The organism is Streptomyces sp. 7N604, assembly GCF_052245475.1.
Lineage (GTDB): Bacteria > Actinomycetota > Actinomycetes > Streptomycetales > Streptomycetaceae > Streptomyces.
Map to the genome: position 1 here is coordinate 1 of NZ_JBQQBX010000014.1, position 108183 is coordinate 108183.

120 protein-coding genes, 4 tRNA genes and 1 pseudogene are annotated in these 108183 nt (G+C 69.9%); 95 read left to right on the forward strand and 30 right to left on the reverse strand.

Annotated features, from left to right (window positions below; all coding sequences use genetic code 11):
- Nucleotides 1-46 precede the first annotated feature (46 nt).
- Nucleotides 47-901 carry an NAD(P)H-binding protein gene (locus ACTWP8_RS16645; RefSeq protein ID WP_443322944.1) on the reverse strand — a complete coding sequence of 285 codons (855 nt, stop codon included), beginning with the start codon at nucleotides 899-901 and terminating at the stop codon, nucleotides 47-49.
- A gap of 100 nt (nucleotides 902-1001) precedes the next feature.
- Between ACTWP8_RS16645 and ACTWP8_RS16650 the strand changes: the two genes are divergently transcribed.
- Complete coding sequence (locus tag ACTWP8_RS16650; RefSeq protein WP_443322945.1) at nucleotides 1002-1394, forward strand: winged helix-turn-helix transcriptional regulator; 393 nt, start codon at nucleotides 1002-1004, stop codon at nucleotides 1392-1394.
- A gap of 92 nt (nucleotides 1395-1486) precedes the next feature.
- On the opposite strand, the gene ACTWP8_RS16655 is transcribed toward ACTWP8_RS16650, so the two are convergent.
- From ACTWP8_RS16655 to ACTWP8_RS16670, 4 genes are all read right to left on the reverse strand, one after another.
- A complete protein-coding gene (locus tag ACTWP8_RS16655; RefSeq protein ID WP_443322946.1) occupies nucleotides 1487-2551 on the reverse strand; it encodes a 2-oxoacid:ferredoxin oxidoreductase subunit beta in 1065 nt (354 codons plus the stop codon).
- Entirely contained in the window at nucleotides 2544-4472 is a 1929-nt protein-coding gene (locus ACTWP8_RS16660) for a 2-oxoacid:acceptor oxidoreductase subunit alpha (protein WP_443322947.1), read from the reverse strand. Before ACTWP8_RS16660 ends, ACTWP8_RS16655 begins: the two co-directional genes overlap by 8 nt.
- Nucleotides 4473-4719: 247 nt before the next feature.
- On the reverse strand, nucleotides 4720-5379 hold the full coding sequence (locus tag ACTWP8_RS16665) for a response regulator transcription factor (protein ID WP_443323090.1): 660 nt from the start codon (nucleotides 5377-5379) through the stop codon (nucleotides 4720-4722).
- A 93-nt stretch (nucleotides 5380-5472) separates the two neighbouring features.
- Nucleotides 5473-6852, reverse strand: coding sequence for a sensor histidine kinase (locus tag ACTWP8_RS16670; protein ID WP_443322948.1), 1380 nt, complete (start codon nucleotides 6850-6852; stop codon nucleotides 5473-5475).
- Nucleotides 6853-7147: 295 nt separating this feature from the next.
- On the opposite strand from ACTWP8_RS16670, the gene ACTWP8_RS16675 reads away from it, so the two are divergent.
- The 14 genes from ACTWP8_RS16675 (at nucleotide 7148) to ACTWP8_RS16740 (ending at nucleotide 21848) form a co-directional block, all read left to right on the forward strand.
- Complete coding sequence (locus ACTWP8_RS16675) at nucleotides 7148-7561, forward strand: NADH-quinone oxidoreductase subunit A (protein WP_443319874.1); 414 nt, start codon at nucleotides 7148-7150, stop codon at nucleotides 7559-7561.
- Nucleotides 7552-8340 carry an NADH-quinone oxidoreductase subunit B gene (locus tag ACTWP8_RS16680; RefSeq protein ID WP_443322949.1) on the forward strand — a complete coding sequence of 263 codons (789 nt, stop codon included), beginning with the start codon at nucleotides 7552-7554 and terminating at the stop codon, nucleotides 8338-8340. The genes ACTWP8_RS16675 and ACTWP8_RS16680 overlap by 10 nt, the downstream gene beginning before the upstream one ends.
- Complete coding sequence (locus tag ACTWP8_RS16685) at nucleotides 8337-10022, forward strand: NADH-quinone oxidoreductase subunit C (RefSeq protein ID WP_443322950.1); 1686 nt, start codon at nucleotides 8337-8339, stop codon at nucleotides 10020-10022. Before ACTWP8_RS16680 ends, ACTWP8_RS16685 begins: the two co-directional genes overlap by 4 nt.
- Nucleotides 10019-10987: a complex I subunit 1/NuoH family protein gene (locus ACTWP8_RS16690; protein WP_443319869.1), complete on the forward strand. Its 969-nt coding sequence runs from the start codon at nucleotides 10019-10021 to the stop codon at nucleotides 10985-10987. Before ACTWP8_RS16685 ends, ACTWP8_RS16690 begins: the two co-directional genes overlap by 4 nt.
- Nucleotides 10987-11568 carry a NuoI/complex I 23 kDa subunit family protein gene (locus ACTWP8_RS16695; protein ID WP_443322951.1) on the forward strand — a complete coding sequence of 194 codons (582 nt, stop codon included), beginning with the start codon at nucleotides 10987-10989 and terminating at the stop codon, nucleotides 11566-11568. The genes ACTWP8_RS16690 and ACTWP8_RS16695 overlap by 1 nt, the downstream gene beginning before the upstream one ends.
- The gene (locus ACTWP8_RS16700) at nucleotides 11565-12146 is read left to right on the forward strand and encodes an NADH-quinone oxidoreductase subunit J family protein (RefSeq protein ID WP_443322952.1); all 582 of its coding nucleotides are present in this window, start codon (nucleotides 11565-11567) and stop codon (nucleotides 12144-12146) included. The genes ACTWP8_RS16695 and ACTWP8_RS16700 overlap by 4 nt, the downstream gene beginning before the upstream one ends.
- A gap of 1 nt (nucleotide 12147) precedes the next feature.
- Entirely contained in the window at nucleotides 12148-12537 is a 390-nt protein-coding gene (nuoK, locus tag ACTWP8_RS16705) for an NADH-quinone oxidoreductase subunit NuoK (RefSeq protein WP_443322953.1), read from the forward strand.
- Nucleotides 12534-14528, forward strand: a complete 1995-nt coding sequence (locus tag ACTWP8_RS16710) for an NADH-quinone oxidoreductase subunit 5 family protein (protein WP_443322954.1) — start codon at nucleotides 12534-12536, stop codon at nucleotides 14526-14528. Before nuoK ends, ACTWP8_RS16710 begins: the two co-directional genes overlap by 4 nt.
- A gap of 30 nt (nucleotides 14529-14558) precedes the next feature.
- Nucleotides 14559-16169: a complex I subunit 4 family protein gene (locus ACTWP8_RS16715; protein ID WP_443323091.1), complete on the forward strand. Its 1611-nt coding sequence runs from the start codon at nucleotides 14559-14561 to the stop codon at nucleotides 16167-16169.
- Nucleotides 16169-17683, forward strand: a complete 1515-nt coding sequence (locus ACTWP8_RS16720) for an NADH-quinone oxidoreductase subunit N (protein ID WP_443322955.1) — start codon at nucleotides 16169-16171, stop codon at nucleotides 17681-17683. The genes ACTWP8_RS16715 and ACTWP8_RS16720 overlap by 1 nt, the downstream gene beginning before the upstream one ends.
- 179 nt (nucleotides 17684-17862) lie before the next feature.
- Nucleotides 17863-18726, forward strand: coding sequence for a zinc metalloprotease HtpX (gene htpX, locus ACTWP8_RS16725; RefSeq protein WP_443322956.1), 864 nt, complete (start codon nucleotides 17863-17865; stop codon nucleotides 18724-18726).
- A gap of 98 nt (nucleotides 18727-18824) precedes the next feature.
- Nucleotides 18825-19226, forward strand: a complete 402-nt coding sequence (locus ACTWP8_RS16730) for a YccF domain-containing protein (RefSeq protein WP_443322957.1) — start codon at nucleotides 18825-18827, stop codon at nucleotides 19224-19226.
- Nucleotides 19227-20459: 1233 nt separating this feature from the next.
- Entirely contained in the window at nucleotides 20460-21302 is an 843-nt protein-coding gene (locus ACTWP8_RS16735) for an alpha/beta fold hydrolase (protein WP_443322958.1), read from the forward strand.
- A gap of 267 nt (nucleotides 21303-21569) precedes the next feature.
- On the forward strand, nucleotides 21570-21848 hold the full coding sequence (locus ACTWP8_RS16740; RefSeq protein ID WP_443323092.1) for a YccF domain-containing protein: 279 nt from the start codon (nucleotides 21570-21572) through the stop codon (nucleotides 21846-21848).
- Between the two features lie 123 nt (nucleotides 21849-21971).
- Here the strand turns inward: ACTWP8_RS16740 and ACTWP8_RS16745 are convergent, their stop codons facing one another.
- The gene (locus tag ACTWP8_RS16745; protein ID WP_443322959.1) at nucleotides 21972-22460 is read right to left on the reverse strand and encodes a YajQ family cyclic di-GMP-binding protein; all 489 of its coding nucleotides are present in this window, start codon (nucleotides 22458-22460) and stop codon (nucleotides 21972-21974) included.
- 192 nt (nucleotides 22461-22652) lie between these two features.
- Here ACTWP8_RS16745 and ACTWP8_RS16750 point away from each other — a divergent pair.
- A tRNA-Tyr gene (locus ACTWP8_RS16750) sits at nucleotides 22653-22735 on the forward strand.
- A 314-nt stretch (nucleotides 22736-23049) separates the two neighbouring features.
- Here the strand turns inward: ACTWP8_RS16750 and ACTWP8_RS16755 are convergent.
- On the reverse strand, nucleotides 23050-23400 hold the full coding sequence (locus ACTWP8_RS16755) for a hypothetical protein (protein WP_443322960.1): 351 nt from the start codon (nucleotides 23398-23400) through the stop codon (nucleotides 23050-23052).
- A gap of 223 nt (nucleotides 23401-23623) precedes the next feature.
- Here ACTWP8_RS16755 and ACTWP8_RS16760 point away from each other — a divergent pair, with 223 nt between their 5' ends.
- The 4 genes from ACTWP8_RS16760 (at nucleotide 23624) to ACTWP8_RS16775 (ending at nucleotide 26774) form a co-directional block, all read left to right on the forward strand.
- Nucleotides 23624-23827, forward strand: a complete 204-nt coding sequence (locus ACTWP8_RS16760) for a hypothetical protein (protein WP_443322961.1) — start codon at nucleotides 23624-23626, stop codon at nucleotides 23825-23827.
- A gap of 354 nt (nucleotides 23828-24181) precedes the next feature.
- Nucleotides 24182-24376 (forward strand): hypothetical protein, encoded by a 195-nt coding sequence (locus ACTWP8_RS16765; RefSeq protein WP_443322962.1) that lies wholly within the window; start codon nucleotides 24182-24184, stop codon nucleotides 24374-24376.
- Between the two features lie 648 nt (nucleotides 24377-25024).
- On the forward strand, nucleotides 25025-25669 hold the full coding sequence (locus tag ACTWP8_RS16770; RefSeq protein WP_443322963.1) for a CBS domain-containing protein: 645 nt from the start codon (nucleotides 25025-25027) through the stop codon (nucleotides 25667-25669).
- A 571-nt stretch (nucleotides 25670-26240) separates the two neighbouring features.
- Nucleotides 26241-26774 (forward strand): DUF4760 domain-containing protein, encoded by a 534-nt coding sequence (locus tag ACTWP8_RS16775; RefSeq protein WP_443322964.1) that lies wholly within the window; start codon nucleotides 26241-26243, stop codon nucleotides 26772-26774.
- Between the two features lie 20 nt (nucleotides 26775-26794).
- On the opposite strand, the gene ACTWP8_RS16780 is transcribed toward ACTWP8_RS16775, so the two are convergent.
- Nucleotides 26795-27055 carry a transposase gene (locus tag ACTWP8_RS16780; protein ID WP_443323093.1) on the reverse strand — a complete coding sequence of 87 codons (261 nt, stop codon included), beginning with the start codon at nucleotides 27053-27055 and terminating at the stop codon, nucleotides 26795-26797.
- Between the two features lie 62 nt (nucleotides 27056-27117).
- Nucleotides 27118-27744 (reverse strand): annotated as a pseudogene (locus ACTWP8_RS16785) (TetR/AcrR family transcriptional regulator); the annotation flags it as partial.
- 121 nt (nucleotides 27745-27865) lie between these two features.
- On the opposite strand from ACTWP8_RS16785, the gene ACTWP8_RS16790 reads away from it, so the two are divergent.
- Together ACTWP8_RS16790 and ACTWP8_RS16795 are read left to right on the forward strand one after the other, a co-directional pair.
- On the forward strand, nucleotides 27866-28843 hold the full coding sequence (locus tag ACTWP8_RS16790) for an NAD(P)-dependent alcohol dehydrogenase (protein ID WP_443322965.1): 978 nt from the start codon (nucleotides 27866-27868) through the stop codon (nucleotides 28841-28843).
- Between the two features lie 296 nt (nucleotides 28844-29139).
- Nucleotides 29140-29514 carry an RNA-binding S4 domain-containing protein gene (locus ACTWP8_RS16795; protein ID WP_443322966.1) on the forward strand — a complete coding sequence of 125 codons (375 nt, stop codon included), beginning with the start codon at nucleotides 29140-29142 and terminating at the stop codon, nucleotides 29512-29514.
- Nucleotides 29515-29605: 91 nt separating this feature from the next.
- Here ACTWP8_RS16795 and ACTWP8_RS16800 read toward each other — a convergent pair whose 3' ends face one another.
- From ACTWP8_RS16800 to ACTWP8_RS16825, 6 genes are all read right to left on the reverse strand, one after another.
- Nucleotides 29606-30388 carry an alpha/beta fold hydrolase gene (locus ACTWP8_RS16800; protein ID WP_443322967.1) on the reverse strand — a complete coding sequence of 261 codons (783 nt, stop codon included), beginning with the start codon at nucleotides 30386-30388 and terminating at the stop codon, nucleotides 29606-29608.
- Between the two features lie 77 nt (nucleotides 30389-30465).
- The gene (locus ACTWP8_RS16805) at nucleotides 30466-30774 is read right to left on the reverse strand and encodes a hypothetical protein (RefSeq protein ID WP_443322968.1); all 309 of its coding nucleotides are present in this window, start codon (nucleotides 30772-30774) and stop codon (nucleotides 30466-30468) included.
- A gap of 109 nt (nucleotides 30775-30883) precedes the next feature.
- The gene (locus ACTWP8_RS16810; protein WP_443322969.1) at nucleotides 30884-31192 is read right to left on the reverse strand and encodes a hypothetical protein; all 309 of its coding nucleotides are present in this window, start codon (nucleotides 31190-31192) and stop codon (nucleotides 30884-30886) included.
- Nucleotides 31189-31416: a hypothetical protein gene (locus ACTWP8_RS16815; protein ID WP_443319092.1), complete on the reverse strand. Its 228-nt coding sequence runs from the start codon at nucleotides 31414-31416 to the stop codon at nucleotides 31189-31191. Before ACTWP8_RS16815 ends, ACTWP8_RS16810 begins: the two co-directional genes overlap by 4 nt.
- Before the next feature lie 150 nt (nucleotides 31417-31566).
- Entirely contained in the window at nucleotides 31567-32229 is a 663-nt protein-coding gene (locus ACTWP8_RS16820) for an NAD(P)H-binding protein (protein ID WP_443322970.1), read from the reverse strand.
- Nucleotides 32230-32387: 158 nt separating this feature from the next.
- On the reverse strand, nucleotides 32388-33740 hold the full coding sequence (locus ACTWP8_RS16825; protein WP_443322971.1) for a hydrolase: 1353 nt from the start codon (nucleotides 33738-33740) through the stop codon (nucleotides 32388-32390).
- Nucleotides 33741-33986: 246 nt separating this feature from the next.
- On the opposite strand from ACTWP8_RS16825, the gene ACTWP8_RS16830 reads away from it, so the two are divergent.
- The 8 genes from ACTWP8_RS16830 to ACTWP8_RS16865 all read left to right on the forward strand — a co-directional run bounded on the left by ACTWP8_RS16830 (nucleotide 33987) and on the right by ACTWP8_RS16865 (nucleotide 38875).
- Nucleotides 33987-34059: transfer RNA gene (locus ACTWP8_RS16830), tRNA-Thr, on the forward strand.
- A 47-nt stretch (nucleotides 34060-34106) separates the two neighbouring features.
- A tRNA-Met gene (locus ACTWP8_RS16835) sits at nucleotides 34107-34179 on the forward strand.
- A gap of 84 nt (nucleotides 34180-34263) precedes the next feature.
- Nucleotides 34264-34428: a 50S ribosomal protein L33 gene (rpmG, locus tag ACTWP8_RS16840; RefSeq protein WP_255952984.1), complete on the forward strand. Its 165-nt coding sequence runs from the start codon at nucleotides 34264-34266 to the stop codon at nucleotides 34426-34428.
- A gap of 152 nt (nucleotides 34429-34580) precedes the next feature.
- Complete coding sequence (locus ACTWP8_RS16845) at nucleotides 34581-35033, forward strand: FAS1-like dehydratase domain-containing protein (protein ID WP_443322972.1); 453 nt, start codon at nucleotides 34581-34583, stop codon at nucleotides 35031-35033.
- Nucleotides 35034-35037: 4 nt separating this feature from the next.
- Nucleotides 35038-35466: a MaoC family dehydratase gene (locus tag ACTWP8_RS16850; RefSeq protein ID WP_443322973.1), complete on the forward strand. Its 429-nt coding sequence runs from the start codon at nucleotides 35038-35040 to the stop codon at nucleotides 35464-35466.
- Nucleotides 35467-35592: 126 nt separating this feature from the next.
- Nucleotides 35593-36150 carry a TetR/AcrR family transcriptional regulator gene (locus ACTWP8_RS16855; RefSeq protein WP_443322974.1) on the forward strand — a complete coding sequence of 186 codons (558 nt, stop codon included), beginning with the start codon at nucleotides 35593-35595 and terminating at the stop codon, nucleotides 36148-36150.
- 77 nt (nucleotides 36151-36227) lie between these two features.
- On the forward strand, nucleotides 36228-37709 hold the full coding sequence (locus ACTWP8_RS16860; RefSeq protein ID WP_443322975.1) for an MFS transporter: 1482 nt from the start codon (nucleotides 36228-36230) through the stop codon (nucleotides 37707-37709).
- Nucleotides 37710-37819: 110 nt separating this feature from the next.
- Nucleotides 37820-38875 (forward strand): UDP-N-acetylmuramate dehydrogenase, encoded by a 1056-nt coding sequence (locus ACTWP8_RS16865; protein WP_443322976.1) that lies wholly within the window; start codon nucleotides 37820-37822, stop codon nucleotides 38873-38875.
- 101 nt (nucleotides 38876-38976) lie between these two features.
- Here the strand turns inward: ACTWP8_RS16865 and ACTWP8_RS16870 are convergent, their stop codons facing one another.
- The gene (locus ACTWP8_RS16870; protein WP_443322977.1) at nucleotides 38977-39612 is read right to left on the reverse strand and encodes an NAD(P)-dependent oxidoreductase; all 636 of its coding nucleotides are present in this window, start codon (nucleotides 39610-39612) and stop codon (nucleotides 38977-38979) included.
- Nucleotides 39613-39705: 93 nt separating this feature from the next.
- On the opposite strand from ACTWP8_RS16870, the gene ACTWP8_RS16875 reads away from it, so the two are divergent.
- On the forward strand, nucleotides 39706-40311 hold the full coding sequence (locus ACTWP8_RS16875) for a TetR/AcrR family transcriptional regulator (protein WP_443322978.1): 606 nt from the start codon (nucleotides 39706-39708) through the stop codon (nucleotides 40309-40311).
- Between the two features lie 82 nt (nucleotides 40312-40393).
- On the opposite strand, the gene ACTWP8_RS16880 is transcribed toward ACTWP8_RS16875, so the two are convergent.
- Together ACTWP8_RS16880 and ACTWP8_RS16885 are read right to left on the reverse strand one after the other, a co-directional pair.
- Complete coding sequence (locus ACTWP8_RS16880; protein ID WP_443322979.1) at nucleotides 40394-41431, reverse strand: adenosine deaminase; 1038 nt, start codon at nucleotides 41429-41431, stop codon at nucleotides 40394-40396.
- A 108-nt stretch (nucleotides 41432-41539) separates the two neighbouring features.
- Nucleotides 41540-42775: a pyridoxal phosphate-dependent aminotransferase gene (locus ACTWP8_RS16885; RefSeq protein WP_443322980.1), complete on the reverse strand. Its 1236-nt coding sequence runs from the start codon at nucleotides 42773-42775 to the stop codon at nucleotides 41540-41542.
- Nucleotides 42776-42965: 190 nt separating this feature from the next.
- Here ACTWP8_RS16885 and ACTWP8_RS16890 point away from each other — a divergent pair.
- From ACTWP8_RS16890 to truA, 45 genes are all read left to right on the forward strand, one after another.
- A tRNA-Trp gene (locus ACTWP8_RS16890) sits at nucleotides 42966-43038 on the forward strand.
- Nucleotides 43039-43147: 109 nt separating this feature from the next.
- Entirely contained in the window at nucleotides 43148-43438 is a 291-nt protein-coding gene (gene secE / locus ACTWP8_RS16895; protein WP_443319080.1) for a preprotein translocase subunit SecE, read from the forward strand.
- 71 nt (nucleotides 43439-43509) lie between these two features.
- Nucleotides 43510-44346: a transcription termination/antitermination protein NusG gene (nusG, locus tag ACTWP8_RS16900; RefSeq protein ID WP_443322981.1), complete on the forward strand. Its 837-nt coding sequence runs from the start codon at nucleotides 43510-43512 to the stop codon at nucleotides 44344-44346.
- A gap of 187 nt (nucleotides 44347-44533) precedes the next feature.
- Nucleotides 44534-44968: a 50S ribosomal protein L11 gene (rplK, locus tag ACTWP8_RS16905; protein WP_055471151.1), complete on the forward strand. Its 435-nt coding sequence runs from the start codon at nucleotides 44534-44536 to the stop codon at nucleotides 44966-44968.
- 79 nt (nucleotides 44969-45047) lie between these two features.
- On the forward strand, nucleotides 45048-45770 hold the full coding sequence (rplA, locus tag ACTWP8_RS16910; protein ID WP_443319078.1) for a 50S ribosomal protein L1: 723 nt from the start codon (nucleotides 45048-45050) through the stop codon (nucleotides 45768-45770).
- Between the two features lie 312 nt (nucleotides 45771-46082).
- Complete coding sequence (gene rplJ, locus ACTWP8_RS16915; RefSeq protein WP_443319077.1) at nucleotides 46083-46640, forward strand: 50S ribosomal protein L10; 558 nt, start codon at nucleotides 46083-46085, stop codon at nucleotides 46638-46640.
- 112 nt (nucleotides 46641-46752) lie between these two features.
- A complete protein-coding gene (gene rplL / locus ACTWP8_RS16920; RefSeq protein WP_443319076.1) occupies nucleotides 46753-47139 on the forward strand; it encodes a 50S ribosomal protein L7/L12 in 387 nt (128 codons plus the stop codon).
- A 527-nt stretch (nucleotides 47140-47666) separates the two neighbouring features.
- Nucleotides 47667-51152 (forward strand): DNA-directed RNA polymerase subunit beta, encoded by a 3486-nt coding sequence (gene rpoB / locus ACTWP8_RS16925; RefSeq protein WP_443322982.1) that lies wholly within the window; start codon nucleotides 47667-47669, stop codon nucleotides 51150-51152.
- A 128-nt stretch (nucleotides 51153-51280) separates the two neighbouring features.
- The gene (locus ACTWP8_RS16930) at nucleotides 51281-55180 is read left to right on the forward strand and encodes a DNA-directed RNA polymerase subunit beta' (RefSeq protein WP_443322983.1); all 3900 of its coding nucleotides are present in this window, start codon (nucleotides 51281-51283) and stop codon (nucleotides 55178-55180) included.
- Between the two features lie 331 nt (nucleotides 55181-55511).
- Nucleotides 55512-55883 carry a 30S ribosomal protein S12 gene (gene rpsL, locus ACTWP8_RS16935; protein WP_003948652.1) on the forward strand — a complete coding sequence of 124 codons (372 nt, stop codon included), beginning with the start codon at nucleotides 55512-55514 and terminating at the stop codon, nucleotides 55881-55883.
- Nucleotides 55884-55885: 2 nt separating this feature from the next.
- Nucleotides 55886-56356 (forward strand): 30S ribosomal protein S7, encoded by a 471-nt coding sequence (gene rpsG / locus ACTWP8_RS16940; RefSeq protein WP_443319073.1) that lies wholly within the window; start codon nucleotides 55886-55888, stop codon nucleotides 56354-56356.
- A 40-nt stretch (nucleotides 56357-56396) separates the two neighbouring features.
- Complete coding sequence (fusA, locus tag ACTWP8_RS16945) at nucleotides 56397-58517, forward strand: elongation factor G (RefSeq protein WP_443322984.1); 2121 nt, start codon at nucleotides 56397-56399, stop codon at nucleotides 58515-58517.
- 218 nt (nucleotides 58518-58735) lie between these two features.
- The gene (gene tuf / locus ACTWP8_RS16950) at nucleotides 58736-59929 is read left to right on the forward strand and encodes an elongation factor Tu (protein ID WP_443322985.1); all 1194 of its coding nucleotides are present in this window, start codon (nucleotides 58736-58738) and stop codon (nucleotides 59927-59929) included.
- 426 nt (nucleotides 59930-60355) lie between these two features.
- Nucleotides 60356-60664: a 30S ribosomal protein S10 gene (gene rpsJ, locus ACTWP8_RS16955; RefSeq protein ID WP_003948644.1), complete on the forward strand. Its 309-nt coding sequence runs from the start codon at nucleotides 60356-60358 to the stop codon at nucleotides 60662-60664.
- A 13-nt stretch (nucleotides 60665-60677) separates the two neighbouring features.
- Nucleotides 60678-61322 (forward strand): 50S ribosomal protein L3, encoded by a 645-nt coding sequence (rplC, locus tag ACTWP8_RS16960; RefSeq protein WP_443322986.1) that lies wholly within the window; start codon nucleotides 60678-60680, stop codon nucleotides 61320-61322.
- A gap of 8 nt (nucleotides 61323-61330) precedes the next feature.
- Nucleotides 61331-61981, forward strand: coding sequence for a 50S ribosomal protein L4 (gene rplD, locus ACTWP8_RS16965; RefSeq protein ID WP_443322987.1), 651 nt, complete (start codon nucleotides 61331-61333; stop codon nucleotides 61979-61981).
- Complete coding sequence (rplW, locus tag ACTWP8_RS16970; RefSeq protein WP_443319068.1) at nucleotides 61981-62307, forward strand: 50S ribosomal protein L23; 327 nt, start codon at nucleotides 61981-61983, stop codon at nucleotides 62305-62307. The genes rplD and rplW overlap by 1 nt, the downstream gene beginning before the upstream one ends.
- A gap of 39 nt (nucleotides 62308-62346) precedes the next feature.
- Nucleotides 62347-63183, forward strand: coding sequence for a 50S ribosomal protein L2 (rplB, locus tag ACTWP8_RS16975; protein WP_443319067.1), 837 nt, complete (start codon nucleotides 62347-62349; stop codon nucleotides 63181-63183).
- Between the two features lie 12 nt (nucleotides 63184-63195).
- Nucleotides 63196-63477 carry a 30S ribosomal protein S19 gene (gene rpsS, locus ACTWP8_RS16980; RefSeq protein ID WP_393656566.1) on the forward strand — a complete coding sequence of 94 codons (282 nt, stop codon included), beginning with the start codon at nucleotides 63196-63198 and terminating at the stop codon, nucleotides 63475-63477.
- A 46-nt stretch (nucleotides 63478-63523) separates the two neighbouring features.
- Entirely contained in the window at nucleotides 63524-63871 is a 348-nt protein-coding gene (rplV, locus tag ACTWP8_RS16985) for a 50S ribosomal protein L22 (RefSeq protein WP_003974262.1), read from the forward strand.
- A complete protein-coding gene (gene rpsC, locus ACTWP8_RS16990) occupies nucleotides 63871-64716 on the forward strand; it encodes a 30S ribosomal protein S3 (RefSeq protein ID WP_443319066.1) in 846 nt (281 codons plus the stop codon). Before rplV ends, rpsC begins: the two co-directional genes overlap by 1 nt.
- Before the next feature lie 5 nt (nucleotides 64717-64721).
- A complete protein-coding gene (rplP, locus tag ACTWP8_RS16995; protein WP_055470929.1) occupies nucleotides 64722-65141 on the forward strand; it encodes a 50S ribosomal protein L16 in 420 nt (139 codons plus the stop codon).
- The gene (gene rpmC, locus ACTWP8_RS17000) at nucleotides 65141-65365 is read left to right on the forward strand and encodes a 50S ribosomal protein L29 (RefSeq protein WP_065963002.1); all 225 of its coding nucleotides are present in this window, start codon (nucleotides 65141-65143) and stop codon (nucleotides 65363-65365) included. Before rplP ends, rpmC begins: the two co-directional genes overlap by 1 nt.
- On the forward strand, nucleotides 65365-65649 hold the full coding sequence (gene rpsQ / locus ACTWP8_RS17005) for a 30S ribosomal protein S17 (RefSeq protein WP_443269981.1): 285 nt from the start codon (nucleotides 65365-65367) through the stop codon (nucleotides 65647-65649). Before rpmC ends, rpsQ begins: the two co-directional genes overlap by 1 nt.
- A gap of 97 nt (nucleotides 65650-65746) precedes the next feature.
- A complete protein-coding gene (gene rplN, locus ACTWP8_RS17010; protein ID WP_030174545.1) occupies nucleotides 65747-66115 on the forward strand; it encodes a 50S ribosomal protein L14 in 369 nt (122 codons plus the stop codon).
- Between the two features lie 3 nt (nucleotides 66116-66118).
- A complete protein-coding gene (rplX, locus tag ACTWP8_RS17015) occupies nucleotides 66119-66442 on the forward strand; it encodes a 50S ribosomal protein L24 (protein ID WP_065963007.1) in 324 nt (107 codons plus the stop codon).
- The gene (gene rplE, locus ACTWP8_RS17020) at nucleotides 66442-67002 is read left to right on the forward strand and encodes a 50S ribosomal protein L5 (protein ID WP_443319065.1); all 561 of its coding nucleotides are present in this window, start codon (nucleotides 66442-66444) and stop codon (nucleotides 67000-67002) included. The genes rplX and rplE overlap by 1 nt, the downstream gene beginning before the upstream one ends.
- A gap of 2 nt (nucleotides 67003-67004) precedes the next feature.
- Nucleotides 67005-67190 (forward strand): type Z 30S ribosomal protein S14, encoded by a 186-nt coding sequence (locus ACTWP8_RS17025; RefSeq protein WP_003948630.1) that lies wholly within the window; start codon nucleotides 67005-67007, stop codon nucleotides 67188-67190.
- 249 nt (nucleotides 67191-67439) lie between these two features.
- The gene (rpsH, locus tag ACTWP8_RS17030) at nucleotides 67440-67838 is read left to right on the forward strand and encodes a 30S ribosomal protein S8 (protein ID WP_443319064.1); all 399 of its coding nucleotides are present in this window, start codon (nucleotides 67440-67442) and stop codon (nucleotides 67836-67838) included.
- A 20-nt stretch (nucleotides 67839-67858) separates the two neighbouring features.
- Nucleotides 67859-68398 carry a 50S ribosomal protein L6 gene (gene rplF, locus ACTWP8_RS17035; protein ID WP_443322988.1) on the forward strand — a complete coding sequence of 180 codons (540 nt, stop codon included), beginning with the start codon at nucleotides 67859-67861 and terminating at the stop codon, nucleotides 68396-68398.
- Between the two features lie 3 nt (nucleotides 68399-68401).
- A complete protein-coding gene (gene rplR / locus ACTWP8_RS17040; RefSeq protein ID WP_443319062.1) occupies nucleotides 68402-68785 on the forward strand; it encodes a 50S ribosomal protein L18 in 384 nt (127 codons plus the stop codon).
- A 68-nt stretch (nucleotides 68786-68853) separates the two neighbouring features.
- Nucleotides 68854-69459 (forward strand): 30S ribosomal protein S5, encoded by a 606-nt coding sequence (rpsE, locus tag ACTWP8_RS17045; protein WP_443319061.1) that lies wholly within the window; start codon nucleotides 68854-68856, stop codon nucleotides 69457-69459.
- Entirely contained in the window at nucleotides 69459-69641 is a 183-nt protein-coding gene (rpmD, locus tag ACTWP8_RS17050; protein WP_443319060.1) for a 50S ribosomal protein L30, read from the forward strand. Before rpsE ends, rpmD begins: the two co-directional genes overlap by 1 nt.
- Nucleotide 69642: 1 nt before the next feature.
- Complete coding sequence (gene rplO, locus ACTWP8_RS17055) at nucleotides 69643-70098, forward strand: 50S ribosomal protein L15 (RefSeq protein WP_443319059.1); 456 nt, start codon at nucleotides 69643-69645, stop codon at nucleotides 70096-70098.
- 226 nt (nucleotides 70099-70324) lie between these two features.
- A complete protein-coding gene (secY, locus tag ACTWP8_RS17060; protein ID WP_443319058.1) occupies nucleotides 70325-71638 on the forward strand; it encodes a preprotein translocase subunit SecY in 1314 nt (437 codons plus the stop codon).
- A complete protein-coding gene (locus ACTWP8_RS17065; protein ID WP_443322989.1) occupies nucleotides 71638-72294 on the forward strand; it encodes an adenylate kinase in 657 nt (218 codons plus the stop codon). The genes secY and ACTWP8_RS17065 overlap by 1 nt, the downstream gene beginning before the upstream one ends.
- A gap of 100 nt (nucleotides 72295-72394) precedes the next feature.
- Nucleotides 72395-73231 carry a type I methionyl aminopeptidase gene (gene map, locus ACTWP8_RS17070; RefSeq protein ID WP_443322990.1) on the forward strand — a complete coding sequence of 279 codons (837 nt, stop codon included), beginning with the start codon at nucleotides 72395-72397 and terminating at the stop codon, nucleotides 73229-73231.
- Nucleotides 73232-73396: 165 nt separating this feature from the next.
- The gene (gene infA, locus ACTWP8_RS17075) at nucleotides 73397-73618 is read left to right on the forward strand and encodes a translation initiation factor IF-1 (RefSeq protein WP_003956442.1); all 222 of its coding nucleotides are present in this window, start codon (nucleotides 73397-73399) and stop codon (nucleotides 73616-73618) included.
- Between the two features lie 58 nt (nucleotides 73619-73676).
- Nucleotides 73677-73790 (forward strand): 50S ribosomal protein L36, encoded by a 114-nt coding sequence (gene rpmJ, locus ACTWP8_RS17080; RefSeq protein WP_003956441.1) that lies wholly within the window; start codon nucleotides 73677-73679, stop codon nucleotides 73788-73790.
- A 199-nt stretch (nucleotides 73791-73989) separates the two neighbouring features.
- Nucleotides 73990-74370, forward strand: coding sequence for a 30S ribosomal protein S13 (gene rpsM / locus ACTWP8_RS17085; RefSeq protein ID WP_443322991.1), 381 nt, complete (start codon nucleotides 73990-73992; stop codon nucleotides 74368-74370).
- Nucleotides 74371-74439: 69 nt separating this feature from the next.
- Nucleotides 74440-74844 (forward strand): 30S ribosomal protein S11, encoded by a 405-nt coding sequence (rpsK, locus tag ACTWP8_RS17090; protein WP_009715860.1) that lies wholly within the window; start codon nucleotides 74440-74442, stop codon nucleotides 74842-74844.
- Between the two features lie 27 nt (nucleotides 74845-74871).
- Nucleotides 74872-75498, forward strand: coding sequence for a 30S ribosomal protein S4 (gene rpsD, locus ACTWP8_RS17095; RefSeq protein WP_443319054.1), 627 nt, complete (start codon nucleotides 74872-74874; stop codon nucleotides 75496-75498).
- A 106-nt stretch (nucleotides 75499-75604) separates the two neighbouring features.
- Nucleotides 75605-76627 (forward strand): DNA-directed RNA polymerase subunit alpha, encoded by a 1023-nt coding sequence (locus ACTWP8_RS17100; RefSeq protein WP_360853578.1) that lies wholly within the window; start codon nucleotides 75605-75607, stop codon nucleotides 76625-76627.
- A gap of 193 nt (nucleotides 76628-76820) precedes the next feature.
- Nucleotides 76821-77360 carry a 50S ribosomal protein L17 gene (gene rplQ / locus ACTWP8_RS17105; protein ID WP_443322992.1) on the forward strand — a complete coding sequence of 180 codons (540 nt, stop codon included), beginning with the start codon at nucleotides 76821-76823 and terminating at the stop codon, nucleotides 77358-77360.
- A gap of 86 nt (nucleotides 77361-77446) precedes the next feature.
- A complete protein-coding gene (gene truA / locus ACTWP8_RS17110) occupies nucleotides 77447-78325 on the forward strand; it encodes a tRNA pseudouridine(38-40) synthase TruA (RefSeq protein WP_443322993.1) in 879 nt (292 codons plus the stop codon).
- Nucleotides 78326-78380: 55 nt separating this feature from the next.
- Here truA and ACTWP8_RS17115 read toward each other — a convergent pair whose 3' ends face one another.
- From ACTWP8_RS17115 to ACTWP8_RS17135, 5 genes are all read right to left on the reverse strand, one after another.
- The gene (locus ACTWP8_RS17115) at nucleotides 78381-78965 is read right to left on the reverse strand and encodes a histidine phosphatase family protein (protein ID WP_443322994.1); all 585 of its coding nucleotides are present in this window, start codon (nucleotides 78963-78965) and stop codon (nucleotides 78381-78383) included.
- A gap of 52 nt (nucleotides 78966-79017) precedes the next feature.
- Nucleotides 79018-79239, reverse strand: a complete 222-nt coding sequence (locus tag ACTWP8_RS17120) for a hypothetical protein (RefSeq protein ID WP_443322995.1) — start codon at nucleotides 79237-79239, stop codon at nucleotides 79018-79020.
- Entirely contained in the window at nucleotides 79226-79477 is a 252-nt protein-coding gene (locus tag ACTWP8_RS17125) for a DUF6400 family protein (RefSeq protein ID WP_443322996.1), read from the reverse strand. The genes ACTWP8_RS17120 and ACTWP8_RS17125 overlap by 14 nt, the downstream gene beginning before the upstream one ends.
- 110 nt (nucleotides 79478-79587) lie before the next feature.
- Entirely contained in the window at nucleotides 79588-81459 is a 1872-nt protein-coding gene (locus tag ACTWP8_RS17130) for a hypothetical protein (protein ID WP_443322997.1), read from the reverse strand.
- A gap of 91 nt (nucleotides 81460-81550) precedes the next feature.
- The gene (locus tag ACTWP8_RS17135; protein WP_443322998.1) at nucleotides 81551-82405 is read right to left on the reverse strand and encodes a hypothetical protein; all 855 of its coding nucleotides are present in this window, start codon (nucleotides 82403-82405) and stop codon (nucleotides 81551-81553) included.
- 337 nt (nucleotides 82406-82742) lie between these two features.
- Here ACTWP8_RS17135 and rplM point away from each other — a divergent pair, with 337 nt between their 5' ends.
- The 3 genes from rplM (at nucleotide 82743) to glmM (ending at nucleotide 85232) form a co-directional block, all read left to right on the forward strand.
- Nucleotides 82743-83186 carry a 50S ribosomal protein L13 gene (gene rplM, locus ACTWP8_RS17140; protein ID WP_443322999.1) on the forward strand — a complete coding sequence of 148 codons (444 nt, stop codon included), beginning with the start codon at nucleotides 82743-82745 and terminating at the stop codon, nucleotides 83184-83186.
- A 39-nt stretch (nucleotides 83187-83225) separates the two neighbouring features.
- Nucleotides 83226-83726, forward strand: a complete 501-nt coding sequence (rpsI, locus tag ACTWP8_RS17145; RefSeq protein WP_443323000.1) for a 30S ribosomal protein S9 — start codon at nucleotides 83226-83228, stop codon at nucleotides 83724-83726.
- Nucleotides 83727-83873: 147 nt separating this feature from the next.
- Nucleotides 83874-85232, forward strand: coding sequence for a phosphoglucosamine mutase (glmM, locus tag ACTWP8_RS17150; RefSeq protein ID WP_443323001.1), 1359 nt, complete (start codon nucleotides 83874-83876; stop codon nucleotides 85230-85232).
- 121 nt (nucleotides 85233-85353) lie between these two features.
- Here the strand turns inward: glmM and ACTWP8_RS17155 are convergent, their stop codons facing one another.
- Both ACTWP8_RS17155 and coaA read right to left on the reverse strand, forming a co-directional pair.
- On the reverse strand, nucleotides 85354-86307 hold the full coding sequence (locus ACTWP8_RS17155; protein WP_443323002.1) for a DUF389 domain-containing protein: 954 nt from the start codon (nucleotides 86305-86307) through the stop codon (nucleotides 85354-85356).
- 11 nt (nucleotides 86308-86318) lie between these two features.
- Entirely contained in the window at nucleotides 86319-87335 is a 1017-nt protein-coding gene (gene coaA / locus ACTWP8_RS17160; RefSeq protein ID WP_443319042.1) for a type I pantothenate kinase, read from the reverse strand.
- A 218-nt stretch (nucleotides 87336-87553) separates the two neighbouring features.
- On the opposite strand from coaA, the gene ACTWP8_RS17165 reads away from it, so the two are divergent.
- The 9 genes from ACTWP8_RS17165 to tsaE all read left to right on the forward strand — a co-directional run bounded on the left by ACTWP8_RS17165 (nucleotide 87554) and on the right by tsaE (nucleotide 97479).
- Complete coding sequence (locus ACTWP8_RS17165; RefSeq protein ID WP_443323003.1) at nucleotides 87554-88549, forward strand: ATP-binding cassette domain-containing protein; 996 nt, start codon at nucleotides 87554-87556, stop codon at nucleotides 88547-88549.
- Nucleotides 88546-89355, forward strand: coding sequence for an ABC transporter permease (locus ACTWP8_RS17170; protein WP_443323004.1), 810 nt, complete (start codon nucleotides 88546-88548; stop codon nucleotides 89353-89355). Before ACTWP8_RS17165 ends, ACTWP8_RS17170 begins: the two co-directional genes overlap by 4 nt.
- A 108-nt stretch (nucleotides 89356-89463) precedes the next feature.
- Nucleotides 89464-89745 (forward strand): hypothetical protein, encoded by a 282-nt coding sequence (locus ACTWP8_RS17175; protein WP_443323005.1) that lies wholly within the window; start codon nucleotides 89464-89466, stop codon nucleotides 89743-89745.
- A gap of 35 nt (nucleotides 89746-89780) precedes the next feature.
- Complete coding sequence (gene glmS / locus ACTWP8_RS17180) at nucleotides 89781-91628, forward strand: glutamine--fructose-6-phosphate transaminase (isomerizing) (protein WP_443323006.1); 1848 nt, start codon at nucleotides 89781-89783, stop codon at nucleotides 91626-91628.
- 25 nt (nucleotides 91629-91653) lie between these two features.
- Nucleotides 91654-92022, forward strand: coding sequence for a holo-ACP synthase (locus ACTWP8_RS17185; RefSeq protein ID WP_443323007.1), 369 nt, complete (start codon nucleotides 91654-91656; stop codon nucleotides 92020-92022).
- A 207-nt stretch (nucleotides 92023-92229) separates the two neighbouring features.
- Nucleotides 92230-93699, forward strand: a complete 1470-nt coding sequence (locus ACTWP8_RS17190; RefSeq protein WP_443323008.1) for an NAD(P)H-hydrate dehydratase — start codon at nucleotides 92230-92232, stop codon at nucleotides 93697-93699.
- Between the two features lie 204 nt (nucleotides 93700-93903).
- Nucleotides 93904-95319 (forward strand): alanine racemase, encoded by a 1416-nt coding sequence (gene alr / locus ACTWP8_RS17195; RefSeq protein ID WP_443323009.1) that lies wholly within the window; start codon nucleotides 93904-93906, stop codon nucleotides 95317-95319.
- Between the two features lie 157 nt (nucleotides 95320-95476).
- On the forward strand, nucleotides 95477-96721 hold the full coding sequence (locus ACTWP8_RS17200) for an alpha/beta fold hydrolase (RefSeq protein WP_443323010.1): 1245 nt from the start codon (nucleotides 95477-95479) through the stop codon (nucleotides 96719-96721).
- A 215-nt stretch (nucleotides 96722-96936) separates the two neighbouring features.
- Entirely contained in the window at nucleotides 96937-97479 is a 543-nt protein-coding gene (tsaE, locus tag ACTWP8_RS17205) for a tRNA (adenosine(37)-N6)-threonylcarbamoyltransferase complex ATPase subunit type 1 TsaE (RefSeq protein ID WP_443323011.1), read from the forward strand.
- A gap of 222 nt (nucleotides 97480-97701) precedes the next feature.
- Here tsaE and ACTWP8_RS17210 read toward each other — a convergent pair whose 3' ends face one another.
- Both ACTWP8_RS17210 and ACTWP8_RS17215 read right to left on the reverse strand, forming a co-directional pair.
- Complete coding sequence (locus ACTWP8_RS17210) at nucleotides 97702-97830, reverse strand: hypothetical protein (protein ID WP_443323012.1); 129 nt, start codon at nucleotides 97828-97830, stop codon at nucleotides 97702-97704.
- A gap of 159 nt (nucleotides 97831-97989) precedes the next feature.
- Nucleotides 97990-98568, reverse strand: coding sequence for a L,D-transpeptidase (locus tag ACTWP8_RS17215; protein WP_443323013.1), 579 nt, complete (start codon nucleotides 98566-98568; stop codon nucleotides 97990-97992).
- A 274-nt stretch (nucleotides 98569-98842) separates the two neighbouring features.
- Here ACTWP8_RS17215 and tsaB point away from each other — a divergent pair, with 274 nt between their 5' ends.
- From tsaB to ACTWP8_RS17235, 4 genes are read left to right on the forward strand one after another with little or no spacing between them, the layout of a single operon-like run.
- A complete protein-coding gene (gene tsaB, locus ACTWP8_RS17220) occupies nucleotides 98843-99511 on the forward strand; it encodes a tRNA (adenosine(37)-N6)-threonylcarbamoyltransferase complex dimerization subunit type 1 TsaB (RefSeq protein WP_443323014.1) in 669 nt (222 codons plus the stop codon).
- Between the two features lie 26 nt (nucleotides 99512-99537).
- Nucleotides 99538-100119, forward strand: a complete 582-nt coding sequence (gene rimI, locus ACTWP8_RS17225) for a ribosomal protein S18-alanine N-acetyltransferase (protein WP_443323094.1) — start codon at nucleotides 99538-99540, stop codon at nucleotides 100117-100119.
- On the forward strand, nucleotides 100112-101212 hold the full coding sequence (gene tsaD / locus ACTWP8_RS17230; RefSeq protein WP_443323015.1) for a tRNA (adenosine(37)-N6)-threonylcarbamoyltransferase complex transferase subunit TsaD: 1101 nt from the start codon (nucleotides 100112-100114) through the stop codon (nucleotides 101210-101212). The genes rimI and tsaD overlap by 8 nt, the downstream gene beginning before the upstream one ends.
- Nucleotides 101209-101466 carry a hypothetical protein gene (locus ACTWP8_RS17235; RefSeq protein WP_443323016.1) on the forward strand — a complete coding sequence of 86 codons (258 nt, stop codon included), beginning with the start codon at nucleotides 101209-101211 and terminating at the stop codon, nucleotides 101464-101466. Before tsaD ends, ACTWP8_RS17235 begins: the two co-directional genes overlap by 4 nt.
- 44 nt (nucleotides 101467-101510) lie before the next feature.
- Here the strand turns inward: ACTWP8_RS17235 and ACTWP8_RS17240 are convergent, their stop codons facing one another.
- A complete protein-coding gene (locus ACTWP8_RS17240) occupies nucleotides 101511-102806 on the reverse strand; it encodes a THUMP-like domain-containing protein (protein ID WP_443323017.1) in 1296 nt (431 codons plus the stop codon).
- Between the two features lie 179 nt (nucleotides 102807-102985).
- Here ACTWP8_RS17240 and ACTWP8_RS17245 point away from each other — a divergent pair, with 179 nt between their 5' ends.
- From ACTWP8_RS17245 to groL, 3 genes are all read left to right on the forward strand, one after another.
- The gene (locus ACTWP8_RS17245) at nucleotides 102986-104149 is read left to right on the forward strand and encodes a polysaccharide deacetylase family protein (RefSeq protein WP_443323018.1); all 1164 of its coding nucleotides are present in this window, start codon (nucleotides 102986-102988) and stop codon (nucleotides 104147-104149) included.
- Between the two features lie 321 nt (nucleotides 104150-104470).
- Entirely contained in the window at nucleotides 104471-104779 is a 309-nt protein-coding gene (groES, locus tag ACTWP8_RS17250) for a co-chaperone GroES (RefSeq protein ID WP_360853671.1), read from the forward strand.
- Between the two features lie 131 nt (nucleotides 104780-104910).
- Complete coding sequence (groL, locus tag ACTWP8_RS17255) at nucleotides 104911-106533, forward strand: chaperonin GroEL (RefSeq protein WP_443323019.1); 1623 nt, start codon at nucleotides 104911-104913, stop codon at nucleotides 106531-106533.
- 115 nt (nucleotides 106534-106648) lie between these two features.
- Here groL and ACTWP8_RS17260 read toward each other — a convergent pair whose 3' ends face one another.
- The gene (locus ACTWP8_RS17260; RefSeq protein WP_443323020.1) at nucleotides 106649-107347 is read right to left on the reverse strand and encodes an ester cyclase; all 699 of its coding nucleotides are present in this window, start codon (nucleotides 107345-107347) and stop codon (nucleotides 106649-106651) included.
- A gap of 62 nt (nucleotides 107348-107409) precedes the next feature.
- On the reverse strand, nucleotides 107410-108183 hold the full coding sequence (locus ACTWP8_RS17265) for an SDR family NAD(P)-dependent oxidoreductase (RefSeq protein WP_443323021.1): 774 nt from the start codon (nucleotides 108181-108183) through the stop codon (nucleotides 107410-107412).

A 108183-nucleotide genomic window follows, 5' to 3' on the forward strand; every position in this document is an offset into this window, starting at 1 on the left:
GGCATGACAGCGGGCCCGCGAGAAGACCGGCGGCGACTGCCGGGCGTCAGTCCTTCAGGGCGGCCGCGATCGCCTCGGACACCGGCATGGTGGGACGACCGATGAGCCGCGACAGGTCGCCGCTCGTACGCTCCAGCAGCCCGCGGCCGATCGCCACGTCCACGTCGACGAAGATGTCGGCGAGCGGCTCCGGGAGGCCCGCGCCCGTCAGGATCTCCCGGTGGGCGTCGGCCGGGACGCTGGAGTACGCGATCGCCTTGCCGCTCTGCCGGCCGACCTCGGCCGCGTACTCGGCGAAGCTCCACGCCGTGTCGCCGCTCAGCTCGTACGCCCTGCCCTCGTGGCCCTCGCCGGTCAGGACGGCCACGGCCGCGGCGGCGTAGTCTGCGCGCGCTGCCGAGGCCACGCGGCCCTCGCCCGCGCCGGCGACGACCGCGCCGTGCTCCAGCACCGGGGCGAGGTTCTCGGTGTAGTTCTCGTGGTACCAGCCGTTGCGCAGGAAGACATACGGCAGGCCGGAGTCGAGGATCGCCTGCTCGGTTGCCTTGTGCTCGGCGGCGAGCTCGAAGTCGGCCTCGGGGCCGCCGAGTACGCCGGTGTAGGCGAGCAGTGCGACCCCGGCCGCCGCTGCCGCGTCCACGACGGCCCGGTGCTGCGCCACCCGGCGCCCCACCTCGCTGCCGGAGATCAGCAGCGCCTTGTCGCCGGCCCCGAAGGCTCCCTTCAGGGTCTCCGGCTCGCTGTAGTCGGCGATGCGCAGCTCGACACCGCGCGCGGCGAGGTCGGCGGCCTTGCCCTTGTCGCGGACGACGGCGGCCACTTCGGCCGCGGGGACCTTCTCCAGGAGGCCGTCGATGACGTGGCGGCCCAGCTTCCCGGTGGCTCCGGTGACGACGATCATGTGTGTTTCCCCTGTTCACGTCAGCTCGTGTCGGTCGGAAACTCACCCTAGGTCCGGCACTAACCGTTGGAAAGTACCCACTTTGAAGTAAGGTACTGGCATGGACGTTAGCGAGAGCCTGATCGCCAAGCTCGCCAAGGCGGACGTGAACGCGCCGATGTGCCCGTCGCGGGGCGTGCTGGAGCATGTCACCAGCCGCTGGGGCGTGCTCGTGCTCGCCGCCCTCCTCGCAGGCACCCACCGCTTCAGCGAGCTGCGCCGCACCGTCGGCGGCGTCAGCGAGAAGATGCTGGCCCAGACGCTCCAGACCCTGGAGCGCGATGGCTTCGTGCACCGCCACGCGCACCCCGTCATCCCGCCGCGCGTCGACTACTCGCTCACCCCGCTGGGCGAGGAGGCGGCCCGTCAGGTGTGGGGGCTGGCCCGCTGGACCGAGGAGAAGGTCCCGCAGGTGCTGGAGGCACGCGAACAGTACGACGCGGCCCGCACCTGAGCGATGTCAGGTACGGGCCGCGTGGCAGGTCCGCGTGCCAGCCGTGGCAGGTCCGGTTCGTCCCGGCGACCGTCGGCAGCCGGGAGAATTCGTCAACCGGCGACGGTCCAGGTGTCGTTGCCGTGCAGCAGCGCGGCGAGGTCGCCCTTGCCGCCCTGCTCCACCGCCTGCTCGAGCTGGTCGGCCATGAGCGTGTCGTAGACCGGACGCCGGACGCTGCGCAGCACGCCGATCGGAGTGTGGTGCAGCGTGTCGGGGTCGGCGAGCCGGGAGAGCGCGAAGGCCGTGGTGGGGCTCTGGGCGTGGGCGTCGTGCACCAGCACGTCCGCCGTACGGTCGGCCGTCACGTCGATGATCCTGAGGTCGCCGGTCGCCGGATCCCGGACGACGCCCTTCGATCCCAGACCGTCCTCGGCCGGGGTGCCGAAGCGGATCGGCTGTCCGTGCTCGAGCCGGATCACGGCCTCCAGCGCTTTCTCCTTGTCCTTGAGGACCTCGAAGGCGCCGTCGTTGAAGATGTTGCAGTTCTGGTAGATCTCCACCAGCGCCGTGCCGGGGTGGGCCGCGGCCTGCCGCAGCACTTCGGTGAGGTGCTTGCGGTCGGAGTCGACCGTACGCGCCACGAAGCTCGCCTCGGCGCCGAGCGCGAGCGATACGGGGTTGAACGGCGCGTCGAGGGAGCCCATCGGGGTCGACTTGGTGATCTTCCCGATCTCGGAGGTCGGCGAGTACTGCCCCTTGGTCAGGCCGTAGATCCGGTTGTTGAACAGCAGGATCTTGAGGTTGACGTTGCGGCGCAGGGCGTGGATGAGGTGGTTGCCGCCGATGGACAGCGCATCGCCGTCACCGGTGACCACCCAGACGGAGAGGTCCTGGCGCGAGGCGGCGAGGCCGGTGGCGATGGCGGGGGCGCGGCCATGGATGGAGTGCATCCCGTAGGTGTTCATGTAGTACGGGAAGCGGGAGGAGCAGCCGATGCCGGAGACGAAGACGATGTTCTCCTTGGCCAGGCCGAGTTCGGGCATGAAGCCCTGGACGGCGGCCAGGACGGCGTAGTCACCGCAGCCGGGGCACCAGCGCACTTCCTGGTCGGACTTGAAGTCCTTCATCGACTGCTTGGCTTCGGCCTTCGGCACCAGCGAGAGCGCCTCAGTCATCAATGGCCTCCTTAAGGACCTTGGCAAGCTCCTCGGCCTTGAACGGCAGCCCCCGTACCTGGGTGTGGGAGCGGACGTCCACCAGGTACTCGGCCCGCAGCAGGGTGGCGAGCTGGCCGAGGTTCATCTCGGGTACGACCACCTTCTCGTAACGCCCGAGCACCTCGCCGAGATTCCGTGGGAAGGGGTGGAGGTGGCGCAGATGGGCCTGCGCGACTGCGCCCCCCGCGCCCCGGATGCGCCGTACGGCCGCGGTGATCGGCCCGTACGTCGAACCCCAGCCCAGCACCAGGACCCCGGCGTTCCCGCTGGGGTCGTCGACGGTGACGTCCGGGACGTCGATGCCGTCCACCTTGGCCTGGCGGGTGCGGACCATGAAGTCGTGGTTGGCCGGGTCGTAGGAGATGTTGCCCGTTCCGTCCTGCTTCTCGATGCCGCCGATGCGGTGCTCGAGGCCCGGCGTGCCCGGGATGGCCCAGGGGCGGGCGAGGGTGCGCGGGTCGCGCTTGTACGGCCAGAAGACCTCGGTGCCGTCCTCGGTGGTGTGGTTGGGCCCGGTGGCGAACTGCACCCGCAGGTCCGGGAGTTCGTCCACGTCCGGGATGCGCCACGGCTCGGATCCGTTGGCCAGGTAGCCGTCGGAGAGGAGGAACACCGGGGTCCGGTAGGCCAGGGCGATACGGGCCGCCTCCAACGCCGCGTCGAAGCAGTCGGCGGGGGTGGCCGGGGCGACGACCGGGACCGGGGCCTCGCCGTTGCGCCCGTACATCGCCTGCAGCAGGTCCGCCTGCTCGGTCTTGGTCGGCAGCCCGGTGGACGGGCCGCCGCGCTGGATGTCGACCACCAGCAGCGGCAGCTCCAGCGACACCGCGAGCCCGATCGTCTCCGACTTCAGCGCCACACCGGGGCCCGAGGTGGTGGTCACGCCCAGCGCGCCGCCGAAGGCCGCGCCCAGGGCCGCGCCGATGCCCGCGATCTCGTCCTCGGCCTGGAAGGTCCGCACGCCGAAGTTCTTGTACTTGGACAGCTCGTGCAGGATGTCGGAGGCCGGGGTGATCGGGTAAGAGCCCAGGAACAGCGGCAGGTCGGCCTGTTGCGAGGCGGCCACCAGACCGTAGGTCAGTGCCAGGTTCCCGGAGATGTTGCGGTACGTGCCCGGCGGGAACGCCGCCGCGGCCGGTGCCACCTCGTAGGAGACCGCGAAGTCCTCCGTCGTCTCCCCGAAGTTCCAACCCGCCCGGAACGCCGTCACGTTGGCCTCGGCCAGCCGCGGCTTCTTCGCGAACTTCGACCGCAGGAAGGTCTCCGTACCCTCGGTCGGCCGGTGGTACATCCACGACAGCAGGCCGAGCGCGAACATGTTCTTGCTCCGCTCCGCCTCCTTCCGTGACAGCTCGAAGTCCTTCAGCGCCTCGACGGTCAGCGTGGTCAGCGGCACCGGGTGGACGCTGTAGCCCTCCAGCGAGCCGTCATCCAGCGGGCTGGCCGCGTACCCCACCTTGGCCAGCGCGCGCTTGGTGAACTCGTCGGTGTTGACGATGACCTCCGCGCCGCGCGGCAGGTCCGGCAGATTCGCCTTCAGCGCGGCGGGGTTCATCGCGACCAGCACGTTCGGCGCGTCGCCCGGGGTGAGGATGTCGTGGTCCGCGAAGTGCAACTGGAAGCTGGACACCCCGGGCAGGGTTCCGGCCGGGGCACGGATCTCGGCGGGGAAGTTCGGCAGCGTGGACAGGTCGTTCCCGAACGACGCCGTCTCCGAGGTGAAACGGTCACCCGTCAGCTGCATACCGTCACCTGAGTCACCCGCGAAGCGGATGATCACCCGGTCGAGACGTCTGACTTCCTTGCTGCCGGGAGCGTGCTGCTCACCGGTGTCTGCCCCATCGGCCTGCTCGGCCTGGGTGCTGACCTGGCTGGTCACTGAACTGGACCTCCTTCGAGGCGGCGGCTGGTGTCCTCCGACATACCGACCGGTTGTTCCAACGGCAACTGTACGTCGGTAAGGGCCGCCTTCCCTGGAAGTGTCACATAGTGGGCACGGGGATGAGACGCCCTTTTGTGCCGGTTCGTCATGATTTTCCCGCCTCGCAGGGCCCTGCCCCGCCCGAGGCCCGAGGCTCATTCTTTGGGCCTACGACCACGGCTCGAGTGAACGCGTCCCCCATGGTTCAGGAGTTGAGATACGTGAGGACCGCCAACACGCGACGGTGATCCCCGTCACTCTGCGACAGGCCCAGCTTCATGAAGATGTTGCTGACGTGCTTCTCCACCGCGCCGTCGCTCACCACCAGCTGCCGCGCGATCGCCGAGTTGGTACGCCCCTCCGCCATCAGGCCCAGGACCTCCCGCTCCCGCGGGGTCAGCCCGGCGAGCACGTCCTGTTTGCGGCTGCGGCCCAGCAACTGCGCCACGACCTCCGGGTCCAGCGCCGTGCCGCCGCCGGCCACCCGCACCACCGCGTCCACGAACTCGCGCACCTCGGCCACCCGGTCCTTGAGCAGATAGCCCACGCCCCGGCTGCTCCCGGCCAGCAGCTCCGTCGCGTACTGCTCCTCCACGTACTGCGAAAGGACCAGTACGCCGAGGTCCGGGTGGTCGCGGCGGAGCCGCACCGCGGCCCGCACGCCCTCGTCGGTGTGCGTCGGCGGCATCCGTACGTCCGCGACGACCACGTCCGGCAGCTCGCCCTGGCCGTCCATCTCCTGGATCGCCTTGAGCAGGGCCTCCGCGTCGCCGACCCCGGCGACCACCTCGTGCCCACGGTCGGTCAGCAGCCGGGTCAGCCCCTCGCGGAGCAGCACCGAGTCCTCGGCGATGACCACCCGCACCCTGTCTCCCGCGTCCTGTACGTCCGCCACGTCCCCAGTCCCCCGATCCCTGCGCCACCGTCCTGGACGTTGTCGCTTGCGGACTCCAGCATCTCAGGATCCGGATGCCCGCGTGCCCGGCGCGGGAGGAAAGCGCGTCTCTGCTGACTTGCCGGGGAGCGGGACAGGAGGATCGGCCGGTACGGCCCATCCGCGCCAGGGGAGCTCGGCGGTGACGGTGGTGCCGCCGCCCGCAGGGGACTCCACGGCGAGGAGGCCGTCGACCGAGTCGAGCCGCTCGGCGAGACCGGCCAGGCCCGTGCCGGAGCTCTCCGTGCCCGGGCTCTCCGTGCCGGAGTTCTCCGTGCCCGGGCTCTGCGTCCCAGCGGCACTGATCGAGGCCCCCGCTCCGCCCCGCCCGTCGTCCGTCACCTGCAGCATGATCCGGCCCTCTGCCCGCCACACGTCCACGGAGGCGTGGGTTGCGTGGGCGTGTTTGCTGATGTTCTGGAGGAGTTCGGAGACGGTGAAGTAGGTGATGCCTTCGATGGCGGGGGCGGGGCGGGTGGGGAGGTCGACGGTGACGGTGACGGGGACGGTGCAGCGGGTGGCGAGGGTGGAGAGGGCGGGGCCGAGGCCGCGGTCGGTGAGGATGGCGGGGTGGATGCCGCGGGCGAGGTCGCGGAGTTCTTGGAGGGCGAGTTTCACTTCGCCGTGGGCTTCGTCGACCATGCGGGCGGCGGCGTCGGGGTCTTCCTGGAGTTTTTCCTTGGCGAGGCCGAGGTCCATGGCGAGGGCGACGAGGCGGGCCTGGGCGCCGTCGTGGAGGTCGCGTTCGATGCGGCGAAGGTCGGCGGCCGCGGTGTCGACCACCGTGCCCCGGTCCGACTCCAGCTCGGCGATCCGCCGCTCCAGCTCGTCGGACGGTGAGAGCAGGCCGCGGACCATCGCGCGGTCGGCGTTGGTCAGCCCCCGCGCGATCCACGGCAGCACGGGCCAGAGCACGAAGAGGGAGGTGAGGGTGACGGAGAAGGTGAGGACGCCCCAGGGCAGCCGCATGAAGGAGTACAGCACCGCCCGCCAGCCGACCGGGTCCTTCAGGCTCGTCCACAGCCAGGGGAAGAAGCCGCCGCGCGTGCGGTGCCTGATCGGGCTCGGCTCGTCGATCCGTACGCGCAGCAGGGCGCGCGCCCGGGCCCGCTCCCACCTGCCCAGCAGCCGTGTCCCGAGCAGGCCCGCGGCGAGCACCGGCAGGCCGATCACGGTCACCGAGAGCATCGCGCCCGCGTACAGCCAGATCGAGATGTAGACGAAACCGAGGATCACGATCGGCAGGTTGGTGAGGAGGTGCGCGATCTCCCGCCAGGTCTGCGCGTTGAAGGCCAGGCCCACTGGCGGCAGCCGGTCGCCGTCCGGCGGGGTGCTGTGCAGCGGGTCGGGAACCTCGGCTGCGAGCGCGGCGAAGCCGGGGGAGGAGGGGGCGCTCTCGGTCATACGAGCCAGCCTGCCGGGCGGGCGTCACCGGCCGCCATGGGGTGGTTAGGTGGGATGAGGTGGGGATAACCCCACCCCCGGTCACCCCGGTCCCGGCAGGAGACGTGAGACGGCTGGTCACGCCGCCTGTCGCAGGGCCTAGACTTCCCGTCCGTACAGATCGTCGGAACAGATCGTCGAACACGACGGAACACGGCAGAACCAGGCAGCCAGGGAGCGAGGGGCGGACGTGGCGGACGTTGCGGACGTGGCGGACGTTCTCGAGCCGACCGTGCGTACGGCAGCATCGGTCCGTCTGGCGGCGGACCACAGGGCGCCGGACCACGTCGCCGGCTACGCGGCGGACTACTTCGAGAGTTATTCGGTGGTCGGCCTGCTCGCCGTGGTCGGGGTGCTGTTCGTGGCCGTGGCCTTCGGGGCCGGGCGGCTGCTGCGGCCGGTCGTGCCGACGCAGGAGAAGCTGCTGACGTACGAGTGCGGCGTCGACCCGGTCGGCGAGGGCTGGGCGCACACCCAGGTCCGCTACTACGTCTACGCGTTCCTGTACGTGATCTTCGCGGTGGACTCGATCTTCCTCTTCCCGTGGGCGACGGTCTTCGCCGCACCCGGCTACGGCGGGACAACCCTGGTGGAGATGTTCATCTTCCTCGGCTTCCTCGCCGTGGGTCTGCTCTACGCCTGGAAGAAGGGTGTGCTGGCATGGACGTGACACCTGCTGCGGAACTGCTCCCGACGGTGCCCTCCGGCGACTCCGTCGCGGGTCGTCGCCTGGGCCCGCTGTCCCGGCTGGCCCCGGAACCCATGAAGGTGGTCCTGAACTGGGGCCGCCGCTACAGCCTGTGGGTCTTCAACTTCGGGCTCGCCTGCTGCGCGATCGAATTCATCGCCGCGTCGATGGCGCGGCACGACTTCATCAGGCTCGGCGTGATCCCCTTCGCGCCGGGGCCGCGCCAGGCGGACCTGATGATCGTCTCCGGCACGGTCACGGACAAGATGGCCCCGGCCGTTAAGCGGCTGTACGAGCAGATGCCGGAGCCGAAGTACGTGATCTCCTTCGGCGCCTGCTCGAACTGCGGCGGCCCGTACTGGGACTCGTACTCCGTCACCAAGGGCGTCGACCAGATCATCCCCGTCGACGTCTACGTTCCCGGCTGCCCGCCGCGACCGGAAGCCCTGCTGCAGGGCATCCTCAAGCTCCAGGAGAAGATCGCGCGGGAGTCGCTGGGGGAGCGCTACGGGGACGTGGGCGGCGCGGGGACGGCGAACGGCGCGGTCGGCCGCCCCTCGACGGCGGCGCTCCGCAGCGGCCTGGTCCCCGGCCCTCAGGCGCCGGGCGGGGGCGCGGGCGGCGCGGGGGCCGTGGCGGGGGCCGTGGCGGGGGAGACCCCCTCGAAGGCTGATGGCGCGGCGCCCACGAAGACCGATGCGGCTGCCGAGGGATCGCCCTCTGACGAGGCCGGCCGGACTCCGGAGGAGGGCGGCCGGTGAACGAGCCCACCGAGCCCAGGGACCCGAACGAGCGCACCCAGCCCGTCGAGCCGGCGGCCGCGGAGACCTCCTCCCCGAACGCGGAGGCCCGATCCACGGCGGCGGACCGGGCCGGTGAGCGCCCGGAGGCGGCCGACTCGCAGTCTGCGCGCCGGCCCTCGGGCGCAGAGGCCTCTGCCGATGAGGGGTCCGAGGGTTCGGATTCGGCGGTGTCGTCCTCCGCCGCCGCGGGGGCGGACGCTGCCGAGCGGCGTGGTTCGGGGTCTGCTGCTGGTGGCCGTGCGGGAGCCGATCTGCCTGCCGGGTCAGTGGGGGCCTCCCCGGACGCGCAGTCCCAGTCCGCCTCCCCGGCGGCAGCTGGAGGCGCCGGGTCCGGCACCGACGGTCCCGCCGAGTCGGCGGCTCCCGCCCCCGAGATCCGCGCTGCGGCGGAGCCGCCTGCGGGCTGGCTGCCGGGTGGGGCCGAGGAGCTCTTCGGGGAGGGCGCGAGGGCCGAGGAGGCGTACGAGCTGCTGACGGTCGACGTGCCGCCCGCGGCCTGGGTCTCCGCGCTGGAGACCGCCCGGGACACCCTCGGCTGCACGTACTTCGACTGGCTGAGCGCCGTCGACGAGCCCGGCGAGGGCTTCCGCGTATCGGCGCACGTCGTCGCCCTCCCGAGCCCCGGCCACGGCGCCGCCGCTGCGGCTCCGGGCGGCGAGCCGGACGCGACGGCCGCCGCCGTCGGCGGCACCGCACCGCGCCGCCTGCTGGTCCGGACGACCGTGCCGCACGACGCTCCCGCGCTCCCCACCGCGACCGGCGTCTACGCCGGTGCGGCCTGGCACGAGCGCGAGACCCACGAGATGTTCGGCATCGACTTCACCGGTCACCCCCACCTCGTACCGCTGCTGCTCCCCGAGGGCTTCGAAGGGCACCCGCTGCGCAAGGACTTCGTCCTGGCGGCGCGGGTCGCGAAGGCGTGGCCGGGGGCGAAGGAGCCGGGGGAGTCCGAGCACGGCGGGCCCAAGCGGCGGCAGATGCTGCCGCCGGGCGTGCCCGACCCCAACGAGTGGGGCCCGCTCAAGGGCCAGCTGCCCCCGGCCCCTGCCCGTCCGGCGCGCGGCGCCCGCGCGGCGGCGGGGGAACGGCCGCCGCGTCGCACCCGCACCGCCGACGCGGGCTCCGCGAGCCAGCGGGCCACCACCGGCACCGCCGGTTCCGCGGCCGCCGAAAGCGCGGCAGGGGGCCCTGCGCCTGCGAGGCCCGAGCGCCCGGCGCGCCGCGCACGCAGCGCGAGCGAGGGCTCGGCGAGCCAGCGGCCCGCGGAGCCGACGACCAGCGAGTCCGCGGCGCCCCCGCCCTCGCCGCCGTCCCCGCCCAAGTCCCGTACGCCGGAGGAGGGTTCGGCGAGCCGGAGCGCCGCTGCCGAGGCAGCGGGCGAGGCCGCTCCGGAGGAGGGCCCCGCCGCCCCCCGCCGCTCGTCGGACGCTCCCTGGCACCACGCCCGCCCCGCGTTCGACGAGACCGCGCCGCCGAAACCCGACGCCGACGCCGACGCCGCGACCGAGCCCGAGTCCGGACCCGAACCCGAGTCCGGACCCGAGCCCGAGTCCGGACCCGAACCCAAATCCCGAACCGAGCCCGAGCCCCGCCAAGCCGACACCACCCCCCAATCCGACGAAGGAGGCCAGACCGCATGAACGACGTCCTCGATGTCGCTTGGCGACTGCTCGCCGTCCTCGTCGCGTTCCTGCTCCTGCCCCTGGTCGTGGGGCAGACCGAGCACAAGGTGATGGCGCACATGCAGGGCAGGCTCGGCCCCATGTACGCCGGCGGGTTCCACGGCTGGGCCCAACTCGTCGCGGACGGCGTGAAATTCGCGCAGAAGGAGGACGTCGTACCCGCGGGCGCGGACCGCCGCATCTTCCAGCTCGCGCCCGCCGTCGCGCTCCTCCCCTACCTCCTCGTCATCGTCGCCATCCCGATCGGCCCCGGCGAGGGCGCCGTCGGCCAGGTCGTCGACGCGGGCATCTTCTTCGTACTCGCCGTGATGGGCGTCGGCGTGCTCGGCTCGCTGATGGCGGGCTGGGCTTCGGCGAACAAGTTCTCCCTGCTCGGCGGCCTGCGCACCGCCGCGCAGCTGCTCGCGTACGAGCTGCCGATGCTGCTGACCGCCGGCTCCGTCGCGATGGCCGCCGGTACGGTCTCGCTGCCCGGCATCCTCGACGGCTTCCAGTGGTGGTGGGTGCCCTGGCAGATCGTCGGCGGTCTCGTCTTCTTCACCGCGGGCCTCGCCGAGCTCCAGCGGCCGCCGTTCGACATGCCGGTCGCCGACTCGGAGATCATCTTCGGTGCCTACACCGAATACACCGGCCTTCGCTTCGCGCTCTTCCTGCTCGCGGAGTACGCGGGCATCATCGTCCTCTGCGGTCTGACGACCGTCCTCTTCCTGGGTGGCTGGCACGGTCCCTTCGGGGCCGACGGCCTCGGCTGGCTGTGGACGCTGCTGAAGACCGCGATCCTCGCCTTCGGCGTCATCTGGCTGCGGGTCAGCTATCCGCGGCTGCGCGAGGACCAGCTGCAGAAGCTCGCGTGGACCGCCCTCATCCCGCTCGCGCTCGCCCAGATCGCGCTCACCGGCATCGTCAAGGTGGTGATCCAGTAATGGCGCCCATTCCCGGCAGCGGTCTCGCCAAGGGCCTTGCCGTCACCCTGCGCACGATGACGCGGAAGGCGCACACCGCGCAGTACCCGGACGTGCAGCCGCAGCTCCCGCCCCGCAGCCGCGGCGTGATCGGGCTGTTCGAGGAGAACTGCACGGTCTGCATGCTGTGCGCCCGCGAGTGCCCGGACTGGTGCATCTACATCGACTCCCACAAGGAGACGGTGCCGCCCGCCGCCCCCGGCGGGCGCGAGCGCAGCCGTAACGTCCTGGACCGCTTCGCCATCGACTTCTCGCTCTGCATGTACTGCGGTATCTGCATCGAGGTGTGCCCCTTCGACGCGCTGTTCTGGTCCCCGGAGTTCGAGTACGCGGAGGAGGACATCCGCGACCTCACCCACGAGCGGGACAAGCTCCGCGAGTGGATGTGGACGGTGCCCGCGCCGCCCGCGCTCGACCCTGCGGCCGAGGAGCCGAAGGAGCTCGGCGCGGCGCGCAAGACCGCGGATCGCCTCGCGGTGGCCGAGTCGACGGCCGACGGTTCCGGCCAGGCGGAGCCCGGCCAGGGGAAGGGGGAGAGGTGAGCCCCGCTGCCCCGCTCGCCGCGCAGGCGCACGGCTTCCTGTCCCCCACCGGCGTCGAGATCGCGTTCCTCCTCGTCGGTCTCGTCACCCTCGGGGCGGCCCTGATCACCGTCACCACCAGGCAGCTGGTGCACGCCGCGCTGTGGCTGGTCGTGACGCTCGGCGGGCTCGCCGTCGAATACCTCCTCCTCACGGCCGAGTTCATCGCCTGGGTGCAGGTGCTGATCTACGTCGGGTCCGTCGTGGTCCTCCTCCTCTTCGGGCTGATGCTCACCAAGGCGCCCATCGGCCGCTCCCCGGACGCGGATTCGGGCAACCGCTGGGCCGCCCTGGCCGTGGCCACCGGCGCCGCGGCCGCCCTCGTCTGGGTCGTCGTGGACGCCTTCCGGGCGACCTGGATCGACCTCGACGGACCCGCTCAGGGGTCCACCCGCGTCTCCGGAGAGATCCTCTTCCGGCACTGGGTTCTGCCGTTCGAGGCGCTCTCCGTGCTGCTGCTCGCCGCGCTCGTCGGCGCGATCGTCCTGTCCCGCAAGACCCGAACGAACGGCGCCGCCGAGGCAAAGGAGCAGCGCTGAGATGCACCTCGCCTACCCCGCCGTACTCGCCGTCCTCCTCTTCTGCACCGGTCTCTACGGCGTGCTCGCGCGGCGCAACGCGATCCTGGTCCTGATGTCCGTCGAGCTGATGCTCAACGCCGTCAACCTCAACCTCGTCGCCTTCGACGTCTGGCTCCGCGACACCCTGCACGCGGGCCAGGCGCTCACCCTCTTCACCATCGCCATCGCCGCCGCCGAAATCGGCATCGGCCTGGCGATCGTGCTGCTCGTCTACCGCAACCGCGGCAGCTCGGACGTCGACCGGCTGCGCGACCTCGCCGAGACGGCGGGTCCCGATGATCCCGATGATCCCGATGGGCAGGCAGCCAACCAGCAGACCCCGGCAGAGCAGGCGGAGGCCGCCGCGTGACGACCACGACCCTCGCCGTCCTCGTCCCGCTGCTGCCCTTCCTCGGGGCAGCGGCGGGTCTCCTCACCGGCCGCCGCGCCCCCGGCTTCGTACGGCCCCTGGCGATCCTGCCGACCCTGACCGCCGCCGCGCTCACGGTGGTCGTGGCTGTACGGCAAGGCGGCGGGGACGCGATCGACGCCGCGACCCGGCTCACGCCCACCGGCTCGGTCCCGATCGACCTCGCGCTCCACCTCGACGGCTTCGCCGCGCTCGTGGCGGTCCTCGTCGGGGTCGTCGCCTCCTGCGTGCAGATCTACTCGACCGGCTATCTGCGCAACGACCCGCGCTACCCCTCGTACGCCGCGCTCGTCTCACTCTTCACCTCCGCCATGCTGCTCGTCGTCTACTCCGGCGACCTCATGGTGCTGCTGGTCGGCTGGGAGATCATGGGCATCTGCTCGTACTTCCTGGTCGGCCACTACTGGGAGACCGAGGCGGCCCGGTCCGCCTCGATCAAGGCCTTCCTGGTCACCAAGCTCGGCGATGTCCCCTTCCTGTTCGGCCTGTTCGCGCTCGCCGCCGACGCCGGCACGTTCCGGATCAACGGCATCCTCACCGCCGCCGTCTCCGGCGACGGACTCGACCACCCCACCCTCATCGCGCTGCTGCTCCTCGCGGGCGTGGCGGGGAAGTCCGCACAGTTCCCGCTGCACACCTGGCTGCCCGACGCGATGGCCGGACCCACCCCCGTCTCCGCGCTGATCCACGCCGCCACAATGGTCGCCGCGGGCGTCTACTTCATCGCCCGGCTGCTGCCCGTCTTCGCCGCCTCCGCCGCCGCGCTGGTCGTACTCGCCGTGATGGCCGCCGTCACCATGACCGGCTCCGCCCTCGCCGCTCTCGCCCAGGACGACATCAAGCGCGTCCTGGCCTATTCGACGGTCGGTCAGCTCGGCTACATGACCGGCGCCCTCGCGGTCGGCGACCGCGGCGCTGCCGTCTTCCACCTCCTCTCCCACGGTGCCTTCAAGGCCCTCCTCTTCCTCGGCGCCGGCGTGATCATCGCCGCCGCCGGTACGAACTCCCTGGCCGCCATGAGCCGGATGAGCGGCCTGGCCAAGCGCGTCCCCGACGCGTACTGGACGGTGACCGTCGCCCTCCTCGCGCTCGCCGCCATCCCGCCCTTCGCCGGCTTCTTCTCCAAGGAAGCCGTCCTGGGCGCCGCCGAGCACGCCGCGACCGGCCACGCCGACCGGATCCCCGGCGCCGCGGGCTGGATCGTCCTGGTCTCCGGTCTGATCACCGCCCTCCTCACCGCGGGCTACGCCGCCCGCCTCTGGCTCCTCGCGTTCCGCGGCCAGGGCGCTCCCGCCCCCGACCTCGGCAGGCAGCCGCTCGTCATGAACGCCGTGCTGTGGGTGCTCTTCGTCCCCACCGCCGCCTTCGGCATCACCGTCGGTGTCCTCCCTGGCTGGTTCGACGACCGCTCGCTCGACCCGACCCTCACCACCTCCGTCCTCGGCACCGGCCTCGCCCTCGTCGGCGCCCTCGTCACGTACGCGGCCTGGCGGCACACCGCGGCCCTCGCCCGCAGGGTCCCGGTCGGCGCGGTCGCGGCTCACCCGCACACCGAGCCCGCCCTGACCGAGATCGAGGCCATCGACACCCACGAAGAGGTGTACGGGGACATCGGGTCCGCTGAGGACCCCGCCGACCCCGGCCGCCTCCTCCTGGGCCCCCTTCACCGGCCGGCCGCGCACGGCTTCCACCTCGACGCCGTCTACGCGGCGCTGTTCGTACGCCCCGTGCGCGCCGCGGCCGAACTGGTCCGGTTCCTCGACCGCGAGGTCGTCGAGACCTATGTACGCGGCGCGGGCACCGCCCCGCGCCTGCTCGGCGCGGCCGTCCGCCGTGCCCAGACCGGCAATGTGCAGACCTATCTCAGCGCCCTGCTCGCCGGCTCCGTCGTCCTGGCTATCGCCGCCGTCCTCGTCGCCGCCGGAGCGTGAGCCGTGAGTGGCCTGATCAATGACACCGCTATGCAGTACCTCCTCGCGGCCGTCGTCGTCCTCCCCCTGATCGGCTCCGCCGCGGCCCTGCTCCCGGCCCCGCCCGGGCTGAAGGGCAAGAGCCCCCAACAGGCCGTGCTGCGCCACGGCGTGACGGTCACCGGCGTCGTCCTCGCCCTCTCCATCGCCCTGGCCATCGGCTTCGACCACGACCACCCGTCGAAGATGCAGGCCACGACCGACATCAGCTGGATCCCAGCTCTCGACGTGCGAATCCACCTCGGTATCGACGGCATCTCGCTCCCCCTCCTCGTGATGACCGCGCTGCTGACCTTCCTCTGCGCGCTCTACACCTACTTCCGGCTGCCGGAAGGCGGCTCGGCCAAGGCGTTCGTCGCGCTGCTGCTCGTCCTCGAGTCGGGCACCCTCGCCACCTTCGCCGTCCTCGATCTGCTGCTGTTCTTCCTGGCCTTCGAGATGGTGCTCATCCCGATGTACTTCCTCATCGCCCGCTGGGGCGGCGAGGGCCGCGATAGCTCGGCCTGGAAGTTCATCCTCTTCACGCTGCTCGGCTCGGTCGTCATGCTGCTCGGCCTCCTCCTCGTCGGTCTCAAGAGCGGCACATTCGACATGGTGGCACTCGCCACTGACAACGGGTCATCGCTCAGTCACACCACGCAGTTGATCGCCGTCCTCGCCATCGGCATCGGACTCGCCGTCAAGACCCCGATGTGGCCCCTGCACAGCTGGCTCCCGGACGCCCACACCGCCGCCCCCACCGTCGGCTCCGTCCTCCTCGCCGGCGTCCTGCTGAAGATGGGCACGTACGGCTTCGTACGGATCGTGCTCCCCATCGCCCCCGAGGGCGCCCGCACCTTCGCCCCCTACCTCGCCGCCTTCGCCGTCGTCGGCATCATCTACGGGTCGCTGGCCTGCCTCGCCCTGGCGCGCACCGGCGCGAAGGGCGACCTCAAGCGGCTGATCGCGTACTCCTCCGTCGGCCACATGGGCTTCGTGCTCCTCGGCATCGCCACCCTGACGCCGACCGGCCTCAACGGCGCCCTCTTCGCCAACATCGCCCACGGCCTCATCACCGGCCTCCTCTTCTTCCTTGTCGGCGCGGTCAAGGAGCGCTACGGCTCCACCGACCTGGATCGGCTCTCCGGCGCGACCGGCGCGGCGCTCTACGGCAAGGCACCGCGCCTCGGCGCCCTGCTCGCCTTCGCCGCCGTCGCCTCTCTCGGGCTCCCCGGACTCGCCGGATTCTGGGGCGAGATGCTGGCGATGTTCGGTGCGTTCCGGCCCGCCGACGGGCTCAGCCGGCCCGCGTACCTGACCTTCATGGCGTTCGCGGGCCTCGGCACCCTGCTCACCGCCGCGTACCTGCTGGTGGTCGTACGCCGTGTCTGCATGGGCGAACGCCTCGAGCCGGAGCCCGAAGCGAAGCCCGAGCCGGAAGCGAAGCCGGAGCCCGCGCCCACCACCGGAACCCCGGCACCGGCCCTCGCCGACGTACGAGGCCACGAGTTCGCCGCCTGGACCCCGCTCGTCGCCCTCACCGTCCTCGCCGGACTCTGGCCCGCGGCCCTCATCGGCCTCACCGACCCGGCCGTGCAGCAGCTCCTCGCAGGAGGCAACTGATGACTGCGACCGCCACAGGCCTGGTCCAGTCCGTCGACTGGCTCGCGATCGCCCCGCCCACCATCGCCGCCGTTGTGGGCATGGTCGTCCTCGTCGCCGACCTCTTCGTCCCGGACCGCCGCAAGCCCGTACTCGGCTGGATCTCGATCGCGGGCCTCGCCCTGGCCGCGCTCTCCCTCCTGCCCCTCCTCGACGGCGACCGCAGCACTTTCTGCCTGACCTCCGACGCCGACGTCTGCAGCTACACGGCCGACTACTTCACCCTGGTCATACAGTTCCTGGTGCTCGGAGGAGCCCTCCTCACGGCCCTGCTGTCCGTCAGCGCCGTGGCCGAAACGAAGCTCCCCGCGGGCGAGTTCTGGTTCCTGCTGCTGTCCTCCGCCGCCGGCGCGGCCCTGCTGCCCGCCTCCCGCGACCTCGCGACCCTCATCGTCGCCCTCGAGGTCGCGTCCCTGCCGTCCTTCGCGCTCGTCGGCCTGCGCCGCGGCGACCGGCTCTCCTCCGAGGCCGCCCTCAAGTTCTTCCTGTCGTCGGTGGCCGCCACGGCGGTCAGCCTGCTCGGCGTCAGCTTCGTCTACGCCGCCACCGGCAGCCTGCACCTCTCCGAGGTCGCGAGCCGCCTGAACGACGTCCCCGCTCAGTTCGACACCCTGGTCACCGCGGGCGTGGCCATCACCCTGGTCGGCTTCGCCTTCAAGACCGCGGCCGTCCCCTTCCACTTCTGGGTGCCCGACACTTACGTCGGCGCGCCACTGCCCGTCGCCGCGTACCTGTCGGTCATCGGCAAGGCCGTCGGCTTCACGGGCATCATCCTGGTCACGGTCCTCGCGTTCCCGTCGTACGCGGACGTGTGGGGCCCGGTCGTCGCCGTACTGGCCGCCCTCACCATGACCGCGGGCAATGTGGCCGCCCTCCGCCAGCGTCCGGACCGCGCCCACAGCGCCGTACGGCTCCTCGCCTGGTCGTCCGTCTCCCAGGCTGGCTATCTGCTGGTCCCGATCGCGGCCGCGGGCTACGTGGACGCCCCGTCCCACGCCATCGGCTCCACCGTCGCGTACGCCCTCATGTACGCCGCTGTGAACCTCGGCGCCTTCGGCGTAGCCGCACTGGTCGGCCGCACGAGCCCGGTCAACCGGATCTCCGACTACCGCGGCCTCTACGCGTCCCGCCCCCTCGCCGCCCTCGCGATGGGCTTCTTCCTGCTCAACCTCGCGGGCCTGCCGCCGGGCATCATCGGCCTCTTCGCCAAGGTCACGGTCTTCTCCGCCGCCGTGGACGCGGGCCTCGGCTGGCTCGCCGTCGTCATGGCCGTGAACGTCGTGATCGCGCTCTACTACTACCTCGTGTGGACTGCCGTCCTCTTCCGGGCCCCGGAGGCGAGTGCGGCCCCGCCCGCGAAGCTCCGGGTCCCCGCCCCGCTCACCGCGGCCATCGGCCTGGCGGCCGTCCTCGGCATCGCTCTCTCCGGCGCGCCCCAGCTCGTCCTGCGCTTCGCCTCGGCGACGCTTCTCTGAGACGGGCGACGCTGCGCCGGGACCGGCGGACCGCGTCACCCGTACGGCCCCGTCGCCGCCCCGCGGCCGGCAGGGAACCCGCGGCCCTCGCCTGGCGTTGACCAGTGCAGGAAGGTCCACTGGAGGGTGGAGACACCGAGCAAGAGGGTTCCCCTGCCGCACCACTTGGAGGGCGTACCGTGCACCGCCGGCACAACGGGCTGAAGACCGCTGTACTCCTCGGAGGACTGTCCGCGCTCATCATCGTCATCGGCAGCCTCTTCGGCCGTACGGGCCTGATCATCGCCGTCTTCGTGGCGCTGGCCACCAACGCGTACGCCTACTGGAACAGCGACAAGCTGGCCCTGCGCGCCATGCGGGCCCGCCCGGTGAGCGAGTTCGAGGCCCCTGGCCTCTACCGCATGGTCCGCGAGCTCTCGACCGCGGCCCGCCAGCCCATGCCCCGGCTCTACATCTCGCCGACCCAGGCCCCCAACGCCTTCGCCACCGGCCGCAACCCGCGCAACGCCGCCGTCTGCTGTACCGACGGCATCCTGCGCATACTCAGCGAGCGCGAGCTGCGCGGCGTGATCGGCCACGAGCTCAGTCATGTCTACAACCGGGACATCCTCATCTCGTCGGTCGCCGGGGCGCTCGCCTCCGTGGTGATGTTCCTGGTGAACTTCGCCTGGCTGATCCCCATAGGCCGCTCGGACGACGACGAGGGCCCGGGCATCCTCGGCCTGCTCCTGGTCATGATCCTCGGCCCGCTCGCCGCGTCCGTCATCCAGCTCGCGGTCAGTCGCTCCCGCGAGTACGAGGCCGACGCCTCAGGTGCTCAGCTCACGGGCGATCCGCTGGCCCTCGCCAGCGCCCTCCGCAAGCTCGACGCGGGCACGAAACAGCTCCCGCTGCCGCCCGAGCCCCGCCTGGAGACCGCCAGTCACTTGATGATCGCCAACCCCTTCCGCCCGGGCATGGGCATGGCCAAGCTCTTCTCGACCCACCCGCCCATGCCGGAACGCATCGCCCGCCTCGAGCAGATGGCCGGCTACCGGGAGTGAGGCCACCCCGCGGCCGGGGTGAGACCGAGGGGCAACCGGAGATGACCACAGGGCGTCTCAGGAAGCGACCGACATGGCGGCGTGGGAGGCTAGGGTCTATGAAGGTGATCAGTCTTGTTCTGAACGTGCTGTGGCTGGTCTTCTGCGGCATATGGATGGCTATCGCCTATGCCATCGCGGCCCTCATCTGTTTCATCTTGATCATTACCATTCCATTCGGCATTGCTTCCTTGCGTATAGCCGGGTATGTGCTGTGGCCGTTCGGTCGCACAACCGTCGACCGGCCGGGCGTCGGGGTGCCGTCGCTCGTCGGCAATGTGATTTGGGTGATCTTCGCGGGTTGGTGGCTCGCACTGGGGCACCTGATCACGAGCATTCCGCTGTTCCTGTCGATCATCGGGATCCCGTTCGGCTGGGCGAACCTCAAGCTCATCCCGATCTCGCTGATGCCGCTGGGCCGCGAGATCGTCGCGTCGGACCGGGAGTTCGCAGGCTGGTGATCGCGCCCTGGGCGCCACGTTCTGTCCGGTCGATCATGAGCGGAGCCAGATGACGACCGCTGCGGCGGTGTCGGTGCCGAGAACGACATGCCCGCGCTTGTCGTAGCGAGTCGCAACCGCCCGGGACGGTGATCGGACGGCCAGAACCTGGCTAGTCCAGGGTCGCCGTCCAGCCCCGGTGCTTGCCCACCTCGAACAGCTCCGCGTGCGCCCCTGCCACCTGGCCACGCCTGGTGACCGTTCTCGTCTTCGGTGATCTTCGGCCACATGGTCAGTTGCCGGTGCTTGTTGACCATGTTCGGGGTCGGCACCGTTTCTCCGCGAGGGTGTCCGCACGGGCTTCGAGCTGCCGTGCCGGCTTGTCGTCGAGGATGCCCACGGCTGTGCCCCTCGATTAGAACCCGGCGCTGCGGTCGAACTTGGTGATGTTGAGTTTGATGCCATCCGCGCTCTTGATCGTGGTTGGCATCTCGCCGGTGGTTGTCTGGCCGGGCTGCACGTCGGTCACCAGCTCGACCGGACAGAACGTAGCTGGGGCAGAGGTGGCTCCCGGCCGGCAGGCCCCGCAGCAGCCGCCCCTGCACCGCCCTGCCCCCCGGCCTCCGCCTGGACCGATCGCGCAACCGCCACCGCCATGCACCGGCCACCCCTCCCTGGCCTGATCAACCGCAGCACCACGACAGCGCTATGACCCGGTCCCGCACCCGCGTGACTCTTCCCCGGGCGGCAGCTTCCGTCATGGAAGGCGGTCCAAGACCGTCACCGCCGACCGGGGCTGTTCCGCGCCGCCAGCATGCCGGCGGACTTCGGCCGCCGCGCGGTATGGAGTCACTGTCGAGACTGGCCTCCGAGCCAGAGGCTTACCGTTCATCTTCATCGACTGCTGATCTCCGTCGAATGACGAAGCCGGGCGACGCTGACACGCACTCGGCTCTGCTTGAGCGGCTTCACAGCCGCACGAGCGCTACGTGCAGGCGCCTGCGGGCCTGCCCCGGCCCGGACTGATCAGCCGGACAGGACGGAGGCAGGGCTCGCAACGTGTGACACCGAGGGTTGACATGCCGGTAACAGCCACGCAAAATCGCTGACCAATCGGCAATACCGAACAGTGTTCGGGTTCCGAGGTCACCCGCGAGGCATGCCGCTCCGGGCAGGCCATCCACCGTCGCGACGGGGGTTCATCAGTCCCGTCCCCGCCCTACCGTCCCCCTCCCCCGTCCGAAGAGGAAGAGCATGCCTCCGCGCCTCCCCGCGATTCTTACCGCCGCCGCTCTCGCGATCACCACTGTCGTCTTGTCCCCCGCCTCGCTGGCCACCGCCGACACCACCGATATCCCTCCGCCCGGTGCCAACGATTGGTCCTGCGAGCCCACCGCCGAGCATCCCGAGCCGGTCGTGCTGGTCCACGGGACGTTCGAGACCATGGCCAAGAACTGGCCTACGCTCAGCCCCAAGCTGAAGAGCGAGGGGTACTGCGTCTTCGCGCTGAACTACGGCGGCAACGCCATGGGACCTATTGCCCAGTCAGCGAAGGAACTCAAGTCGTTCGTCGGCGCGGTCATGGGGGCTACGGGCGCCAAGAAGGTCGACCTGGTCGGACACAGCCAGGGCGGAATGATGCCCCGTTACTACATCAAGTACATCGGCGGCGCGACCCAGGTCGACGACCTGGTGGGGATCGTTCCGTCCAACCACGGCACGGAGGGCGTGATCGCACCCCCGCCCGAGTTCGAAAACAGCGAAAACAGCGAAAACAGCGCGTGTCCGGCCTGCGACGAGCAACAGGCGGGGTCGGAGTTCCTGACCGACCTGAACGCGAAGGACGAGACGCCGGCCGGTCCGTACTACACCGTCGTCACCACCAGATACGACGAGATCGTCACGCCCTACACCAGCGCGTTCCTGAACGGCTCGGACCGAGAGGTCACCAACATCACTCTCCAGGACCGCTGCCCGCTCAACACCATCGAGCACGACCAGACGCCCAACGACCCGGTCGTCCACCAGTGGGTCCTGAATGCGCTCGAGCGCAAGGGCCCGGCCGACCCGGCCTTCGTGCCATCATGCGTCGGCTGACGACGCGGCCTACCCACGCCTACTCGATCCGGACGGCCTTGCCGTCAGCAGGCGCATCCACATGCCTGCACCCTGCGGGCGAACTCTGGACGGCGGTGGTAACGGGCGAAACGATCTCTTTAACACTGCAACCGCATCTGGGGTGACGATCAAGGTTGACCATGGTTGATCCTCACCCCAGATGCGGTTGCACTACTAGCTAGGCCGCTTGCCTGCGAATCTCGTGGGGCCGAACGCCGGGAGAGCCCTCTATGGAGACAGTTCGGCATTGCTTCGCTGCGCATAGGCGGGTATGTGCTGTGGCCGTTCGGTCGCACCACGGTCGAGCGGCCGGGCGTCGGGGTGCCGTCGCTCGTCGGCAATGTGATTTGGGTGATCTTCGCGGGCTGGCGGCTCGCACTGGGGCACCTGATCACGAGCATTCCGCTGTTCCCGTCGATCATCGGGATCCCGTTCGGCTGGGCGAACCTCAAGCTCATCCCGATCTCGCTGATGCCGCTGGGCCGCGGGATCGTCGCGTCGGACCGGGAGTTCGCAGGCTGGTGATCGCGCCCCGGGTCCGCTCGGTCGCGCGCCCCCCGGGCCGCCTGGATGCGACCCGCCGCCATGGGCGGTACGGCCCCGACGCCGAACCGCCGTCAGGGCCGACTGCTCGTTACTGGCAGGCGCTCACCGGTAGTTGACGAACTGCAGGGCGAAGTCGAAGTCCTTGCCCTTGAGGAGGGCGATGACGGACTGCAGGTCGTCACGGCTCTTCGAGGTCACCCGCAGCTCGTCGCCCTGCACCTGCGCCTTGACGCCCTTCGGGCCCTCGTCGCGGATGATCTTGGCGACCTTCTTCGCGTTCTCCTGCGAGATCCCCTCCTGCAGCGAGGCGAGGATCTTGTACTCCTTGCCCGAGGCCTGCGGCTCGCCCGCGTCCAGGGCCTTCAGGGAGATGCCGCGCTTGACCAGCTTGGACTGGAAGACATCGAGGATCGCCTTCACCCGCTCCTCGGAATTGGCCCGCATCTCGATCTTCTCGCCGGACCACTCGATCGATGCGCCGACGTTCTTGAAGTCGTACCGCTGGGAGATCTCGCGGCTCGCCTGGTTGAGGGCGTTGTCGACCTCCTGCCGCTCGACCTTCGAGACGATGTCGAAACTGGAGTCGGCCATGTTGAGTTGGCTCCTCGTACGTAGATCTGTCATGTGTACGGAACCGTCCCCGGCCCGCACGGCCAGCCTAGCCACCCCAGGCCATGATCCAGCGGCGATCAACCCGGTGGCGGAGCACCCCCTGACATCGGGTATGGTTTACGTCGTTGCCAGGGAGCACCGCCGTACAGAGCGGGTCCCGGCCACATCCCCGGCGGGTTGCCCGAGCGGCCAAAGGGAGCAGACTGTAAATCTGTCGGCTTACGCCTACGCAGGTTCGAACCCTGCACCCGCCACACTGCCGAAACGGCCCCTAGCCTGCGGAAACGCAGGCGGGGGCCGTTCGTGGTGCAGTGGTCGCGCAGAGTGCCGGACCCAACTCAGGACGGGGCAGCGCGGTGCTGGCCCAGCCGCGCCGAGATCTTCGCGTTCGCGGCCTCATCACCTCCCGTGAGGAACTTCGCGTAGACCCGGAAGAGCACCGCCCACGCTGTGCCCGGCCCGCTTGGCCACCTGCTGCGGCTCCACCCCGAGCTGAGCCACGTCGACACGGGCGCGTGTCGCAGGTCATACGGGCGCTTGGCGAGCTTCGTTTCCAGCTGCTCCCGCTTCAGACTCCTTGTCGCGAGCGGCATGGAAACGCTACGAAATCGTCAGCCGCCTCAACAGGTCCGACGTGGACAATGCGACCCTCGACGCGCTGCGGATCACGACGGATCGCCTTTGCCCGGAGTACCCGTACATGCCGAGCGAACAACTCCTTATCGAGGGTCGGCAGTGGCTGAAGCGAGTGGTTGAACTCCACTCGAAGAGCCTCACGCTCGCGCAGCATCGTGAAGTGCTCGCCCTCTCGGGCTGGTTGGCGCTCCTCGTCGGCTGCGTCGAGTACGACACTGGCGACCGGCATGCAGCCGAGTCCACCCGCCGCGCGGCCCTTTCCCTTGCCGATGAGGCTGACCATGCCGAGGTTCCGGGGTGGGGGCACGAGATGCGCGCGTGGTTCTCGCTCACGACCGGTGACTACCGCGGGGTCATCGCGGCAGCACAGGCAGGGACCGAGCTGGCGCCCATCATGGCGTGGCCGTGCAGCTCGTGCGGCGCAAGAAGCCAAGGCATGGGCCCGCCTCGGGGACCGCCGACAGGTCGAGGTTGCTCTCGACCGCGGCCGGCGCCTCCTCGAAGCGATGCCGCACCTCGACAACCTCGATAACCACTTCGTGGTGGACCCGGCGAAGTTCGACTTCTATGCCATGGACTGCTACCGGCTCGTCGGTGAGGAAAAGCTCGCTCGGACCCTCGCTGAAGAAGTGCTCCGGGCCGGCACGGACTTCGACGGTACCGAGCGCTCTCCCATGCGGAATGCGGAAGCGCGGGTCACGCTCGTGTGACGGCCGCCCGCGAGGGGGAGACCTCCATTCGCGACTCGCCTCTGGCCGTCCGCGAATGCCGCTGCCATGGTGCCGAGCACACCCGCCCCGGACTTCGTATGGACCGCCTATGTGAGGTACCCCTGGCAGGTTAGCCGCCGACAGCACCGGCCCATGGGGCGGACGGGGATACCCGCTCGGCGGCCGGGCCGCCCGTGGCCCGAGCGAACCCACTGTCGGCCATTCAGGGGTTGGCGGCGCGCGCCTTTCGACGATTACTGTCCGTTTTATTTACGATACCGTCGGCGATGCCCCCTGGTCGCCCCTGTGGAATCCGGCGACGAAGTCCTCAGCCTTCTTTCTGAAAGGATGCCCATGACCATCTCCACAGCCGACGCCCCAGCACTGAAGAACGCACTCCGGAGCGGTGTGAAGACCTGGCACGTGCTCACCTTCCCGAATTCGGACGACGCCGTCCAGTTCGTGAACGTGGACCCCCCGCAGGGCGCTGGGGAGGTCTGTTTCTCCAACAGGCCGGACGGGCAAGTGGACCTGATGTTCTTCCTGTGAGAACCAGGATCCGTAGCGCCGGGCCCGGGACCGTCCAATGACACTCCCACTGCGCCTCCGGCCTGGCCCATCGGCACAGTTCCCGCGCCCCCGGTCTCACAAGACCTGGGGCGCGGTTCCATGACCGGCTGTCCTGAGTCGAGGGATGGTCTCGACGAGTAGCTCTAGCAGCTGCGGAGGCCAGTGATAGGCGTCGTCGTACTCCATGACCTTGATCCACCCAGCTTATCCACGCTCCAACCAGCCGCTCGGCGGCCAGGGGCGGGACCGATCTACTTGCGGTGTTGCCCATGCTGGTTGTGATGAGCGGTATGCCCGCAGTCTTGGTTATACGGCACGTCGAAGAGGCCACCGGCAACGTCGCGCAGAGCTACCCCTACTTCGGAATCAGCCGCCAGGCGTACTCCACCTGTTACCGGCGCTAGCGCGGTCCGTCGGCGCCGGGAGTCCCGGTCCTCCCCGCCAGGCGGAACGTCACTGGTCGCCGGAGCGGCGCGGTGCTGTCATGGGTGGGGGAGACGGCGTGCACGAGCCGGGCAGGGCCGCGGCGGCCGCGGGACGCGCAGTCGGAGACCGGCGTGCCGCGCGTCGTCCGCCCGGGGCGGTCCGACCGCGGCCGCCCGTCGCACAACGGAGGAGGCCGATGCCATGCTGCACCGCCGCACGGTCGGTGACGTGATGACCGAGGAGGTCGTCACCCTCCGCCTCGACACACCGTTCCACGAGATCGCCGCCCTGCTGGACGCGAACGACATCGCTGCGGCCCCGGTCGTCGACGACGACGGCTCCCCCCTCGGCGTCGTGTCCGCGTCCGACGTGCTGCGGCACGAGACCGGGATGCCCGATCCGCAAGGGCGGGAGGGGAGCGACGAGCGCGCCTGGGGCAAGGCCCGGGCCCGGACGGCGGGCGCGCTCATGAGCAGCCCCGTCTTCACCGCCCGCGCCGACTGGACAATCCCCCGGGCCGCGCGGGAACTCCGCAGGCGGCACGTCAAGCAGCTGCCGGTGGTCGGCGACGACGGGCTCCTCACCGGCATCGTCAGCCGCAGCGACCTGCTCGAGACCTTCGTCCGCTCCGACGCCGAGATCCGCAGCGAGGTCGAGCAGGACGTCCTGGGGCGCATCCTCGGCCTGGACGAGGGCACCGTCGCGGTCGAGGTCCGGGACGGGGCCGTCACCCTGCGGGGTCACGTCCCGGAACCGCGTCTCGTCCCGGTGGTCGTGGGCCTGTGTCAGGGCGTTGACGGTGTCGTCGCCGTGGACGCCCACCTCGCCGCCGCCCGGGCGGGCTAGGCCCAAGGGTCGGCCGCCACACCGGGGCGCCCTGCACGGGCCCGGCGTGGGGCGTGGCCTGTGATGCCGTCGGCACGGCACGGCACGGCACGGCACGGCACGGCCCGGCAGGGCACGGCACCCGTGCACCCGGCGACCCGGCCGACCGGCACCGGACGCCCGGCCGTCGGGCCCTGCCCCCACGCCCCGGGCCCGCCGGGGTAGGGGCCATCGCCCCCCACGGCGGCCTCGGCGGCCAAACCCCCTACGAACGCCTCAAGCAGAGGGACCACGACCCAGACGTAATCGACCGGAATTACCTCCGGAGCCCACCAAGCCTGGAACCGCCCGTGGGTGCGGCTTTAAGGAGCTTTGAAGGCTGTCTCTTGATTCGGCTGCGATGGGACTTGCAGGTGGTCTCCGCTCAACCCCTGAAGCCGAGGTGTTCACGGGGCTGCGTCCTCTCCAGTGCTGTCGTCTCGTCCAGGCGGTGCGGGTCCTGGGCGGGCCGTGTCTTGTCCTCATTGACGCCCCGATAGCCGTCATCCGAAACAGCCCGGGACCGACGGCTGCTCTCGTAGGATGATCGCCCGTGACGTCGTATGAACGTTGGTCTCTCCTGGTCTCGTTGGGTTCGTTCGTCGTGAGCGTTGTCGCCTTCGGCGCCCTGGCATGGCAGCTACGAATGCTTGCCCAAGCCACCCGGTTTGATCACGACCGACGGCGCACTCAGGCCACCTTGGAATACCTCAGCGCCACCATGGACAGGCGGGGAGACCTCCGCGAGAGGGGAATACCCGATGACCGTGACACTGCCGGAGTGACGGCACTCGTCAACCGGGGCCTAGCGGGTGAGGTGGAGGCGATAAGGCTCATCACCGAGTATCTGGCGATCTTCAACTACCTTGCCGTTGCTGCACAGGCCGACGCCTTCGATCCAAAGATCATCGATCAGGCACGTGGCGGCACTGTAGCCGCAGTGCAGCGAAACTACCGGCCGTGGATTGACGAGCAGCGGGAGCGCTTCGGAGAGCCTCTCCTGTACAAGGACTTGGACTGGCTCGCAGCTCAGATGACCTCGCGCTCGGCACCCCCTCCGAACGGCACTCCAGCCCCCCAAGTTTGAACGATCTCGTAACGCCCTGTTCAGGCTTCAGAGAGGGCGAGGTTGTGCATGTGGGCGACGCCGCCCGCGGCCCAGAAGACCCCGTCGCCCTTCAGCCGGCAGTCCCGCAGGATCTTCCCCTTCTTCAGGCGGGCGAAGACGTGCTCGACCCGGGCCCGGGCCCGTCGGTGGGAGATGTTGTGCTGCTCCTTCCAGTCCGGCAGCCGGTCCTGTCGGTCCTGTCGGTCCTGTCGGTCCTGTCGTTCCTGTCGGTCCTGCCGGGCCTGACGGCGGTGTCGCAGGTCCTCTCGAGCCCATCGAGGATCAGATCGAGTCCGAATTCGAACTCGTTGCCGTAGTCGTAGTCGGGCCGGAGCACGTGCTCGGTCGTCAGCTCTGCCAGGTGGGGGTACTGGTCAGCGGGGAACTGCGCCAGCATGGCCTGAGCCAGCTCCGTGGTCTCATCGGGAGTGTCGAACGGCAGGCCGCGCTCCTGGAGGGCGAAACCGTAGATGTAGCTGTCGAGGACCGAGTACGCGTGCGCGGTCAACTCGACGGAGAAGCCGGCGTTCCGCAGGCATCCGATGACGGCGTCGTGGTGCCGCAGCGTCGCCGGACCGGGCGAGGTCCGCGACTCCATCAGACCGATCGCCCAGCGGTGGCGGGACAGGACTCGGCGAACTGAGATCGCCCGCTGACGCATCGCCGCCTTCCAGTCGTCCTCGCCGGACGGCAGATCGATCTCGCTGAACATCATGTCGATCATGCCGTCAAGGAGGTCGTCCTTGTTGGCCACGTGGGTGTACAGCGACATTGCCTCGACCCCGACCGCCTCGCCGAGCTTGCGCATGCTGAGCGCCTCGAGCCCGTGCTCGTCGGCGAAGGCGACAGCGGCGTGCAGCACCCGTTCCCGGCTGAGCGGGGTGCGGGGCGCTCGAGCGCGGGGGGTCCGCGGGGTCATCTGCGTACTCCTATCGTCGGCCCTTGACATCCTTACGCCGTAAGGATAAGCCTTACGTCGTAAGGTTTCAACGAATCCGGAGGCTTGCCATGCACCACAAGCAGCTCAACAACCCGACAGAGCCGACCGCCGTGACCACCGGCGGGAGATCATGAAGTCGATCGTCCAGGACCGGTACGGCCCTGCGCCCGAGGACGTCCTCAGGCTCGCGGAGATCGACAAGCCCACGATCCAGCGCGACGAAGTCCTGGTGCGAGTGCACGCGGCCAGCGTGGACCGGGGCACCTGGCACGTGATGGCCGGCCTGCCTTATCCCATCCGACTCGCGGGGTTCGGCCTCCGTCGGCCGAAGAGCCCCAACCCGGGCCGCAGCCTTGCGGGAACGGTCGAAGCCGTCGGCGCCGGCGTGACCGGCTTCAAGCCGGGTGACGAGGTGTTTGGCATCAGCAGCAGCTCGTTCGCCGAGTACGCGCGCGTCCGGACGGACAAGCTCGCACCGAAGCCGGCGAACCTCTCCTTCGGCCAGGCGGCTGCCGTTCCCATCTCCGGGCTCACCGCCCTCCAAGCCGTTCGCGACCATGGACGAGTCCAGGCTGGCCAGAAGGTGCTGATCGTCGGCGCGTCGGGAGGCGTGGGCACGTTCGCCGTGCAGATCGCCAAGGCATACGGAGGCGAGGTCACGGGCGTGTGCAGTACGGCGAAGGCTGACGCGGTCCGAGCTATCGGCGCCGACCACGTCATCGACTACACCCGAGAGGACTTCGCTGACGGGCAGCGCCGCTACGACGTCGTCCTCGACATCGGAGGCAACCGCCGGGTGTCACATCTCCGCCGCGCCCTCACACCCCGAGGACGGCTTGTCATCGTCGGAGGCGAGACCGATGGCCGATGGCTCGGCGGCATTGACCGTCACCTCCGGGCGCATCTGCTGTCCCCGTTCGTCGGCCAGAAGCTGGGTACCTTCGTGTCGTCGGAGAACGCCCAAGATCTGATGACGCTCCGCGATCTCATCGAGTCCGGCAAGATCGCACCCGCCGTCGACCGGACGTACCCGCTCAGCGAGGTCGCCGCGGCCATCCGCTACATGTTGGACGGGCAGACTCGCGGCAAGCTCGTGATCACGATCTAGCTTCGATCCACGAAGGGCTGCACCTCAACCGTTCTGCGGCTCATGATCTGGTGAAGCTGCCGACTGCGCGCCCCTCGCGCGGGGTGTTCCCGTAGCCATGACCGCCATTGGAGCGGACGCAAGGCCGCGAGTGTGAGGCTTTCACGAGAGTTCTGGCAGTAGGACGTGTGAGGTACGGGCCATGCTCCCCGAGGAGCCGGACACCTCGGACGGGCCGTTGAACGACGAAACGGCCCCTGGTCCGCGGAAACGCGGTCAGGGGCCGTTCGGCGTCCGCGAAGTCCTAGAGTCGTGGCATGGCTTCAGACGAGGGGACCGTACGAGTCGACAGTTGGATCTGGTCCGTGCGGCTCACGAAGACCCGTTCGCTGGCCGCCTCGGCCTGCCGCGCCGGGCACGTTCGCGTCAACGGCGAACGCGTCAAGGCCGCCCACGCGGTGCGGCCCGGGGACGAGGTGCGGCTGCGCCATGCCGGGCGCGAGCGGATCGTCGTCGTGTCGCGCGTCGTACGGAAGCGGGTCGGGGCCACCGTCGCCGCCGAGTGCTTCGTCGACAACAGCCCGCCGCCACCGCCCCGCGAGGAGATCGCGGAGGTCCCGCGGCGCGACCGCGGCGCCGGGCGGCCGACGAAGCGGGACCGGCGGGATATGGAGCGGCTGCGCGGCCGCTGAGCTCTCGCGGAACCGGGGGAACCGCGGAACCGGTGGAACCGGCGGAACCGGGGGACGGCTGTCCCGCCGGGCGACCGCGACCGCGTGCGCTTCAGAGGCCGTTGATCGCGAGGAACCGTTCGATCATCGCGTTGACCTGCTCAGGCACTTCGAGCTGGATGAAGTGCCCGGCCCCGACGGTCCGGCCGATGGCGATGCCGGGGGATTCGGCGCGCAGCTCGGGCTCGGCGTCCGCGGGGTCGACCGACAGGAGCGGAACCTCGGTCCGGGCCAGCGCGCTCGCGCCGTGGAACCGCTCCATCGCCCGCAGCTCCGCCGCGGCGATCTCCGCGGGCAGCGCGGCCATCTGCGCGATGATCTCGTCCCGGCGGACCGAGTCGGTGGGCAGGAAGAGCCCGGACGCGAAGGCGGTGCGCCACGAACCGTCCTCGTCGGCGGCTATGGCAGGGAACGACTGCGCCAAGGCCGCCTTCCCCTCCGGGTCGAGGACCGGCGCGGAGGCGAGCATCGCCGCCGCCCGCACCGCGCCGCTCCGGGCAGCGCACGCCAGCGAGACCAGCCCGCCCAGGCTGTGCCCGACCACGACCGGCCGGTCGAATCCGGCGGCCCGGGCGACCGCGAGCGCGTCGTCGGCGAACCCGGAGATGTCGTCGTAGACACCCGCGCCCGGCTCGGGCCGGTCGCTGTCGCCGTGTCCGCGCAGATCGAGAGCAGCGACAGCGTGATCCGCCGCGAAGTGCGTCAACTGCGGTGCGAAAGAGGTCCGGTCACAGCACCAGCCGTGAATGAACAGCATCGCCGGCTCCCCGCGTCCCGCCGAGTCGTAGGCCAGCCGGACACCACCGGCCGTATCGGCGTCGGCGAACTCGGTCATGGTGAGCCTCCAACCGCCCCCTCACTTCAGTCTGGCCCGCGAGCGGAGAGCACCGCGAGCGGGCGACCGAGGCGCGGCTACGGGTCAGGCGCGCCCGATGCCTCGGGCGCGGCGTCCTCCGGCGGATCGTGGACGTGCTTCAGCGCCATACGGCCCGTGACACGCGCCGGGCCCTCGAGGGAGTCCCAGAAGACATGGGTACTCACGAACACCGCGAGCTCCAGGTCCCGGTCCAGGAGCTCCCTGACCTTCCGCCGGTCCTCGTCGCTCCAGCCGTCCGTGTACCGCGGCAGTCGCCCGTAGAGCGCGGTGAGCTCGTGTCGCACCTTGTGCAGCTCCTGCTGTGCTTCCAGGAGGTCGTCGGGGAAGTCGTATGTGTCCGCCACGAGACTTAATAGTACGCACGTTCGAATGCGGGTGGGTGGGAGCGGCGCAGCGCGGAAGGGGGCGCGAAGATCCGGCCGTCGACTGCCGGTGCTCCGCCCTCACCGGCCCTCAGAGGTGGTGCTGGCCCGTCCTCGTGATGTGGGTGATCTCGCCCGTGCCGCCCAGCTTCGGGGGCTCGACCACGATGTAGTCGAGGCGTTCCAGGGAGCGGACGGCCTCGGTGACGGTGTCCTCGGACAGGCCGGTCGCCCGTACGAGATCGGTCGTGTGCGGCTGGCGGGGGGGCTTGGTGTCCAGGAACTCGTCGATCGCGCGGAGGACCGTGCGCTCGTCCTGGGTGATCGGGGCCTCTCGGGGCGTCCCGGGTCCCCTTGGCTCTGCCGGTCCTGCCGGTCCTGCCGGCTCTGTGGGCTTCATGGCTGGTCCTGTTCGTCGGGCCAGTCGGCGGGGCCGCCGCCCCGCCATTCGATGAGGTCCGGATCGTCCAGCCGCACGGCGTTCTCGTCCAGCCCGGCCACGCGCAGGAACTCCAACACATCGCTCGGCGAGCGCGCTTTGCCGACCGGCTCGCCGCGGATCGTCACGCGGCGGGCGCCCTCGGCCCACGGGTGTACGACCACGGGCGGCTGCTCTCCGTCCATGCTCCCTAGCGTGCTGCGGCCCCCGGCCGAACGCATCCCGGCCGGGGGCCGCGCCGGAGCGTGATACGGAAGGCCGGCCCCGTACGAAACCCGCCCCGCATGAAAATCCGCGTCGTACGAACCCCCGCGGCGCGTCCGCCCCCGCGCCCTTCAGCCCGTCGACGCCGCCTTCACCGCTTCCTCCACCGGCACCGTGCCGGAGATCAGCTCCAGCGTGCGCCCCGTCGTGCCCGGCTCGCGGAGGAGCGCGGCGAGGACCGCCGCCACGTCGTCGCGCGGCACCGCGCCCCGCCCCGTCTGCTCGGCGAGGTTCACCAGACCCGTACCCGGCTCGTCGGTGAGCCTGCCGGGCCGCAGGATCGTCCAGTCGAGCCCCTTCCGGGCCCGTACGTCGTCGTCGGCGGCGCCCTTGGCCCGCAGGTAGGCCGCGAACACCGGATCGGTGCCCGCGGGCGGCTCGCGGTCGACCCCCATGGCGGAGACGACGAGGTAGCGCCGCACGCGGGTGCGCTCCGCCGCGTCCGCGAAGAGCACCGCCGCGGCCCGGTCCACCGTGTCCTTGCGCGCGGCTCCGCTGCCCGGCCCCGCACCCGCCGCGAAGACCGCCGCGTCCGCGCCCTGCAGATGGGCCGCGACCTCCTCGACCGACGCCGACTCGAGGTCGCAGAGTACGGGCTCGGCGCCCGCCGCCCGCAGGTCATCCGCGTATGCGTGATTGCGGATCAGGCCCGCCGCCTCGTCGCCGCGCACGGCGAGCAGCCGCTCCAGCCGCAGCGCGATCTGACCATGTCCACCGGCGATGACAATGCGCATGGTTCCGACCGTACGCCGTGATACCCGGGCCGCACCTCCGGAACCCGGCTCCGCGTACGAGGTGTTGGCCGGTCGCCGCGGCCGCACCTCGGGTCAGGTCCGCTCCCGTTCCCTCGGGATGACGAGTCCTCCGGCCGGGGTGTGCGCGGTCCCCGCTCCTAGGACTCGCCCTGCGCCTGGCGCGGCAGGTCCAGGGCCGCGACCGCCGCCGAGTCGCAGTACTCGCGCACCGCGCTGGTTCGCGCCACCACCCGCCCCCGGTGCACCACGACGCGGCTGTACGCCAGCGACAGCACCCCCGCGAGCCCCTCCCCGCGCACGGCGAGCAACTCCGCGGGGAACCCGGCCTCCACCCGTACCTCCGGCAGCCCCATCGCCCCGCGCGCGTGCCCGCTCACCGCGCCGTACGCCACCTCAGGCCGCACTCCGCCCTGCGCCGTGAGCAGGTACGCCGCCTCCAGCGGGTCGCCACGCCCCGCCGGGTTCGCCCTGTCGCGCATCGCACCGCTGCCGGCCGCGACCCGTACGCCCGCCGCCTGCAGCAGCCGTACGGGAGGCGCGCAGGCCCCGGGAGCGGCGGCGCACGCTCCTGCGGAGCGGTCCTCCCGGGACCGTTCCGGCCCTTCCTCCTCCGCCCGCGGCTCCTCCGCCCCCGCCCGTTCCATGGCCCCGCAGCCTCCCTGCGGCAGGCAGACGACGGTGATCCCGGCCGCCGCGAGCTGGTCCGCCGCCCGCCCCGCCACATCCCGCGGCAGCCGCGCGAGCCCCGCGCACGGCCCGAGAGAGACGCCGGGCCGCAGACCGCCCGCCATCGCCGCGAGCCGCGCGAGCCGGACGGGATCGTCGCCCTCCGTGTGCAGGTCGACGGCGCAGCCGTGCTCCGCCGCGACCTCCAGGACCGTCTGCGCGAAGCCGGTCGGATCGGGGTCGAGGTCGGGGCAGCCGCCCACAACTCCCGCGCCCATCTTCACCGCGTCCCTGAGCATGGCGAGCCCGTCCGCCCCGGCGGCACCGGTGAGCACCCGCGGCACCGCGACCACCGACAGCTCCGTCAGCCCGCGCAGTGCGCGCCGCGCCTGCAGTACGGCCCCCAGTGAGCTCAGCCCCTGCGCCCCGCCGATCCGGATGTGCGTGCGCAGGGCGGTCGCCCCGTGCCCGAGTTGCAGCAGCGCCGCCTCGGTAGTGCGCCGTTGGACGTCCTCGGGGGCGTACGAGACGGGGCCCGCGGCGTCGGCGGTGAGCGCGGTGTCGCTGTGCGCGTGCGGCTCGGCGGGTGCCGGCAGCAGCAGATAGCCGCTGAGGTCCACCCTCGACCCGGCTCCCGGCCTGCCCGCGCCGCGGGCGAGGCTGCCCGCCGTGCCGACGGCCTCGATACGCCCGCCGCTGAGCCGTACGTCCACGGTGCGTCCGTCGGTGAGCCGCGCGCCGCACAGCACCAGCCCGCCGGGGTCGGGGGCCGCGCCCTCGCGCTTCGGGGGTTGCTGCGGGTGCTGCGGGTGGCTTCCTGGCATCGCGCTCCCTGACCGGGTCCCGTGGACCATGACCGGGTCCGGTGGACCATGACCGTGTCCGGTGGCCCCTGGCCGGGACCCTGCGCCGCCAAGATCACACAGCGCGGGACGAGCCTATGGCGAGGCCGGTACGGCATCGAGGAGGAGCCGAATAGTCGTACTGGTGTGGTGGCCTGGCCACCTGGGGAGGAGGTACCGATACGGATTTCACGTTCGGCGGCCGAGCGTGTAATGTCTTCACCGCTCGCCCCAATAGCTCAGTCGGCAGAGCGTCTCCATGGTAAGGAGAAGGTCTACGGTTCGATTCCGTATTGGGGCTCTGGTGATCAGTCCTCCCGCCGGTCGGCGGGGAGTCTGTTCATCCCAAGCGGCGTAGCTCAGTCGGTAGAGCAAGCGGCTCATAATCGCTGTGTCACCGGTTCAAGTCCGGTCGCCGCTACACCGCGTAGCCGATTGTGGGATCGGTCCTTCAATCGGCTACTCTTTCCTGCGTTCATCCATCCGTTCGTCAAGGAGCACTCACGTGGCTGCCACCGACGTCCGCCCGAAGATCACGCTGGCCTGCGTTGAGTGCAAGGAGCGGAACTACATCACCAAGAAGAACCGGCGCAACAACCCGGACCGTCTTGAGATGAAGAAGTACTGCCCGCGCTGCAACTCGCACACGGCGCACCGCGAGACGCGGTAATTCAGGCTGACACGCGAGGCCGCCCCCACCCCGGGGGCGGCCTCGCGTCGTTGATCGACCCAGCAGCGAACCGGAGATCGACCCGGCGTCGAGCCGACGTCGACCAGTCACCCCGATCATCGACTGAGCAACGACCCAGGAGGTAGCGAGCCATGCCGCTCGATCAGTCCTTCGTCGGACGGTCCTACCCGCCCACCCCGCCGTACGAGGTCGGCCGCGAGAAGATCCGTGAATTCGCCGAGGCGATCGGTGACCCGAATCCCGTCTACACCGACGCGGACGCGGCCAAGGAGTTCGGCCACCCGGATGTGATCGCTCCGCCGACCTTCGTCTTCGTGATCTCCTTCAAGGCGGCGGAACAGGTCATCCATGACCCGGCGCTGGGCCTCGACTACAGCCGTGTCGTCCACGGCGACCAGAAATTCGTCTACTCGCGGCCGGTCCGCGCGGGCGACCGGCTCCACGTCACCTCGACGATCGAGTCCATCAAGTCCCTTGCGGGGAACGACATCCTCGACGTCCGCGGCGACGTCCACGACGACAGCGGCGAGCACGTGGTGACGGCGCACACGAAGCTGGTGGCGCGCGCCGCCGAGGAGGACTGAGGCGATGGCGGCGAAGATTTCGTACGACGAGGTCGAGGTCGGCACCGAGCTGCCGGCCCAGACCTTCCCGGTGCTGCGCGACACCCTCGTCCGGTACGCGGGCGCGTCCGGCGACTTCAACCCGATCCACTGGAACGAGAAGTTCGCCAAGGAGGTGGGCCTCCCGGACGTCATCGCGCACGGCATGTTCACCATGGCCGAGGCGATCCGGGTGGTGACCGACTGGGTCGGCGACCCGGGGGCGGTCGCCGAGTACGGCGTGCGGTTCACCAAGCCCGTCGTGGTCCCGAACGACGACCGGGGCGCGACCATCGAGGTCAGCGCCAAGGTCGCGGCCAAGCTGGAGAACCGTACGGTACGGGTCGACCTCACGGCCGTCAGCGCGGGCCAGAAGGTGCTGGGCATGTCCCGCGCCCTCGTCCGCCTCGCCTGAGGGGCGCGCGTACCAGCCTCCGCGCCTCGCGAGATTCCGAGCGCCCGCGGCCCGGTGCACGCACTCTGCGCCGGGCCGCGGCGCCACCCTTGCTTTAGTAGTGATTGGCCACTAACTTACGCCCACATGGCCAAGGGAAGCATCCGGATGAGCGCCGAGGAGCGGCGCGAGAGCGTCGTCCGCGCGGCGATCACCGAGTTCGCCCGGGGCGGTTACCACGGCACATCGACCGAGGCCATCGCGCGCCGCGTGGGCGTCTCGCAGCCGTACCTCTTCCGGCTCTTCCCCAACAAGCAGGCCATCTTCCTCGCTGCGGCCGGCCGCTGCCTGGAGGACACCCGCCGGGCCTTCGCCGAGGCAAGGGCGGAGTCGCCGGACATGCCGCCCCTCGACGCGATGGCGGCGGCGTACAAGAAGCTCGTACGTGACCGTGACAAGCTGCTCATGCAGATGCAGATGTACGTCGCGGTCGCGTCGGCCGAGGCGGCCGGTGACCACGAGTTCGGCGCGGCGATCCGCGACGAGTGGTCCGAGCTGTGGGATCAGGCGCACTTGGCGCTCGGCGCGGAGGACGTCGAGACCACCAGGTTCATGGCCTGGGGAATGCTGATCAACGTCCTCGTGTCGCTCGGGTTTCCCACCGAGCACCGGGTGTGGTCCGGGTTCGGCGCGTTCCCCGACTGAAGCATGCTGTCCGGGCGTCGCGCTTTTCCGCGCCCGCAGAAGTTATTGAGTGATAACTAATATGAACAGGATGGGAGATGCAGCAGCGAACAACCCGCCGCACCGCGGTCTGGGCCCTCGTCATCACCAGCATGTCCGGCTTCATGGCCAGCCTGGACAACCTCGTCGTCACCACCGCCCTGCCCTCCATCAGGGAAGACCTCGGCGGCGGCCTCGAGGACCTCGAGTGGACGGTGAACGCCTACACCCTCACCTTCGCCGTACTCCTCCTCTTCGGCGCCGCCCTCGGCGACCGGTTCGGCCGCCGCCGCCTCTTCTGCGCGGGGCTCGCCGTCTTCACCGGCGCCTCCGCCGCGGCCGCCATGGCGCCCGGCATCGACGGTCTTGTCGCCGCCCGTGCAGCCCAGGGCATCGGCGCCGCGGTGGTCATGCCGCTCACCCTGACCCTGCTCACCGCCGCCGTGCCCGCCGAGCGGCGCGGCATGGCGTACGGCATCTGGGGCGCGGTCAACGGCCTCGCGGTCGCCGCGGGACCGCTCGTCGGCGGCGCGGTCACCGAACACCTCTCCTGGCAGTGGATCTTCTGGCTGAACGTTCCCGTCGGCATCGCGCTGCTCCCGCTGGCCCGCCTCCGCCTGACCGAGAGCCACGGCCCGGACAACCGCCTCGACCTGCCGGGCACGGCCCTCGCCAGCGCAGGCCTGTTCGGGATCGTCTACGCGCTGATCAGCGGCAACGCCGACGGCTGGACCGACTCCCGGATCCTGACGGGCCTCACGGCCGGTGCGGTCCTCATGGTGGCCTTCGTCGCGTACGAGCTGCGCACCCCGAGGCCCATGCTGCCGATGAGCCTCTTCCGCAGCCGTGCCTTCAGCGCGATCAACGCGGCGAGCCTGCTGATGTTCCTCGGCATGTTCGGGTCGATCTTCCTGCTCAGCCAGTTCCTTCAGGGAGTGGGCGGCTACAGCCCCATGGAGGCGGGTATCCGGATGCTGCCCTGGACGGCGATGTCGCTGGTCGTGACCCCGGTTGCGGGCGCGCTCTCCGACCGCATCGGCGGTCGGCCGATCATCGTGGCGGGCCTGGCCCTCGAGGCGCTCGGCCTCGCGCTCTTCGCCCTGGTCATCACGCCCGGCGTCTCGTACGTGGCGCAACTGCCCGCGCTCGTGGTCAGCGGTATCGGCATGGCGCTGTACTTCGCACCCACCGCCAATGTGGTGATGGCCAGCGTCAGGACCCGGGAGCAGGGCGTCGCCTCCGGCGCGAACAACGCGATGCGCGAGGTCGGGGGAGCGCTGGGGATCGCGATCCTGTCGGCGGTCTTCTCGGCGCAGGGTGGTTACGCGTCGCCCCGCGACTTCGTCGACGGCCTGAACCCGGCCCTGTGGACCGGCGCCGCGGCGGTGGCCGTCGCCGCGCTGGTGGCGCTGCTGGTTCCCGGGCGGCGCAGGGCTCCGCGGGCCACGGGACCTGACGATCAGCCCAGACTGCCGCTGAGCCGCCGGGGGTCCGGGCATGAGGCAGCCGCAGGGGCCGGGCGCCGGGACGTAAGGACGTAAGGGACAGTGGGCGTGCGGACGTAAGGAGCAGCGGGTGTGCGGTGGTAAGGGCCGGGTGTGCGGTGGTAAGGGGCGGGGAGCATGGGCGCCCGCCCCTTACGCTTGTGCGCGTGCAGGAACTCCACGATGCCCCTCTCGCCCCGCTGACCACCTTCCGGCTGGGCGGCCCCGCCACCCGCCTGGTCACCGCCACCACGGACGACGAGGTCGTCTCGGCCGTCCGCGAGGCCGACGCGGCCGGCACCCCGCTCCTGATCATCGCCGGCGGCAGCAACCTCGTCATCGGCGACAAGGGCTTCGACGGCACGGCCCTGCGCATCGCCACCACCGGCTTCGCCCTCTCAGGCACCCGCCTCGAGCTCGCGGCGGGCGAGAACTGGTCCGAGGCCGTCGCGCGCACCGTCGAGGCGGGCCTCGCCGGGATCGAGTGCCTCGCCGGAATCCCCGGCTCCGCGGGCGCGACGCCGATCCAGAACGTTGGCGCGTACGGCCAGGAGGTCTCCTCGGTCATCACCGAGGTCGTCGCCTACGACCGCCGCAGCGGCGAGACGGTCACGATCCCGAACGCGGAGTGCGCCTTCTCGTACCGCCACAGCCGCTTCAAGGCCGACCCCGGCCGGTACGTCGTCCTGCGCGTCCGCTTCCAACTCGAGGACGCCGACGGCCAGTCCGCCCCGGTGAAGTACGCCGAGCTCGCCCGCACTCTGGGCGCCGCGCCCGGCGACCGCGTGCCCGCCGCGGCCGCGCGGGAGGCGGTCCTCAAGCTCCGCGCGGGCAAGGGCATGGTGCTGGACCCCGAGGACCACGACACCTGGTCAGCGGGCTCCTTCTTCACCAACCCCATCCTCAGCGCCGCCGAGCACGAGGCGTTCCTGGCCCGCGTGGCCGAGCGCCTCGGCCCGGACGCGGCGCCCCCGGCCTACCCCGCGGGCGACGGCCTGACCAAGACCTCCGCCGCCTGGCTGATCGACAAGGCCGGCTTCACCAAGGGCTACGGCACGGGCCCGGCCCGCATCTCCACCAAGCACACCCTGGCCCTCACCAACCGCGGCAGCGCGACGACCGAGGATCTCCTCGCCCTCGCCCGCGAGGTGCGCGACGGCGTCCACGCGGCTTTCGGCGTCACCCTCGTCAACGAGCCGGTGACGGTCGGCGTCAGTCTCTAGGGATCGGCTCCTCCGGGCCGTTCGTACGCGTCCTTGCCGCGACCCCCGTACGCGACCAGTACCCGTCTCCGCATGCGGCCGGAGGGCGACCCCGTACGTGGCTAGTACGCGACCCCCACCGCCTGCTTCACGGTCGCCGGGTCGTCGGCTATCGCCAGCATCGCGTGTGCCACATCCGCGCGCCCGATGCTCCCGCCGCGCGGCAGATTCGCGTTCAGCGCGGTCCGGTACACCCCGGTGAGCGCTCTGTTGGTCAGCTTGGGCGGGCGTACGGATGTCCAGTCCGTGGCGCTGCGCCGCATCTCGTCCTCCATCGCCCGCAGGTCGTCGTACACGCTGCGCAGCAGCCCCGAGATCAGCGGGAAGAGCACCCGGCGCTGCAGGAAGGAGTCGCCGTCCGGTACGGGACCGAGCGGCGCCGCGCTCACCGCGAGGAAGCGGCGCACCCCCTCGGCTTCCATGGCCCGCAGGATGCTGCGGGTGCCGGACTCGGCGATGCCGACCTTCCTGGGGCTGCGCGGGCCGAGGCCCGAGAACACCGCGTTCCGCCCCGCGATCGCCGGCCGCAGCGCCTCCGCGTCCCCGAGCCCGGCCGTCACGACCTGCAGTTCAGCGCCGGTCACCGTGAGCCGGGCCGGGTCGCGCACCACGGCCGTGACGCGGTGGCCCGCGTCCAGGGCCTGCCGGACGATCTCCTGCCCGACGCCCCCGGTCGCTCCGAACACCGTGAGATCCATTGCGTGTCCGCTCCCATCGGTGGGTAAGTATTCACTCACCCCACTATGGTGAGTAGACACTCACCCCTTCGTCAAGGCCTGATGGAGCAACCGATGCCAGCGCCGCCCCCCACCCGGGTCCGCATCCTCGACGCCGCTCATGAGCTCATGCTCACCATCGGCCTCGCCCGCGCCACCACCAAGGAGATCGCGAAGGCGGCCGGATGCTCCGAAGCCGCCCTCTACAAGCACTTCGCGAGCAAGGAGGACCTCTTCGTCCACGTCCTCGAAGAGCGGCTGCCCAGACTCGGCTCGCTGCTCGCCGAGCTCCAGCACGCCCCTGCGACGGGCAGCGTCGAGGAGAACCTCACCGAAATCGTCCGCAGGGCCGCCCTCTTCTACGAGTCGAGCGTGCCCATCGCCGCCTCCCTCTTCGCCGAGCCCGCCCTGCTGCGCCGCCACCGCGAGGGGCTGCGCAAACTCGGCGGGGACGCGGGCCCGCACCGCCCCCTCGATGCCCTCGCCGCCTATCTGCGCGCCGAACGCGACGCCGGCCGCATCCGCCAGGACGCCGACACCGACGCGGCCGCCGCCCTGCTGCTCGGCGCCTGCTACCAGCGCGGCTTCTTGAAGGGCTTCACGGGGGACGACGCCGCCGTCCCGCCGCTCGACGCGTTCGCCCCCACCGTGGCCCGCACGGTCCTGAACGGAATCGCCTAGTCCGGAGCCGACCTGCCCTCAGTCCGACCCGCCCTCAGTTCGGACCACGCTCTGTCCGTCCCGACCTCTGTCCGACCCGCCCTCAGCCGGCCAGCCAGTCGTCGATCCCGGCCAGCAGCTTCCCCTTCACGTCCTCCGGCGCCGCCGAGCCCCGCACCGACTGGCGCGCCAGTTCCGCGAGTTCCGCGTCCGCGAAGCCGTGGCGCGCGCGGGCCAGCTCGTACTGGTCCGCGAGGCGGGAGCCGAAGAGCAGCGGGTCGTCCGCGCCCAGCGCCATCGGGACCCCCGCGTCGAAGAGCGTCCGCAGCGGTACGTCCTCCGGCTTCTCGTAGACGCCGAGCGCCACGTTCGAGGACGGACAGACCTCGCAGGTCACCCCGCGCTCGGCCAGCTTGCGCAGCAGCCGCGGGTCCTCCGCTGCCCGCACGCCGTGCCCGATCCGCCCCGCGTCCAGGTCGTCGAGGCAGTCCCGGACGCTGCCGGGCCCGGACAGCTCCCCGCCGTGCGGGGCCGCGAGCAGCCCGCCGTCCCTGGCGATCGCGAAGGCCCGGTCGAAGTCGCGCGCGAAACCGCGGCGTTCGTCGTTGGAGAGGCCGAAGCCGACGACGCCCCGGTCCGCGTACCGGACCGCGAGCCGTGCCAGGGTCCGCGCGTCCAGCGGGTGCTTCGTACGGTTCGCCGCCACCAGCACCCGCATCCCCAGGCCCGTCTCCCGGGACGCCGTCTCCACCGCGTCGAGGATGATCTCCATGGCCGGGATCAGCCCGCCGAGCCGGGGCGCGTACGAGGTGGGGTCGACCTGGATCTCCAGCCAGCCCGACCCGTCCCGTACGTCCTCCTCGGCCGCCTCCAGGACCAGCCGCTGGATGTCCTCCGCGGACCGCAGACAGGACCGCGCGATGTCGTAGAGCCGCTGGAAGCGGAACCAGCCGCGCTCGTCGGTCGCCCGCAGCCTGGGAGGCTCGCCGCCGCTCAGCGCGTCGGGCAGATGGACGCCGTACTTCTCGGCGAGCTCCAGCAGCGTGCCGGGCCGCATCGACCCGGTGAAGTGCAGATGCAGATGAGCCTTGGGCAGGAGACGGACGGATCGAGCGCTTTCCATTGGAAGATCCTGCCGCATGGATCCGGCGTATCGGTAGGGGATTCCCTGAACGAGCCCGTGCCCGAAAACGAATGCGGGCCCCCGGCCGAAGCCGGAGGCCCGCTACTTCACGAATTCGAGAAGACCCTACTTCGCTTCGCCCAGCAGCTTCTGCAGCCGCGAGACGCCCTCGACCAGGTCCTCGTCGCCCAGCGCGTACGACAGCCGCAGGTAGCCCGGCGTGCCGAAGGCCTCGCCCGGCACGACCGCGACCTCGGCCTCCTCGAGGATCACCTCGGCGAGCTCCACGCTCGACCGCGGCCGCTTGCCGCGGATCTCCTTGCCGAGCAGCCCCTTCACCGAGGGGTACGCGTAGAAGGCGCCCTCCGGCTCCGGGCACACCACGCCGTCGATCTCGTTCAGCATCCGCACGATGGTGCGGCGGCGGCGGTCGAAGGCCGTCTTCATCTCCTCGACGGCGTCGAGGTCACCGGAGACCGCGGCGATGGCGGCGACCTGGGCGACGTTCGACACATTCGAGGTGGCGTGGGACTGCAGGTTGGTCGCGGCCTTGACCACGTCCTTGGGGCCGATGATCCAGCCCACGCGCCAGCCGGTCATCGCGTACGTCTTGGCCACGCCGTTGACGACGATGCACTTGTCGCGCAGCTCCGGAACGAGCGCGGGCAGCGAGGAGAACTCGGCGTCGCCGTAGACCAGGTGCTCGTAGATCTCGTCGGTGAGCACCCACAGGCCGTGCTCGGCGGCCCAGCGGCCGATCTCCTCGACCTGCTCGCGCGCGTAGACGGCACCGGTCGGGTTGGACGGCGACACGAACAGCACGACCTTCGTGCGCTCCGTGCGCGCGGCCTCCAGTTGCTCCACGCTCACGCGGTAGCCGGTCGTCTCGTCGGCGACGACCTCCACGGGCACGCCGCCGGCCAGCCGGATCGACTCGGGGTACGTGGTCCAGTACGGGGCCGGGACGATGACCTCGTCGCCCGGGTCCAGGATCGCGGCGAAGGCTTCGTAGATCGCCTGCTTGCCGCCGTTGGTCACCAGGATCTGCGCCGCCTCGACCTCGTAGCCGGAGTCGCGCAGCGTCTTGGCGGCGATGGCGGCCTTGAGCTCGGGGAGACCGCCGGCAGGCGTGTAGCGGTGGTACTTCGGGTTGCGGCAGGCCTCCACGGCGGCCTCGACGATGTAGCCGGGCGTCGGGAAGTCGGGCTCGCCCGCGCCGAAGCCGATCACGGGACGCCCGGCGGCCTTGAGGGCCTTGGCCTTGGCGTCCACGGCCAGGGTCGCGGACTCGGAGATCGCGCCGATACGGGCCGATACCCGTCGGTCGGTAGCGGACGTTGCGGGTGGAGTAGCAGCGGTCATGACTGCATCGTCGCAGACCCTGCCGCCGAGGGGCACTCAGGTATCCACAGGTATCCCGGGACCTCGCAGGTACGTGTTCGACGCCCGGCCGTGGACCACGTACACTCATGCGTCGTTGGCCTTCACCGGCCGCTCCGCCCTGCGCACTCCGTGCACCCGGGCGGATGCGGTACGTTGGGGGAAACAACAAAGGGTCGTAGCTCAATTGGTAGAGCACTGGTCTCCAAAACCAGCGGTTGGGGGTTCAAGTCCCTCCGGCCCTGCTCCGCACATTCTTCGTCAGGAATGTGCGTGCAGGTACGTACTGATTGCACCGCCGTGCGGCTCCACCGGGCGCGGCACGGCCACGACCCGGGATTCAGGTGAGGACGAGTGACGGCAGCCCCTGGCTCCACCGCGACGCCTGAAAGCGGTCGTCCCGAGGACGAGATCGCGACCAAGAAGGGTCGTCGCGGCGGTAAGCGCGGCAAGAAGGGTCCCCTGGGCCGACTTGCGCTCTTCTACCGACAGATCGTCGCGGAGCTTCGCAAGGTCGTCTGGCCGACCCGCAGCCAGCTGTCGACCTACACCACTGTGGTGATTGTCTTCGTTGTCATCATGATCGGCCTTGTGACCGTGATTGACTGGGGATTCTCCGAGGCCGTCAAGTACGTCTTCGGCTGATCCCGCGGAGGGAGTCCGCGGGACGAACCTCCGCCTGTTCCACCCCTTGAAGCCAGGAAGAAGCAGCCACCGTGTCTGACGACCCGAACCTGAACGACGCCACCGAGCCCGCCGAGGGCGACGAGGCAGCGGTCGACATCGTCGAGGCGGCCGACGAGGTCGACCAGGCCGAGGCTGCGGACGCAGCGGCGGGCGAGCCGGCCGAGGAAGCCGCCATGCACGTCGAGGACGAGGCCACCGCCGTGGCCGAGGTCGCCGAGGACGTGGCTCCGGAGGAGGAGGCCCCGGCTGTCGACCCGGTCGAGGCCCTGCGCGAGGAGCTGCGCACCCTCCCGGGCGAGTGGTACGTGATCCACACCTACGCGGGCTACGAGAAGCGCGTGAAGGCCAACCTGGAGCAGCGCGCCGTCTCGCTGAACGTCGAGGACTTCATCTACCAGGCCGAGGTGCCCGAGGAAGAGATCGTCCAGATCAAGAACGGCGAGCGGAAGAACGTACGCCAGAACAAGCTGCCCGGTTACGTGCTGGTGCGGATGGACCTGACGAACGAGTCGTGGGGCGTCGTCCGGAACACCCCGGGCGTCACCGGCTTCGTCGGCAACGCCTACGACCCGTACCCGCTGACCCTGGACGAGATCGTCAAGATGCTCGCCCCGGAGGCGGAGGAGGCCGCGGCCAAGGCCGCCGCCGCGGAGGCGGGCGTCCCGGCGCCGAGCCGCAAGGTCGAGGTCCAGGTGCTGGACTTCGAGGTCGGCGACTCGGTCACGGTCACCGACGGCCCGTTCGCGACGCTGCAGGCGACGATCAACGAGATCAACCCCGACTCGAAGAAGGTCAAGGGCCTGGTCGAGATCTTCGGCCGGGAGACCCCGGTCGAGCTGAGCTTCGACCAGATCCAGAAGAACTGAAGGCTCCGGACAGCGCCTTCCGCCGCTTCCGACTGCTTCCAGCCAGGTCGGACCAGCTCTCCGTGGGCTGGTCTGGCCTGGCTGGTTTTTGGCCGCGCAGCCCTACCCGTTATCGTTGTGCGGTATGCCTCCAACCGGATGATCCGGACTGGAGGCGAATCACCTCTCACTAGGACCCGGAGAGAGCATGCCTCCCAAGAAGAAGAAGGTCACGGGGCTGATCAAGCTCCAGATCCAGGCCGGTGCCGCCAACCCGGCTCCGCCGGTCGGCCCCGCGCTGGGTCAGCACGGCGTCAACATCATGGAGTTCTGCAAGGCCTACAACGCCGCGACCGAGTCGCAGCGTGGCATGGTCGTGCCGGTGGAGATCACGGTCTACGAGGACCGTTCCTTCACCTTCATCACCAAGACTCCGCCGGCCGCGAAGCTGATCCTCAAGGCCGCGGGTGTGGACAAGGGCTCTGGCGAGCCGCACAAGACCAAGGTCGCCAAGATCACCCGCGACCAGGTCCGCGACATCGCCACCACCAAGATGCCCGACCTGAACGCCAACGACCTGGACGCCGCCGAGAAGATCATCGCCGGCACCGCCCGTTCCATGGGCATCACGGTCGAGGGCTGATCACCCCCCTCAGCACCCCCGTGGAGGGGCCACGCGCTGGCCCGTACCACACCTCCGTATGACTGACGTAGGAGCAGCAGTGAAGCGCAGCAAGACTTTCCGCGCTGCGGACGCGAAGATCGACCGGGAGCGTGTGTACGCCCCGCTCGAGGCCGTCCGTCTCGCCAAGGAGACCTCCTCGACCAAGTTCGACGGCACCGTCGAGGTCGCCTTCCGCCTGGGCGTCGACCCGCGCAAGGCCGACCAGATGGTCCGCGGCACCGTGAACCTTCCGCACGGCACCGGTAAGACCGCCCGGGTCCTGGTCTTCGCGACCGGTGACCGTGCCGAGGCCGCGCGTGCCGCGGGCGCCGACATCGTCGGCGCCGACGAGCTCATCGACGAGGTGTCGAAGGGCCGCCTGGACTTCGACGCCGTCGTCGCCACCCCGGACCTCATGGGCAAGGTCGGCCGCCTGGGCCGCGTCCTCGGCCCCCGTGGTCTGATGCCGAACCCGAAGACCGGCACCGTCACTCCGGACGTGGCCAAGGCCGTGACCGAGATCAAGGGCGGCAAGATTGAGTTCCGTGTCGACAAGCACGCGAACCTGCACTTCATCATCGGCAAGGTCTCGTTCGACGAGGCCAAGCTGGTGGAGAACTACGGCGCGGCGCTGGAGGAGATCCTCCGTCTGAAGCCGTCCGCCGCGAAGGGCCGGTACATCAAGAAGGCCACCATCACCACCACGATGGGCCCCGGCATTCCGGTCGACGCCAACCGCACCCGTAACCTCCTCGCCGAGGAGGACGTGGCCGCCGTCTGATCCGTCGCCAGCGGCGCGCGAGCGAACCCGATCGGCCCCCGCACCCTTGCGTGCGGGGGCCGATTTGTGTACGGCCGCGTGGCCGCGTAATCTGTGCGAGAAGCCAAAGACCGCTGGTCGTTGCCGTGCCTCTGCAAGAGGGGGACGGCGGCCGAAGGATCCGCTAGCTGCGGACGACCCGCGTAGGTGAATGAGGATGAAGCTCCCGGGCGTCTGTCCGGTCGAGCCGAGCCCCGTGCGCCTGCGCCGGGGCGTTTGTTCTGTTCAGCCCCTTCCGAGCGGTCCTCATCACCCGGAAGGAGGCCGAGGCTCATGGCGAGGCCCGACAAGGTCGCAGCCGTCGAGGAGATGCGGGACAAGTTCCGTAACTCCAACGCCGCTGTTGTGACTGCGTACACCGGTCTTACCGTGGCACAGCTCAAGGAGCTGCGCCGTTCGCTCGGTGAGAACGCTCAGTACCGTGTGGTGAAGAACACGCTGACCAAGATCGCGGCCAACGAGGCCGGGATCAACACGCTCGACGACCTGTTCGCGGGTTCGTCGGCCGTCGCCTTCGTGACCGGTGACCCGGTCGAGGCGGCGAAGGGTCTCCGTGACTTCGCCAAGGAGAACCCCGCTCTCGTCATCAAGGGCGGTGTCCTTGACGGCAAGGCGCTGACCGCTGACGAGATCAAGAAGCTCGCGGACCTCGAGTCCCGTGAGGTGCTGCTCGCCAAGCTGGCCGGTGGCATGAAGGCGTCCATGGCCAAGGCCGCGGCGACCTTCCAGGCCCCGCTCTCGAAGTTCGTCCGCACCGCGGACGCCCTTCGCAGCAAGGTCGAGCAGGGCGGTGCCGGTACGCCGGCTCCCGCCGAGGCCGACGCGGAGTAACCGACTCCCGTCTGTCGCAGCGGGCCCGTAACCAAGTGATGCCGTAGGCATACGCCCGCCCAAGAAGTGCAGTACACCCGGCACCAGCCGAATTAGTGGAAGGACCGCCACCATGGCGAAGCTCAGCCAGGACGAGCTGCTCGAGCAGTTCAGCGAGATGACCCTCATCGAGCTCTCCGAGTTCGTGAAGGCCTTCGAGGAGAAGTTCGACGTCGAGGCCGCCGCGCCGGTCGCCGTCGCCGCCGCCGGTGCGCCGGGCGCCCCGGTCGCCGAGGCCGAGCCGGAGAAGGACGAGTTCGACGTCGTCCTCACCGGTGCGGGCGACAAGAAGATCCAGGTCATCAAGGTCGTGCGTGAGCTGACCTCGCTGGGTCTGAAGGAGGCCAAGGACCTCGTCGACGGCACCCCGAAGCCGGTTCTCGAGAAGGTCAACAAGGAGCAGGCCGACAAGGCCGCCGAGTCCCTCAAGGGCGCCGGCGCGTCCGTCGAGGTCAAGTGACCTTCTGAAGGCTCACGACTCGTTCGCCGAGGGCGATCACCCGAACGGGTGGTCGCCCTCGGACGTTGCCGCACAGGGTCCCTTGCCCCCTGCTGCATGGCGGGTATGGTGATCTTCGTTGCCTGGTCTGCGGGCCTCCCGGACGATCTCTGGGAGGCGGGGGGCCTTGACGAACGGCACGCAGCGCGCAATTCTCAGGACGCGTCGTCACACCGATCCAGGATTCCGAGGCATGGATCGCAGACGAAGAGGGCAGGATCGATATGCGCTTCCAGCGCGTGGCTTGCAGGCGATGAAGAACAACGAGGGACGCACCCCGGGGTCCGGGGAACCGGTCTGGACATCAGTGGGCCAAGTGGCTACACTGACCCTTTGCGCTGCCTGTTAGCTGCTCCCTGCCCGTCACCAGGGGCAAGCCCACGTTCGATCATTATTGAATGGACTCCCTGACCTGGGAATTCTGCCGGTGTGTATCGAACTGGACCGGTACGCGCGTAGTGAGTCCGAGCCCTCGGAAGGACCCCCTCTTGGCCGCCTCGCGCAACGCCTCGACTGCCAATACGAACAACGGCGCCAGCACCGCCCCGCTGCGCATCTCTTTTGCGAAGATCAAGGAGCCCCTCGAGGTTCCGAACCTCCTTGCGCTGCAAACCGAGAGCTTCGACTGGCTGCTCGGCAATGCCGCCTGGAAGGCTCGCGTCGAGTCGGCCCTGGAGAGTGGACAGGACGTCCCCACCAAGTCCGGTCTGGAGGAGATCTTCGAAGAGATCTCCCCGATCGAGGACTTCTCCGGGTCGATGTCGCTGACCTTCCGCGACCACCGCTTCGAGCCGCCGAAGAACTCGATCGACGAGTGCAAGGAGCGCGACTTCACCTACGCGGCTCCGCTGTTCGTCACCGCGGAATTCACCAACAACGAGACCGGTGAGATCAAGTCCCAGACGGTCTTCATGGGTGACTTCCCCCTCATGACCAACAAGGGCACCTTCGTGATCAACGGCACCGAGCGTGTCGTCGTATCGCAGCTGGTCCGCTCTCCCGGTGTCTACTTCGACAGCTCCATCGACAAGACGTCCGACAAGGACATCTTCTCCGCCAAGATCATCCCCTCCCGGGGTGCCTGGCTCGAGATGGAGATCGACAAGCGCGACATGGTCGGTGTCCGCATCGACCGCAAGCGCAAGCAGTCCGTGACCGTCCTCCTCAAGGCGCTCGGCTGGACCACCGAGCAGATCCTCGAGGAGTTCGGCGAGTACGAGTCCATGCGCGCCACCCTGGAGAAGGACCACACCCAGGGCCAGGACGACGCGCTGCTCGACATCTACCGCAAGCTGCGGCCGGGCGAGCCGCCGACCCGCGAGGCCGCGCAGACCCTGCTCGAGAACCTCTACTTCAACCCGAAGCGCTACGACCTCGCGAAGGTCGGCCGCTACAAGGTGAACAAGAAGCTCGGCGGGGACCAGCCGCTCGACGCCGGCGTGCTGACCACGGACGACGTCATCGCGACGATCAAGTACCTGGTCAAGCTGCACGCGGGTGAGATCGAGACGGTCGGCGAGAACGGCAGCCAGATCGTCGTCGAGACCGACGACATCGACCACTTCGGCAACCGCCGTCTGCGCAACGTCGGCGAGCTCATCCAGAACCAGGTCCGTACGGGTCTGGCGCGGATGGAGCGCGTCGTGCGCGAGCGCATGACGACCCAGGACGTCGAGGCGATCACGCCGCAGACCCTGATCAACATCCGGCCGGTCGTCGCCTCCATCAAGGAGTTCTTCGGCACCAGCCAGCTCTCCCAGTTCATGGACCAGACCAACCCGCTGTCGGGTCTGACCCACAAGCGCCGCCTGTCGGCGCTGGGTCCGGGCGGTCTGTCCCGTGAGCGGGCGGGCTTCGAGGTCCGTGACGTGCACCCGTCGCACTACGGCCGCATGTGCCCGATCGAGACGCCCGAGGGCCCGAACATCGGTCTGATCGGCTCGCTCGCCTCGTACGGCCGGGTCAACGCGTTCGGCTTCGTCGAGACGCCGTACCGCAAGGTCGACGAGAAGGGTGTCGTCACCGATGAGGTGAACTTCCTCACCGCGGACGAGGAGGACCGCTTCGTCATCGCGCAGGCCAACGCGCCGCTGACGGACGACAACCACTTCGCCGAGGCCCGCGTGCTGGTCCGCCGCCGTGGCGGCGAGGTCGACTACGTGCCGGGCACCGACGTGGACTACATGGACGTCTCGCCGCGCCAGATGGTGTCGGTCGCGACGGCCATGATCCCGTTCCTCGAGCACGACGACGCCAACCGCGCGCTCATGGGATCGAACATGATGCGCCAGGCCGTGCCGCTCATCCGGGCCGAGGCCCCGCTGGTCGGCACCGGCATGGAGTACCGCTGCGCGGTCGACGCGGGCGACGTCATCAAGGCCGAGAAGGCGGGTGTGGTCCAGGAGGTCTCCGCGGACTACGTCACCGTCGCCAACGACGACGGCACGTACACCACCTACCGGGTGGCCAAGTTCAACCGCTCCAACCAGGGCACTTCCTTCAACCAGAAGGTCGTCGTGGACGAGGGCGCGCGGGTGATCGAGGGCCAGGTCCTCGCCGACGGTCCGTCCACGGACGAGGGCGAGATGGCGCTCGGCAAGAACCTGCTCGTGGCGTTCATGCCGTGGGAGGGCCACAACTACGAGGACGCGATCATCCTCAGCCAGCGCCTGGTGCAGGACGACGTCCTCTCCTCGATCCACATCGAGGAGCACGAGGTCGACGCCCGCGACACCAAGCTCGGCCCCGAGGAGATCACCCGGGACATCCCGAACGTCTCCGAGGAGGTCCTCGCCGACCTCGACGAGCGCGGCATCATCCGCATCGGTGCCGAGGTCGTCGCGGGCGACATCCTGGTCGGCAAGGTCACCCCGAAGGGCGAGACCGAGCTGACCCCGGAGGAGCGCCTGCTCCGTGCGATCTTCGGTGAGAAGGCCCGTGAGGTCCGTGACACCTCGCTGAAGGTGCCGCACGGCGAGACCGGCAAGGTCATCGGCGTGCGCGTTTTCGACCGCGAGGAGGGCGACGAGCTGCCGCCGGGCGTGAACCAGCTGGTCCGCGTCTACGTCGCGCAGAAGCGCAAGATCACCGACGGTGACAAGCTCGCCGGCCGCCACGGCAACAAGGGCGTCATCTCCAAGATCCTTCCGGTCGAGGACATGCCGTTCCTGGAGGACGGCACCCCGGTCGACATCATCCTCAACCCGCTGGGCGTCCCGTCCCGGATGAACCCGGGACAGGTCCTGGAGATCCACCTCGGCTGGCTCGCCAGCCAGGGCTGGAAGGTCGAGGGCAACGAGGACTGGATGAAGCGCCTCCAGGTCATCGGCGCCGACGAGGTGCAGCCCGGTACCAACGTCGCCACCCCGGTGTTCGACGGTGCGCGCGAGGACGAGATCGCCGGCCTCTTCGAGGCGACGGTCCCGAACCGGGACGGCGACCGGCTCGTCCTGCCCTCCGGCAAGGCCCGGTTGTACGACGGCCGCTCCGGCGAGCCCTTCCCGGACCCGATCTCGGTCGGGTACATGTACATCCTCAAGCTGCACCACCTGGTCGACGACAAGCTGCACGCCCGGTCGACCGGCCCGTACTCGATGATCACCCAGCAGCCGCTGGGTGGTAAGGCCCAGTTCGGTGGCCAGCGCTTCGGCGAGATGGAGGTGTGGGCCCTCGAGGCCTACGGCGCCGCCTACGCCCTCCAGGAGCTGCTGACCATCAAGTCCGACGACGTCACCGGCCGCGTGAAGGTCTACGAGGCCATCGTCAAGGGCGAGAACATCCCTGAGCCCGGCATCCCCGAGTCCTTCAAGGTGCTCATCAAGGAGATGCAGTCCCTGTGCCTCAACGTGGAGGTGCTGTCCTCGGACGGCATGTCCATCGAGATGCGCGACACCGACGAGGACGTCTTCCGCGCTGCGGAGGAGCTCGGTATCGACCTGTCCCGGCGCGAGCCGAGCAGCGTCGAAGAGGTCTGACGGGTCTGGACGGGGCTCCCAACGTGAGCCCCGTCCTCCCCCAGAGCCTGAACGGCCTGGGGGGACCCCCATCCGGACCCTGAGTCAGACCCCTGAAGACACGACCCCGAAAGAGGGATTGACGACAAGTGCTCGACGTCAACTTCTTCGACGAGCTGCGGATCGGCCTGGCCACCGCTGACGACATCCGTCAGTGGTCGCACGGTGAGGTCAAGAAGCCGGAGACCATCAACTACCGCACCCTCAAGCCCGAAAAGGACGGACTCTTCTGCGAGAAGATCTTCGGTCCGACCCGGGACTGGGAGTGCTACTGCGGTAAGTACAAGCGCGTCCGCTTCAAGGGCATCATCTGCGAGCGCTGCGGCGTCGAGGTCACTCGCGCCAAGGTGCGACGCGAGCGGATGGGCCACATCGAGCTGGCCGCCCCCGTGACACACATCTGGTACTTCAAGGGCGTCCCGTCGCGCCTGGGCTACCTGCTCGACCTCGCCCCGAAGGACCTCGAGAAGGTCATCTACTTCGCCGCCTACATGATCACGTGGGTGGACGAGGAGCGCCGTACGCGCGACCTGCCCTCGCTGGAGGCCCATGTCTCCGTCGAGCGCCAGCAGGTCGAGCAGCGCCGCGACGCCGATCTCGAGGCCCGCGCCAAGAAGCTCGAGGCCGACCTGGCCGAGCTCGAGGCCGAGGGTGCCAAGGCCGACGTGCGCCGCAAGGTGCGCGAGGGTGCCGAGCGCGAGATGAAGCAGCTGCGCGACCGGGCCCAGCGCGAGATCGACCGTCTCGACGAGGTGTGGACCCGCTTCAAGAACCTCAAGGTCCAGGACCTCGAGGGCGACGAGCTGCTCTACCGCGAGCTGCGGGACCGCTTCGGCACGTACTTCGACGGCTCCATGGGCGCCGCTGCTCTGCAGAAGCGCCTGGAGACCTTCAACCTCGACGAGGAGGCGGAGCGCCTCCGCGAGATCATCCGGACCGGGAAGGGCCAGAAGAAGACCCGTGCGCTCAAGCGCCTCAAGGTCGTCTCCGCCTTCCTGCAGACCAGCAACAGCCCCAAGGGCATGGTGCTGGACTGCGTCCCGGTGATCCCGCCGGACCTGCGCCCGATGGTGCAGCTGGACGGTGGCCGCTTCGCGACCTCCGACCTGAACGACCTGTACCGCCGCGTCATCAACCGGAACAACCGCCTCAAGCGGCTTCTCGACCTCGGCGCGCCCGAGATCATCGTGAACAACGAGAAGCGGATGCTGCAGGAGGCCGTCGACGCGCTGTTCGACAACGGCCGCCGCGGCCGGCCGGTGACCGGCCCGGGCAACCGCCCGCTGAAGTCGCTGTCCGACATGCTCAAGGGCAAGCAGGGCCGGTTCCGTCAGAACCTGCTCGGCAAGCGCGTCGACTACTCGGCCCGTTCGGTCATCGTCGTCGGCCCGCAGCTCAAGCTGCACCAGTGCGGTCTGCCCAAGGCCATGGCGCTGGAGCTCTTCAAGCCGTTCGTGATGAAGCGCCTGGTTGACCTCAACCACGCGCAGAACATCAAGTCGGCCAAGCGCATGGTCGAGCGCGGCCGTACGGTCGTGTACGACGTGCTGGAAGAGGTCATCGCCGAGCACCCGGTGCTGCTCAACCGTGCGCCGACCCTGCACCGCCTCGGCATCCAGGCCTTCGAGCCGCAGCTGGTCGAGGGCAAGGCCATTCAGATCCACCCGCTCGTCTGCACCGCGTTCAACGCGGACTTCGACGGTGACCAGATGGCCGTGCACCTGCCGCTGTCCGCGGAGGCCCAGGCCGAGGCCCGCATCCTGATGCTGTCCTCGAACAACATCCTCAAGCCCGCCGACGGCCGCCCGGTCACCATGCCGACCCAGGACATGGTGCTCGGCCTGTTCTTCCTCACCACCGACGAGGCGGAGCGGGACGTCAAGGGCGAGGGCCGCTCGTTCTCCTCGGTCGCCGAGGCGATCATGGCGTTCGACGCCCGGGAGCTCTCGCTCCAGGCGAAGGTCGACATCCGCTTCCCGATCGGCACCGTCCCGCCCCGCGGCTGGACCCCGCCGGTTCCGGAGGAGGGTGAGCCGGAGTGGCAGCCGGGCGACAGCTTCACGCTGCGCACGACCCTGGGCCGCGCGCTCTTCAACGAGCTGCTGCCCGAGGACTACCCGTTCGTCGACTACTCGGTGGGCAAGAAGCAGCTCTCCGAGATCGTCAACGACCTCGCCGAGCGCTACCCGAAGGTCATCGTGGCGGCGACGCTCGACAACCTGAAGGCGGCGGGCTTCCACTGGGCCACCCGCTCCGGTGTCACCGTCGCGGTCACCGACATCGTCGTGCCCGAGGCCAAGAAGGCCATCATCACGGGCTACGAGGCGCAGGACGAGAAGGTCCAGAAGCAGTACGAGCGCGGTCTGATCACCAAGGACGAGCGCACGCAGGAGCTCATCGCGATCTGGACCAAGGCGACCAACGAGGTTGCCGAGGCGATGACCGCGAACTTCCCGAAGACCAACCCCATCTTCATGATGGTCAACTCGGGTGCTCGCGGAAACATGATGCAGATGCGTCAGATCGCGGGTATGCGTGGGCTGGTGTCCAACGCGAAGAACGAGACCATCCCGCGGCCCATCAAGGCGTCGTTCCGTGAGGGTCTCTCCGTGCTGGAGTACTTCATCTCCACGCACGGTGCACGTAAGGGTCTCGCGGACACCGCCCTGCGTACCGCCGACTCGGGTTACCTGACCCGTCGTCTGGTCGACGTCTCGCAGGACGTGATCATCCGCGAGGAGGACTGCGGCACCGACCGCGGCCTCAAGCTGGTGATCGCCTCCAAGGGCGCCGACGGCGTGCTGCGCAAGGCCGAGAACGTCGAGACCAGCGTGTACGCGCGCTGCCTCGCCGAGGACATCGTCGTCGACGGCAAGGTGCTGGCCCCGGCCGGCACCGACCTGGGCGACGTGCTCATCGACGAGCTGGTCCGGCACGGCGTCGGGACGGTCAAGACCCGCTCGGTCCTGACCTGCGAGTCCGCGGTCGGCACCTGCGCCATGTGCTACGGCCGCTCCCTGGCCACCGGCAAGCTGGTGGACATCGGCGAGGCCGTCGGCATCATCGCGGCCCAGTCCATCGGTGAGCCCGGCACCCAGCTGACGATGCGTACCTTCCACACCGGTGGTGTGGCCGGTGACGACATCACCCAGGGTCTGCCGCGTGTCGTCGAGCTCTTCGAGGCCCGTACGCCCAAGGGCGTCGCGCCGATCTCGGAGGCCGCCGGCCGCGTCCGGATCGAGGAGACCGAGAAGACCAAGAAGCTCGTCGTCACCCCGGACGACGGCTCCGACGAGACCTCGTACGGCGTCTCGAAGCGAGCCCGGCTCCTGGTGGGCGAGGGCGACCACGTCGAGGTCGGCCAGCCGCTGACCGTCGGTGCGGTCAACCCGCACGACGTGCTGCGGATCCTCGGCCAGCGGGCCGTCCAGGTCCACCTGGTCGGCGAGGTCCAGAAGGTCTACAACTCGCAGGGTGTGTCGATCCACGACAAGCACATCGAGATCATCATCCGGCAGATGCTGCGCCGCGTGACGATCATCGAGTCCGGCGACGCGGAGTTGCTGCCGGGCGAGCTCGTGGAGCGCACGCGCTTCGAGGGTGAGAACCGCCGTGTCGTCCAGGAAGGCGGCCACCCGGCCTCCGGCCGTCCGCAGCTGATGGGTATCACCAAGGCCTCGCTGGCGACCGAGTCCTGGCTGTCGGCGGCGTCCTTCCAGGAGACGACCAGGGTCCTGACCGACGCGGCGATCAACGCCAAGTCGGACTCCCTGATCGGCCTCAAGGAGAACGTGATCATCGGTAAGCTCATCCCGGCCGGTACGGGCCTGTCCCGCTACCGCAACATCCGGGTCGAGCCGACCGAGGAGGCGAAGGCCGCGATGTACTCGGCTGTCGGCTACGACGACATCGACTACTCGCCCTTCGGCACGGGCTCCGGCCAGGCGGTTCCGCTGGAGGACTACGACTACGGTCCGTACAACCAGTAAGGCGATCCGTCCGCAAGGACGTCCACAGGGCGGCCACCCCATGGCGGGGTGGCCGCCCTGTGTCGTATGTTGCAAGCCGGTGTGTCCTGCACAGGGTGCTTTTGTTTTGACCGGAGCCGGTGCTATAGGTACGCTCTGACCTTGTGCCTGGGGTGTGCCCGGGTTCTTGTGCGTGCAATCGACCGCACGGGATGCCGAGGCCGAAGCGCCGTCCACATACGCACTTTCCGCCCTGCGGGAGTCGTATGAGGTACGCGACACACCCGACCGCGTGGGTCGGAGAAGCCCCAGGTTAGCTTCACTGATACGGCACACAGAAACCGGAGAAACGGTGCCTACGATCCAGCAGCTGGTCCGCAAGGGCCGGCAGGACAAGGTCGAAAAGAACAAGACGCCCGCACTTGAGGGTTCGCCTCAGCGCCGCGGCGTCTGCACGCGCGTGTTCACGACCACCCCGAAGAAGCCGAACTCGGCCCTGCGTAAGGTCGCGCGTGTGCGTCTGACCAGCGGGATCGAGGTCACCGCTTATATCCCGGGTGAGGGACACAACCTGCAGGAGCACTCCATCGTGCTCGTGCGTGGTGGCCGTGTGAAGGACCTGCCGGGTGTTCGCTACAAGATCATCCGCGGTTCGCTCGACACCCAGGGTGTCAAGAACCGCAAGCAGGCCCGCAGCCGTTACGGCGCCAAGAAGGAGAAGTAAGCATGCCTCGTAAGGGCCCCGCCCCGAAGCGCCCGGTCATCATCGACCCGGTCTACGGCTCTCCTCTGGTCACCTCGCTCATCAACAAGGTGCTGCTGAACGGCAAGCGCTCCACCGCCGAGCGCATCGTCTACGGCGCCATGGAGGGCCTGCGCGAGAAGACCGGCAACGACCCGGTCATCACGCTCAAGCGCGCCCTGGAGAACGTGAAGCCGACCCTCGAGGTCCGCTCCCGCCGCGTCGGTGGCGCCACCTACCAGGTGCCGGTCGAGGTCCGCCCCGGCCGCTCCTCCACCCTCGCTCTGCGCTGGCTCGTGGGCTACTCCCGCGCCCGCCGCGAGAAGACCATGACCGAGCGCCTGATGAACGAGCTGCTGGACGCCAGCAACGGTCTCGGCGCCTCCGTCAAGCGTCGCGAGGACACCCACAAGATGGCCGAGTCCAACAAGGCCTTCGCGCACTACCGCTGGTAGTCGCTAACCCACATCGAGATCCGAGAGAAGACTGAGCCTTATGGCTACCACTTCGCTTGACCTGGCCAAGGTCCGCAATATCGGGATCATGGCCCACATCGACGCGGGCAAGACGACGACCACCGAGCGGATCCTGTTCTACACCGGTGTCTCCTACAAGATCGGTGAAGTCCACGACGGCGCTGCCACGATGGACTGGATGGAGCAGGAGCAGGAGCGCGGCATCACGATCACCTCGGCCGCGACGACCTGTCACTGGCCGCTGGACAATGTCGACCACACGATCAACATCATCGACACCCCTGGCCACGTCGACTTCACGGTCGAGGTGGAGCGCTCGCTGCGCGTGCTCGACGGTGCTGTGACGGTGTTCGACGGCGTTGCCGGTGTCGAGCCCCAGTCCGAGACGGTGTGGCGTCAGGCGGACCGCTATGGCGTTCCGCGTATCTGCTTCGTCAACAAGCTCGACCGCACCGGCGCCGAGTTCCACCGCTGCGTCGACATGATCGTCGACCGGCTGGGCGCGACGCCGCTGGTCATGCAGCTGCCGATCGGCACCGAGGCGGACTTCAGGGGTGTCGTCGACCTGGTTCGTATGAAGGCTCTGGTGTGGTCCGCCGAGGCCACCAAGGGCGAGATGTACGACACCGTCGACATCCCGGACACCCACGTCGAGGCGGCCGACGAGTGGCGCGGCAAGCTGCTCGAGGCCGTCGCCGAGAACGACGAGGAGATGATGGAGCTGTACCTCGAGGGCGAGGAGCCCACCGAGGAGCAGCTGATCGCGGCGATCCGCCGCATCACCATCAACTCCGGCAAGGGCGGCGACACCACGGTCACGCCGGTGTTCTGCGGTACCGCGTTCAAGAACAAGGGCGTTCAGCCCCTGCTCGACGCGGTCGTGCGGTACCTGCCGTCGCCGATCGACATCGAGGCGATCGAGGGCCACGCGGTCAACGACCCGGAGCAGGTCGTCAGCCGCAAGCCGTCCGAGGACGAGCCGTTCTCCGGTCTCGCCTTCAAGATCATGAGCGACCCGCACCTCGGCAAGCTCACCTTCGTCCGGGTCTACTCGGGCCGCATGGTGACCGGCACCCAGGTGCAGAACTCCGTGAAGGGCAAGAAGGAGCGCATCGGCAAGATCTACCGGATGCACGCGAACAAGCGTGAGGAGATCGAGTCGGTGGGTGCCGGTGACATCGTCGCCGTCATGGGTCTCAAGCAGACCACCACCGGTGAGACCCTCTGCGACGCGTCGAACCCGGTGATCCTGGAGTCGATGGACTTCCCGGCCCCGGTGATTCAGGTCGCCATCGAGCCCAAGTCGAAGGGCGACCAGGAGAAGCTGGGCGTCGCGATCCAGCGGCTGGCCGAGGAGGACCCGTCCTTCCAGGTCAACACCGACGAGGAGACCGGCCAGACGATCATCGCGGGTATGGGCGAGCTGCACCTCGATGTGCTGGTCGACCGTATGAAGCGCGAGTTCCGGGTCGAGGCGAACGTCGGCAAGCCGCAGGTCGCGTACCGCGAGACGCTGCGCAAGGCCGTCGACAGGGTCGACTACACGCACAAGAAGCAGACTGGTGGTTCCGGCCAGTTCGCGAAGGTGCAGATCGCGATCGAGCCTCTCGACGGTGAGGGCTACCAGTTCGAGAACAAGGTCACCGGTGGCCGTATCCCGCGGGAGTACATCCCGTCCGTGGACGCGGGCTGCCAGGAGGCCATGGAGTTCGGCGTGCTGGCCGGCTACCCGCTGACCGGCGTGAAGGTGACGCTGCTCGACGGCGCCTACCACGACGTCGACTCCTCCGAGCTCGCGTTCAAGATCGCCGGTTCGATGGCCTTCAAGGAGGCCGCGCGCAAGGCCAGCCCGGCCCTGCTCGAGCCGATGATGAAGGTCGAGGTCACGACGCCCGAGGACTACATGGGCGACGTGATCGGCGACATCAACTCCCGCCGCGGGCAGATCCAGTCCATGGAGGACCGGGCCGGCGCCAAGCTGGTCACCGGTCTGGTTCCGCTGTCGGAGATGTTCGGCTACGTCGGAGACCTGCGCAGCAAGACCTCTGGTCGTGCGAGCTACTCCATGCAGTTCGACTCCTACGCCGAGGTTCCCAGGAACGTGGCGGAGGAGATCATCGCGAAGGCCAAGGGTGAGTAACGGGGCTTCGCCCACGTTTCTTACGCTTTAGGCTGGAGCAAAGGCATCGGGGCATTCCGCCGTAAAGTGTTCGCACTTTACGGCGGGCCCCGCCGCCGGCCCCCAAGCGAATACGGCCAAGGGCATCCCCTCGGGGTCCTGGTCGGGTTCGGTAAGACCACCTGAACCCACTCGCAAAGCGCGGGTGGAGTACAGCACCAGTCCACAGGAGGACCCCAGTGGCGAAGGCGAAGTTCGAGCGGACTAAGCCGCACGTCAACATCGGCACCATCGGTCACATCGACCACGGTAAGACCACTCTTACCGCGGCGATCACCAAGGTGCTGCACGACGCGTACCCGGAGCTGAATGAGGCCTCGGCCTTCGATCAGATCGACAAGGCTCCTGAGGAGCGCCAGCGCGGTATCACGATCTCCATCGCGCACGTCGAGTACCAGACGGAGACGCGTCACTACGCCCACGTTGACTGCCCGGGTCACGCGGACTACATCAAGAACATGATCACCGGTGCGGCGCAGATGGACGGCGCCATCCTCGTGGTCGCCGCCACCGACGGCCCGATGCCGCAGACCAAGGAGCACGTGCTCCTGGCCCGCCAGGTCGGCGTTCCGTACATCGTCGTCGCCCTGAACAAGGCCGACATGGTGGACGACGAGGAGATCCTGGAGCTCGTCGAGCTCGAGGTCCGCGAGCTGCTCTCCGAGTACGAGTTCCCGGGTGACGAGGTTCCGGTCGTCAAGGTCTCGGCGCTCAAGGCGCTCGAGGGCGACAAGGAGTGGGGCGAGTCCGTCCTCAACCTGATGAAGGCTGTCGACGAGTCGATCCCGACTCCGGAGCGCGACGTCGAGAAGCCGTTCCTGATGCCGATCGAGGACGTCTTCACCATCACCGGCCGCGGCACGGTCGTCACCGGCCGTATCGAGCGTGGTGTCCTCAAGGTCAACGAGAACGTCGACATCATCGGTATCAAGCCGGAGAAGACCTCCACGACGGTCACCGGTATCGAGATGTTCCGCAAGCTGCTCGACGAGGGTCAGGCCGGTGAGAACGTCGGTCTGCTGCTCCGCGGCATCAAGCGTGAGGACGTCGAGCGCGGCCAGGTCATCATCAAGCCGGGCACGGTCACCCCGCACACCGAGTTCGAGGCCCAGGCGTACATCCTGTCGAAGGACGAGGGCGGCCGCCACACCCCGTTCTTCAACAACTACCGCCCGCAGTTCTACTTCCGTACGACTGACGTGACCGGCGTGGTGACCCTCCCCGAGGGCACCGAGATGGTCATGCCGGGCGACAACACCTCCATGTCCGTCCAGCTGATCCAGCCGGTCGCCATGGAGGAGGGCCTGAAGTTCGCCATCCGTGAGGGTGGCCGGACCGTCGGCGCCGGCCAGGTCACCAAGATCACCAAGTGACCCGGCGCTCCTAGGAGCAACCGATGAAAGGCCCCGTACACCCAGTGTGTACGGGGCCTCTTCGCGTGGTATATGCGCCGATTGGCGTTGGCGAGTCGGCGTGTGGCACACTGTCCAGGTTGCTCGGTTGAGTGCCGATGCTGCGCGCCTCCCGCCGGGAGGACTGGAAGCGAGTCCCGCAGTACTCGTCACCCCTTCTCAGGGGTGGAAGTACGGGAATCTTCCGGGAAGCGTCAGCGGGGCACCGGCCAGGCACCCGGTGGGTCTCACCCCCGGCCCCGCGGCTCGTGCCCCGCACCCCCCTCGCAGGGAATCTCTCACGGGATATCTGTTTGGCGGGACTGCGACACGCCCGACCGCGGGGGTCGGAGAAGAAGGGCCTGCCGGGTCCCAGAGCGTTACGAGAGACAGGACTACGAAGTAGCCATGGCGGGACAGAAGATCCGCATCCGGCTCAAGGCCTACGACCACGAGGTCATCGATTCCTCGGCGAAGAAGATCGTCGAGACGGTGACCCGTACTGGTGCGTCGGTCGCGGGCCCGGTGCCGCTGCCCACTGAGAAGAACGTGTACTGCGTCATCAAGTCGCCGCACAAGTACAAGGACTCGCGCGAGCACTTCGAGATGCGTACGCACAAGCGCCTCATCGACATCCTCGACCCCACGCCGAAGACCGTCGACTCGCTGATGCGTCTCGACCTGCCGGCCGGCGTCGACATCGAGATCAAGCTCTGAGGTGACGCGCGAGATGGCTAAGCAGATCAAGGGCGTCCTGGGCGAGAAGCTCGGCATGACGCAGGTGTGGGACGAGAACAACCGCGTCGTCCCGGTCACCGTCGTCAAGGCCGGTCCCTGCGTCGTCACCCAGGTCCGTACCGCTGACAGCGACGGCTACGACGCCGTCCAGATCGCCTTCGGCGAGATCGACCCGCGCAAGGTGAACAAGCCCCTCAAGGGCCACTTCGCCAAGGCGAACGTCACCCCGCGCCGCCACCTGGTGGAGCTGCGTACCGTCGACGCCGGCGAGTACACGCTCGGCCAGGAGGTCACCGCCGAGGTGTTCGAGTCCGGTGTCAAGGTCGACGTGACCGGCACCAGCAAGGGCAAGGGCACCGCCGGTGTCATGAAGCGCCACGGCTTCGGCGGCCTCGGCGCCGGCCACGGCACGCAGCGCAAGCACCGCTCGCCCGGCTCCATCGGTGGCTGCGCCACCCCGGGCCGCGTGTTCAAGGGCCTGCGCATGGCCGGCCGCATGGGCAACGAGCGGGTCACCACCCAGAACCTGACCGTCCACGCCGTTGACGCGGAGAAGGGACTGCTGCTCATCAAGGGCGCCGTCCCCGGTCCGAACGGCGGCCTCGTCCTGGTCCGTACCGCGGCCAAGGGGGCCTGAGGTAACCGATGAGCACCATTGACATCCTTTCGCCGGCAGGCGACAAGGCCGGGTCCGTCGAGCTCCCCGCGGAGATCTTCGACGCGCAGGTCAGCGTTCCGCTGATCCACCAGGTCGTCGTCGCCCAGCTGGCCGCTGCCCGCCAGGGCACGCACAAGACGAAGACCCGCGGCGAGGTCCGCGGCGGTGGCAAGAAGCCGTACCGCCAGAAGGGCACCGGCCGGGCGCGCCAGGGTTCGACCCGCGCTCCGCAGTTCGCCGGCGGTGGCGTCGTGCACGGCCCCGTGCCGCGGGACTACTCGCAGCGCACCCCGAAGAAGATGAAGGCCGCCGCCCTGCGCGGTGCCCTCTCCGACCGGGCGCGCCACAACCGCATCCACGTCGTCTCCGGCGTGGTCGAGGGCGAGATCTCCACCAAGGCCGCCAAGACCCTGTTCGGCAGAATCAGCGAGCGCAGGAACCTGCTCCTGGTCGCCGAGCGGACCGACGAGGCCGCGTGGCTGTCCGCCCGCAACCTGCCCCAGGTCCACATCCTGGAGCCGGGCCAGCTGAACACGTACGACGTGCTCGTCTCCGACGACGTGGTCTTCACCAAGGCCGCCTTCGAGTCCTTCGTGGCTGGCCCCAAGGCCGCTCAGCTCGAAGGGAGCGACGCCTGATGACTGAGGCGACCGCTGTCACCAGCAAGACCTACACCGACCCGCGCGACGTGCTCGTCAAGCCGGTCGTGTCGGAGAAGAGCTACGCGCTGCTGGACGAGAACAAGTACACGTTCATCGTCGACCCGCGTGCGAACAAGACCCAGATCAAGCAGGCCGTCGAGGCGGTCTTCTCGGTCAAGGTCACCGGGGTCAACACGATCAACCGGCAGGGCAAGCGCAAGCGCACCCGCACCGGCTACGGCAAGCGCAAGGACACCAAGCGCGCCATCGTGACCCTCGCCGAGGGCGACCGTATCGACATCTTCGGCGGCCCGGTCTCCTAACGGAGTCCGAGTCGTCCGGAATCGGACGAGGACTGAGAAATGGGTATCCGCAAGTACAAGCCGACGACCCCGGGCCGTCGTGGCTCCAGCGTCGCCGACTTTGTCGAGGTCACGCGGTCCACGCCGGAGAAGTCGCTGGTCCGCCCGCTGCACAGCAAGGGCGGCCGTAACAACGCCGGTCGTGTGACCGTTCGCCACCAGGGCGGTGGCCACAAGCGCGCCTACCGCGTGATCGACTTCCGTCGTCACGACAAGGACGGCGTGCCGGCCAAGGTCGCGCACATCGAGTACGACCCGAACCGCACCGCGCGCATCGCGCTCCTGCACTACGCGGACGGCGAGAAGCGCTACATCCTCGCCCCGGCTCGGCTGAGCCAGGGCGACCGGGTCGAGAACGGCCCCGGGGCCGACATCAAGCCCGGCAACAACCTCCCGCTGCGCAACATCCCGGTGGGTACGACTCTGCACGCCATCGAGCTGCGGCCCGGCGGCGGTGCGAAGATCGCCCGCTCCGCCGGTTCCTCCGTGCAGCTGATGGCGAAGGAGGGCGCCTACGCCCACCTGCGCATGCCGTCGGGCGAGGTCCGGCTGGTCGACGTCCGCTGCCGCGCCACCGTTGGCGAGGTCGGCAACGCCGAGCAGTCGAACATCAACTGGGGCAAGGCCGGCCGTATGCGGTGGAAGGGCGTCCGCCCGACCGTCCGCGGTGTCGCCATGAACCCCGTTGACCACCCGCACGGTGGTGGTGAGGGCAAGACCTCCGGTGGCCGTCACCCGGTCTCCCCGTGGGGTCAGAAGGAAGGACGTACGCGCTCGCCGAAGAAGGCCAGCAGCAAGCTCATCGTCCGCCGCCGCAAGACCACCAAGAAGCGCTAGGAGCAGGGTTCGATGCCGCGCAGTCTGAAGAAGGGGCCTTTCGTCGACGACCACCTGAGCAAGAAGGTGGACACACAGAACGACGCAGGCACCAAAAACGTCATCAAGACCTGGTCCCGCCGCTCGATGATCGTCCCGGCCATGCTCGGCCACACGATCGCGGTGCACGACGGCCGCAAGCACGTCCCGGTGTTCGTCACCGAGTCGATGGTCGGCCACAAGCTCGGCGAGTTCGCGCCGACCCGCACCTTCCGCGGCCATGAGAAGGACGACCGCAAGTCGCGTCGTCGCTGATCTGCGGAACAAGCGAAGACCGATGACAGACACCGAAGGGACAACCATGGAAGCCAGGGCCCAGGCGCGGTACATCCGCGTCACGCCCATGAAGGCCCGCCGCGTGGTGGACCTCATCCGTGGCATGGATGCCACGGAGGCTCAGGCGGTCCTGCGATTCGCTCCGCAGGCCGCGAGCGTGCCGGTCGGCAAGGTGCTCGACAGCGCCATCGCCAACGCCGCGCACAACTACGACCACACCGACGCCGACAGCCTCTTCATCTCCGAGGCGTACGTCGACGAGGGCCCGACCCTGAAGCGGTTCCGTCCGCGTGCCCAGGGCCGTGCCTACCGGATCCGCAAGCGGACCAGCCACATCACCGTGGTCGTCAGCAGCAAGGAAGGAACCCGGTAATGGGCCAGAAGGTTAACCCGCACGGGTTCCGGCTTGGTGTGACCACGGACTTCAAGTCCCGCTGGTACGCCGACAAGCTGTACAAGGACTACGTCAAGGAAGACGTCGCCATCCGCCGGATGATGACGAAGGGCATGGAGCGCGCCGGTATCTCCAAGGTGGAGATCGAGCGCACCCGTGACCGCGTCCGCGTCGACATCCACACCGCCCGGCCGGGCATCGTCATCGGCCGCCGCGGCGCGGAGGCCGACCGCATCCGCGGCGAGCTGGAGAAGCTCACCGGCAAGCAGGTCCAGCTGAACATCCTCGAGGTCAAGAACCCCGAGACCGATGCTCAGCTGGTCGCCCAGGCCGTCGCCGAGCAGCTCTCCTCCCGCGTCTCCTTCCGTCGCGCCATGCGCAAGAGCATGCAGTCGACGATGAAGGCCGGCGCCAAGGGCATCAAGATCCAGTGTGGTGGCCGTCTCGGCGGCGCCGAGATGTCCCGCTCGGAGTTCTACCGCGAGGGCCGCGTGCCCCTGCACACGCTCCGTGCGAACGTCGACTACGGCTTCTTCGAGGCCAAGACGACCTTCGGCCGTATCGGTGTGAAGGTCTGGATCTACAAGGGCGACGTCAAGAACATCGCCGAGGTCCGCGCCGAGAACGCCGCCGCCCGCGCCGGCCAGCGCCCGTCGCGTGGCGCCGGTGAGCGCCCGGCCCGTGGTGGCCGGGGTGGCGAGCGCGGCCGCGGCCGCAAGCCGCAGCAGCAGCAGGCTCCCGCTGCCGAGGCCCCCAAGGCCGAGGCTCCGGCGGCCCCGGCTGCTGAGGCTGCGTCCCCTTCTACCGGCGGAACGGAGGCCTGACCGTCATGCTGATCCCCCGTAGGGTCAAGCACCGCAAGCAGCACCACCCGAAGCGCAGCGGTATGGCCAAGGGCGGCACCGAGCTTGCGTTCGGCGAGTACGGCATCCAGGCGGTGACCCCGGCGTACGTGACGAACCGTCAGATCGAGTCGGCTCGTATCGCCATGACCCGCCACATCAAGCGTGGTGGCAAGGTCTGGATCAACATCTACCCGGACCGCCCGCTCACGAAGAAGCCGGCCGAGACCCGCATGGGTTCCGGTAAGGGTTCTCCGGAGTGGTGGGTCGCGAACGTCAAGCCCGGCCGGGTGATGTTCGAGCTGTCCTACCCGAACGAGAAGATTGCTCGCGAGGCGCTCACCCGCGCCGCGCACAAGCTTCCGATGAAGTGCCGGATCGTTCGGCGCGAGGCAGGTGAGTCGTGATGGCGGCCGGAACCAAGGCGTCCGAGCTGCGCGAGCTGAACAACGAGGACCTCGTTGCCAAGCTGCGTGAGGCCAAGGAGGAGCTGTTCAACCTCCGCTTCCAGGCGGCGACCGGACAGCTCGAGAACCACGGCCGGCTGAAGGCCGTCCGCAAGGACATCGCCCGGATCTACACCCTGATGCGGGAGCGCGAGCTCGGCATCGAGACGGTGGAGAGCGCCTGATGAGCGAGAAGAATGTGACTGAAACGAAGCAGGAGCGCGGATTCCGCAAGACCCGTGAGGGTCTGGTCGTCAGCGACAAGATGGACAAGACCGTCGTCGTCGCCGTCGAGGACCGCGTCAAGCACGCGCTGTACGGCAAGGTCATCCGCCGTACGAACAAGCTCAAGGCGCACGACGAGCAGAACGCTGCGGGTATCGGTGACCGCGTCCTCCTCATGGAGACCCGGCCGCTGTCCGCGACCAAGCGCTGGCGCGTCGTCGAGATCCTCGAGAAGGCCAAGTAATTCCTGGGGTTCCTCCCAGGACCAGTTCCGCCAGGCTCGGCGGGGGACTTCTCCGGAAGTCCCCCGCCGGGAACCGGCAGACGATCAGGAGATAGACGTGATCCAGCAGGAGTCGCGACTGCGCGTCGCCGACAACACGGGGGCGAAGGAGATCCTTTGCATCCGTGTTCTCGGTGGTTCCGGTCGCCGCTACGCGGGCATCGGTGACGTCATCGTCGCCACCGTCAAGGATGCGATCCCCGGTGGCAACGTGAAGAAGGGTGACGTCGTCAAGGCGGTCATCGTGCGCACCGTCAAGGAGCGCCGCCGCCCGGACGGCTCGTACATCCGCTTCGACGAGAACGCGGCCGTCATCCTCAAGGGCGATGGCGACCCCCGTGGCACCCGTATCTTCGGCCCCGTGGGCCGTGAGCTGCGCGAGAAGAAGTTCATGAAGATCATCTCGCTCGCGCCGGAGGTGCTGTAACCGATGAAGATCAAGAAGGGCGACCTGGTCCAGGTCATCACCGGTAAGGACAAGGGCAAGCAGGGCAAGGTCATCCAGGCCTTCCCGCGCGAGGACCGCGTCCTGGTCGAGGGTGTCAACCGGGTCAAGAAGCACACCAAGGCCGGCCAGACCGCTCGTGGTTCGAAGACCGGCGGCATCGTGACGACCGAGGCCCCGATCCACGTGAGCAACGTTCAGCTCGTGGTGGAGAAGGACGGCAAGAAGGTCGTCACCCGCGTCGGGTACCGCTTCGACGACGAGGGCAACAAGATCCGCGTTGCCAAGCGGACCGGTGAGGACATCTGATGACTGCCACCACCAACGCACCGCGCCTGAAGCAGCGCTACCGCGAAGAGATCCAGGGCAAGCTGAAGGACGAGTTCTCGTACGAGAACGTCATGCAGATCCCGGGTCTGACCAAGATCGTGGTCAACATGGGTGTGGGCGACGCCGCCCGCGACTCCAAGCTGATCGAGGGCGCCATCCGCGACCTCGCCACGATCACCGGCCAGAAGCCGGCCGTCACCAAGGCCCGTAAGTCCATCGCGCAGTTCAAGCTGCGCGAGGGCCAGCCGATCGGTGCCCACGTCACCCTCCGCGGTGACCGCATGTGGGAGTTCCTGGACCGCCTGCTGTCGCTCGCGCTGCCGCGCATCCGCGACTTCCGGGGTCTGTCGCCGAAGCAGTTCGACGGCCGCGGCAACTACACCTTCGGTCTCACGGAGCAGGTCATGTTCCACGAGATCGACCAGGACAAGATCGACCGGGTCCGAGGCATGGACATCACCGTGGTCACCACGGCGTCCAACGACGCTGAGGGCCGCGCCCTGCTGCGTCACCTCGGCTTCCCGTTCAAGGAGAACTGACCGTGGCGAAGAAGGCTCTGATCGCTAAGGCCGCCCGCAAGCCGAAGTTCGGGGTTCGCGGGTACACCCGCTGCCAGCGCTGCGGCCGGCCGCACTCCGTCTACCGCAAGTTCGGCCTCTGCCGCGTGTGCCTTCGTGAGATGGCTCACCGTGGCGAGCTGCCGGGCGTGACCAAGAGCTCCTGGTAATCCCCGAATCGGGATTACCGGAGGCTCTCGGTAAGCACATGGACGGCGGGCACCCGTAAATACCGCTCTTTCCGCTCACGTAGAGTGGAAGGGTTGGGCGCCCGCCGCCCGGGCTACGCCCGCGGCGTAGCCCGCCAGAAACGCTTACTACGCCGTAGGTCCCCGCACCACACCTGTCCCGACGTACGCGATCGGGGAGAAGGACGGTGCAGACAGGAAACCCCGGCGAGAGAGGCCGAAGGCCATCACATGACCATGACCGATCCGATCGCAGACATGCTGACGCGTCTGCGAAACGCGAACTCGGCATACCACGACTCCGTGTCGATGCCGCACAGCAAGATCAAGTCGCACATCGCGGAGATCCTCCAGCAGGAGGGCTTCATCACCGGCTGGAAGACCGAGGAAGCCGAGGTCGGCAAGAACCTCGTCCTCGAGCTGAAGTACGGCCCCAACCGCGAGCGCTCGATCGCCGGCATCAAGCGGATTTCGAAGCCGGGTCTGCGGGTCTACGCAAAGTCCACCAACCTGCCGAAGGTGCTCGGCGGCCTGGGCGTGGCGATCATCTCCACCTCCCACGGGCTCCTCACCGACAAGCAGGCGCAGAAGAAGGGCGTGGGCGGGGAAGTCCTCGCCTACGTCTGGTAATCGGGAACGGAGGTAAAGCAATGTCGCGTATCGGCAAGCTCCCCATCCCGGTTCCCGCCGGCGTGGACGTCACCATCGATGGCCGTACGGTCCAGGTGAAGGGCCCCAAGGGCGCCCTCGCCCACACCGTCGCGGCGCCCATCGAGGTCGCCAAGGGCGAGGACGGCACCATCGCCGTCACCCGACCGAACGACGAGCGTCAGAACAAGGCCCTGCACGGCCTGTCCCGCACGCTGGTGGCGAACATGATCACTGGCGTGACCACGGGATACGTCAAGAAGCTCGAGATCAGCGGCGTCGGCTACCGCGTCGCGGCGAAGGGCTCCAACCTGGAGTTCTCGCTGGGCTACAGCCACCCGATCCTGGTCGAAGCCCCCGAGGGCATCTCCTTCAAGGTCGAGTCCCCGACCAAGTTCAGCGTCGAGGGCATCGACAAGCAGAAGGTCGGCGAGGTCGCCGCCAACATCCGCAAGCTGCGCAAGCCCGACCCGTACAAGGCCAAGGGCGTCAAGTACGAAGGCGAAGTCATCCGCCGCAAGGTCGGAAAGGCTGGTAAGTAAGCCATGGCATACGGTGTGAAGATCGCCAAGGGCAAGGCCTACAAGGGTGCTGCTCTCAAGCGTCGCCACATCCGCGTCCGCAAGCGGGTCTCCGGTACGCCGGAGCGTCCGCGCCTGGTCGTGACGCGGTCCAACCGCCACATGGTCGCGCAGGTCATCGACGACGTCGCGGGCCACACCCTGGCCTCGGCTTCGTCTCTGGACGCGGCCGTCCGTGGTGGCGAGGGCGACAAGAGCGCCCAGGCCAAGCAGGTGGGCGCCCTGGTCGCCGAGCGCGCCAAGGCCGCCGGTATCGAGGCCGTCGTGTTCGACCGCGGTGGCAACAAGTACGCCGGGCGCATCGCCGCTCTGGCAGACGCCGCCCGCGAGGCCGGGCTCAAATTCTGAGCCGCCCGTCGCGCCAGCGACCGAATGTCGCTGCGTAGCTAGCGGACGTAAACGAGAGAGGTAATCCAATGGCTGGACCCCAGCGCCGCGGTGGCGGCGCCGGTGGCGGCGAGCGGCGGGACCGGAAGGACCGGCGGGACGGCGGCGCTGCTGCTGAGAAGACCGCCTACGTCGAGCGTGTCGTCGCGATCAACCGCGTCGCCAAGGTTGTGAAGGGTGGTCGTCGCTTCAGCTTCACCGCGCTGGTCGTGGTGGGCGACGGTGACGGCACCGTGGGTGTCGGATACGGCAAGGCCAAGGAGGTGCCGGCCGCCATCGCCAAGGGTGTGGAGGAGGCCAAGAAGCACTTCTTCAAGGTCCCCCGGATCCAGGGCACCATCCCGCACCCCATCCAGGGCGAGAAGGCCGCGGGCATCGTCCTGCTCAAGCCTGCTTCCCCCGGTACCGGTGTGATCGCCGGTGGCCCGGTGCGCGCCGTCCTGGAGTGCGCGGGCATTCACGACGTGCTGAGCAAGTCGCTCGGCTCGTCGAACCCGATCAACATCGTGCACGCCACGGTGGAGGCTCTGAAGGGGCTGCAGCGCCCCGAGGAGATCGCCGCCCGCCGTGGCCTGCCCCTGGAGGACGTCGCCCCCGCCGCTCTGCTGCGGGCGCGTGCCGGAGTGGGTGCGTAATGGCCCGCCTCAAGATCACGCAGACGAAGTCCTACATCGGCAGCAAGCAGAACCACCGCGACACCCTGCGCTCGCTCGGCCTGAAGAAGGTCAACGACGTGGTTGTCAAGGAGGACCGACCCGAGATCCGCGGCATGGCGAACACCGTGCGGCACCTCGTGACGGTCGAGGAGGTCGACTGACATGGCGGAGCAGAACCCGCTGAAGGTCCACAACCTCCGGCCTGCCCCTGGCGCCAAGACCGCCAAGACCCGTGTCGGTCGTGGTGAGGCGTCCAAGGGTAAGACCGCTGGTCGTGGCACCAAGGGCACCAAGGCCCGCTACCAGGTTCCGGAGCGCTTCGAGGGCGGGCAGATGCCCCTCCACATGCGCCTCCCGAAGCTGAAGGGCTTCAAGAACCCGTTCCGCACCGAGTACCAGGTCGTGAACCTGGACAAGCTGGCCAAGCTCTACCCGCAGGGTGGCGAGGTCACGGTGGCCGACCTGGTCGCCAAGGGTGCGGTGCGCAAGAACCAGCTCGTCAAGGTGCTCGGCACCGGCGACATCTCCGTGGCGCTGCAGGTGACGGTCGACGCCGTCTCCGGCTCCGCCAAGGAGAAGATCACCGCTGCCGGCGGCACCGTCACCGAGCTCGTCTGAGCACGATGACGCATTCGGCCGGGGATGCCCTCTCGTGGGGCATCCCCGGTTGGTCGTTCCAGGGGGGCGGGTACGCCGGTAAGGTGGCGTGCACTGTTGCTGTGAACACCTGGGGTTCCGCCCCGGGCCGCGCGGACCATGCCGCGCGGCTTTTGACTGATCAGTATTTGCCGATTCTCACGACCGTCACCTCTCGCGCCGATACGCGGGGGTCGCAGGAGGCACCGTGCTCACCGCGTTCGCCCGGGCGTTCAGGACGCCCGACCTGCGCAAGAAGCTGCTGTTCACGCTGGGCATCATCGTGCTGTTCCGGCTCGGGGCGCATATCCCGATCCCCGGGGTGAGCTATCCCAACGTGAAGTACTGCATGGACTCGGCCGAGGGCAGCCAGGGGCTGTTCGGTCTGGTCAACATGTTCAGCGGTGGTGCGCTGCTGCAGATCACGATCTTCGCGCTCGGCATCATGCCGTACATCACGGCGAGCATCATCCTGCAGCTGCTGACCGTGGTCATTCCACGGCTCGAGGCCCTGAAGAAGGAGGGCCAGTCCGGGCAGGCGAAGATCACGCAGTACACCCGCTATCTGACGGTCGCCCTCGCCGTTCTGCAGGGCACGGGCCTGGTGGCCACCGCCCGCAGCGGCACCCTCTTCCCGCAGTGCGACCGCGCCGGGCAGATCATCCCGGACCAGTCGATCTTCGTGACCATCACCATGGTCATCACCATGACCGCGGGCACCGCGCTGATCATGTGGCTCGGCGAGCTCATCACCGACCGCGGCATCGGCAACGGCATGTCGATCCTGATGTTCATCTCGATCGCCGCGGGCTTCCCCCAGGCTCTGTGGCAGATCAAGCTGCAGGGCGAAATCATGCAGGGCTGGCTGGAATTCGGCGTGGTGATCCTCGTCGGCCTCGCGATGGTGGGCCTGGTGGTCTTCGTCGAGCAGGCCCAGCGCCGTATCCCCGTGCAGTACGCGAAGCGCATGATCGGCCGCAGGTCCTACGGCGGTACGTCCACGTACATCCCGCTGAAGGTCAACCAGGCAGGTGTGATTCCTGTCATCTTCGCGTCCTCGCTGCTCTACATTCCAGCCTTGATCGTTCAGTTCAGCGGCTCCAACGCGGGCTGGGCGACCTGGATCAACCAGCATCTTGTGAAGGGTGACCACCCCTATTACATCGTCACGTACTTCCTGCTGATTGTTTTCTTCGCCTTCTTCTACGTGGCTATCTCGTTCAACCCCGAGGAAGTCGCGGACAACATGAAGAAGTATGGTGGCTTCATCCCGGGCATCCGGGCTGGTCGACCCACTGCTGAGTACCTGAGCTACGTGCTCAATCGGATCACCTGGCCGGGGTCGCTGTACCTGGGCTTGATCGCACTTGTGCCGACAACGGCGTTGGCAGGTTTCGGAGCGAACCAGAACTTCCCGTTCGGCGGGACGAGCATCCTGATCATCGTGGGTGTAGGTCTGGAGACCGTTAAGCAGATCGAGAGCCAGCTTCAGCAGCGTAACTACGAAGGGTTCCTCCGCTGATGCGAATCGTCCTCGTCGGGCCTCCTGGGGCCGGCAAGGGTACGCAGGCCGCGTACCTCGCCGAGAACCTGTCGATCCCGCACATCTCCACGGGCGACCTGTTCCGCGCCAACATCAGCCAGGGCACGCCCCTGGGCCGTCAGGCGAAGCAGTACATGAACGCCGGCGAACTGGTACCGGACGAGGTCACCATCGGAATGGCGAAGGACCGGCTCGAGCAGCCCGACGCCGCGGACGGCTTTCTGCTCGACGGCTTCCCGCGCAACCTCAACCAGGCGAAGGCGCTGGACGAGATCCTCGTCGAGGAGGGCATCGCGCTCGAGGCGGTGCTCGACCTCGAGGTCCCCGAGGACGAGGTCGTCAAGCGCATCGCGGGCCGCAGGACCTGCCGCAGCAACAGCGCGCACACCTTCCACGTCGAGTACAAGAAGCCCAAGACCGAGGGCGTGTGCGACGAGTGCGGCGGTGAGCTGTACCAGCGCGAGGACGACAGCGAAGAAACGGTCCGCAAGCGCCTCGAGGTCTACCACAGCGAGACCGAGCCGATCATCGACTACTTCAAGGCCCAGGGCCTGGTCGTGACGATCTCGGCGCTCGGCAAGGTGTCCGAGGTCACCCAGCGGGCCATGGAGGCGCTGCGGCAGAAAGCCGCATAGCGCAGGAGCGTACGCGTACGGTACGGCCGCGGACCCCGACGGGCTTCCGTGGCCGTACTGTTGTCTCCGGCCCCCATCACACAGAAAGCGGAAGTCACTCATGGTGGAGATCAAGACCCCGGAGCAGATCGCGAAGATGCGCGAGGCGGGGCTGATCGTGGCCGCGATCCACGCGGCCTGCCGCGAGGTCGCCGTCCCGGGTGCCACCACCAAGGACCTGGACGACGCCGCCAGGAAGGTCCTCGCCGAGCACGGCGCCAAGTCGAACTTCCTCGGCTATGGCGGCTTCCCCGCAACCATCTGCACATCGGTGAACGATGTCGTCGTCCACGGCATCCCGGACACCGCGACCGTCCTCAAGGACGGCGACATCATCTCCATCGACGCCGGCGCCATCGTCGACGGCTGGCACGGCGACGCGGCCTTCACCGCATTCGTGGGCACTGGTCACGCTCCGGAACTGCGTGAACTCAGCCGGGTCACCGAGGAGTCGATGTGGGCCGGTATCGCCGCCGTCAGGCAGGGCAACCGGCTGGTCGACATCTCCAAGGCCATCGAGGGCTACATCCGCCGCCAGCCCCGCCCGGCCACGGGCAAGTACGGGATCATCGAGGACTACGGCGGCCACGGCATCGGTTCCCAGATGCACATGGACCCGCACCTGCTGAACTACGTGGACCGCAGGCGCGGCCGCGGCCCCCGTCTGGTGCCCGGCTTCTGCATCGCGATCGAGCCGATGGTCAGCCTCGGCACGCCGCGCACCCATGTCCTCGAGGACGACTGGACGGTCAAGACGGACGACGGGACCTGGTCCTCGCACTGGGAGCACTCGGTCGCGCTGACCGAGCAGGGCCCGCTGGTGCTGACGGCCGTCGACGGCGGCAAGGCGAAGCTCGCCGAGCTGGGCGTCACGGCCGCACCCGACCCGCTGGCCTAGGGATTCCGGCCCACAGGGTTAAGGATCTCGGCGGATGGGCAGAGTCATGCCCCGATTCGTCTTTCAGGATGCGCTGACGTAGACTGATGCGTCGGCTCTCGTGCATCCGTATGTCTGCATGCGCGCCCGCGAGCTGATCAAGGTAGCCGATTCGAAGGGCGAAGCGTGGCCAAGAAGCAAGGTGCCATCGAGATTGAGGGCACCGTGATCGAGTCCCTCCCGAACGCCATGTTCAAGGTGGAGCTCCAGAACGGTCACAAGGTCCTGGCGCACATCAGCGGCAAGATGCGGATGCACTACATCCGTATCCTCCCCGATGACCGGGTCGTGGTGGAGCTGTCTCCGTACGACCTGACGCGCGGACGGATCGTCTACCGCTACAAGTAGATCTTGCCCGCACCCCTCCCGTGGGGTGATGGCACTGACCCGGAGAACCTCACATCCCATGAAGGTCAAGCCGAGCGTCAAGAAGATCTGCGACAAGTGCAAGGTGATCCGCCGCCACGGCCGGGTCATGGTCATCTGCGACAACCTGCGCCACAAGCAGCGCCAGGGCTGACGCACGCACGGCCGACCTGCACCTCGCAGTTCTTCGCGCGACGCACGCAACAACACGTACATACGCAGCGCCCGTCCAGCCACGGCTGGCGACACCTCCGGCGGGGGCCGGGGACCCGGACGTACCGCTTCTCCTTCGAGGGGCCGGCGGCCGGGAGCGGCTCTGCGGAAGACCCCCGAACATCAACAGGAGCCATTGAATGGCACGCGTTTCAGGTGTTGACATCCCGCGCGACAAGCGCGTGGAGGTTGCCCTCACCTACGTCTTCGGCATCGGCCGCACGCGGGCGAAGGAGACCCTCGAAGCCGCCGGCGTGAACCCGGACACCCGTGTCCGCGACCTGCCCGAAGAGGACCTGGTCAAGATCCGCGAGTACGTGGACGCCAACCTCAAGACCGAGGGTGACCTCCGTCGCGAGATCCAGGCCGACATCCGCCGCAAGGTCGAGATCGGCTGCTACCAGGGCCTGCGCCACCGCCGTGGCCTGCCGGTCCACGGTCAGCGCACTCACACCAACGCCCGCACCCGCAAGGGCCCGCGTCGCGCCATCGCCGGCAAGAAGAAGCCGGGCAAGAAGTAGTCCTCAGCGGACGCTGCCGAGCGGTCCGAGCTGTAGGACCGACCACCTCCACGGGAGAAGATTCACAGAATGCCTCCGAAGAGCCGTACGGCCGGCGCCAAGAAGGTGCGCCGCAAGGAGAAGAAGAACGTCGCCCACGGGCACGCTCACATCAAGAGCACGTTCAACAACACGATCGTCTCGATCACCGACCCGACCGGGAACGTGATCTCTTGGGCCTCGGCCGGCCATGTCGGCTTCAAGGGCTCGCGCAAGTCGACCCCCTTCGCCGCGCAGATGGCCGCCGAGTCGGCCGCCCGCCGCGCGCAGGAGCACGGCATGCGCAAGGTCGACGTCTTCGTCAAGGGTCCCGGCTCCGGCCGTGAGACCGCGATCCGCTCCCTCCAGGCCACCGGCCTCGAAGTGGGTTCGATCCAGGACGTCACCCCCACCCCGCACAACGGATGCCGCCCGCCCAAGCGCCGCCGCGTCTGATCATCTGAGGTAGGAGACAAGACAACAATGGCGCGTTACACCGGGGCCGACTGCAAGCGTTGCCGTCGGGAGAAGCAGAAGCTCTTCCTCAAGGGGAGCAAGTGCGAGAGCGCGAAGTGCCCGATCGAGATCCGTCCTTACCCCCCGGGTGAGCACGGACGCGGGCGCACCAAGGACAGCGAGTACCTGCTGCAGAAGCGTGAGAAGCAGAAGGCCGCTCGTATCTACGGTGTCCTTGAGAAGCAGTTCCGTGGTTACTTCCAGGAAGCGAACAGGAAGTCCGGCAAGACCGGCGAGAACCTGCTGCGCATCCTGGAGACGCGGCTCGACAACGTGGTCTACCGGGCTGGCTTCGCCAAGTCCCGCGACCACGCCCGTCAGCTGGTCCGCCACGGCCACATCCTCGTGAACGGCCGCAAGACCGACATCCCGTCGGCCCGCGTCACCGTGAACGACATCATCGAGGTCCGCGAGTCCTCCCGTAACCTGACCCCCTTCCAGGTGGCTCAGGCGGAGGCCGGCGAGAAGACCGTCCCGGCGTGGCTGGAGGCGATCCCGTCGCAGCTGCGGATCCTCGTGCACTCCATGCCCGAGCGCCAGGCGATTGACACGCAGGTGCAGGAGCAGCTGATCGTCGAGCTCTACTCCAAGTAGTAGCTGCGATCGAACGGGCGGTACGGCCTTAAGTACGGGACGTACCGCCCGTATCCTTGAATCTCGGCGTCAAATAGCGGGCGCCGAAGACTGGAGGCAATTCCCCATGCTGATCGCTCAGCGTCCCTCACTGACCGAAGAGGTCGTCGACGAATTCCGCTCCCGGTTCGTGATCGAGCCGCTGGAGCCGGGCTTCGGCTACACCCTCGGCAACTCCCTGCGTCGTACGCTCCTCTCCTCGATCCCCGGTGCCGCCGTGACGAGCATCCGGATCGACGGGGTCCTGCACGAGTTCACCACCGTGCCGGGCGTCAAGGAGGACGTCACCGACCTGATCCTCAACATCAAGCAGCTGGTCGTCTCCTCGGAGCACGACGAGCCGGTCGTGATGTACCTGCGCAAGCAGGGCCCGGGTCTGGTCACCGCCGCCGACATCGCCCCGCCGGCCGGTGTCGAGGTGCACAACCCGGACCTCGTCCTCGCCACGCTGAACGGCAAGGGCAAGCTGGAGATGGAGCTGACCGTCGAGCGCGGCCGCGGCTACGTCTCCGCCGTGCAGAACAAGCAGCTGGGCCAGGAGATCGGCCGGATCCCGGTCGACTCCATCTACAGCCCGGTGCTCAAGGTCACCTACAAGGTCGAGGCGACCCGTGTCGAGCAGCGCACCGACTTCGACAAGCTGATCGTCGACGTCGAGACCAAGCAGGCCATGCGGCCGCGTGACGCCATGGCGTCGGCCGGCAAGACCCTGGTCGAGCTGTTCGGCCTGGCCCGTGAGCTCAACATCGACGCCGAGGGCATCGACATGGGCCCGTCCCCGACGGACGCCGCCCTGGCCGCCGACCTCGCGCTGCCGATCGAGGAGCTCGAGCTCACGGTCCGCTCGTACAACTGCCTCAAGCGTGAGGGCATCCACACGGTGGGCGAGCTCGTGGCCCGCTCCGAGGCCGACCTGCTCGACATCCGCAACTTCGGTGCGAAGTCGATCGACGAGGTCAAGGCGAAGCTGGCCGGCATGGGCCTGGCGCTCAAGGACAGCCCGCCCGGATTCGACCCGACCGCCGCCGCGGACGCCTTCGGCGCCGAGGACGAGGGCGACACGGGCTTCGTGGAGACCGAGCAGTACTGAGACGCCTCCGGCTGGGGTGCCCGGTGATCGGCCGGGTGCCCCAGCGCTGGGGCTGAGGTCTTGCCCTCAATCGCCGGACGGGCTTGATATTGCCCGGACGGGCTTGAATGTGAGACTTCCGGCGGGCAACAGCCCGCCGGTAACTGACACCGGTACCTGACACGGCCGGTGCAGACACCGAGGAGAAAGAACCATGCCGAAGCCCGCCAAGGGCGCCCGTATGGGCGGCAGCGCTGCGCACGAGCGGCTCATGCTGGCGAACCTCGCCACCGCGCTGTTCGAGCACGGCCGTATCACGACCACCGAGGCCAAGGCCCGTCGCCTGCGCCCGGTGGCCGAGCGTCTGATCACCAAGGCGAAGAAGGGCGACCTTCACAACCGCCGTCTGGTGCTGCAGACGATCCGCGACAAGGGTGTCGTCCACACCCTGTTCACGGAGATCGGCCCGCGCTACGAGAACCGGCCGGGTGGCTACACCCGGATCACCAAGATCGGCAACCGTCGGGGCGACAACGCGCCCATGGCGGTCATCGAGCTGGTCGAGGCCCTGACCGTGCAGCAGGAAGCGGTGGGTGAGGCCGAGGCCGCCACCAAGCGCTCCGCCAAGGACGCTGCCGGTGACCAGGCCGTCGCGGACCTGAAGAAGGACACGGCTGCCGAGGCCGAGGCCCCGGAGGCGAAGGACGAGGCCGCTGAGGCCCCGGCCGGGGAGTCGAAGGACTCCGACGCCTGACGCTCGTGTGAGCGTGGTCACGGACGGGCCCGCCCCCAGACTGCTGGGGGCGGGCCCGTTCCGCTTGCCGCTTGAGAGGATCTTTGGTGACTGACGACGTGGAGCCCGGTCTCGTACGGGTCCGGCTGGACCTCGCGTACGACGGGAAGGACTTCTCCGGCTGGGCGCGGCAGCGGGAGCGCCGTACGGTGCAGAGCGAGCTGGAGAGCGCCCTGCAGACGGTGATGCGGCTGCCCGAGCCGGTCGAGCTGACCGTGGCGGGGCGTACGGACGCGGGCGTGCACGCGCGCGGCCAGGTCGCGCATGTGGACCTGCCCGAGGAGGTCTGGGCCGCGCACCGGGAGAAGCTGCTGCGGCGGCTCGCGGGCCGGCTGCCGCACGACGTCCGGGTCTGGCAGGTCGCGGAGGCTCCGCCCGGCTTCAACGCGCGCTTCTCCGCGATCTGGCGCCGCTACGCGTACCGGGTCGGCGACCACCGAGGCGGCGTCGACCCGCTGCGCCGCGGCTACGTGCTGTGGCACGACTGGCCGCTGGACATCGGCCTGATGAACGACGCCGCGAAGCGGCTGCTCGGCGAGCACGACTTCGCCGCGTACTGCAAGAAGCGCGAGGGCGCGACGACGATCCGCAAGCTGCTCGACCTGCACTGGGAGCGGACGGAGGACGGCCTGGCGGTCGCGACGGTCCGGGCGGACGCGTTCTGCCACAACATGGTGCGCGCCCTGGTCGGGGCCCTGCTGCTGGTCGGGGACGGGCACCGCCCGGTGGACTTCCCCCGCGCGGTCCTGGCGGGCCGCGTCCGGCACTCCGCGGTCAATGTCGTACGCCCGCACGGCCTGACCCTGGAGGAGGTCGGCTACCCGCCGGACGACCAGCTGGCCGCACGCAACCTGGCGGCGCGGAACAAGCGGTCGCTGCCGGGGGATACGGGGGCTGCTTCCGGTCCGGGGGCGGGCTGCTGCTGAGCCCGGCCCACCCGGCCCGAGCCGTCCCCCGCGACGGACCGGTTCGGCACCGGCGTCAGATCTCCTCGAGAACGCCCTTCAGCAGCAGATTCCAGCGCCCGGCCCGCCGGGCGAGGGTCATGGCGGTCAGCGGCGTGATGTCCACGCTCCAGTAGGAGTGCGGCGGTGCTTTGAGCGCATAGACGAGAGCGGCGCGTACGACGTCGGGTTCGGCCACCGCGAGGATGTGCCCGTCGTTGCCGGCCTGCCGGGTGTCGAGCCAGGCGCCCACCCGGGATATGAACGTCAGCAGCGACTCGCCGCCGTGTGGCACCGCCCGCGGGTTGGCGAGCCAGGTGTCGACGGCGCGGGGCTCATGCGCCATCACCTCCTCCAGGGTGCGTCCGTGCCATCGGCCCATGTCGCATCCGCGCAGCGCGGGCTGGGCGAGCGGGGAGAGGCCGAGAATCCTTCCGGTCTCCCGGCAGCGGGGTGAGGGTGAGCAGTAGCGCAGGTCCGCCGCGGCCAGATGAAGGAGGGCGGGCGCCGCTCGTTCGGCCTCGTGCCAGCCTGTCGCGTCGAGGGGGCGGTCGTCACCGAATCGCACCTCGAGCAGGGAGGAACTGCGGGCGGCGGCGAGCAGCGTGAGGCGGATACTCATCCGGCGATGCTAAAGCGGAAGCTCATGCTCCACCCTCGGTCGGCCGACATCTTCACGACTGATGCCGGGGAGGTGCCGTCTCCTCGGTCCAGACGTGGGTGCAGGTCGGGCACTGCAGATGGACGACCGTCCCGGCGTTGCCCAGCAGATAGCGCCAGTGGGTCAGGCAGGTGCGGCCCGCCAGGCAAGTGGCACAGTCGCGGTGGTCCTGGCACCGGGGACAGGGGAGCCAGGCCCTGCGTGCCTTGTCGGCGTCGGGGTCAAGCGGGAGCATGGCCGTTCCCTGGCCGGGCGGGGAGGACTCCGGCGGCCACGAGCTCGTCGTGGATCTTCTGCTGCTGCTCGTCGAGGCCCGAGTAGAGCAGGTCGTACGCCTCGTCCTCGGACGCCATCACGGCAGCCGGGTCCCAGTCGGGCCCCAGTGCCGCCACGACCTCGGCGCGGCGGCGCGCCTCGTCACGGGTGAGGTCGAACGCGAATATGTGGTGGTCGGGGGCACTGTCCTGGGCCATGGCTGAGCTCTCATGTGCTGAATCGGTGCAGGTCCGACCTGCCTATCACCCGGGGGCCGCGCCCGAGGAGGCCGCGGCCGGGAGATCCGTGTCACTCGGCAGGCCGGGCCTCACGCCTGCGGTCGGCGGCGCCAGGCCCTGAGGAGCTGACCGCCCACGTAGAGCGTCGCGAAGGTGGCGAGGGAGGCCCGCAGGGCGCCGACGTCGGGGGACCACCAGGCGTAGGCCGTGGCCGGGAGGAAGACCAGCAGGGCCAGGGTGCGCGGGATCCACCAGCGGGCGGGGAGGCGGGCGGAGGAGGCCCGGGCGGCCGTGTCCTGCGGCATCGCGCCCGGCTCCGTGGCCATCGAGTCCCTGAGGCCGGTCAGCAGACCGCGGCGGACGATGAGCTGGGCGCCGGGGAAGCCTTCAAGAACGTTTCTGCGGTCGCCGAAGCCGCCCGGCGGGGCGGGCAGCCCGAGGCTCCTGACCAGGTCGGCCTGGCGGCGGGCGGCCTCGTCCGAGCCGCGCAGCAGGGCCGTCACCGGCCGTGCGTCCGGGAGGGCGAAGGCCGTGGCCAGGGCGCGGGCGGTGACGGAGGCATCCTCCAGGGAGGGGATCGGCGCGGCGGGGTCCCACTGGTGTCCTGCCACGCGCCTGCCCTTGTGGAAGAGGGCGAAGCCGTAGCGGTCTCCGCTGCGGTGGAGGACGATCGCGGGCCACTTCTCACCCGTGATCAGGGTGTCGACGGCGGCGGTCAGCGGCTCCTCGCCGAGCAGGGTGCCCCGCCGGGGCGCTCCCGGTTCCGCGGCGAGCTCCACGTACGTGGCGGAGGCCCCGGCGGGGGCGACCCTGAGCGAGGCGCTGCAGAGCAGGGCCGCCTGTGCGACCTTGTGCGGGACGGCCGCGCAGATGGCGAGCGTGTGCGGGGCCCAGTCGGGGTGGGCGGCCGGGGCGGGCCGCGGCTGCGGCGGCCTGCCGAAGAACGGTATCTGCATGGCGACTTGCATGCGTACGCCCGTCCGGAAGTCGAGGAACTCCCGGCGCGCTTCGCCGAAGTAGCCCCAGGGGAAGCTGCGGGCGTGGACGCCGATGGCCCGGAAGGCCTCCAGCGCCTCCGTCCACCGCCCGGCGCGCAGCAGCATCAGGGCGAGGTGGTTGCGGACACCGGCGATCTCCGGGTCGCCCGGCTCGTACCACGAGGAGAGTTCGAGCGCGCGCTCGACAGCCGCGTCGATACGGTCCTCCGCGATCGGCCCGTCTTCGGTGTCGTCGGCCACGACCTCGTACTCGATCGCGGCGAGCAGTGGGAGTGCGTGCAGTTTGGAGCCGGGGAGGGCCTGTTCTGCGGCGTGTTCCGCGAAGGCGAACATCTCCTCGTGCGAGCCGTACCACTTCTCGCACAGGTACTGCAGGGCGGTGGTGTGGCAGCCGTAGTGGTGCGGCGCCCGCTCGATGGCCTGCTCCCAGTACGCGTCGAAGACCTCGCGGGGCGCCTGGATGCCGCGGGCGTGGGTGAGCGCGATCCGCCACGGCACCGGGTCGGTCGGGTTCAGCTCGGCGGCCGCGCGGATCACCGGGACGGCGTCCTCGAGCAGCGCGAAGAACGCCCGGAACTGGTCCCGCGAGACGTCCTTGGCCCTGGCCGCACTGCGGATCTGCCACGCCTGGTCGATGCAGAGGTCGGCCTTGACCAGCAGCGCGTCAGGGTCCTCCGGTGACTCGGCGAGCCAGCCGTCCAGCCAGCCCGGGTTGTGCAGGGCGAACTCGGCGAGCGCGGAGACGTATCCGTCGCGGCGCTCCCACTCGGCGCCGAGCCGCGTCGCGGCGAGCAGCTCGCGCGCGGGCGCGAAGTCGCCCGCACCGGCGGCGGACAGGGCGGCGCGCAGCGGCGCGTCCGGGGCGTCGAGGACGACGGCCTCGTCGGGCGGCAGGTCGGTGCCGACGCTCGAGCCGTGGCGCAGCATGCGCGGGAAGGTGATCAGAGAGCGGAAGGAGGGCACGGTTGCTCATTCAAGAGCCCACAACTCGGTGCCGACCAGGGGCTTTCGATGACGATGCGATATCGGTCGACCGTCGCCGTCCGGGCGCCCGTCAGTTCGTCGTCTGTGCCGTGGCCGCCGCAGAGGCCTGCGCCTCGCCGCGGTCGACGATGCGCGCGAACGTGAAGTCGGCGATGTCCTTGGCCGCCTGCCGGGCCTTGGTGTCGGAGGTTGTGACCGCCTTGCCCGACGTGTAGCCGGAGACGGTGAAGTAGGCATAGCGGCCGATGGAGTTGGTGGTCAGGCGGCAGGCCGTCGCGCGGCAGAAGGACGGGATGCCGGCGCCCGAGAGCGACTGGATGTTGCCGGACGCCCGCTGCTTGGCCTTCGAGGCCTGCGCCTGGGTGTCGAACACGGCGACGCCGACGGTGACGGCCACGCCGCCCCGCTCGAAGCTCGCGCGAATCACCTGGTCGCAGCCGTTCCCGGTGAGCGCCGGGGCGAGGCGGGCGGAGGCCGCGGAGCCACAGCTCTTGGTCGTAGCCGTGGCGCCCTTGTCGTACGAACGGCTGCTCATCGTCAGGGACTTGCCCGGGAAGAGGGTGCTCGCGCTGAGCGGCGCGGTGTCCTTGCGCTCGTCGGAGATGAAGTCGAGCGGGTCGGGCGGCGGCGGTACGGAGACGTCGGAGAAGGTGGGTTCCGGCTGCTCCGGCTCGGCGGGCAGGGTCTCGGGCGTGGGCAGGGACTGCGGTTTGTCGTCCGAGCTGTTGGCGTTGACCACCGCCGTCGCGACGACCGCGGCCACGGCCGCCGTCGCTATCGCGCCGCCCACCATCAGCACCATGCGGCGCCGCCGCATGCGGGCCGCCGTGCGGTCCGCGAGCGCTCCCCAGTCCGGAGTCCCCGACTGCGACGGAGACTGCTGCGGACCCCCCGGGCCGGAAGGCCCCCCTTGCCCAAAACTCATGGCGCGCATCCTACGGAAGAAATTGCGGTTGGTGCGCGGGCGATCCGGGAGGCCGCTGGGGCTCATGTGAGAGGAGGGGCCAGTGGTGCGTGCACGGCCGGGCGCGCCGGGCTTGCCGGACCCGTTTTGACCCGTCCGGGGGCGGGCCGGTATTCTGCCAGTTCGTTATGCGTATTGGCTTGCTCGTTCTCACGTGAGAGGCCGTTACGCCGGTCCACCGGGCCGATGACCAGCGGCAGGCACTCGGTTTGCGTCACCGATGTGCGGCCAGGGCTGTCGTGATCGTCCGGGTGGCCTTGTCAGGACCACACTCACTGAAGAAGCGAAGGCTACGACCGTGCGTACGTACAGCCCCAAGCCCGGCGACGTGACGCGTCAGTGGCACGTCATCGATGCCACCGACGTTGTTCTGGGCCGTCTGGCCTCCCAGGCCGCCACCCTTCTCCGGGGCAAGCACAAGCCGGTGTACGCGCCGCACGTTGACGCTGGTGACTTCGTCATCATCATCAACGCTGACAAGGTGCACCTCTCCGGCAACAAGCGGACCCAGAAGCTGGCCTACCGCCACTCCGGCTACCCGGGTGGTCTGCGGTCCGTCCGCTACGACGAGCTGCTGGACAAGAACCCCGAGAAGGCCGTCGAGAAGGCCATCAAGGGCATGCTCCCCAAGAACTCCCTGGGCCGTCAGATGCTCTCGAAGCTGAAGGTCTACGCGGGCGCCGAGCACCCGCACGCCGCTCAGCAGCCGGTCCCGTTCGAGATCACCCAGGTCGCGCAGTAGTCCGGCCACCCCTAAGACGAAGAGAATCTGAGGAGAATCGTGGCCGAGACCACCACTGAGACCCCCCTCGACGAGGTCGAGGAGTACACCACCGAGACGCCCGAGGCGACCGAGTTCACCTCCGAGTCGCTGGCGTCCCGCTTCGGCGAGCCCCAGCCGGCCGCCGGCACCGGCCGCCGCAAGAACGCCGTGGCGCGCGTCCGCATCGTGCCGGGCAGCGGCCAGTGGAAGATCAACGGTCGCACCCTGGAGGAGTACTTCCCCAACAAGGTGCACCAGCAGGAAGTCAATGAGCCCTTCAAGGTGCTCGAGCTGGACAACCGCTACGACGTGGTCGCCCGTATCGCGGGTGGCGGCGTGTCGGGCCAGGCCGGTGCGCTGCGCCTGGGCATCGCCCGCGCGCTGAACGAGGCGGACGTGGACAACAACCGCGGCCCGCTGAAGAAGGCCGGCTTCCTGACGCGCGACGACCGCGCGACCGAGCGCAAGAAGGCGGGTCTGAAGAAGGCCCGTAAGGCGCCGCAGTACAGCAAGCGCTGACCGCTCGTACCCGTACGACCGCCCCGGCGGCACTTCTTTGTGCTGCCGGGGCGTTCGTCTATGGGTCTGCGGGCAGCCGGGCGTATACAGGCAGCAGGCGCTCAGCGCTCACGAGCCGGCAATTTCGATGCAACTCGGAGGACACCAGTGGGACGACTCTTCGGCACGGACGGTGTGCGCGGCGTCGCCAACGCGGACCTGACGGCGGAGCTGGCGCTCGGCCTGTCAGTCGCGGCGGCGCACGTGCTCGCCGAGGCGGGTACGTTCGAGGGCCATCGGCCTACGGCGGTGGTGGGGCGTGATCCGCGCGCGTCCGGAGAGTTCCTGGAGGCCGCCGTCGTGGCGGGCCTCGCGAGCGCGGGCGTGGACGTCCTGCGCGTCGGTGTGCTGCCCACCCCCGCGGTGGCGTATCTCACCGGCGCGCTGGGCGCCGACCTCGGCGTGATGCTCTCCGCCAGCCACAACCCGATGCCGGACAACGGGATCAAGTTCTTCGCGCGCGGCGGGCACAAGCTCGCGGACGAGCTGGAGGACCGGATCGAGGCGGTCTACGAGGAGCACACGTCGGGCGAGCCGTGGGACCGGCCGACGGGTGAGGGCGTGGGCCGCGTCCGGACGTACGACGAGGGGTTCGACAACTACGTCGCCCATCTGATCGGGGTGCTTCCGCACCGGCTCGACGGGCTGAGGGTCGTCCTCGACGAGGCGCACGGCGCGGCCTCGCGGGTCTCGCCCGAGGCGTTCGCGCGCGCCGGAGCCGAGGTGATCACCATCGGTGCGGACCCCGACGGCCTCAACATCAACGACGGCTGCGGCTCCACCCACCTGGACCTGCTGAAGGCCGCGGTGGTCGAGCACGGGGCCGACCTGGGCATCGCGCACGACGGGGACGCGGACCGCTGCCTGGCGGTGGACGCGGCGGGCAACGAGGTCGACGGCGACCAGATCCTGGCCGTCCTCGCGCTCGCGCTGCGCGAGGACGGGGGGCTGCGGAAGAACACCGTGGTCGCCACGGTGATGTCGAACCTGGGCTTCAAGCTGGCCATGGAGCGCGAGGGCGTCGGGCTGGTGCAGACGGCGGTCGGCGACCGGTACGTGCTGGAGTCGATGAAGAGCGAGGGCTACGCGCTGGGCGGCGAGCAGTCCGGGCACGTGATCATCCTGGACCACGCGACGACTGGCGACGGCACCCTGACCGGGCTGATGCTGGCGGCGCGGATGGCGGCCACGGGCCGCAGCCTCGCGGATCTCGCGAGCGTCATGGACCGGCTGCCGCAGGTACTGATCAACGTCCGTGACGTGGACAAGGCGCGGGTCGGGACGTGCGAGGAGCTGTCGGCGGCCGTGGCGGACGCGGAGCGCGAGCTGGGCTCCACGGGCCGGGTGCTGCTGCGTCCTTCCGGTACGGAGCCGCTGGTACGGGTCATGGTCGAGGCCGCGGACATCGAGCACGCGCGGTCGGTGGCCGGGCGGCTGGCGGATGTGGTGAAGTCCGCGCTGGGGTAGGCCGGGGGTCTCGGGGCGCGGTGCGGTCCCGCCTGGTCAGGTCCGGGTCGGGCCTGGGTCAGGTCCGGGTCGGGCCTGGGTCAGGTCTGGGTCGGGCCTGGGTCAGGTCCGGGGCGCCGGTTCAGGCCGCTTTCCGGGCGTCCCTCGCCGTACGCTCGCGCTGTTTCGCCCAGAAGATCTTCTGGGCGATCAGCGTGAGCGTGCCCGCGATGACGATGCCCGCGAGGTTCAGCAGGAGCTGTTCCGTCGAGCCGCGGGCCTGGCCGTACTCGCCGTAGCTGAGCGCGACGGCGGCGTTGGCGGCGGCCGGGACGGTGGTGACCGAGATCGCCACGCCCACGAGGGCACCGGACTTCGCCGAGGTGAGGGACAGCGTCCCGGCGATGCCCGCGAGGACGGCCACGACGAACGAGAACAAGTCCGGCTTCCAGATGAAGTCGGTGTTCGGACGGTCGGCGGTGATGTCGTCGTCGTGGAACAGGCCGAAGCCGTCCATCATCAGGCTGAAGCCCGCGGTCAGGGCCATGGCGGCGGCGAAGCCGACGAGCAGCGCGACCAGGGAGCGCCAGGCGAGCCCGGGCGCCCGCTGGACCAGGGCGGTGCAGATGCCCGCGAGCGGCCCGAACTCCGGGCCGACGGCCATCGCGCCGACGATCAGGATGGCGTTGTCGAGCACCACGCCGCAGGCGGCGATCATCGTCGCGACGGCGAGGAATGCCAGGTAGGTCACGGAGAGCGTCGACTCCTCGTGCGTGGACTCGGCCAGGTGCTCCCACAGCACGGCGTCCGCGCCCTCGCCCGGGGCGTCCGCCTCCGCCTTGTCCGCCCGCTTCGACAGCGACAGGTCGATGTTCCCGACGGCGATCGAGCCGTCCTCCTCGAGGCCCAGCTCGCGCAGCTCGGCCAGCAGTTCGTCCGCGGACTCCCGGGCGACGTCGCACATGACCACGTCGCCGGCCGGATCGCGGGCGGCGCCCGGCAACAGCGCGACGTGCGTGGTCCCGATGTGCTTCTCGATGCGCGCGAGGGCCTCGTCGGTGCGGTCGGCGGGCACGATCAGGCGGAGATGCAGCACGGTCGTGTTCCTCAGAGTTTGCGCAGCGACAGGCGCTGCACCTTGTGGTCGGGCCCCTTGCGGAGCACCAGCGTGGCACGGCCCCGGGTGGGGGCCACGTTCTGTTCGAGATTCGGCCGGTTGACGGTACGCCAGATCATGCGGGCGTAGTCCAGGGCCTCGTCCTCGGAGACCTGGGTGTACTTGCGGAAGTACGAGAAGGGGTTCTGGAAGGCGGTCTCGCGCAACTTGCGGAAGCGGCCGAGGTACCAGCGCTCGATGTCCTCGGGGCGCGCGTCGACGTAGACGCTGAAGTCGAAGAAGTCCGCGAGGCCCAGGCGGGTCCTGCCGTCCTTGCCGGGCAGGGCGGGCTGCAGGACGTTGAGGCCCTCGACGATGAGGATGTCCGGGCGGCGTACGGTCAGCCGCTCGCCGGGCACGATGTCGTAGATCAGGTGCGAGTAGACGGGGGCCGTCACCTCGTCCTTGCCGGACTTCACGTCGGCGACGAAGCGGGTCAGGGCGCGGCGGTCGTAGGACTCGGGGAAGCCCTTGCGGGACATCAGGCCGCGGCGGTGCAGTTCGGCGTTGGGCAGCAGGAAGCCGTCGGTGGTGACCAGCTCCACGCGCGGGTGCTCGGGCCAGCGGGCCAGCAGCGCCTGGAGGAGGCGGGCGGCGGTCGACTTGCCGACGGCGACGCTGCCCGCGACGCCGATGACGAAGGGGGTGCCGGGCTGCGAGCCGTGGCCGTTGCCCGCGTCGCCGAGGAAGGTGTTGAGCGCACCGCGGAGGCTGCTGGTGGCGCCCACGTAGAGGTTGAGCAGCCGGGACAGCGGCAGGTAGACGTCACGCACCTCGTCGAGGTCGATCACGTCGCCGAGGCCGCGCAGCCGCTCGACCTCTTCGGCGGTCAGCGGCAGCGGCGTCTTCTCCCGCAGGGCGCTCCACTCGGCGCGGGTGAGATCTACGTACGGGCTGGTCTCGGGCCGGCGCCGGTCGGCGCCGCGCGGCGGCGCTGCCGCGGGTGAGGTGATCGTCACGTACCTCATTGTCGGGGCTGGCCGCGGGGGGCGGGGCGTGGTCTCGCTCACGCTGGCGGGGAGGCGCAGGGGGCTGCGTGGGGCCGCGGAGGGGGTTTCGGCCGGGGCTGGGTGGGGGTGGCGTTCCGGGGTTATCCACAGGCTCCGCGGAATGTCGGTGGCGCACGTCACAGTTGTGGCTAGAAGCGGACGCCGCGACGGAGGCCCGCAGACGCAAGGGGAGTTCCATGACGTACGCGATCCAGGCAGAGGGCCTGGCCAAACGCTTCAAGGAGACCCAGGCGCTGGCCGGAGTGGATCTGGCCGCGCGCACCGGCACCGTGCTCGGGATGCTGGGCCCCAACGGTGCGGGGAAGACGACCGCGGTCCGGATCTTCGCCACGTTGCTCCGGCCCGACGGCGGGAGAGCCATGGTCGCCGGTCATGATGTGGTGCGGGAGGCCGGCCTGGTGCGCTCCGTCGTCGGGCTGACCGGGCAGTACGCGGCGGTGGACGAGAATCTGACCGGCACCGAGAACCTGCTGATGATCGGCCGGCTGCTGGGCATGCCGCGGCGCGAGGCGCGGGCGCGGTCCGCCGAGCTGCTGGACCGCTTTCAGCTGAGCGACGCGGCCGGGCGGGCGACGAAGACGTACTCCGGGGGCATGCGGCGGCGTCTCGACCTGGCGGCGAGCCTGGTGGGCAGGCCGCAGATCCTCTTCCTCGACGAGCCGACCACCGGTCTCGACCCGTACAGCCGCGGCGAGCTGTGGGACATGCTGCGCGGCCTGGTCGCCGAGGGTATGACGGCGCTGCTGACGACCCAGTATCTGAACGAGGCCGACCAGCTTGCGGACGAGATCGTGGTGATCGACAAGGGCCGAGTGATCGCGAACGGAACGCCGGACGATCTGAAGTCCCAGGTCGGGGGCCAGGTCCTGCAACTGCGGCCGGTGATGGCTGCGGATCTGGTCACGGCCCATTCGCTGGTGGCCGAGGCGGCGGGCTCGCAGACCCGGATCGAGGGCGAGGTGATCACCGCTCCGGTGAACGACCCCGCGCTGATGCCCGCGGTCGTACGGCGGCTGGACCAGGCGGGGATAGCGCTGCGCGAGCTGACGCTGCGCCGCTCCTCCCTCGACGAGGTGTTCCTGGCGCTGACCGGGCACCGGGCCGAGCCGGACAAGGCCGAGGAGGCCGCCCCGGACGAGGGCGAGTTCGAGAGAGTGGGGAGCCCGTCATGACCGCCGCGACGATCACCGCCCCGCTGAGCAAGAGCGGCCGGGTGCGGCCGGGCGCCGCGCTCCGGCAGACGGCCACCATGGCCTGGCGCAGCCTGGTGGCGGTCAGGCACAACCCGCTGGAGCTGGTGGACTACAGCATCACGCCGATCATGTTCGTGTTCCTCTTCACGTATGTCCTCGGCGGGCAGATGGCCGGGTCGCCCAGGGAGTATCTGCAGTACGCGCTGCCCGGGATCATCGTGCAGAACACGCTGTTCATGACCATGTACACAGCGATGGCGCTGAACACCGATCTGACCAAAGGGGTCTTCGACCGGCTGCGGAGCCTGCCGATAGCCCGGTCGGCGCCCCTGTTCGGCCGGATCACGGCCGATCTGTCCAAGCATCTGTGGGCGATGCTGCTGATGATCGCCCTGGGTACGCTGCTCGGCTTCCGGATTCACGCCGGGCTCGGCGGGTTCCTGGCGGGCGCCTTGCTGTTGATCGCCTTCGCCGCGGCCGTGTCGTGGTGCGCTGTGCTCATCGGCATGCTGGCGGGCGACGCGGAGAAGGTGCAGGCGTTCGCCTTCACACTGATCTTCCCGATCACCTTCACCAGCAGCGCGTTCGTACGGGTGGAGACGATGCCGGGCTGGCTCCAGGCGTGGGTGGACGTCAATCCCGTGACCCATCTGTCGGACGCCTTCCGCGGGTTGCTCGTCGGCGGAGAGGTCGCGGCGCCGGTGCTCTGGTCGCTGATGTGGGCGGCCGGGATAGCCGCGGTGTTCTTCCCGCTCGCGATGCGGGCGTATCGCGCCCGGGCCTGATTGCGGCATTCAGGGAGTACGTTCACGAAATGTCTGTACCTGGGGCGCGTTGACCGCTACTTTCACCGCGGGGGACAGAGCCGAAAACACCACCCATGGGGGGACGCCATGGACGCCATGCCCGCCCGCATGCCCTCGCGCATGCCCGTACGCCTGCGTGACCTCGTCAGACGCCGAGCGGAGCGAGTGACCGCGGAGCGCCTGGCACAACGCGATCTGGCCGCCCGGATCCAGAGCGATCTGGCCGCCGAACTGCCGGACGAGGACGTGCGGGAGGACCTCGCCGACTGCCTCGACCTCTACGAGCCGGGGAGCAAGCCGCGCTGCGAGGAGGCGGAGTACCTCTCGATGGTCCGGGAGGCGATCGACCGGATGGAGGGCGGCCGGTGAGCGATACACGGACGCAGGCGACGTAAGCTGCGGCCATGTGCGGAATCGTTGGCTATGTGGGAGGGCAGTCGGCCCTCGACGTCGTGATCGCCGGCCTCAAGAGGCTGGAGTACCGGGGCTATGACTCGGCCGGGGTCGCCGTGCTCGCCGACGGCGGGCTCGCCGCCGCCAAGAAGGCGGGCAAGCTCGCCAACCTCGAGAAGGAGCTGGCCGACCGGCCGCTGCCGAGCGGCACCACTGGCCTCGGGCACACCCGGTGGGCCACCCACGGCGCGCCCACCGACGCCAACGCCCATCCGCACCTGGACAACGCGGGGCGCGTCGCCGTCGTCCACAACGGCATCATCGAGAACTTCGCCGCGCTGCGCGCCGAGCTGGCCGACCGCGGTCACCAGCTGGCGTCCGAGACCGACACCGAGGTCGTCGCCCACCTGCTCGCCGAGGCCTTCTCCTCCAGCGGTGATCTGGCCGAGGCGATGCGGCAGGTGTGCCGGCAGCTGGAGGGCGCGTTCACGCTCGTCGCCGTGAGCGCGGACGATCCGGACGTCGTGGTCGGGGCGCGCCGTAACTCGCCGCTGGTCGTCGGCGTCGGCGACGGTGAGGCCTTCCTGGCTTCCGACGTCGCCGCGTTCATCGCGCACACCCGCGAGGCCATCGAGCTCGGCCAGGACCAGGTCGTCGAGCTGCGCCGGGACGGGGTGACGGTCACCGACTTCGACGGGGCGCCCGCGGAGGTGCGCGACTACCACGTCGACTGGGACGCCTCCGCCGCCGAGAAGGGCGGCTACGACTACTTCATGCTCAAGGAGATCGCCGAGCAGCCGAAGGCCGTGGCCGACACGCTGCTGGGCCGGATCGACGTCGCGGGCTCGCTGTCGCTGGACGAGGTCCGCATCCCCGACTCCGTACTCCGTGAGGTCACCAAGATCGTCATCGTGGCGTGCGGGACCGCCTTCCACGCCGGGATGATCGCCAAGTACGCGATCGAGCACTGGACTCGGATCCCCTGCGAGACCGAGCTTGCGAGCGAGTTCCGCTACCGGGACCCGATCCTCGACCCGCGGACGCTCGTCATCGCCATCTCGCAGTCCGGCGAGACCATGGACACGCTGATGGCGCTCCGGCACGCGCGCGAGCAGGGCGCGAAGGTGCTCGCCATCTGCAACACCAACGGCTCGACGATTCCGAGGGAGTCGGACGCGGTCCTCTACACCCACGCCGGGCCCGAGGTCGCGGTCGCGTCGACCAAGGCCTTCCTCACCCAGCTGGTGGCCTGCTACCTGGTCGCCCTGTACCTGGGACAGGTGCGCGGCACGAAGTGGGGCGACGAGGTCCGCTCCATGATCCGCGAACTGTCCGCGATCAGCACGCAGGTCGAGCAGGTGCTCGCCACGATGGAGCCCGTACGGGAGCTGGCGCGGACGCTCGCGGACAACAACACGGTGCTCTTCCTCGGGCGGCACGTGGGGTATCCGGTGGCCCTGGAGGGCGCGCTCAAGCTCAAGGAGCTGGCGTACATGCACGCCGAGGGCTTCGCGGCAGGCGAGTTGAAGCACGGCCCGATCGCGCTGATCGAGGATGACCTGCCGGTGGTCGTGGTCGTGCCGTCGCCGCGCGGGCGGTCCGTGCTCCACGACAAGATCGTCTCCAACATCCAGGAGATCCGGGCCCGGGGCGCGAGGACGATCGTGATCGCGGAGCAGGGCGACGACGCGGTCGTGCCCTACGCCGACCACCTCATCCGCATCCCGGCCACCCCGACCCTGCTCCAGCCGCTGGTCGCCACCGTGCCGCTGCAGGTCTTCGCCTGCGAACTGGCCACGGCCCGCGGCAACGAGGTCGACCAGCCGCGCAACCTCGCCAAGTCCGTCACGGTCGAGTGACCGGATCGGCCGGACAGGGGCGCGCGTGATCATCGGGGTGGGCATCGACGTGGCCGAGATCGACCGCTTCGCGGAGGCGCTGGAGCGTACGCCGGGGCTGGCGCAGAGAGTCTTCGTCGAGAGCGAACTGTGGCTCCCGAGCGGGGAGCGGCGCGGGGTCGCCTCCTTGGCGGTCCGGTTCGCCGCGAAGGAGGCCCTGGCCAAGGCGCTGGGCGCCCCGTCCGGACTCCACTGGACGGACGCGGAGGTCTTCACGGAGGACAGCGGCCGCCCCCGCCTGAGGGTCAAGGGCACGGTGGCGGCCCGGGCGGCGGAACTGGGCGTCCGGGAATGGCATGTCTCGCTCAGCCACGATGCGGGGGTCGCGTCCGCTGTGGTCATCGCGGAGGGGTGACCCTCCGTTGTGGGCATTCGTTCCGCGGGGCGGAACGGTGGGCACAACGCGGCCACCGGCGTGCAGCCGCGTATGAAACGGAACCCACAGCGGGGCATTGCGCGCCGTTGCCGGGCCGCCCACCCTCCCCCATAGCCTGAACGGCATGGGGGCACCCCACCCCATCGCCCCGCGGAACGACTGCCCACAACCCGGCAGACTGGGGGCATGAGGACTGCGTACAGCGTGGAGACCGTGCGGGGCGCCGAGCGGGAGTTGATGGCGCGGTTGCCGGAGGGGGCACTCATGCAGCGCGCCGCGGCCGGCCTGGCAGCATCGTGCGCCGATCTGCTCGGCCGGGTCTACGGAGCGCGCGTCGCGCTGCTCGTCGGCAGCGGGGACAACGGCGGCGACGCCCTCTACGCCGGCGCCCGCCTCGCGCGCCGCGGCGCCGGCGTCACGGCGGTCCTGCTCGCCCCCGACCGTACGCACCGTGGCGGCCTCGCCGCCCTCCGCGCCGCGGGCGGGCGGGCCGTGCCCGCCGCAGGCGAGGGAGGCAACGGCGAACGGGCCATCCGCCGCGCCGCGCTCGTCATCGACGGCATCGTCGGAATCGGCGGCCGCGGCGGCCTCCGCCCGCCCGCAGAACGCCTCGCCGACGCCGCCCGCGAATCCCGCGCCGCCATCGTCGCCGTCGACCTGCCCAGCGGCGTCGACGCGGACACCGGCCAGGTCGCGGCCGCCGCGGTGCACGCCGATGCGACCGTCACCTTCGGCACGTACAAGCCCGGCCTCCTCATCGACCCCGCCGCCGAGCGGACCGGCGCCCTCCGCCTCATCGACATCGGCCTCGCCCCGCTTCTGCCGGCCATGCCGGACGTCGAGGCGCTCCAGCACGCGGACGTCGCGGAACGGCTGCCCATGCCCGCGGCGGAGAGCGACAAGTACCGGCGGGGCGTGGTCGGCGTCGTGGCGGGCTCCGCCCGCTACCCCGGCGCGGCGGTGCTCGCCGTGTCGGGCGCGCTGCGCGGCGGCGCGGGCGCCGTACGGTACGTCGGCCCGGCCGCGGACGCCGTGATCGCCCGCTTCCCCGAGACGCTCGTCCACGCCGGGCCACCGGCGAAGGCGGGCCGCGTGCAGGCGTGGGTCGTCGGGCCGGGCCTCGGCGACGGCGCGGAAGCCCGGCAGTCGCTGGACGACGTCGTCGCGTCGGACGTCCCCGTGCTCGTCGACGCCGACGGGCTGCGGCTGCTCGACCGCGAACGGATCCGCACTCGCCGCGCGGCCACCGTCCTCACGCCGCACGCGGGCGAGGCGGCCGCGCTGCTGGGCGTACCGCGGGATGAGGTCGAGGCGGCGCGGCTGACGTCGGTGCGCCGACTGGCGGCGGAGTACGGGGCCACGGCCCTGCTCAAGGGGTCGACGACGCTGATCGCCGACGCGGCGGGCGGACCCGTACGCGTCAATCCGACGGGGACGGGATGGCTGGCCACGGCGGGCAGCGGCGACGTGCTGTCGGGACTCGCGGGAGCGTTCCTCGCCTCCGGTCTCGAGGCGTGGGACGCGGCCTCGGTGGCCGCGTACGTGCACGGGCTCGCGGGCCGCCTCGCGGCGGGCCGCGACGGCGGCCCGATCGGCGCGTCGGACGTCGCGGCGACTCTCGCCACAGCCTGGCGCGACATCGCCCCCATGGCCTGACGCCCGTAACCCCCGAGCCCCTGAATCCCGGCTCCGGTCAGGGCGGCTGCCCACCCGCCCTGCCCAAGTACGAGGTTCCAGCGCCTTGTTGCGGCCTCGCCGCACGCGTCGCCGCCCCGGCTCGTGAGGCCCCGATGGACCGGTCGGCCCTCGGCCGCCCCACATCGGTACGGCTCCGACACCCCTGGTGAGAGACTGTCCCCGATGACTGCACACTCCGGCGGCGTCCACTCCAGGCCCCCCGCCAACCCGATACGCGCCCGCGCCGTGGTCGACCTGGCCGCCGTACGCGCCAACGTCCGTGCGCTGCGCGCCCGCGCGCCCCGCGCGGAGCTGATGGCCGTGGTCAAGTCGGATGCGTACGGCCACGGCGTCCTGCCCTGCGCCCGCGCCGCCCGCCAGGCCGGAGCGAGCTGGCTCGGCACCGCCACCCCGGAGGAGGCGCTCGCGCTGCGCGCGGCGGGCGACACGGGCCGGGTGCTGTGCTGGCTGTGGACGCCGGGCGGGCCCTGGCGCGAGGCGATCGAGGCGGACATCGACGTGTCGGTGAGCGGGATGTGGGCGCTGCGCGAGGTCGCCGCCGCGGCCCGCGAGGTCCGCGAAGCCCGTACGAGCGACGGTACGAGCGACCGTGCGGGCGACGGTACGAGCGCTCGCACGAGCGACGGTACGAGCGCTCGCACGAGCAGCGCCCCTGCGAGCGGCCCCCGGCCCCGGACTCCCCAGCCTCAGAGCCCCCGGCCCCAGGCCCCAGGCCCCCGTACCCCCCGGGCCCGCGTCCAGCTCAAGATCGACTCCGGCCTCGGGCGCAACGGCTGCCAGCCGGACGGCTGGCTGGAGCTGGTCGACGCCGCACGCGCCGCCGAGGCCGAGGGCCTGCTCGAGGTGACCGGCGTCTGGTCGCACTTCGCGTGCGCCGACGAGCCGGGCCACCCCTCGATCGCGGCCCAGCTGCGCGTCTTCCGCGACGCCCTCGCGGCGGCCGAGCGCGCCGGACTGCGGCCCGAGGTCCGCCACATCGCCAACTCGCCCGCCACGCTGACCATTCCCGAGGCCCACTTCGACCTCGTACGGACCGGAATCGCCCTCTACGGCATCTCCCCGAGCCCGGAGGTCGGCACCCCGTCCGACTTCGGTCTCCGCCCGGTGATGACGCTCTCCGCGGACATCGCCCTGGTCAAGCGGGTCCCGGCCGGGCACGGCGTGAGCTACGGCCACCGCTACGTCACCCCGGGCGAGACGACCCTGGCGCTCATCCCGGTCGGCTACGCGGACGGGATCCCCCGGCACGCGTCGGGCTCCGGCCCGGTGCTCGTCGGCGGGAAGTGGCGGACGGTCGCGGGCCGGGTCGCCATGGACCAGTTCGTGGTCGACCTCGGCGGCGACACGGCGGAAGTGGGCGATGAGGCGGTGCTGTTCGGCCCGGGCGACCGGGGGGAGCCGACCGCGGAGGACTGGGCACGCGCGGCGGGCACCATCGCGTACGAGATCGTGACCAGGATCGGGACGCGGGTGCCGCGCGTCTACGTCAACGAGGACGCGGTCGAGAGCGTGGTCGAGGGCGAAGCCGACGAAGTCGCGGACGAGGGCGAGTGCGCGGGACACGAACCGGGCACGTGAGCAACGGCACGGCAACAACCCTCGGCCGGAAGGCCCCGGTTACGGCACGGTAGTTCTCGACACGGCGCGACACGAGGCCGTGGAGCCCGGCGCCATGCGCAGACGCCGCAGGGTACGGGGGGAACCGGCACGGCATCCACGAGGAGCGGGCACGATCATGGGCGAGAGCACCGCTGGGAACCCGGCGGGCACGGGGGTGGGCGCGGCTGCGGCGAGCGTGGCTGCGGACGCCGTGGCAGCGGCGGCAGCCGGCGGCTGGCGCCGCGCAGGTGTGGTCGCGGGCGCCGCGATCGGTGTGGTCGCGGCGGGCGCCGCCGTGGGCGTGGCGATGGAACGGCTGACCGTCGGCCGCGGCATGCGCGAGAAGGCACGGATCGCACTGGACACGGCGAGCCCGTACGGCCAGCTGCGCGGCACCCCGGGCCGGGCGGTGTCCGACGACGGCACCGAGCTGTACTACGAGATCGACGAGGTCGAACCGGACCGGGAGGCTCCGCGCAGGCGCCGCCTCTTCGGCCGCCGCAGGCCCGCCCCCGTGACCGTGGTCTTCTGCCACGGTTACTGCCTCAACCAGGACTCCTGGCACTTCCAGCGGTCCGCGCTGCGCGGCACGGTCCGCACCGTCCACTGGGACCAGCGCAGCCACGGCCAGTCCGCGCGCGGCCTGGCGCAGGCCGAAGGGACGCCCGTCAGCATCGACCAGCTCGGCCGCGACCTGAAGGCGGTACTGGACGCGGCGGTGCCGGAGGGGCCCGTGGCGCTGGTAGGGCACTCCATGGGCGGCATGACGGTCATGGCGCTGGCCGCCCATTACCCGGACTACATAAGGGAGCGGGTCGTCGGCGTGGCCCTCGTCGGCACGTCGTCGGGGAAGCTCGGCGAGGTGAACTACGGCCTGCCGGTGGCCGGGGTCAACGCGGTACGGCGCTTCCTGCCCGGCGTGCTGAAGGCGCTCGGCTCGCAGGTGGATCTGGTCGAGAAGGGGCGGCGGGCGACGGCGGATCTCTTCGCCGGGCTGATCAAGCGCTACTCGTTCAGCTCGCGCGACGTCGACCCGGCGGTCGCGCGGTTCGCGGAGCGGATGATCGAGTCGACGCCGATCGACGTGGTCGCGGAGTTCTACCCCGCCTTCCAGGAGCACGACAAGGCGGACGCGCTGGCGGCCTTCAGGGACCTGCCCGTCCTGGTGCTGGCCGGTACCGAGGATCTGGTGACCCCCAGCTCGCACAGCGAGGCCATCGCGGAGCTGCTGCCGGACGCGGAGCTGGCGCTCGTACCGGACGCGGGCCACCTGGTGATGCTGGAGTACCCGGAGACGGTGACGGACCGGCTGGCGGATCTGCTGGCGCGGGCGGGGGCGGCGGACACCGCGGGACGGGTCCAGCGGTGCGCCCGGGGCTGAGGCTGACGGCTCAGCCCAGTTCCGCTTTCGCCCGTACCATCGGCGCATGTGACTCCTCCCCTCCCGAGGAGGGGGCTTCTCACTCGGCCGCTGTGGCGACCTCATGACGGCCAAGCCCTGACCGGCGCCTGATGGCGCGATACTGACGGTAGCGAACCGGTGGCGTTCCTCACGCTGGAGCCGGTGATTCCGTGATTCCCTACGAGAGAAAACGCATGGACGCCACATACGCCGCGCAGACCGCAGTCACCGCACAGCCCGCCTCCGATACCTCGGCTCAGCTCACCATCTCGGGACCCGAGCAGATGCAGGCGCTCGGGCGGCAGCTGGCGAAACTGCTGCGCCCCGGCGACCTCGTGCTGCTCACCGGGCCGCTGGGCGCCGGGAAGACGACCCTGGCGCGCGGGCTGGGGGAGGGCCTGGGCGTACGCGGTGCGGTCACGTCGCCGACCTTCGTCATCGCGCGCGTGCACCCGTCGCTGACCGGTGGCCCCGCGCTTGTGCACGTGGACGCCTACCGGCTGGGCGGCGGGCTCGACGAGATGGAGGACCTCGATCTGGATGTGTCGCTGCCGGAGTCGGTGGTGATCGTCGAGTGGGGCGAGGGGAAGGTCGAGGAGCTGTCCGAGGACCGGCTGCATGTCGTCATCGGGCGGGCCGAGGGCGACGAGACCGTGGAGAACGACGTGCGCGAGGTGACGGTCACCGGCGTCGGCCCGCGCTGGGCGGAGGCGGACCTGTCCCCGCTGGCGGGCTGAGCACGCCGCCTGCGCCCGGCCGCTCTTGCACATTGCCTTCGTGTGTACGTTCCGACAAGACGTCGGCAAGATGTTGCGCGGTCGGTGCCGGGCGTGGTCACATGGGGACAGTGACCTGGTTAGGTCTACCTAACCTCGTACGCCCCGAGCCCGCAGGGAGGCACCCATGCCGCGCCATGAGCCCGTTGCTGATGCGCTGACGCAGGGGCGCCCGAGCGATGATCAAGCGCTGGCGGAACCCGGGGCCCGGCAGTCCGCCGCCGCGAGCCCGAGCCCGAACCCGAGCAGGAGCCCGAAGCCTTCGATGAGCCAGCTGCTGGCGTCCTGCGCCGCGGCCACCGCCGTGTCCACGCCACCGGAGGCTCCCCCGGACTCCGTCGGGGGGACCTCCAGCGCGCCGGATCCCGCGGCGGCCCCGGAGGGTGAGGAGCGGCGCGACGCCGCGTAGCCCGTCCGGGTGATATCCCCTGACTCCGTACGGCCTGGGGATCGAGCGAGGAATGACGGGCCTCAGGCCACCACAACGATCTTGGTGCCGATGGCGGCGAAGGTCCACAGCGCCTTTCCGTCCGCGCGCTTCGCCCGGATGCCGCCGGTCTTCTGCCCGGCGCCCGGGTCCGGCATGGAGCCGTCGACGGCGGCGCTGAAGCCGACCACCACGCCGTCGACGGCCGTGAACCGTACGACGTGCTCCACCGGCACCCCGTCCGAGCCGGCGATCCGGGCCGAGCGGGACGTGACCGCGTACTGCCCGGGGGCCGGGCTGACCGAGCTCGGCACGACCGCGTAGGTCCTGATCACCTTGTCGTCCTCGCCCACCAGCCAGACCCGCCGCTCGCCCAGCGCGTAGACGATGCGTACGCCGCTGCCGGAGGCCGCGGGCACGGGGTGCGCCTGCTGCTTCTTGCCCTGCTGTCCCGCCGGCTCCCCCGACCGGTCGGCGGAGCCGGAGGAGGCCGAGGAGTCGCGGCGGGCCGTCGAGAGGTCGTCGGGCGCGGTGACGGACGCCTGGTAGGCGAGGAAGCCGACCACGGCGAGGGCCGCGGCCGTCATCCCCGCCACGATCGTCCCCGAGTTGCTCCGTGCCACGCCGTCCGCCTCTCGCCCCGCTCCCGCCCTGCGCCTTCGCGCCCGAAGGTAGCACCGCGCGAACGCGCCGTTGACGCGGAGCGCCCGTGTGCCCGGGCCCCTGTCCCACGTTTTCAGGCGCCCGGCCCGCGGCACTGTCGCCCCGCGACCCGAGTCACCTGCCGCGGCACCGGTCCGGCGGCCCCCCGGCCCCGCCCGCCCCGCCTCAGTCCAGCGCTTCAGGTCCCACGCAGGGCCGGGACGGGGGACGGCGGACGCGCCGTAGTCTGTACGTGTGCTGCTGCTCGCTCTCGACACCGCCACCCCCGCCGTCACCGTCGCCCTCCATGACGGAGACGGTGTCGTCGCCGAATCCCACCAGGTGGACGCGCGGCGCCACGGCGAGTTGCTGCTGCCCGCCGTCGACCGGGTGCTCCGCGAGGGCGGGGTGAAGCTCGGCGCCGTCACCGGGTTCGTCGTCGGCGTCGGCCCCGGCCCGTACACCGGGCTGCGCGTAGGACTCGCGACCGCCGCCGCCTTCGGGGCCGCGACCGGCGCCCCCGTCCACGGCCTGTGCACCCTGGACGGCATCGCGTACGCCGCGGGACAGGCCGGTCTCGAAGGGCCCTTCACCGTCGCCACCGACGCCCGGCGCAAAGAGGTCTACTGGGCGCGCTACGCCGACCCGCACACCCGCGTCTCCGGCCCCGCCGTCGACCGGCCCGCCGACATCGCCGCGGAGGTCGCCGGGTTCCCGTCGGTCGGCGCGGGCGCGCTGCTCTACCGCGAGGTCTTCAAGGATGTGCCCGACGGCATGCCCGAGCTCCAGTCCGCGGGCGCGCTCGCGGCGCTCGCGGCCGAGAAGCTCGCCACGGGCGGGGAGTTGCTGCCGCCCCTGCCGCTCTACCTGCGCCGCCCGGACGCGCAGGTTCCGGCGAACTACAAGGTGGTCACGCCGCGGTGACGAACGGGACTGTCACGCTGCGCGAGATGCGGTGGTGGGACATCGAGCCCGTGCTGGAGCTGGAGCGCGAGCTGTTCCCCGACGACGCCTGGTCGCGGGGCCTGTTCTGGTCCGAGCTCGCCCACGCGCGCGGACCCCACGCCACCCGCCGCTACATCGTCGCCGAGACCGGCGCGGGCGGGGGCCCCGCCGCGAGCGGCGAGATCGTCGGCTACGGCGGGCTCGCCGCCGTCGACCGCACCGGCGACATCCAGACCATCGCAGCGGCCCGCGAGTACTGGGGTACGGGCCTGGGCGCGCGCCTCCTCGGCGACCTCCTCGCGGGAGCCGGCGACTTCGACTGCCGCGAGGTGCTGCTCGAGGTGCGGATCGACAACACCCGCGCCCAGCGGCTCTACGAGCGCTTCGGCTTCGAGCCGATCGGCCTGCGCCCGAACTACTACCAGCCGGGGAACGTGGACGCCGTGGTGATGCGCCGCGCGGAACCCTTCGCGGACGAAGCCCCGGAAGGCCGGACCCTCAACGGTTCCGCCAACGGTTCCGCCAACGACTCGGCCAACGACTCGGCTAACGACTCCGCAGAACAGGGAATGACCAACGATGGCTGACGAGCCGCTTGTCCTCGGTATCGAGACCTCATGCGACGAGACCGGTGTCGGCATCGTCCGCGGCCACACCCTCCTCGCCGACGCCGTCGCGTCGAGCGTGGACGAGCACGCCCGCTTCGGCGGCGTCGTCCCCGAAGTCGCCAGCCGCGCGCACCTGGAGGCGATGGTCCCGACGATCCAGCGCGCGCTCAAGGACGCCGGGGTGGCGGCGAGCGACCTCGACGGGATCGCGGTCACGGCCGGTCCCGGGCTCTCCGGCGCGCTGCTCGTCGGCGTCTCGGCGGCCAAGGCGTACGCGTACGCGCTCGGCAAGCCGCTCTACGGCGTCAACCACCTCGCCTCGCACATCTGCGTCGACCAGCTCGAACACGGCGCCCTGCCCGAGCCGACGATGGCGCTTCTGGTCTCCGGCGGCCACTCCTCCCTCCTCCTGTCCTCCGACATCACCGCGGATGTACGGCCGCTCGGCTCGACCATCGACGACGCGGCGGGCGAGGCGTTCGACAAGGTCGCCCGGGTACTGGGCCTCGGCTTCCCCGGCGGCCCGGTCATCGACCGCTACGCGCGCGAGGGCGACGCGGACGCCATCCCCTTCCCCCGCGGCCTCACCGGCCCCCGGGACCCGCTCTACGACTTCTCCTTCTCCGGCCTCAAGACCGCCGTCGCCCGCTGGATCGAGGCCAAGCGCAACGCGGGCGAGGACGTGCCGGTCGCGGACGTCTCGGCGTCCTTCCAGGAGGCCGTCGTGGACGTGCTGACCCGCAAGGCCGTACGGGCGTGCAAGGACAACGGCGTCGGGCACCTGATGATCGGCGGTGGCGTCGCCGCCAACTCGCGGCTGCGCGCGATGGCCGAGCGGCGCTGCGAGGACGCGGGTCTCGTGCTGCGCGTGCCGCGGCCGAAGCTGTGCACGGACAACGGCGCGATGGTCGCGGCGCTCGGCGCGGAGATGGTGACCCGCGGCCGGGCGGCTTCGGCCTGGGACCTCTCCGCGGACTCCTCGCTCCCGGTGACCCACCCCCACGTACCCGCCCCCGGCGACCACAGCCACGACCACGTGCACGAGTTGAGCAAGGACAATCTCTTCTCATGACCGTCGCGCTGATGTGGGAGGCGAGAGCGGCCGAGGGCCGGGGTCCGGAACTCCTGAAGTGGGCGCGGGAACAGGACCTCGTACCGTCGCCGCTGCGCCGCGAGACCTTCGCGGCGCCCGGCGACCGCGTCCTGGTCATCACCTGGTGGGACGCCCCCTATGAGGCCGATCTGCCCGAACTCCCGGAGCCGGGGGGCGACTTGGCGCGCCGACCGGTGCACCGCTGGCGCTTCGAGTCCGTCGACGTGGCCTAGGGCGGTTCGGCGGAGGGCTTCCGCCCGCAGCCGTGATGGGACCCTCAGCCGACGCTAGTTGGGGCCCCAGGGGGAGAAGCCCTCCGCCGGTGCCCCAGCAGCATGGAGGGCTCGCCCGCCACACGTGTGAGGAAGACCGTCGCCGCGTTCGGGCCGTGCGGCTTGAGCCTCCTGCGGAGTTCCTCGGGCTCGACGGCCGAGCCGCGCTTCTTCACCGTCAGCGTCCCCACCTCGCGCTCGCGCAGCAGCGCCTTCAGCGCCTTGAGGTTGAAGTGCAGCACGTCCGTGATCTCGTACGCGGACGCATACGGCGTCGGGTGCAGCTCGTCCGACGTCACGTACGCGATGGTCGGGTCGATCAGGTGGCCGCCGAGCTGCGCGGCCACGTCCGCCACCAGGTGGGCGCGGATGACCGCGCCGTCCGGCTCGTAGAGGAAGCGGCCGACCGGGCCCGCGGCGGGGGCGGGCAGGCCGGAGCCTATGAGGGAGTGCGGGCCCGGCAGCAGCGTGGCGCGGCGCCCGCCCGCCACGCCGGTGCCGAACCAGAGGACGGCCTCCTTCACGTCGCCGCCGTCCGAGATCCACTCGGCCTCCGCGTCGTCCGGCACCGCCTCGTGCGGCACCCCGGGCGCGATCTTCAGCGCCGCGTACGGGGTCTTGCGCGCCGCCTCCACCGCCCACGACAGCGGCGGCGAATACGCCTCCGGATCGAAGATCCGCTCGCCCGTCGCCCGACCACCACCCCGGCCGGAGGCTCCCCCAGACTCCGTCCGGGTGGACCCCCACCGCGCCGCCCCTCTGGATGCGCCGCGCCTGGCGGGATCGGCGAACACCGCGTCGTACGCGCCCGGTTCGGTCTCCGTCACATCCGCGCAGCGCACCTCGACGAGGTCCGCGAGCCCGAGCGCCTCGGCGTTGGCCCGGGCGACCGCGCAGGTCAGCGGAGAGCGGTCGACGGCGACCACCGCCACGCCCGCCCGGGCGAGCGCGATCGCGTCGCCTCCGATCCCGCAGCACAGGTCCGCCACGCGCCGTACGCCCAGCGCGGCGAGGCGGCCCGCGCGGTACGAGGCGACGGACGTACGGGTCGCCTGCTCGACGCCGTCCGGGGTGAAGAACATGACGGCCGCGTCGTCGGCCCCGAACTTCGCCGCCGCCCGCTGCCGCAGCCGGGCCTGTCCGAGGGCGGCGGTGACCAGCTCGGCCGGGTGCTCGCGGCGCAGCCGGGTGGCGGTCGCGAGCTCCTGCGCGGGGTCGTAGTCGCGCAGGTCGGCGAGGAGCGCCCGGCCCTCGTCGGTCAACAGGGCGGCGAAGGCGTCGAGGTCGTTCACCCGGTCCATTGTGCCGGTCGCTCCTCCTCCGGCGTGTGGGCCAAGCGGTGGAGCGGCGTGGCGCGACGGCGGTGTCGGGGCCGCGTACGCCGGTGGCCCTGGCAGGATGCGACGCCATGCAGCTTGTACGACAAAACGAAAAAACTGCTCAAATCTGGCGATGGGGTACGAGTGTCCGCGGCGCCGCCGTGCTGATCCTCATCGGCGTGGTCGGAGGCGCCTGCGGCCAGCCACCCGACCGTGCGCCGAAGGACAGATCGAGTCCGGGATCCGAGCAGCGGCATGCCGACGCCCTGGGGACGGTGCGCGCCCCGGACGCGACGTACGCCCTGGAGGGCACGGCGAGCGGGGCCGGGCGCATCGGCGGGGTGCGTGCGCCGGCGCGGGACTCGGTGCCCGGCATGGCGGCGGGCGCGCCGCACAGGCCCGGAAAGGCGCCCGGCGGGGCGTCCGGTTCAGGGCCCGGCGCGTCGGCGGCCACGCCGGGCAAGCGGCCGTCCGGGCAGGCTGCGGACGCCCGGCGCGCCGGGGGCGGGCCCGCGGGTGCCCAGGGCGCGGCCGGCAGCGGCGCGGCCGCCTCCCGGCTGCGGTCCGGGACCACCCGCGCGCTGGACATCTACTCGAGCGAGCTGGTGAGGGCCGAGGCCGTCAGAATCGCCCTGGCCCGGAAGTGGGGCCTGCACCGCCTGCCGCTCTTTCCGCCGCCCCCGCCCGCCGCCAAGCTGCACCTGACCACGCCCCGCGGGCTCGCGCGCGGCTCCGGCCTGCCGCCCGTGATCGCCCGGGTCCCCACCCGCGACCGCGTCGTCTTCCTGACGATCGACGACGGCGCCCACAAGGACCGGCGGCTGATCCGCATGCTGAGCGAGCTCGGTGTGCCGGCCAGCGCCTTCCTCAGCGACTACGTCGTACGCGACGACTACGACTACTTCCGCGGGCTGCAGGCCCTCGGTGTGGCGATCAACAACCACACCATCAGCCACCGCGATCTGCGCTCGCTCTCGTACGCGGGCCAGCGCAAGGAGATCTGCCGTCAGCAGGAGACCATCCAGCGCGAGTTCGGCATCCGGCCGCGGATCTTCCGCCCGCCCTACGGGAGCTACGACCGCGACACGCTGCGCGCCGCCAGGTCCTGCGGCATCACCGTGGTCCCGCTGTGGAGCGAGGAGGCGTTCCCCGGCCGGATCGAGTTCGGCGACGGCGACCGCAGGTTCCGGCCGGGCGACATCATCCTCACCCACTTCCGCGGACGCGGTGAGTGGGGCGGCACCATGCCGGACGTCATCCGCCGCGTGGTCCGTACGGCCACCGCCCAGGGCTTCGCGCTGGCCCGCCTCGAGGACTACGTCTGACCGCGCGGAGGAGGGTGCTCTCCTGGCCCCAGCCCCCAGCCGCGACGTAAGGCCCGGGCCCGTGCAGGAGGCTGCCGCGGGCCGGCCTCGCGTTGTGGTCCCCCGCCTTTCGCCGGGGAGGCGGACGCGCGGCGCGCCGGGAGCTCGTTGGCACTCTAGTTGACTGAGTGCTAACGCCGTCATAGTCTCGGCTTGGCACTCTCCACCAGGGAGTGCCAGACACTCAGCGACGGGCAGATCCGGCACCCGCGACGACGGATCTACCAGGTCGCCACCTCAGACAGTCAACCCCGTGAGATCTCCGAAGGGGGAGGTCGGATCGTGACGACCGCCAGCACCAAGGTTGCCATCAAGCCGCTCGAGGACCGCATTGTGGTCCAGCCGCTCGACGCCGAGCAGACCACGGCCTCTGGCCTGGTTATCCCGGACACTGCCAAGGAGAAGCCCCAGGAGGGCGTCGTCCTGGCCGTGGGCCCGGGCCGCTTCGAGGAGGGCAACCGCATCCCGCTCGACGTCAAGGTCGGCGATGTCGTGCTCTACAGCAAGTACGGCGGCACCGAGGTGAAGTACAGCGGCGAGGAGTACCTCGTCCTCTCGGCTCGCGACGTCCTCGCGATCGTCGAGAAGTAATTCACCCACGTTTGTGATCTGCGCCCCGGCTCCCGTGTCTCAACAACCGGGCGTCCGGGGCGCAGTTCGTACGAGCGATGGCGGCCGCTCCAGGGGCGGCCGAGGATCGCAATGAGAGGACATACGCAACCATGGCGAAGATCCTGAAGTTCGACGAGGACGCCCGTCGCGCCCTCGAGCGTGGCGTCAACAAGCTTGCCGACACCGTGAAGGTGACGATCGGCCCCAAGGGCCGCAACGTCGTCATCGACAAGAAGTTCGGCGCCCCGACCATCACCAACGACGGCGTGACCATCGCCCGCGAGATCGAGGTCGAGGACCCGTACGAGAACCTCGGCGCCCAGCTCGTCAAGGAGGTGGCGACCAAGACCAACGACATCGCGGGTGACGGCACCACCACCGCGACCGTCCTGGCCCAGGCGCTGGTCCGCGAGGGTCTGCGCAACGTCGCCGCGGGCGCCTCTCCGGCCGCTCTCAAGAAGGGCATCGACGCCGCCGTCAAGGCCGTCTGCGACGACCTGCTCGCCACCGCCCGCCCGATCGACGAGAAGTCCGACATCGCCGCCGTGGCCGGGCTGTCCGCCCAGGACAAGCAGGTCGGCGAGCTGATCGCCGAGGCGATGGACAAGGTCGGCAAGGACGGTGTCATCACCGTCGAGGAGTCCAACACCTTCGGTCTCGAGCTCGACTTCACCGAGGGCATGGCCTTCGACAAGGGCTACCTGTCGCCGTACTTCGTGACGGACCAGGAGCGGATGGAAGCGGTCCTCGACGACCCGTACATCCTGATCCACCAGGGCAAGATCGCGGCGATCGCCGACCTGCTGCCGCTGCTGGAGAAGATCATCCAGGCCGGTGGTTCCAAGCCGCTGCTGATCATCGCCGAGGACGTCGAGGGCGAGGCGCTGTCCACGCTGGTCGTCAACAAGATCCGCGGTACCTTCAACGCCGTCGCCGTCAAGGCCCCGGGCTTCGGCGACCGCCGCAAGGCGATGCTCGGCGACATGGCCACCCTCACCGGCGGCACCGTCGTCGCCGAGGAGGTCGGCCTCAAGCTCGACCAGGTCGGCCTGGACGTGCTGGGCTCCGCCCGCCGCGTGACCGTCACCAAGGACGACACCACGATCGTCGACGGTGCCGGCAAGGCCGAGGACGTGCAGGGCCGGATCGCCCAGATCAAGGCCGAGATCGAGGCCACCGACTCCGACTGGGACTGCGAGAAGCTTCAGGAGCGCCTCGCGAAGCTGGCCGGCGGTGTCTGCGTGATCAAGGTCGGCGCCGCGACCGAGGTCGAGCTCAAGGAGAAGAAGCACCGCCTGGAGGACGCCATCTCCGCGACCCGCGCCGCGGTCGAGGAGGGGATCGTCTCCGGTGGCGGCTCCGCGCTCGTCCACGCCGCGAAGGTGCTCGAGGGCAGCCTCGGCAAGGAGGGCGACGAGGCGACCGGTGTCGCCGTCGTGCGCCGCGCCGTCGTCGAGCCGCTGCGCTGGATCGCGGAGAACGCGGGCCTCGAGGGCTACGTGATCACCTCCAAGGTCGCCGAGCTGGAGAAGGGCCACGGCTTCAACGCCGCGACCGGCGAGTACGGCGACCTGGTGAAGGCCGGCGTCATCGACCCGGTCAAGGTCACCCGCTCCGCGCTGGAGAACGCCGCCTCCATCGCCTCCCTGCTGCTCACCACCGAGACGCTGGTGGTGGAGAAGAAGGAAGAGGAGGAGCCGGCGGCCGGTCACGGTCACGGCCACGCGCACTGACCGCGTACCTGCGACGAGAGCCCGCCGCTCAGCGGCGGGCTCTCGTGCGTCTGTTGCGCGTGCCTTTGTTGCGCGTGTGCGTCTGTTCGCGTCTGCGCCTGTGCTTTCTGGCGCGTCAGGCTACGGCCGCGCCGAGCTGCCGCATCAGGCCCAGCATGTCGTGGTACCACCAGCCTTCCTGGATCTTGCCGTCACGGAACCGGAAGATCGTGGTCCCGGTCATCGTGCACTCCTTGCCGGTGGGCGCGATGCCCAGGAAGTCGCCGCGGTGCCTGCCGGTCCAGGTCCACCGAGTCACGACCCTGTCGCCCTCGGCGACCTGGTCGTCGAGCGCGAAGCGGAAGTCGAAGGCGCCGCGCCAGCGCGCGACGTCCTGCCGGAGGACGTCGGAGCCGACCGTGGACTCCTCGGCCTTCCCGATGTCGTGGTCGCGGTAGTCGGGGGCGAACAGCTCGCCGATCAGGTCGAGCTTGCCTTCGCCGGCGATCTCCTCGAAGAAGCGGCGGGCCGTCGCCGCGTTGAGCGGCTCGTCCCGCACCACGTCGAGATCGATGAAGGTGGGCATCTCGTCACAGAGTGCCACCATCTCCTGGAACGTCCGGTCCGTCTCCGGCAGGTTGGAGTTCTTCATCGCCTCCTCGTACGAGGGGAACTCGATGATCTCGACCAGGTGGTTGGCGTCCGTGTGGTCGCGGCCGACGATCGAGTGGGTGGCGGTCCTCTTGCCCTGCGTCTGCTCGACCCAGGTGTCCATGAGACGGTTCATGTCGTCGAGCTTGCTGGTCTTGCAGTCGATGATCTGCACGAATGTCATGGCGCCTCCCGCGGTGAGTCCGACTCGTCCATTTTAGTGACGAATGCCCGCTTGTGTCTGGGTCAGTTGGGGCCGTAGCGCCGCCCCGTACGGGACGAGATCCCGCCCAGTGCACCCCGTGGCGCCAGCTTCGCCAGCCCCATCAGCGCCTTGTAACGGGCGTCCGGGATGGACACCGTCCGGCCCCGCGCCAGATCCTGCATCGCCGCCGCGACGACCTTGTCCGCGTCGAGCCACATCCAGCCGGGAATGTTTTCCGTCCCCATCCCGGCCCGCTCGTGGAACTCGGTCCGTACGAATCCCGGGCACAGCGCCATCAGCCGCACCCCCGAGCCGGCCAGATCCCGCGCCGCACCCTGCGTGAACTGCACGACCCACGACTTGCTCGCGCCGTACGTCCCCCGCGGTACGAACGCCGCGACCGACGCGACGTTCACCACCCCGCCGCGCCCGCGCTCCCGCATGCCCTCCGCCGCGGCACTCGTCAGCCGCAGCACCGCCTCGCAGTGCACCTTGAGCATCCGCAGCTCCTCGGCCATCGGGACCTCGAGATAGCGGCCCTTGTTGCCGAAACCCGCGTTGTTGACCAGCAGATCCACCGGGTTCTTCGGGTCCGCGAGCCGCTCCTCGACCGCCGCGATGCCCTTGTCCTCCGCCAGGTCGGCGGGCAGCACCTCGGCCTCGATCCGGTGCTGGTCGTGCAGCTCGGTCGCCTGCTCCCGCAGCCGCGTGACGTCGCGGGCCACCAGCACGAGATCGTGCCCGTCGGCGGCCAGCCGCCGCGCGAACGCGGCCCCGATCCCTGCGGTGGCTCCCGTAATCAGTGCAGTCGTCAT

What these genes read in the sequence shown, in the direction of transcription:
- ACTWP8_RS16645 (WP_443322944.1), bottom strand. Translation starts at nt 901, where the DNA reads ATGATCGTCGTCACCGGAGCCACCGGGAAGCTGGGCCGCCACGTCATC.
- ACTWP8_RS16650 (WP_443322945.1), top strand. Translation starts at nt 1,002, where the DNA reads ATGGACGTTAGCGAGAGCCTGATCGCCAAGCTCGCCAAGGCGGACGTG.
- ACTWP8_RS16655 (WP_443322946.1), bottom strand. Translation starts at nt 2,551, where the DNA reads ATGACTGAGGCGCTCTCGCTGGTGCCGAAGGCCGAAGCCAAGCAGTCG.
- ACTWP8_RS16670 (WP_443322948.1), bottom strand. Translation starts at nt 6,852, where the DNA reads ATGACCGAGAGCGCCCCCTCCTCCCCCGGCTTCGCCGCGCTCGCAGCC.
- ACTWP8_RS16680 (WP_443322949.1), top strand. Translation starts at nt 7,552, where the DNA reads ATGGACGTGACACCTGCTGCGGAACTGCTCCCGACGGTGCCCTCCGGC.
- ACTWP8_RS16690 (WP_443319869.1), top strand. Translation starts at nt 10,019, where the DNA reads ATGAACGACGTCCTCGATGTCGCTTGGCGACTGCTCGCCGTCCTCGTC.
- ACTWP8_RS16695 (WP_443322951.1), top strand. Translation starts at nt 10,987, where the DNA reads ATGGCGCCCATTCCCGGCAGCGGTCTCGCCAAGGGCCTTGCCGTCACC.
- nuoK (WP_443322953.1), top strand. Translation starts at nt 12,148, where the DNA reads ATGCACCTCGCCTACCCCGCCGTACTCGCCGTCCTCCTCTTCTGCACC.
- ACTWP8_RS16715 (WP_443323091.1), top strand. Translation starts at nt 14,559, where the DNA reads ATGCAGTACCTCCTCGCGGCCGTCGTCGTCCTCCCCCTGATCGGCTCC.
- ACTWP8_RS16720 (WP_443322955.1), top strand. Translation starts at nt 16,169, where the DNA reads ATGACTGCGACCGCCACAGGCCTGGTCCAGTCCGTCGACTGGCTCGCG.
- ACTWP8_RS16730 (WP_443322957.1), top strand. Translation starts at nt 18,825, where the DNA reads ATGAAGGTGATCAGTCTTGTTCTGAACGTGCTGTGGCTGGTCTTCTGC.
- ACTWP8_RS16735 (WP_443322958.1), top strand. Translation starts at nt 20,460, where the DNA reads ATGCCTCCGCGCCTCCCCGCGATTCTTACCGCCGCCGCTCTCGCGATC.
- ACTWP8_RS16745 (WP_443322959.1), bottom strand. Translation starts at nt 22,460, where the DNA reads ATGGCCGACTCCAGTTTCGACATCGTCTCGAAGGTCGAGCGGCAGGAG.
- ACTWP8_RS16755 (WP_443322960.1), bottom strand. Translation starts at nt 23,400, where the DNA reads ATGGTCAGCCTCATCGGCAAGGGAAAGGGCCGCGCGGCGGGTGGACTC.
- ACTWP8_RS16760 (WP_443322961.1), top strand. Translation starts at nt 23,624, where the DNA reads ATGCCGCACCTCGACAACCTCGATAACCACTTCGTGGTGGACCCGGCG.
- ACTWP8_RS16765 (WP_443322962.1), top strand. Translation starts at nt 24,182, where the DNA reads ATGACCATCTCCACAGCCGACGCCCCAGCACTGAAGAACGCACTCCGG.
- ACTWP8_RS16770 (WP_443322963.1), top strand. Translation starts at nt 25,025, where the DNA reads ATGCTGCACCGCCGCACGGTCGGTGACGTGATGACCGAGGAGGTCGTC.
- ACTWP8_RS16790 (WP_443322965.1), top strand. Translation starts at nt 27,866, where the DNA reads ATGAAGTCGATCGTCCAGGACCGGTACGGCCCTGCGCCCGAGGACGTC.
- ACTWP8_RS16795 (WP_443322966.1), top strand. Translation starts at nt 29,140, where the DNA reads ATGGCTTCAGACGAGGGGACCGTACGAGTCGACAGTTGGATCTGGTCC.
- ACTWP8_RS16800 (WP_443322967.1), bottom strand. Translation starts at nt 30,388, where the DNA reads ATGACCGAGTTCGCCGACGCCGATACGGCCGGTGGTGTCCGGCTGGCC.
- ACTWP8_RS16810 (WP_443322969.1), bottom strand. Translation starts at nt 31,192, where the DNA reads ATGAAGCCCACAGAGCCGGCAGGACCGGCAGGACCGGCAGAGCCAAGG.
- ACTWP8_RS16815 (WP_443319092.1), bottom strand. Translation starts at nt 31,416, where the DNA reads ATGGACGGAGAGCAGCCGCCCGTGGTCGTACACCCGTGGGCCGAGGGC.
- ACTWP8_RS16820 (WP_443322970.1), bottom strand. Translation starts at nt 32,229, where the DNA reads ATGCGCATTGTCATCGCCGGTGGACATGGTCAGATCGCGCTGCGGCTG.
- ACTWP8_RS16825 (WP_443322971.1), bottom strand. Translation starts at nt 33,740, where the DNA reads ATGCCAGGAAGCCACCCGCAGCACCCGCAGCAACCCCCGAAGCGCGAG.
- ACTWP8_RS16845 (WP_443322972.1), top strand. Translation starts at nt 34,581, where the DNA reads ATGCCGCTCGATCAGTCCTTCGTCGGACGGTCCTACCCGCCCACCCCG.
- ACTWP8_RS16850 (WP_443322973.1), top strand. Translation starts at nt 35,038, where the DNA reads ATGGCGGCGAAGATTTCGTACGACGAGGTCGAGGTCGGCACCGAGCTG.
- ACTWP8_RS16855 (WP_443322974.1), top strand. Translation starts at nt 35,593, where the DNA reads ATGGCCAAGGGAAGCATCCGGATGAGCGCCGAGGAGCGGCGCGAGAGC.
- ACTWP8_RS16860 (WP_443322975.1), top strand. Translation starts at nt 36,228, where the DNA reads ATGCAGCAGCGAACAACCCGCCGCACCGCGGTCTGGGCCCTCGTCATC.
- ACTWP8_RS16870 (WP_443322977.1), bottom strand. Translation starts at nt 39,612, where the DNA reads ATGGATCTCACGGTGTTCGGAGCGACCGGGGGCGTCGGGCAGGAGATC.
- ACTWP8_RS16875 (WP_443322978.1), top strand. Translation starts at nt 39,706, where the DNA reads ATGCCAGCGCCGCCCCCCACCCGGGTCCGCATCCTCGACGCCGCTCAT.
- ACTWP8_RS16880 (WP_443322979.1), bottom strand. Translation starts at nt 41,431, where the DNA reads ATGCGGCAGGATCTTCCAATGGAAAGCGCTCGATCCGTCCGTCTCCTG.
- ACTWP8_RS16885 (WP_443322980.1), bottom strand. Translation starts at nt 42,775, where the DNA reads ATGACCGCTGCTACTCCACCCGCAACGTCCGCTACCGACCGACGGGTA.
- rplK (WP_055471151.1), top strand. Translation starts at nt 44,534, where the DNA reads ATGCCTCCCAAGAAGAAGAAGGTCACGGGGCTGATCAAGCTCCAGATC.
- rplJ (WP_443319077.1), top strand. Translation starts at nt 46,083, where the DNA reads ATGGCGAGGCCCGACAAGGTCGCAGCCGTCGAGGAGATGCGGGACAAG.
- rplL (WP_443319076.1), top strand. Translation starts at nt 46,753, where the DNA reads ATGGCGAAGCTCAGCCAGGACGAGCTGCTCGAGCAGTTCAGCGAGATG.
- rpsG (WP_443319073.1), top strand. Translation starts at nt 55,886, where the DNA reads ATGCCTCGTAAGGGCCCCGCCCCGAAGCGCCCGGTCATCATCGACCCG.
- fusA (WP_443322984.1), top strand. Translation starts at nt 56,397, where the DNA reads ATGGCTACCACTTCGCTTGACCTGGCCAAGGTCCGCAATATCGGGATC.
- rpsJ (WP_003948644.1), top strand. Translation starts at nt 60,356, where the DNA reads ATGGCGGGACAGAAGATCCGCATCCGGCTCAAGGCCTACGACCACGAG.
- rplC (WP_443322986.1), top strand. Translation starts at nt 60,678, where the DNA reads ATGGCTAAGCAGATCAAGGGCGTCCTGGGCGAGAAGCTCGGCATGACG.
- rplD (WP_443322987.1), top strand. Translation starts at nt 61,331, where the DNA reads ATGAGCACCATTGACATCCTTTCGCCGGCAGGCGACAAGGCCGGGTCC.
- rplW (WP_443319068.1), top strand. Translation starts at nt 61,981, where the DNA reads ATGACTGAGGCGACCGCTGTCACCAGCAAGACCTACACCGACCCGCGC.
- rplB (WP_443319067.1), top strand. Translation starts at nt 62,347, where the DNA reads ATGGGTATCCGCAAGTACAAGCCGACGACCCCGGGCCGTCGTGGCTCC.
- rpsS (WP_393656566.1), top strand. Translation starts at nt 63,196, where the DNA reads ATGCCGCGCAGTCTGAAGAAGGGGCCTTTCGTCGACGACCACCTGAGC.
- rplV (WP_003974262.1), top strand. Translation starts at nt 63,524, where the DNA reads ATGGAAGCCAGGGCCCAGGCGCGGTACATCCGCGTCACGCCCATGAAG.
- rpsC (WP_443319066.1), top strand. Translation starts at nt 63,871, where the DNA reads ATGGGCCAGAAGGTTAACCCGCACGGGTTCCGGCTTGGTGTGACCACG.
- rplP (WP_055470929.1), top strand. Translation starts at nt 64,722, where the DNA reads ATGCTGATCCCCCGTAGGGTCAAGCACCGCAAGCAGCACCACCCGAAG.
- rpmC (WP_065963002.1), top strand. Translation starts at nt 65,141, where the DNA reads ATGGCGGCCGGAACCAAGGCGTCCGAGCTGCGCGAGCTGAACAACGAG.
- rpsQ (WP_443269981.1), top strand. Translation starts at nt 65,365, where the DNA reads ATGAGCGAGAAGAATGTGACTGAAACGAAGCAGGAGCGCGGATTCCGC.
- rplX (WP_065963007.1), top strand. Translation starts at nt 66,119, where the DNA reads ATGAAGATCAAGAAGGGCGACCTGGTCCAGGTCATCACCGGTAAGGAC.
- rplE (WP_443319065.1), top strand. Translation starts at nt 66,442, where the DNA reads ATGACTGCCACCACCAACGCACCGCGCCTGAAGCAGCGCTACCGCGAA.
- rpsH (WP_443319064.1), top strand. Translation starts at nt 67,440, where the DNA reads ATGACCATGACCGATCCGATCGCAGACATGCTGACGCGTCTGCGAAAC.
- rplF (WP_443322988.1), top strand. Translation starts at nt 67,859, where the DNA reads ATGTCGCGTATCGGCAAGCTCCCCATCCCGGTTCCCGCCGGCGTGGAC.
- rplR (WP_443319062.1), top strand. Translation starts at nt 68,402, where the DNA reads ATGGCATACGGTGTGAAGATCGCCAAGGGCAAGGCCTACAAGGGTGCT.
- rpsE (WP_443319061.1), top strand. Translation starts at nt 68,854, where the DNA reads ATGGCTGGACCCCAGCGCCGCGGTGGCGGCGCCGGTGGCGGCGAGCGG.
- rpmD (WP_443319060.1), top strand. Translation starts at nt 69,459, where the DNA reads ATGGCCCGCCTCAAGATCACGCAGACGAAGTCCTACATCGGCAGCAAG.
- rplO (WP_443319059.1), top strand. Translation starts at nt 69,643, where the DNA reads ATGGCGGAGCAGAACCCGCTGAAGGTCCACAACCTCCGGCCTGCCCCT.
- ACTWP8_RS17065 (WP_443322989.1), top strand. Translation starts at nt 71,638, where the DNA reads ATGCGAATCGTCCTCGTCGGGCCTCCTGGGGCCGGCAAGGGTACGCAG.
- map (WP_443322990.1), top strand. Translation starts at nt 72,395, where the DNA reads ATGGTGGAGATCAAGACCCCGGAGCAGATCGCGAAGATGCGCGAGGCG.
- rpmJ (WP_003956441.1), top strand. Translation starts at nt 73,677, where the DNA reads ATGAAGGTCAAGCCGAGCGTCAAGAAGATCTGCGACAAGTGCAAGGTG.
- rpsM (WP_443322991.1), top strand. Translation starts at nt 73,990, where the DNA reads ATGGCACGCGTTTCAGGTGTTGACATCCCGCGCGACAAGCGCGTGGAG.
- rpsK (WP_009715860.1), top strand. Translation starts at nt 74,440, where the DNA reads ATGCCTCCGAAGAGCCGTACGGCCGGCGCCAAGAAGGTGCGCCGCAAG.
- rpsD (WP_443319054.1), top strand. Translation starts at nt 74,872, where the DNA reads ATGGCGCGTTACACCGGGGCCGACTGCAAGCGTTGCCGTCGGGAGAAG.
- ACTWP8_RS17100 (WP_360853578.1), top strand. Translation starts at nt 75,605, where the DNA reads ATGCTGATCGCTCAGCGTCCCTCACTGACCGAAGAGGTCGTCGACGAA.
- rplQ (WP_443322992.1), top strand. Translation starts at nt 76,821, where the DNA reads ATGCCGAAGCCCGCCAAGGGCGCCCGTATGGGCGGCAGCGCTGCGCAC.
- ACTWP8_RS17115 (WP_443322994.1), bottom strand. Translation starts at nt 78,965, where the DNA reads ATGAGTATCCGCCTCACGCTGCTCGCCGCCGCCCGCAGTTCCTCCCTG.
- ACTWP8_RS17120 (WP_443322995.1), bottom strand. Translation starts at nt 79,239, where the DNA reads ATGCTCCCGCTTGACCCCGACGCCGACAAGGCACGCAGGGCCTGGCTC.
- ACTWP8_RS17125 (WP_443322996.1), bottom strand. Translation starts at nt 79,477, where the DNA reads ATGGCCCAGGACAGTGCCCCCGACCACCACATATTCGCGTTCGACCTC.
- ACTWP8_RS17135 (WP_443322998.1), bottom strand. Translation starts at nt 82,405, where the DNA reads ATGAGTTTTGGGCAAGGGGGGCCTTCCGGCCCGGGGGGTCCGCAGCAG.
- coaA (WP_443319042.1), bottom strand. Translation starts at nt 87,335, where the DNA reads ATGAGGTACGTGACGATCACCTCACCCGCGGCAGCGCCGCCGCGCGGC.
- ACTWP8_RS17165 (WP_443323003.1), top strand. Translation starts at nt 87,554, where the DNA reads ATGACGTACGCGATCCAGGCAGAGGGCCTGGCCAAACGCTTCAAGGAG.
- ACTWP8_RS17170 (WP_443323004.1), top strand. Translation starts at nt 88,546, where the DNA reads ATGACCGCCGCGACGATCACCGCCCCGCTGAGCAAGAGCGGCCGGGTG.
- ACTWP8_RS17175 (WP_443323005.1), top strand. Translation starts at nt 89,464, where the DNA reads ATGGACGCCATGCCCGCCCGCATGCCCTCGCGCATGCCCGTACGCCTG.
- glmS (WP_443323006.1), top strand. Translation starts at nt 89,781, where the DNA reads ATGTGCGGAATCGTTGGCTATGTGGGAGGGCAGTCGGCCCTCGACGTC.
- ACTWP8_RS17190 (WP_443323008.1), top strand. Translation starts at nt 92,230, where the DNA reads ATGAGGACTGCGTACAGCGTGGAGACCGTGCGGGGCGCCGAGCGGGAG.
- alr (WP_443323009.1), top strand. Translation starts at nt 93,904, where the DNA reads ATGACTGCACACTCCGGCGGCGTCCACTCCAGGCCCCCCGCCAACCCG.
- ACTWP8_RS17200 (WP_443323010.1), top strand. Translation starts at nt 95,477, where the DNA reads ATGGGCGAGAGCACCGCTGGGAACCCGGCGGGCACGGGGGTGGGCGCG.
- tsaE (WP_443323011.1), top strand. Translation starts at nt 96,937, where the DNA reads ATGGACGCCACATACGCCGCGCAGACCGCAGTCACCGCACAGCCCGCC.
- rimI (WP_443323094.1), top strand. Translation starts at nt 99,538, where the DNA reads ATGCGGTGGTGGGACATCGAGCCCGTGCTGGAGCTGGAGCGCGAGCTG.
- tsaD (WP_443323015.1), top strand. Translation starts at nt 100,112, where the DNA reads ATGGCTGACGAGCCGCTTGTCCTCGGTATCGAGACCTCATGCGACGAG.
- ACTWP8_RS17235 (WP_443323016.1), top strand. Translation starts at nt 101,209, where the DNA reads ATGACCGTCGCGCTGATGTGGGAGGCGAGAGCGGCCGAGGGCCGGGGT.
- ACTWP8_RS17240 (WP_443323017.1), bottom strand. Translation starts at nt 102,806, where the DNA reads ATGGACCGGGTGAACGACCTCGACGCCTTCGCCGCCCTGTTGACCGAC.
- groL (WP_443323019.1), top strand. Translation starts at nt 104,911, where the DNA reads ATGGCGAAGATCCTGAAGTTCGACGAGGACGCCCGTCGCGCCCTCGAG.
- ACTWP8_RS17260 (WP_443323020.1), bottom strand. Translation starts at nt 107,347, where the DNA reads ATGACATTCGTGCAGATCATCGACTGCAAGACCAGCAAGCTCGACGAC.
- ACTWP8_RS17265 (WP_443323021.1), bottom strand. Translation starts at nt 108,183, where the DNA reads ATGACGACTGCACTGATTACGGGAGCCACCGCAGGGATCGGGGCCGCG.